The organism is Pandoraea commovens (genome assembly GCF_902459615.1).
In the GTDB taxonomy this organism is placed as follows: domain Bacteria; phylum Pseudomonadota; class Gammaproteobacteria; order Burkholderiales; family Burkholderiaceae; genus Pandoraea; species Pandoraea commovens.
This window is the reverse complement of the sequence record NZ_CABPSA010000006.1, coordinates 173,015-288,357: the sequence shown is the minus strand read 5'-3', so window position 1 is coordinate 288,357 and position 115,343 is coordinate 173,015. Positions and strand designations below refer to the sequence as shown.

Sequence of the window (115,343 nt, the reverse complement as noted above, 5' to 3'; positions counted from 1 at the left end):
GGAACTGCTCTCGGCGGCGGCCGCGGTGCTTGATCTGAAGATCAAGCTTGCCCAGTCGTCGTTCGACGCCCTCATTCCCGGTCTGGGCGCCAACCGCTTCGACGTGCTGCTCTCGCTTGCAGACTTTTCATCGCGCCAGAAAGTCGTGACCTTCGTCGATTACCTCGACATGGGCATGACGGTCGTCGCCATGCCTTCCAAGGCGGTCGCGATCCCGTCGCTCGACGCCCTCTGCGGAATGCAACTCGCTTTGCCGCGCGGCACGGCCTCAATGGAAAAGGCGACCAAGCTGAGCGAGAAATGCCAGAAAGACGGCAAGCGGCCCATTTCGGTGGCGACGTACCCCGACTCGAACATGACGCTGCTCTCGCTATCGACGGGCGCCAGCCAGGTCGCCTGGGTGGATTCGCCGGTCGGCTACTACAACGAAACCAAATTTCCCGCCAAGTACAAGGTCATCCACTACAACGCCGAAGCGCCCTATGGCATCGGCTTCGGTGTCGACGAGAAAGGGCGGCAACTCGCGAGCGTCATGCGGCAGGCCCTGCTCAAGCTTCAGCGCGACGGCACCTATGACGCGCTGATGAAGAAATGGGGACTCGCTACCAAGGACGCCAAACCCGACTTCCCTATCAACGGCGGCATGCGCTGATACTGGGCACAAGGAAGCGCCGGACGGCAAACAACGACGGTCCGGCCACCGGCGTCATGCCTTCGGGAACACCGGCGTAAAGCGGGGGGGGTCCGTCAGCGAACTGACGCAGAAATTACAAAAAAATGACGAAATCGGTGACCTGTGGACAAAGCGAACGCTCAACCCGCCAACCGGCGTGCCGCGCGCTCGCACTCCTCCACCAACCGCGCCATCACGTCTGCCGTTGCGGGCAGATCGCCGATCAGCCCGGCCGACTGACCGAGTTCGACCTTGCCCCACTCAACGTCGCCATCGAGCGCGGCCTGTTTGAGCGAACTGGATTTGAACAGCGTGTCGTAGGCAGCGGCGTCCGGCTCTTCCTTGTCGGCCAGCAAGACGCGCTCGGCGAATTGATTGCGCGTCATGCGAACGGGCAGGCCTCGCACGCCGACGAGCGTCGTGCCGTCGATATCGGTATCGAGCACCGCACGCTTGTAGTTCTCATGCACGCCCGCCTCGCGCGTCGCAAGAAACCGTGTGCCGAGTTGCACGGCATCCGCACCGAGCGCCAGCAACGCCGCCACGCCATAACCATCCGCCACGCCACCGCCAGCCACAATCGGCAGGTCGAATTCGACGACCGCGCGACGTACCGCCACAAGCGTGCTCACACCGTTCACCGGCGGATGCCCGCCCGCCTCGGCACCTACGACGACGAGGGCATCAACGCCCGCATCCGCCGCTTTGCGCGCATGGGGCATGGTCGAGACCACGTGAATCCAGCGAACGCCGCGCGACTGAAAGCGTTCGAGGTGCGCTTTCGGGCCGCCTTGCGAAGCAATCACCACCGGCACACCTTCCTCTTCGATGACGTTGAGAAACTGCTCGGCCTGCGGACGGTACAACGGGATGTTGACGGCGAACGCGCCATCGGTGGCGGCCTTCACTTCGCGCACGGTATCGCGAAAGGCATCGAGATACATCGGACCTGCGGCGATCACGCCAAGCCCGCCCGCATTCGAAACGGCAATCGGCAGCGCCGCGTTGGACGACGCCCAGCTCATCCCGGCCTGGATGATGGGATATTTGATATTCAACAGCCGAGTGAGGCGGGTCTGAAGCATGAAAAGTCCCTCGAAATACCGCGCAGACGCGCATTGACGATGCTCGTCAATCTAAGGGACATATGATGCATTGTCAAACAATTTACCGCGAAACCAGCAACTCGATCAGAGCCCTTCGCCAGCCTCTTCCCGCTCCTGATCCAGCATGATCCTCGCCTGATACGTAAGCTTGTCAAGTATCTTGGGCAGCGCATCGCGCTCTGCGCGCGTGAGCACGGACAACAGACGGTCGTTGAGTTCTTCGGCAACGGGGAACACCTGCTTCACGAGATCGCGGCCGTGGGCCGTGAGCGAGATGACGACACCGCGCGCGTCCGCGCTGTCGGTGCTGCGCTGGAGAATGCCGCGCGCTTCGAGCGCCGTCACCGTGCGGCTCATCAGCCCCCGATCGAACTGCGCCTGCTCCGCGAGCCGATTGAGCGACATGCCGTCGCTGCTGTGCAGCAACGCGATGGAGCGCCATTCGTTGAGCGTCAGACCGAAGTTGCGCTCGTACACGCTGGACGAACCCTTCGTGTAGATGTTCGTCAGTTGACGCAGTTGAAACGACGTGAGCTGCCGCAAGTCGGACGGTGCTGCACTCACCGGTTCGGGCGAGCGCGAGGGGTTGGGCTTGGGCATGTGGCGAATCAGCCGGTAGGCAGGGAAAGGAATGGCGTCATGCTATCGCCTCGCCCGCGCCCGGTCAAACCCGCACCTGCCGTGATTCCACAAGGATTGCGCACCGTCCGAGGCGCGCAATCACGAACGCCCTTACGAACCGGAAACACCCTTGGGCAACAGCCGCGCAGGAATCCCCACGAGCAACAGAATGCTGCCGAACAGCACGAAGCATCCGGCAACCTGCAAGCCGAGCGCGAGGCTGCCTGTGGTCGTCTTCACGTAGCCGATCACACTCGGCCCGACCAGTCCGCCCAACGCACCGATGCTGCTCACCACCGCAATCCCGGCCGCCGCACTGGCGGGCGCGAGATACGTCGACGGAATCGTCCAGAAGACGGACAGGCTCGACAGGTGCCCCGCCGTCGCCACTGCCAGCAGGACCACAGCCAGCTCGACGTTGTGCGACAGATACGGCATCACCATGAGGCTCGCCGCCGCAAACATTAACGGCACCGAGGCATGCCACCGACGCTCGCGCTGACGGTCCGAATGACGGCTCACAATCAGCATCGCCACGATGCCGACAACCGGCGGAATCGCCGATAGCAGACCGACGTGGAACGGGTCTTTCACGCCGGTGGACTGAATCACCAGAGGCGCGAAGAACGCGATGGTGCTCGCCAGCACATAGGCACAAAACGACACCAGCCCCGCCACGTACACGCGCCAGTCGCCCAGCGCCGCCAGCGTGCCGCCGTGACCGTGACCACCTCCGCCAGCATTGCTCGCCTTTTGACGACGCTCCTCATTGAGCACGTGCGTCAGCCGCGCCTTCTCATCGTCGCTCAGCCACTTCGCCTGTTCCGGCCGGTCTTCCAGGGCGAAGAACACCACGATACCGAGCAGAATGGCAGGAATGCCTTCGAGCAGGAACATCCACTGCCAGCCCGCAAGTCCGTGAATCTGATGGAAGCTGCGCATGATCCAGCCCGACGTCGGCGCACCGATCATCGTCGCAATCGGAATCGCGACGAACGACAACGCCGTCACACGCGCACGCCGCTCCGCCGGAAACCAGTAGCTGAGATACAGGATCAGCCCGGGAAAGAAGCCCGCCTCCGCCGCACCGAGCAGCATGCGTGCGACGTAGAACTCCGTGGGTGTGCGAACGAACATCATGGCGCAGGAGACCGCACCCCAGAGCGTCATGATGCGCAACAGCGTCTTGCGCGCCCCCATGCGGGCGAGCATCAGATTGCTCGGCACCTCGAACAGCAGAAAGCCGACGAAGAACAACCCCGCACCGATGCCGTAGACGAGATCGCTGAAATGCAAATCCGCTTTGAACTGAATCTGTGCGATGCCGATGTTCGCCCGGTCGATATAGTTGATGATGTAGCAAACGAACAGCAACGGCAGTGTGCGCCAGGCGATCTTGCGGTAGGTCGATTCCTCGACGACCTGACCGGCCGCGCTTGCGCCGGGCGTGTCTGTCCCGCCGAACGGCTGTGACGCCGTCGTCGTGTGTGAAGTCATGTCTCCTCCAATCTTGATTTTTTGATGAGGTTCGGTTGGGGGCGGACGTCGTGTCCATCGACGCCCGGCCGTCAGGTGTCAGGACAAACCGAACTCCCGAATCGCGTAGTCGCGCAGCTTGTTCTTCTGCACTTTCGAGCTACCCGTCATGCCGATGCCGTCGAACGAATCGACGAATCGCAGGTATCTCGGCACCTTGAAATTCGCGGCACGCGCGCGGCACCAGTCGATCAGCGCTTCGCTCGTGACGTCCGCACCGGGGCGCAGCACCACGAACGCCGCAGGCACTTCGCCCAGACGGGCGTCCGGCACCCCTACGACCTGCGCCAGTTGCACCGCCGGATGCGTGAACAGCGTCTCTTCCACTTCGGCGGGCGCCACGTTCTCGCCACCGACGCGGAACACATCCTTCAGACGGCCAAGCATGCGCATGCGCCCTTCACCGTCGATCACGCCGAGATCGCCCGTGCGCAGCCAGCCGTCGTCGCTGAACGCCTGCGCCGTCTCCTTCGGCTTGTTGTAGTAGCCCTTCATCACGCTCCAGCCGCGCACCTGAATCTCGCCGGGTTCGTCCGCACCGAGCACGTCGCCCGTCTCCGGGGACACCGTGCGGATCTCGATTCCGGGATGCGGGCTCGCCCAGCCGCCCACGCGCAATTCGAGCGGATCGCGCCAGTCGTTGAGCACCACGTTGGGCGAGGCCTCGGATTGCCCATACGCACCGACCATGTAAGGCACGCCCATCACGTCGTGAATCTTCTGCATGATTTCCGGCCCTGCCGCTGCCCAGCCGCCACGCAGGTGAATGCGCTCGCGACGGAATTCGGGGTGGCCCATCATCATCAGGAAAATCGTGTCGTTGCCCGACGTCAGCGTGCAGCGCTCTTCATCGAGGATGGTCAGCACGCGTGCCACATCGAACGACGGCACCGACAGCAGGCACGCCCCCGTCACCAGCGAGACCAGCAGCGACATCGTCGTGCCCGCCACATGGAAGAACGGACGCACGCTGAAGTAGCGATCATCGGCACGCACACCGATGCGCTGCGCAGACGCGGCAGCGTTCATCAGCATGTTGCGATGACGTAGCAGCACGCCCTTCGGGAACGACGTCGTACCGGAGGTGTACTGAATCAGCAGCACGTCGTCGGGCGAGACTGAGGCCGAGCGGCTCGCGACTTCGTCACGCAACGCGGGCGTGTCCGGCAATGCGTCGAAATGCTCGACGCCCTCCGGCAAACCTCGCCCACTGTCGCCCACCATCACGGCGCGACGCAGCAGCGGCAGAAAGTCGCCCGGCAATTGCGCATCGAAGGCAGGCTCTACACTGCGCAGCAACGCCGTGTAATCGATGTTGAGGAACGTGTCGACGTAAAACAGCACGCGCACGTCGCCCTGACACAGACAGTAATTCAACTCATCGGACTTGAATCGGGTATTGACGGGCACGGCGACCGCGCCGATCGATGCCGCCGCGTAGAACAGCACCACCCAATCCACCGAGTTGCCCATCAGAATGCCGACATGCTCGCCGTGCTGAACGCCGAGATGCACCATGCGCGCGGCCGCCTGCGCGACGCGCTCGCTCAACGTGCGATAGTCGATGCGCTCACCCTCGATCACCAGCGCTTCGGCTTCGGGTGTTGCACGCGCACGCGCCGCGAGAACGGCGGGCAGCGTGACCGGCCCTTCGAGCCCGAACTGGCTGGCGTAGCTTTCATGCCCTACGTCATGAACTTCAGGCATGACCGCCTCCTTGCTTCGTGTCCTGGTTTGCCGCATGGTCGACATCGTTGCTCGTACCGCTGCCGAAGCGTGCAATCTTGCTGCCCCAGTCAGGGCTTTGCAGCAACGTGTCGATGGCGAGCATCTCGATGGCGAGCGCACCGGCGGGGTCCGTCTCGACACCACGGTCGATGCAATCCTTGGTGAGACGCATCGCCAGCGGCGACGCGGCGGCAATCGTCTGCGCCATCACGCGCACGGCGTCCAGCGCGCCGTCCGCTGGCACGATGCGCGACACCAGCCCGGCCTCGCGCGCTTCCTGCGCCGACAACGTGCGACCGGTGAAGGCCATGTCCTTGGCGAGACGCTTGCCCACGGCGCGCGGCATGCGCTGCGTGGCGCCGACCGTCCCCCACAGCGCTTCAGGGGTGCGGAACGCGGCGGCATCGGTCGCGACGATGAAGTCGCAGGCCATGGCGATCTCGCCACCCGAGCCGATAGCCGGACCTTCGACGAGCGCGATGCACGGCTTGCCGATCTGCTCGATGGCGTCGTAGGCGGCGAACGCCTTGATGCGACGTGCGCGCACATCGTCAAGACTCATCCCCTGACGCTCCTTCAGATCCGCCCCCGCGCAGAACACCGGTCCGTTAGCGCGAACGATCACGCAGCGCACCGAGTCGTCGTCGCGCAAAGCCTGAACGATGGCGCGCAGTTCGTCGCACATCATGGCGTTCAGCGCGTTGCGCTGCTGCGGCCGGTTCAGCACGACTTCGACGACCGCGTCCTGACGCACGATCTCCAATGTCTCCCAACTTTTCATGCTTGTCTTTCCTAACGTCGAATCGATTTCAGATGGCGCCTTCGCGCCGCAAATCCGCGATTTGCGCCGGGGCATAGCCGAGCGTCGCCAATACCTGATCGGTGTGCTCACCCAGCAACGGCGGACGCCCCACTTCGGGATCGGCAAAGCCGTCGAACTTGAACGGCACCGGCAGCGCGCCGAACTTGCCGATGGACGGATGCTCGAACTCGCTCACCATGCCGCGCGCCAGCACGTGCGGATCGGCCAGCACTTCATCAACATGCTGGATGGGGCCTGCGGGGACACCGGCGGCGTCGCACGCGTCGCACAACTCGCGGCGCGTTCTGCCCGCGATAGCAGCTGTCAGCGCCGCCATCAGACGGTCTCGATGCGCCACGCGGCCTGCATTGGTCGACAGCGTGGCGTCGGCCGCCAGCGCGTCAAGTCCGAGCAACTCGCACAACGGCAACCAGTGCTGATCGCTGCACGTGATGTGGACGTAAGCACCGTCGCTGCACGCGAATGTGGCCGACGGCACGCGCCCCGGATGTTCCGTCCCCAGACGCGGCGGCACTTCACCCAGCGCGAAGTAACGGCCAGCGGCGAGAGTCAGCAGACTGACCTGACCGTCGAGCATCGAGAAATCGACGTGGCAGCCTGCGCCGGTTTGCGTGCGGCCCTGCAACGCACTCAGAATCGCAATCGCAATCCACAAGCCCGACGACAGATCGGCGATCGGCAGCCCCGGCTTGACCGGACCACCGCCGCGCTCGCCCGTCAGACTCATTAGCCCGCCCATCGCCTGAAAGACGGTGTCGTAGCCCTTGCGTTTCGCGTACGGGCCGGTCTGACCGAAACCCGTGCATGAGACGTAGATGAGTTTCGGATTAGCTTCGCGCATCGCTGCCTGATCGAGGCCGTAGCGCTTCAGCGTGCCGACAGGGAAGTTCTCCAGCAGCACGTCGGCACGCGACGCCAGATCGCGAATGATCGCGCGCCCCGCCTCCGTCTTCATGTTTGCCGTCACGGACTGCTTGCTGCGGTTGCAGGCGAAGTAGTAAGCCGACTCGTCACCGACTTTCGGCTCGAACGTGCGTGTTTCGTCTCCGCTGCCCGGCTGCTCGATCTTGATGACCGTCGCGCCCAGTTCCGCAAGGATCATGTCGGCGAACGGGCACGCCAGCACGCGCGCCAGTTCAAGGATCGTCACGCCCGCCAACGGCTTCATCGGTGCGCTCACGACTTCGGGGCGCGCTTGGGGAAGCTGCGCATCATCAGGTTCGTATCGAGCGAGACGTCGAACGCCTGCGTGAGCGGCAGATCCGCCACGCGATGGAACAGCCGCTTGGTCGCCGTCATCGACACCGGATCGTAGTCGGCCAGACGCGCAGCAAGCGCCACAGCGTCGTCGACCAGGGTGCTGTCGGGGCTGACACGATTGGCAAGTCCGAGCGCCAGCGCGCGCGATGCGTCGACGGTATCGCCTGTCGACACCAGCTCGAACGCCGTCTTGCGCCCGACCTGACGCACCAGATTGGCCATCACGATGGCAGCCACGATGCCGTGCTTCAGCTCCGGGTAGCCAAGCTTGAGGCTCTCACCGACGACCAGCAGATCGCAGGCCAGCGCCAGTCCCGCGCCGCCCCCCATCGCATAGCCCTGCGCCGCACCGACGACCGGCGTGCCGATCTCGACGAACGCCCGATGCAGCGACGTGGTGAGGTGCGCACGCTTGAGCGCAGCCTGCGAGGCGTCGGCATCGCTGCCGCCCGCCACGAAGCCACCGAACTCCTTGACGTCGGCCCCGGCGCAGAAGCTCTGTCCTGCACCCGCGAGCACGATGGCGTTCACTTCGGGATCGGCGTCGGCCTCACGCAACGCCGCCAGCAGCGCCTGCGTCAGTTCGTTGTTCAGCGCGTTGCGCTTGTCGGGGCGATTCATCGTAATCACGCGCACAGCGCCGCGATCTTCGATCAACAGGGAGTCGGGATACGTCATGTTGCGGGAGGTTCGAGACATCGGATTCATTAGCCAGAGGTGAAACAAGGTATGGCGGCTAGCCTAATCCACAAAATGTGACGTCGTCAAATAAAATTATCTAACCACGAGGGAGACACGCCAATAAAACTGCAAACATCCAAACGAATTACGGGAAACCCCTTGTGCGGCGATTTAAAAATTATTTGACATTGCATCACATTAAGTGATTTCATGCGCTCCATCCGAACTCACTTCCGGCGCATTGCGCCCGCATGTCATGTCCGATCTGATCCTGTGCGAATGCTTCGCCCGCGACGGCCTGCAGCACGAGACCGCGTTCCTCTCCACTGACACCAAGCGTGACCTGATCGATCAGTTCGCACGCGCCGGTTTTCGTCGCGTGGAAGCCACGTCCTACTCCAACCCGGCCGTGGTGCCTCAGTTCGCCGACGCGAGCGAGTTGCTCACCGTGCTGCCGCGTGTCGATGGCGTTCACTACAAGGCGACGTGCGCAAACACGCGCGCCGTCGAGCGCGCGCTGACCGATCTCGACGCCGGGATCGGCGTCAACGAAATCAGCCTGCTGGTCTCGGCCAGCGATTCGCACTCGGAGCGCAATCTCAAGCAATCACGTGCGGGTCAGTGGCTGCGCGTCGAAGCGATGGCGAAGGCGGCGCAGGGCCGCTTCCGTCTGGTCGGCACGATTTCCGTGGCGTTCGGCTGTCCCTTCGAAGGCGCGATCGATCCGGCCAGCGTCATGGAAGACGTGGCGCGCTTCGCATCGCTCGGCGTGAAATACATCACGCTCGGCGACACGATTGGCGTGGCGACACAAGCATCCACGAAAGCGCTGTTCGCGCAGATGCTGTCGTCGTTCCCCGACGTCCACGCCATCGCGCACTTCCACGACACGCGCGGCACCGGCATCGTCAACTACCTCGCCGCGCTTGACGCGGGCGTGACTCACTTCGACGTCGCGTTCGGCGGCACGGGCGGCCATCCCGCGAAGGTGCAGTACGGCGGCGGCGTGACCGGCAACGTTTGCACGGAGGACTTCGTCAACGTGCTCGAAACGATGGGTGTCGACACCGGCATCGATCTGAGCGCCATGATGGCCGCCTCACACGCCTGTGAGACGGCGCTCGGTCGCCAATTGGCGAGCCGCGTGGCCCGCACCGGTCTCAATCCGATGTTGCGTCCGATGTTGAGCGCCAGTCCGGCGACTACGAAATGAGCCGCGACGCCGCCGACCTCGACCGCGAACTGCGCGTCGAATCGCAGTTCTGTCTCGATAACGGATTCACACTCGTCGACGCCGGCGACGGCACCGCCGTACTCGCCTGCGACGTGCTCGACAGGCATACGAATCGTCACGGCAACGCGCACGGCGGGCTGATTGCGGCGCTGTTGGACACAGCGATGGGCGTGGCCACACGTGCGAGCGGTGCGTTCGACAACCTCGGCACCGCCAGCCTCACGATCAACTACCTGCGCCCCGCACGCGGACGCATCACCGCACACGCACGCGTGCGCCGCAGCGGCCGCACGCTCGCGTTCTGCGAGGCCGAAGTGCTCGACGCAGAAGGCCGCCCGCTCGCCACCGCCAGCGCCGTGTTTGCCGTCGCAACGCGAAATTCCGCGCCACCGGCCTGATCCACCACCGCAACACCACAAAAACCACATCGGAGACACGTTTCATGCCTTTCGCAACACGACGCCGCCTTGGGTACGCCGCGGCCTGCCTGTCCTTTGCCTCGCCGCTGCTACTCGTCCCCGCGAGTGCGCACGCCGAAGTCACCCTCTATGGCCTGATCGACACGGCCATCCGCTACGAGACCAACGCCAACGCGAGCGACGGCAAGCTGTTCAGCGCCTCGCAAGGCTCGTTCACCGGGTCGCGCTGGGGCATCAAGGGCACGGAGAAACTTGGCTCCGATCTGGAGACGTTCTTCGTGCTGGAGAGCGGTTTCAATCTGGACGACGGCACGTCGTTGCAAGGCACGAAGAGCGCGGGCTTCGGGCAGGCGTCGTCCAACGGTGCGGGACGGCTGTTCGGCCGCCAGGCATTCGTCGGCGTGCGCGGAAGCTACGGCGCGCTGTCGGTTGGGCGTCAGTACAGCGTGGGCTATACGGCGATGGGCGCAGCGCAGATCTTCAACAACCCGAACCTCGACACCCTGATCGTCGCGAGCAACTATGTCGGCAGCCGTCTCGACAACACGGTGAAGTACACGCTCGACGCCGGTGGCTTCTCACTGGGCACGGCCTACACCTTCGGCAACGCCGCAAGCGATACGCATGCGAACTCGGGCGTGGGGGTGACGGCCGGTTATGCGGCGGGCGGCGTCAACGGCACGCTGCTGTACCAGCGCCTCACATCGGCGGACGGCACGCAGTCGCGCAACACGTTCGGCTTCTCGACGGGCGCGGCGTTCGGCGCATGGCGGGCGACGGCGGGCTACCTGCACAGCCAACTGACCGAAGTTGAGACGCGCAACAATGTCATGCTGCTCGGCCTGAGCTACAACCCACTGCCAGCGCTGACGCTGGGGGTCGGTGGCTTCGTCGACTGGCAGGCGCAGCCGGGCGGCAAACGTACCGCCGTCTACGGTATGGCCGATTACCAGTTGAGCAAGCGCACGGACGTCTATCTGGAAGTCGATCACAACAACATCAGCGGCAAATACACGCTGATCGCCTCGCAAGGCACCTACGGCAGCAAGGTCGGGGTCTCGCTGGGGCTGCGTCATACCTTCTGACAGGACGACGAACTGTTCCGGCCGGGAACGGGCAAATCTGTATCTGTTATCGCCGTGACGGGGTGACTAGAATCTAGTCACCCCGCCCACCGACGAAGGATTTCCATGCTCCGCATTCTCGGCAGACCCGCTTCCATCAATGTACGTAAGGTGTTGTGGCTCGCACATGAGCTTGGCATTCCCTTCACCAACGAACCGTGGGGCGACGGCGACACCTCGCGCAAGCTCGATAACCCTGCGTTTGCGGCGCTCAATCCGAACCTGATGGTGCCGGTGATCGAAGACGAGGGCTTCGTCCTCTGGGAATCGAACAGCATCCTGCGTTATCTCGCCGCGTCGCGCGAACGCACAGATCTCTATCCCGTCGCACCGCGCGAGCGCGCCCGCGTCGATCAGTGGATCGACTGGCAGTCGTCCGATCTGAATCCGGCGTGGAAGTACTCGTTCCTGTCGCTGATCCGTCGCTCGCCCGGCTACGACGATCCACAAGCGCTCGCTGCCAACTCTGCACGCTGGAACGACTTCATGCGCGTGCTCGACCGTCAGCTGCAAACGACGCAGGCCTTCGTGAGCGGCGATAACTTCACGCTCGCCGACATCCCCGTCGGCCTGTCCGTGCACCGCTGGTTCAGCGTGCCGATCGAGCGTCCGCAGCTGGAGGCCGTGTCGATCTACTATGAAACCCTGTCCGAACGTGAAGGCTTCCGCCTTTATGGACGCAACGGCACACCGTAAGACGTTACGGCGCGCGTTGCTTTCGCTGCGTCGACATTGCGTCAGCGCTGCGCCGGTGTCGCCTCGGCCATCGTCTCGCGCATGACCTCGGCCAGGGCGACGACCCCCGCTTCGATATGCTCCAGCCGGATCGACGAGAACCCGAGCCGGAACATGTTGCGCGGCGGGTTATCCCCCATGAAAAATACATCGCCCGGCTCGATCAGAATGCCGCGCGACTTGGCCCGCGCCGCCAGCAAGTTCGCGTTTAACTGCGGTGGCCCCTGCACCCAACACGACGCACCGCCCTTCACGCGCACGAACGTCGCTTCCGGCATGTGCGTCGAGAGCGCAGCGCTCAGCACTTCGGCACGCTTGGCATAGGTATCGGCCAGACGTCGCAACAGCGCGTCGTGATGGCCAAGTGCCAGGAACATCGAGAACGAACGCTGAATGAACGCCGACGGGTGACGAATCATCAAACGGCGCAACGCACGTAGCTCATTGACCAGCGCCGCCGGTGCGACGATATACCCCAGCCGCAATCCGGGCGCGAACGACTTCGACAGACTGCCGATGTAGATCACCCGGTCGCTGCGGTCCAGACTTTTGAGCGCCGGAATCGGAATGTCCGAATAGCTGTTCTCGCTCTCGTAATCGTCTTCGATCACCACGAAGTCGTCGGCCTCTGCGCGACGCAGCAACGCCTCGCGATGCGCGAGCGGCATCGTCGTGGTCGTAGGACATTGGTGCGACGGCGTCACGTACACGTAATCGCACTGCGACAAGCGCTCGTCCACCGGCAACCCGTGCTCGTCGACCGGCAGTCCAACCAGCTTCGGCGTGCGCATCGCGAAGATGTTTCTGGCATCGGGATAACCGGGGTCCTCGACGCCTACGGTCGTACGCGCGCCCACCAGCAAATCGGCGAGCAGATACAGCGCCTGTTGCGCACCATTGGTGAGCACGATCTGATCGGCATCGGCCCACACGCCGCGACGCGGCAACACGCGCGTGCGAATCTGCTGGATGAGCGTTTCGTCGTCGCGCGCGATCATGTCCGGCGCCCAGTCGCGAATCTCCATGACGGTGAGCGCCTTCTGGCAGCACTCGCGCCAGTCGGCGGTCGGGAACATGGTCGGATCGAACTGCCCGTAAATGAACGGGTACTGGTACTGCTGCCAGTCGATGGGCTTCACGATGTTGCGCTGCGCCGAAGGCCGCACGACGTAACGTCCCTCCCAGTCGGGCGTGGACGGATCCAGCGGGGCGATGGTGCCAGCGGATTCCGTCTGCGCCCGCCCTTCCTGCGCGTGCTTCCCATCACGACCGTCCCGGCCGTCTCGGCCATCGCGTGCGTCCCGCGCACTCGCGGGCTGCGACCCCACGCGCGGCGCGAGGATATCGCCATTGACGAAGTAACCGCGCCGCTCCCGCGCGATCAGATAGCCCTCGTCGACCAGTTGCTGGTAGGCCAGCACCACCGTGTTGCGCGCCACGCCCAGCCCTTCGGCCAGCTCGCGTGACGACGGCACGGCCGCACCGCGCATCAGGCGTTCGTCCAGAATCGCCGACACGAGCATCTGGCGAATCTGGCTCTGCAAACTCATGCCCGCTCGCGCCGACACCAAAAACAACTGGTTCCACATCGCCGCGGAAATCCGGCTCGACATCGCGTCCCCTTTTTGTCTGTCACTTCTAGAACGTCAATTATTACTCATGAGACGGTGACGTTTATTCCGAATTGGGGTTTATCCGCAGACGGGCGAAAGCTGGCGAGATTCGAGCATTCATGCGGCTTGCGGGCCGATTCCCGGGTAACTGGACCAGTTGGCATCATCAAATGCGGCCAACTGGCTCTAACGAACAAAAATGTGCGCGGCAATGATGCAGTCACTTGACGCCGATTTGTCATGCCAGATGCGTCAACCCGAGAGTTCCACCGAAAACCTTTCGAACTGAGGTGAACCATGACTGGACTTCCGAACCGGCTGCGACGGGTGTTCGCAGCGACGGCACTGGCGGCTGCGGCCTTACCCGCAACCCTGATGCTCGGATTGGCGGCGCCCGCAACGGCGCAGGCGCAGGAGAAAGAGGTGACGATCGCGTATCAGCAGATCGTCGATCCGTGGCTGGTCGCCATTTCGAGCGGCGAGTTCGAGAAGGCGACGGGTTACAAGATCCACTGGCGCCAGTTCGAATCGGGTGCCAAGGTGGCCACGGCGCTCGCCTCGGGCGACATCAAGATCGGCGTGCTTGGCTCCAGCCCGATGGCGGCGGCCGTCTCGCAAGGGCTGGACCTGCAACTGTTCTGGATCCTGGACGACATCAACCAGGCCGAAGCGATGGTCGTGCGCAATGCGTCGAACATCAAGACGCCGGCCGACCTCAAGGGCAAGAAGATCGGTGTGCCGTTCGTCTCGACGACGCACTACCACACGATGTTTGCGCTGCAACAATGGGGCATCAAGCCGACCGAGGTGCAGGTGCTGAACATGCAGCCGAACCAGATCGTGGCCGCATGGGAGCGCGGCGACATCGATGCGGCTTACGTGTGGGATCCGGCGCTCGCGCAGATCAAGCAAAGCGGTCATGTGCTGATCACGTCGGGCGAATTGTCGAAGCAGGGCAAGCCGACGTTCGATGGCATCGCCGTCGACCGCAAGTGGGGTGAAGCGAACGCCGATTTCATGGCGAAGTTCGTGAAGGTTATCGCGAGCGCCGATGCGGCCTACCGTCAGAATCAGGCGGCCTGGACGGCGAGCTCACCGCAGGTGAAATCCATCGTCAAGATGATCGGCGGCAAGCCGGAAGATGTGCCCGGCGCATTGTCGCTCTACGCCTATCCGTCGGCCGAACAACAGGCGTCTGCGGAATGGCTGGGGGGCGGCAAGGACAGCCGCGCTGCGAAGGCATTGAAGGACACCGCCGACTTCCTGAAGGGTCAGCAGAAGATCAATGCCGTCAAGGCGGACTACACGCCGTTCGTCACGTCGCGTTATGTCGACGCCGCACTCAAACTGAAGTAAGCCGCACCGGGGCCGACGCGCCGGCCGGTTGTGCGGCGCGCCATCCCCTCCCCAATCGCTGGATCGGCTGGAGAAGGGCTTCATGGAACAACTCATCGTCAACGACGTCAGCGTCGTATATCCCGGCCGGCGTCCCGGCGAGCAGGTACAGGCGCTCGCCCACGTCGATCTGACCATCGCACCCGGCGATTTTGTTGTGGCGCTCGGCGCTTCGGGCTGCGGCAAGACCACGCTGCTCAGTCTGATGGCAGGCTTCATCGCCCCCACCTCCGGTGAATTGTTGCTCGGCGACGCCCCCATCGAAGGCCCCGGCGCCGACCGTGGCGTCGTCTTCCAGAAGCACGCGCTGCTGCCGTGGCTGAGCGTGATGGAAAACACCGAATTCGGTCTGAAGCTGCAAGGCATTCCCAAGACGGAACGACGCGCCCGCGCCGCACGCAACCTCGCGCTCGTCGGCTTGCAGGACTTCCACAATCACATGATCTATCAGCTCTCGGGCGGCATGCAGCAGCGCGTGGGGATTGCACGTGCGCTGACCTGCAATCCGTCGATGCTGCTGATGGACGAACCGATGGCTGCGCTCGATGCGCTCACCCGCGAGACCATTCAGGAACTGTTGCTCGATGTCTGGCGCGAGACGCAGAAGATGATCTTCTTCATCACGCACAGCGTGGAAGAAGCGTTGTTCCTTGCCAGCCGCCTGATCGTAATGTCGCCGCGACCCGGGCGCATCACCCACACCTACGAACTCGACTTCAACAAGCGCTATCTCGAAAACCGCGATGCGCGCGCCATCAAGTCGAGCCCCGATTTCATCGCCATGCGCGAGACGGTGCTCAGCATCATCTACGGTGACGAGCGTGCCGGGCAGACTGCGTCTGCCGGTGCGGTCGCGGCCTGATGTGCCTGATCGAAGCCGGAGACGAGCCATCATGATGACCAAACCCGTCACTACCCCGCAGGCACCGTCCGCCACGAATGGCAGCGGCATGCAGCGTCCGTCCTCTCCTCTGAATACGCCGCGCGCACCGCGCCGTAAAGGGTTCTTCGCCCGAATGTTCGCCCCGCGTCCCGTGAAGGCCGGTGAATCGTTCGGCGCACCCGGTCAGGGGCCGAGCCTGGCGATCAGCGTCGTGACCGTGTTCGTGCTATTGGCGATCTGGGTCGCTATTACATCGTCAGGAATGATCAAGCCGCTGTTCCTGCCGGGACCGCGCGCCATCGTCGAGAAATTCATCCAGGTGTCGACCGAAGGCTTTGCGGGCTCGACGCTGTGGCAACACACGCTCGCCAGTCTGTATCGCGTGTTCGGCGCGTTTGCGCTGGCATGTGTGACGGCGATTCCCGTCGGCATTCTGATGGGCGTCTCGCGCATCGGACGCGGCGTATTCGACCCGCCCATCGAGTTCTATCGTCCGCTGCCGCCGCTGGCCTATCTGCCGCTCGTGATCATCTGGTTCGGCATCGGCGAGTTCTCGAAAGTGTTCCTGATTTACCTGGCTATCTTCGCGCCGCTGGCGATTGCAGCACGGGCGGGCGTTCGTTCCGTCTCGATGGAGCAGATTCACGCGGCGTATTCGATGGGTGCGTCACCGCGCCAGATCGTGATGCACGTGATCGTGAAGTCGGCACTGCCGGAAATCTTCACCGGCATGCGCATCGGTATCGGTGTGGGCTGGACCACGCTGGTGGCCGCCGAAATGGTGGCGGCATCGAGCGGCCTCGGTTTCATGGTGCTCAACGCGGCGGAATTCCTCGCGTCGGACATCGTGATCATGGGGATCATCGTGATCGGCTTCTTCGCCTTCGGGTTCGATCTCATCATGCGCTATCTCGAGCGCGTACTCGTGCCCTGGAAAGGCAAGGTCTGACAAGGCAGAAGCGGTTTTCGTTGGTCATCACAAAAAGACGCAGGGCGGCGCGCCCCCCAGTACCTACCGCGCCGCACCTGACGTCAGACAAGGCATTAAGGAGGTTGTGTGGCAGTTGAGACATTCATCGGCAGTTCCCCCCTCGTTGCAGTCCTCGCAGTGATTCCCCGCTTCGCGCATCCGCTCACAGGAGGTCGTCATGGCCAATCGTGATACCGGAACGCATCTGCAATCGAGCCTCAAACAACGTCACATGAGCATGATCGCGCTGGGCGGCGTGATCGGTGCCGGTCTGTTCGTCGGCAGCGGCGTAGTCGTGCATGCAGCAGGCCCCGCAGCGGTGCTGTCGTTTCTCATCACCGGCGTACTGGTGGTGCTGGTCATGCGCATGCTCGGCGAAATGGCGTGCGCCATGCCTGCGGTCGGTTCGTTCTACGAGTATGCGCGGCTGGCCTGGAACGACAAGCCGGTCGGCGGCGAGCTGGCCGGTTTTCTGACGGGTTGGATGTACTGGTACTTCTGGGTGATCGTGGTGGCCGTCGAGGCCGTGGCCGGTGCGAACCTGATCCAGTTCTGGTTGCCGGACATTCCCGCATGGGCCATCAGCCTCGTGCTGCTAGTAGTGCTCACGCTGACGAATCTGGTGTCGGTCGCGTCATACGGCGAATTCGAATTCTGGTTTGCGTCGATCAAGGTCGCAGCGATTGTGGTGTTCCTGTTCCTCGGTGGACTGTTCGTGTTCGGCATGTGGCCGGGCGCGGTGGCCAGCACTGGACATCTGCTATCGCATGGCGGCTTCATGCCGAACGGCATCGGTCCGGTGATGTCTGGTGCGGTGGCGGCGACAGGGTTCTACTTCGGTGCGGAGATTGTGACGATTGCCGCTGCCGAAGCTGCCGAACCGCAGCAGGCGGTGGCACGTGCAACGAACTCGGTCATCGGCCGCGTGCTGTTCTTCTACATCGGCTCGATTCTGCTGGTCGTGATGCTCGTGCCCTGGAATTCGGCTGGCATGGCAACGCCGTACGTGAGCGCGCTCGAAGCGATGCGCATTCCGGCAGCCGCGCACATCATGAACGCAGTGGTGCTGACGGCAGTGCTGTCGGCGTTGAATTCGGGGCTGTACGCGTCGTCGCGCATGCTCTTTGCGCTGACACGCCGTGGCGATGCGCCTCGCTCGCTTGCGAAGCTGAATTCACGCGGCGTGCCGGTGCGGGCGATTCTCGTAGGCACACTGTTCGGTTATGCCGCCGTGGTGATGTCGTACGTCTCGCCGGATACCGTGTTCGCGTTCCTCGTGAACTCGTACGGCACCGTGGCGATCTTCGTGTACGTGCTCATCGCTTTCTCGCAGTTGAAACTGCGCAAGCGGCTCGAACGCGAAGCACCGGCCCGGCTCAAGATTCGTATGTGGGGATTTCCGTACCTCACCTGGGTCGCGATCATCGGAATGTTGTCCATCGTCGGTGCGATGGCTTTCATTCCCGATCAACGCACCCCGCTGGCGCTGGGTGTCGTGAGTCTGACGGTGCTGCTGGTCGCGTTCACGGTGCGCTCGATCTGGCGCAAGCTGCGCTCCTCGGATCCGGAATTCGATATTTAAATTAAGTTGGATGAGACGACGGGGACAACCCGTCGTCTGCTTTTGGAATGGATTCCTCGGCGTGAAAGGGATCCAGACTTGCGTCAAAACGTTTGACTCGACGCAGCTCTTTCACTCGCCTTCGCCCACAACCAGTCGAACTCGGCGCGTCCGAGCAGACCGTCGTCCCTTCCCGGTGGTCTCGGTTCGCTATTTTCGTTGTGCACGGACGTCGATATCGAAGCGCGAGGTGCCCCGCTCTCTCCAAGTTTCGCAAAGCAAGCGAATGCGTCCTCCCGGCACGCATCGGCGTCACTGTCACTGCGAACTCTCTTCAGATCGAGCGCCTCGCGTCCCAGCTCATCGGCCGCACGGCGATAGGCACTGACGCCGACGTTCGCATTGCCGGTTCGTACATGCAGCGCCCCGAGTTCCATCAGCGCCAATCCGTACGCCCTACGGTCGCCGACAAAATGAAACGCTTCGGCGCAATTTGACAGCATGTCGTGCAGTGAGAAGCCCGTGGCGTCATCAAACTCGGGGACACGACGCCCTAGCGCACGCAACGACGATCCCAACGCCTCGATCACCGTCCCGGGTACGCCAAGCTCCGCGATTCGCCGTTTTCCGATCCACCGATCGATGGCGGCGCTCCACGCCAGACATGCCTCCCGATCCAGCTGCCAAACGTGCTCCTCGCGGAAGCGCTCAGCGAACTGCGCGAGGCCCGACGCGGCCCCTTCCGTCTCAACCGAAAGCAGTTGCTCGATTTCCTCGTGCGTGAGCCGCCCTTGCGTGTTCTCGAAGCACTTGTGCCCAAGCGGAAGGCAAAGGTCCATGTCGAGGAACTTCAAATAGATTTGCCCGCGCTGCCCGATCTCGGCCCTTGTAAGCATCCTTTTACGATCATCGTGCATGAGCAACTTCAGGACATCCACAGCACCGTCTTCCGCGCGGCAGATCGCGTCCTTGTCTTTGCTTTTCAGATAATCTCGCCCCGCTTCCGTCGAGGCGATGTGCCCCAGCGCCACGCTATTCAATATCTCCGACTTTCGACTGACCGACAGCCAACTACAGAGGCGATCTATCACGCCCATGTGCGTGAAGTTCGCGAGAAACTCGTCGAACACGCCGTCCGACACCGGTCCGCCAGCGAGAAATTGACGATTGAATTCGTCCAGCGTCTGCACGCGACGTTCGCTGAGATGAAGATTCGGGTAGTTCAGCACAGGAAACCAGCAGGCATTCGGACAAATGGGGGGCATGACATTTCATCTGACAGAGACGTATCGGTAGCAGTCTGCCCCCTTCTACCGCTCCCTTACTTTCATTTATCGCCACGTTTTCTACCGCCCTCTCCGCCATCTACTTCAGCGATTCGACGGCACTGCTGATTCGGTCCCCACTTTGTCCAGTGCGTGCGCGCCAGATTGCCCTCCACCTGATCTCAACCTCCGCAGATCCGGCAGGCTCGTCATGGATTCGTACGCGCTAATAAGGGTATCGTTGACACCGCCGTGTTCCAGAAGATCCAGTGGCGTTACTTGTCTCGCGGCCCGATTCCGCCAGTGCGTCGCGCTACTCTGATCGCCCGATTCGTCCAATATTTTCGCCAATTCAGCGCCAACGGCACGCGCCTCCGAAGCGTCGCCGATCATCCAGTCGATCAAAAAGAGTCTCTCCCCTGCGTACGCCGTCAACGCATTGTTTCCTGCCGCTTTTGCCGACTCAAATCCAAGTTGCAGAAGTTGACGGAGATACCGCTTCTCGTTTCGCACGGCGCGCTTGCAGAACAGCTCGAGGAACTTGCCGCTGGCTTCCTGATACGCAGTCTTGGCACCTGCCTCGTCCCCCGTCAACGCAAGATGGACGGCAAAATCACGCCACACGAACGCCTCGTTCGCAGACACGTCACCAACGCCGAACGATGCGGCGCTGGAAACCAAAAGAGGCATCCGCTGCGACACCCGATGCCCCCCGTGCAGCGACACCCATCCGCCCAGCGCACGGTAGGCACTTCCGATGTCGTCGATGTCCGTCGACGTCACCTTGAACTCACCGGATAAGACCCCGTCTGTCGCCTGATGTAGCAGTGTCGCCCAGGCGAGTACGACATCCAGCCCGTTGGCGCCCATCTCGCACAGACCGTTTCCACAGACGAAGCGGCTCAACAGCGTTCGGCCCTCGTCATCGTGACGCAGCACCAGTTCGCCCGCCTCGGCAACACTCAGCGCGCCTCTAAGCGTCTCGAAGCAACTCGCGCCCAATGGCATACGGAGTTCGCTACCGGGTAACGCAACCACAATCCGAGCGTCGACACTCAGCACCGCGCTTCTCAGCAGTTCCGCGCGGCGATCGCAGTCAAACTCGCACAACAGCGTCAAAGCGTCGTGATCGACCCTGTCGAGTAGCTGTCGCGCGAGCAAGAACTCGGCACCGCCCCGGGACGCTGCGATATGACACCGGGCAGCCCGGTGCAGCATCTGCGCTTTCTCCGAATCGCCGAGGCAATTGCCGCCCAATATGCCCAAACGCCCTGTGCGCGTGAATCCGCTCAGAAAATCCTCGAATATCCGATCCGCCGGGATTATCGTCACGCCAATCTGCTCATTGAACCGCTTGATGACGTCCAGGCGACGGTCGCTGAGGTGGAGATCAGGGGGTGCGCACAACAATGGATTTGCGCTGGAAGCGGGAGGTACTGGCAGCATGTCGGCCTCGTAGGTTTGACGGAAGGTCGGTCTCGCTTGACCTGCTTCCTGGAACGTCGGCTATCGCGACACTTGCAGCGACTCCGAAGCATCTGAAGACGCCGATGATTCAGCCCCCCGCGACGCGCGGGGCCCTTGCATTGCCTGTTCGCTCCATTGACGGGCTTGCGCGATGTCTCCCATACGACGCTCCGTGTTCGCGACAACGGCGGCGACAGCACGCGCTTCCGATGGCAAATTGCTGCGGATATGACGCTCGTATAACGTCATTCCCGTGCGACTCGTTTGTGCCAAGTTGCCGGATTCTCGGTAGACGTCGAACGCCATTTCAAGACAATCTCTGGCCTTTTCCTCTTGCGTTTGCGTGAGAAACAAATCGGCCGCGAGAGACAGTTTGGCCCCGGCGCGGTTGAGGGCATCGATTCTCATCGACGTTTCGCCTGCCTCATGGTGATGTTTGGCGATGTCCCGCCAGACAAGTCCGCTCGCCTTAGGCTTATTCGCGGCATCGAACAGTTTGGCGCTGATGCGCAAGGCTGAGACCAACGGTATGCCGGCGTGGTTTGCCTGCGTGGCAGCGCCTCGCGCGACGGCCCGATAGGCAAGCGCCAACTCGTGAAGCCTATCTTGGCCGCCCAACGATTCGATTGGCGTTTGACCGCGACAGCGCTCAAGAAAGGAACTCCAGGCACGCAGAACACCCGAGTCGTAATACCCTGCATGCGACCGCTTCTGCTCCCTTGCGAAATTGCCGATCAACGTTCGGTCAGTGTCGTCGCGATTCGACATCAATTGCCTGGACTCAGCTTCCGAGAGCGCGCCATCACCGTCACCGAAGCAGTCGCTCTCCAACGGCATGCGCAGTTCGTAGTCCGGGAAGGTCAGGACGATCAGGTCACGCGCACCCAACCTGGCACCTTTGAGCATCGTCTGTCTGGCGGCAGGTGTCAGCCCGCGCAATAGCTCCCGTGCATCCTGATTCACCTGTCGGAGCATTTCCTTGCCAGCCAGAAAATCGCGCCCGGCGCTCGATGTCGCGACATGACAACGCGCCAGCCTGGATAGGATCTCGGACTTCTTTCCACCACTCGAAAAGCAATCACGGATGATATCGACCGGCCCCATGTGCACGAAGCCGTTCAGGAATGCGAGAAACACCGCGCCCGGCGGGCGCGCACTCTCGGTGATCGCGCTATTGAAACGGCCCAGCACGCCCAATCGTCGGTCACTGAAATGATGGCCGGGAAACGACTGGATCGGCAGATTCGGTCCGTTGGCCAACGAGTTCGGTGGGATTGTCATGGGGTCTCCAGAGACGCGTATTAGATTCAGTCTGCGCGCGCCCTTCCCTACGCACTTTCAAGTATCGCCGTCCTTGCTGTGGGATATCCGACTGCGACCGGTCCGCGGGAGACAACGTCCACCGCGTCAATGGGTGGCTTTTGGCCCTCCAAGGGCGGCACTTGCTTGGCCAGCGCTTTCCATCGATCGGCGACCTCGATGTTTCCCAGCCTACGCTCCGCATCCGCGACAATGGCGGCGACAGCACGCGCTCGTGATTGAAAATTGCAATCGATATGGCAATCAAACAAGGCCTTGCCCGTGCGACTCGTCTCTGCCAAATTGCCGGATTCGCGGTAGGCGTCGAATGCCATTTCAAGAAATTTTCTCGCCTTGTCCGCTTGCTTCAGGAGGGAATAGCCATCAGCGGCGAGAAACAGTTTGGCGCCGGCGGTATTGAGAGCCACGATTTCCTGCGATTTTTCACCTTTCTCGTGGAAGTATTTGGCCACGTCCCGCCAGACAAGCCCGCTCGCCTTTGGGCTAATGGCTTCATCGAAAAATTGAACGCAAAGGCGCAGGATTTCGAGTAGCGGCAGACGCGCATGGTCTTCCTTCGTGGCGGCACCGCGCGCGATCGCCAGATAGGCATACCCAAACGCTTCGAGGATCTCCTTGCTGCCGTGCTGTCCGACTGGCGTTTGACGTCGACAGCAGTTAAGAAGCTCACACCAGGCACGCAGAACATCGGTGTCGTAAGTCTCTACCTGCGCGCTCCTCTGCTCGCTTGCAAATCTGTCGAGCAGCGTTCGGTTGGTAGCATCGCATGTCATGATCAACTTCCACGCCTCGGCTTCCGAAAGCGCGCCATCGCCGCGACGAAAGCATTCTATTTCCAACGGCATGCGCAGTTCGAGATTCGGGAAGGTCATGACAATCAGGTGACGATCGCCCAACTCCGCGCCTTCGAGCATTTGCTCTCTGGCGGCACGTCTAAGCCCGCGCATTAGCGTCCATGAGTCGTCGACCACCTGCGAAAGCAAACCCTGCCCCGCCAGAAAATCTCGGCCTGCGCTCGATGTCGCGATATGACAACGCGCCAGCCGAGACAAAGTCTCAGACTTCCTTCGGTCGTCATCAATGAAGTCACCGAGCAGGTCGATCGGCCCCATGTACGTGAAGAATTCCATGAAATCGAAAAACACGCCTTGCGGGGGACGGCTATTCTCAGCGACCTTGCGATTGAAGTCTCTCAGCACATCTAATCTTCTGTCGCTGAGTGTTTCACGGGGAGTCCACAAGAACGGCAGATTGGGACTGTTGGTCAATGAATTCGGTTGGATGCCCATGGATTCTCAAGTAGCGCGTATTGGATTCATTCTGCGCGCGCTCCTCCCGACTCACTTTCAACTATCGCCGTCCTCGCTGCGGGATCTCCGACGGCTACCGGTTCGACTTTTGGGCCTTCAATTTCGCGAGTCGTCCCATGACTGCCAGAGTTCTTAGGTTCGACTCGATTTCCGAAAGCATTTCCTCGGTCTTTGCCTGTTGATCGGCCCACGCGGCCTCAAATTCAGTCCGACTGATGTGGTCGACAAACTTGGGGAGTGGCACGATTTCATCGACCGCCCGAGATATCCGCGCCTGAGGCCCGCCGCGGAGACCTCGTAATGCGTGTTCCTCCGCGTAAGTCCTCAACGCCATTCCATGGCAGACAACAGCGTCGGCATAATGACCGTCGCTCCAACGTTTAAGCGCATTTCTGGCGAACACGCTTGCCGCTAGCGTGGCCACCCCTACGGCCGCGTCGCGTTCGAATTTGAGAGCACGGGAAGCTGCGAGCTTACATAGGGTTGCGCCACAGGCTCCAAGATCCCCGGCAAGAAAATACGCTTCGGCGCAATGGGTGAGCATCCGAACCATTGGAAACTCCTCCTCGCCCCCCCGTGAGAAAGCACGGTCCGTCAGGTTCCTTAAAGTGAACGCCAGCGCTTCTAGCACCGCCTTCTTCTTACTGAACTCCGCAATCGGTTTGCCATCGATGCATCGATCTATCAGATCACTCCAGAAATGACACGTCTCGGAATCCGGGGTCTGTGCGTCAAGATGAACAAGCTTGGCGGAGAAAATATCCAACAGACAGTGAAGTCGCGCCTCCGGGTCCGTGAGCAGCTTCTGTATCTCATCCGTAGTCAATGCGCCCTCCCCGGTCCCTAGCCAGGCGCGTCCAAGAGGGATGCATAACCCGCCATCCGGGAAGCGAACGACAATCTGCCCGCGATCGCCAATGTATGCGTCGGCAATCATCACCTCCCTAAGCTCTGCGGTCAGCGCGCCAAACAGCGTTGCGGAATCCTGGTCGACGAGATGAAACTGGTTGCGTTTCGCAAGAAAATCGCGGCCCGGGCCAAACGAGGCCACGTGGCAGCGCGCTGCGGCGCGCAAGACACTCTCCTTTTTCTCTTCCGACAGACCGCGAAGCACAGAGCCCAGCAGCTCCGTGGAATCGAAGTTCCGTATGAAGTCCTCGATCACCTGGTCCGCAGGGCGGTTGCCATCGTTGAACCGACAAGTGAAGTCTTTCAGTTGATCGATGGCACTGTCACGGAGACTTTCGTGCGGAGCGGTCGATATCGTGAGGTTATGAAAATGCGTTTCGGAAATATTTGGCATACAGGTCGTCTCGTCGAAGTCTCTGAACCACCAGTCTGCGCCGGAGCACCGAGCGCTCACTTTCAAATTTCACCGCGCTCGCAATCATCAGGTGGAAACCCTATCGGGAAGTCGAGACTTCGACGCGGAAGACCGGGCGACATCGTGGAATTGACGCCCCCTCTTCCTCAGAGTGCCATCCTGAAGCGCCGCTCGATTAGTTCGACGTGCCGGGGCCAGACTGTTAGGCCCCGGATTTCGCGAGTCTTCCTATGATTCCCTGAGCTCTTAGGTTCGACTCAATATTCGAAGGCACTTCCTCGGACTTTGCCCATCGATCTGCCCACGCGACTTCAAAATCAGACTTGCAGATGTGTTCTACAAGTTTGGGGAGTGGAACGATTTCATCGACCACCCCGGATATCGGCGCCGGGGGTCCCCCGCGTAACCCCAGTAACTCAGGCACCCTCTCGTAAGCCCTCAATGCCATTGCACGGCTAGTGCCGGCGGCGGCATGTTGATCGTTTTCCCAACATTTGAGCGCACTTCTGGCGAGCACACTTGCCGCAAGCGCGGTCACCTCGACGGCCGCGTCGCGTTCGAGTTTGCGCGTATGGTAAGCCGCAAGCTTTAAAAGGGCGGTGCCACAGGACTTGTGATCCCCGGCAAGAAAATACGCTTCGGCGCTATTCGTGAGCATTCGAACCATTGGAAATTCCTCGTCGCACCTCCACGCGAAAATGCGGTCCGTCACCGTCATTAAGGTGAACGCCAGCGCTTCTAGCACCACCTTCTCCGCACTGAATTCCGCAATCGGTTTGCGATCGATGCATCGATCTATCAGATCACTCCAGACATGACACGTCTCGGTATCCGGGGTCTGTGCGTCAAAATGCACAAGCTTCGCGGAGACAATTTCCAACAGGCTGTGACCTCGCTCCTCCGGGTCCGAGAGCAGTTTCTGTATCTCATGCGTCGTCAATGCGCCCTCCCCGGTCCCTAACGAGGTGCGTCCGAGAGGAATACGCAACCCCATATTCGGGAAGCGAACGACAATCTGTCCACGATCGTCAGTGTATGCACGAGCAAATATCGCCGCTCTAAACTCTGCAGACAACGCGCCAATCAGCGTTGCGGAATCCTGGTCGAGGAGATGAAGCTGGTTGCGCTTCGCTAGAAATTCGTAGCCCCGATCAAACGAGGCCACGTGGCAGCGCGCTACGGCACGCGAGACTTCGTCCTTTTTTTCCTCGGACAGGCCGCAAATCACAGGGTCCAAGAGTTCCGTGGAATCGAAGTTCCGAACGAAGTCGTCGATCACATCATCCGCAGAACAGTTGCCATCGTTGAACCGCCGATCAAAGTCTTTCAGTTGATCGATGGCATTATCGCGAGGACTTTGGTGTGGAGGGGCCGATACCGTGAGGTTATGTTCAGAAATATTTGGCATACAGGTCGTCTCGTCGAAGTCTCGGACCCACCAGTCTGCGCCGGAGCATCGGGCGCTCACTTCCAGATTTCTCCGCGCTCGCAATCATCGGGGGGGGAAACACTATCGGGAAGTCGAAACCTCGACACCGAAGACGGGGCGACATGCTGGAATTGCCGCCCGCTCTTGCGCAACGTGACACCCTGAGGCGCAGCTCGGTTAGTTCGATGGGCGGGGGCCAGACGGTTGGGCCCTCAATTGCCCCAGCCTTTTCATGATTGCCCGAGTTCTTGCGTCCTCAACTTGCGAACGCATTTCCTCGGTCTTTGCTCGTCGATCTGCCCACGCGGCCTCAAATTCAGTCCGACTGATGTGTTCGACAAGCGTGGGGAGCGGCACGGTTTCATCAACCGCTTCGGATATCGGCGCCGGAGGCACGCTATGGATACCCCGGAACACCCCTTCCTGGGCATAGGCGCTCATTGCCATTCCATAGCTAACGACGGCCTCGGCAAATCGACCGTCTTCCCAACGTTGAAGCGCATTTCTGGCGAGCACGCTTGCCGCAAGCGTGGCCGCGCTTGCGCCAAGCGAGGCCACGCCTACGTCTGCACCGTATTCCAGTTTGTCCATATAAGAAGCCGTGAGCTTGAATAGGGCTGCGCCACAGGCCCCAAGATCACCGGCAAGAAAATACGCTTCGGCGCAATGGGTGAGCAGCCGAACCATTGGAAATTCCTCGTCGCCCCCCCGTGCGTCAACACGGTCCGTCAGCTCCTTTAAAGTGGACGCCAGCGCTTCTAGCACCGCCTTTTCCTCACTGAACTCCGCAATCGGTTTGCCATCGATGCATCGATCTATCAGATCACTCCAGACATGGCACGTCTCCGTATCCGGGGTCTGTGCGTCAAATTGCATAAGCTTCCCGGAGAATAATTCCAAACGGCAGTGAAATCGCTCCCCCGGGTCCGTGAGAAGTTTCTGTATCTCATGCGTCGTCAATGCACCCTCCCCGGTCCCTAGCGAAGAGCGTCCGAGCGGGATACACAACCCGATATCCGGGAAGGGAACGACAATCTGACCACGATCACCAATGTATGCGTCGGCCAACATCGCCGCTCTGAGTTCTGCGGGCAACGCGCCAAACAGCGTTGCCGAATCGTAGTCGACGAGATGAAGCGGGTTGCATTTCGCAAGAAAATCGCGGCCGCGACCAAACGAGGCCACGTGGTAGCGCGCTGCGGCACGCAAGACGTCCTCCTTTTTTTCGTCGGACAGACCGCGAAGCAATGGGCCCAACAGTTCCGTGGAATCGAAGATCCGTATGAAGTCCTTGATCTCCTCGTCCGCAGGACGGATGCCTTCGTCGAGCCCATAAGTGAAGTCTTTCAGTCGAGCGATGGCGCTATCGCGAGGACTTCGGTCCGGAGCGGCCGGCACGGTGAAGTTATGACCAGGCGTTTCGGAAATATTTGGCATACAGGTCGTCTCGTCAGAGTCGGAGAATGATGCTTGCGAATCCGCTTTATTCGCCTTCCGCTGGGATTGATGGACGTGTTGGCGACGGCGGAACGCTCGATTGCATTGGCGGAATACGAGGCTTACGCGCAGCCCACAACTTTTCAAATCCGGATTGAGAGATATTCGGACCGAGCATAAGAGGCGGCGGATATCCTTCCTGCTCAGGAGGTACGGTGGCCCTCGCCCCACCGACGGCGGGCGCCAACGCCCTTACGGTCACATAGGCCGCGTATGCCAATTGTCTGCACTCCTCTGCATCGTCATATCGCCCGACGTTCCATAGGTCGAGTGCAGCACCGGCAAGGACATCTGCCGCAATCTTGTTCGCCGATGCCGCGTTACGAAAATCGCGTCTTCGTTGGTGGCCATGCCCCATTTCGATCAAGCTTTCCGCGCAGGATTTGGGATCGTCGGCATGAAAATACGCTATCGCGCTATTGGTGAGCATGCGTGGTATTGGAAATTCGTGATGAAGCCCGCGCTCCGATACCCGGCTCGCCAGTGCCCTAAGTGCGGAGGCCAACATGCCCAGCACCGTCGGGTCATTGCTGAACTGATTGATCGGCTTGCCGTCGACGCATCGCTGAATCAAGTCGTACCAGACATGGCACGCCTCGTTGTCCGGGTACTCGGCATTGACACGCCCGAGCCCAGCGGAGAATTTCTCCAGTAGCGACTCCAACTGCCCGTCCTGATACATCAGCAGTTGCTTGACCTCGTCCGTCGTCAATGCCCCTGCTCCGGTACCTAACAAGGTGCGTCCGAGCGGAACGCGCAACCCGATGTCCGGGAACGTGAGGACGATCTGCCCGTAATCACCGATGCGTGCGCTGGTGATCATCGCCTCTTTGATCGGTGCGGGAAGCGCACCGATCAGCTCCACAGCATCCTGGTCAACCTGGTCGAGCAGCTTCCGGCGCTCAAGAAAATCGCGGCCTGGCCCGAACGTCGCCACGTGACACCGCGCCGCACGACACAATATTCGCTTCTTCTCTGTGTCGGACAGACAGCTGAGCACCATATCCCGCAGTCCCATGTGCGAAAAGTGGCTCATGAAATCGTCGATGGCACTGTCTGAGGGCACTTGACCGACGTCGAACTTACAGGTGAAGTCCGTCAACCGATCTATTCGGAGTTCGCTGAGACTTTGGTTCGGATAGTTTTGGACCGGAAAGTTTAGGCTGGGGGCGGCAGAGATTTCTCGCATGAACGTCGTCTCACAGGAGGCTTGGAGCCACCAAGTCTGCGCCGGAGCGTCAGACGTTCTCTTTCAGTTTTCGCCGCGCTGGGGGTCATCACATTCCCATCCTCTGCGCGGCGAATCCGTCATGAAGGCGAGTGAGAGCTTGAGCGCTGGTTTACGGTATCGCTATCGGTTTCCGAGCCATTTACCGGTTCGTTCGGGACGGCGTGCACCTGCGCGACGGTCGAGCGGGAAGCGCCGCTGTTCACCGCCGCATTCTCGCGATGAGCCGCCGCCTTCTCATAGGCATCCTGTGCGAGCACCAGGTATTCGTTCCCTTCGGCCGACTTCCCCTGCGCCATCAATTGTTCAGCTATCTGATAGAACCTTCCCCCTGCATGCATATACGCGCTGCTCGCGCGTTGATCTCCGGCTTGCTCGTGGTAGCACGCGATATCGATCCATCCTAATGCGACGTTCATCCCGTCCTGCGCGTGATCGAATGCCTCCAGGCTGTCGACAAGCATCTTGAAAAGCGGAAGGTCGCTGGTGTACGAACATCCGGATATCCGGCTTCCCAACGCTCGCAAGGCCATTCCAAGTGTTCTCAATTCGGCGGGATCTGCGCTGAATTCTCTGATCGGCTTCCCCCCCATACAGCGCTGGATGCAGTCATACCATGCCGCCCAGACGTCAATGTCGGAATACGGCGTATGGGTGTGGCCCATCTCACTGGAAAATCGTTCCAAAAGCGATGGCGTCTGCTCATCGTGACCAAGGAGCAATGCTCTGGCCTCGTCGTACGACAGCGCCCCCGGTTCGTCCCCGAAACACGGACGGCCCAGCGGAAGGTTCAGCGCTAGTTCAGGAAATGACAGGACGATCTGGAAACGAGGGCCAATACACGCGCGCCGCAGCATATGGTCCCGGGCATCGGACTGCAGCGCGCCCAGCAACTCCCGGGAGGCATCGATGGCATGACCCAACATTTGATCTCGCACCAGAAAATCCCGTCCGGCGCCATACGACGACACGTGACATTGCCCGGCCCAGATCAGAATGTCTGCCTTGTCCCCGCAGGTGAAGCAATTTCGTAGGGTATCGATCGGCCCAAGATTCGCGAACCGCGCCAGGAAGCCCCGAAACGCGACGTCATCGGGCGATCCGCCCCCTTCCAGACGGCGGTTGAAGTCGTCGAGCAACGCCATTCGGCGCTCGCTAAGATTGGAATCAGGGTAGCGCTGTACGGGGAAGTTGGCGCCGGTGAGGGGTGCGGTCGAAATCATGACTGTCGGGAAGACTGAGTGGGAGAACAATCAGTCTGCGTCCGAACGCACGATGCCACCTTTCATTTTTCGCCGTAGGGGTGCCATCTGTCTTTCATCACGGATCTGGTGAGCACAGATCCGCAGCACGTCCTTCGACAAGCCCGGCTAGGCAAGACAGGGCGATGATTCTAGACGAGTCGCTTGCAACGCACCTTTGAATTTCGAAATTTCCTCGTCCGACAGCACGCCGATGAAGACCATCGATGACGGCTGCACAGGCAGTTCCGGGCGCGCTCTGAATGTCGCCCGTGAACCCACGACATGCATTTCGCTCATGCCACCGGTCGACGACACGACGAATCCTTTCGCTCGCAACAACTTGCCGCGAAACATCAACAGTGCTGCCCGCAGGCGATTGCGATCCAACGCGCCGTCCGCCTTCCAGACGAAGCTTCGCAGACCACTCGGCAACGCGTGCCCCGATGCGCGCAGCGGCCTCGGGCTCAGCAAACCGGGCAAAACCAGCGCTTCATCGGGAAACAGAATCGCCGGAGGCACCACACCGTTATCCGCCGTCACGACGATCTGCGTCGCCCCGAGTTCGGTCAGCCGTTGCCGCACCACCTGCATCGCGTCAGGCGTGACGAGATCCGTCTTCGTCATGACGAGCGTGCTCGCCGCCATGATCTGCTTACTGGCGATGTCGCCGACGTAGCGGTCGGCGAGTGTTTCCTCGATGCCGCACGCGTCGACTGCGACCACAATGCCGTGCAATCGAAACGCCTTGTCCAGCAACCCCACCTGCGCAATGCGCATGGGATCGGACACCCCGCTCGCTTCGATCACCAGCAGGTCGGGGCGCTGCGCCCGCTCACCGATGGCGATAAGCGTCTCCACGAGGCGCCCGCCGATGGTGCAGCACACGCAACCGTTTTCCAATCCGATGACGTCGTCGCTACGCTCCCGGATAAGCGAGGCATCGACGTTGACCGAGCCGAAGTCATTCACGAGCACCGTCACGCGCAAGCCGTCCGCGTTGCTCAGCAGCGCGTTGACGATTGTCGTCTTTCCAGCACCGAGATAGCCGCCGAGAACGATCATCGGCACCGGTTGCCTTGCGACTTCGGCCTGCTCGCGCGCTTCGGGTGTCTGCACGGTCGTCATCGCGGCGCGCGGAAAATCTCGCCACCCAATACCGTGCCCCACACCGGCATCTGACGCAGTTCGTCTACCGGGACGTCGTAAGGATCGGCGTCGAGCACCGCGAAGTCCGCGTACTTGCCGACTTCGACGCTGCCGATCAGATGATCCATGCCCAGCGAGAACGCCGCGCCCAGCGTGATGGCGCGCAAGGCGTCGTCGACCGGCAAGCGCAACGACTCGCCGAGCACGCGGCCCGACGACGTCTCACGTTTGATGGCGCACCACGCGGTGAACAACGGATTGAGTTGCGTGATCGGCGCGTCGGAGTGCAGTGCAAACGGCAAGCCGATCTGCCGCGCGATCTCTGCCGCATCCATGCGATCGGCGCGATCCGGCCCCATCGTCTGCGTGTAGTGCGCGTCGCCCCAGTAGTAGACGTGATTCGCGAAGAAATTCACGCACATGCCGAGGCGCTGCGCGCGCGTGAGTTGTGCGACGTCGGCCATCTGGCAGTGCTGCAACGTGTGACGATGGTCGGTACGCGGATGCACTTCGAGCAGCTTCTCAATGGCGTCGAGCACGACTTCCGTGGCTTCGTCGCCATTCGTATGAATGTGCATTTGCAGTCCGGCCGCGTGGAACGGCAGGAATGTCTCGACGAGTTGCGACGGTGCGATCAGCCACAGTCCGTTGGGCTTGCCGTTGTGATAGCCCGGCCAGCGCAGACGCGCCGTGAACCCCTGAATCGAGCCGTCGACGATGAACTTTACCGGCCCGTAATGCAGCTTGTCCGTGTTGCCTTCGCGCGCATCGAGTACGCGTTGCGGCCCACCCTCAGGGCAACGTTGCGGTGCGAAAGCGGGCACGATGCGAATCGGATACTTCGCATCGGCCGTCGCCTCATGGAGATTCGCATTGCCGGTCGGCGTCAGATCGTTGACGAGATCGGTCGCCGTGGTCACACCCGCGAGTTGTGCGACCCGGCCGAAATTCCAGATCGCGCGCGGACTCTCGCTCGCGGCAATCGACAGCCCCTCGCCGATGACGCGATACACCGGAAACATCGCCGCGAATTCCCGCAACTCGCCGGTCGGCTCGCCGTCTTCACCGAGGACGATGCCTTCCACGTCCACGTCGCCATCGATGCCCGCGAGCTCGAGCATCGGCGTGTTCACGTTCATCAAATGGACGCTGGCATGCAGGATCGCGATGGGGCGGGTCATCGACACCGCATCGATATCGCGCGCGACCAGCGGCGCGCCTTCGAAGAAAATCGGATCGTAACCCCAGGCGAGCAACGGCTTGTGATCGTCCGTCATGCGTTGCTCAGCGTCGCGCAGACGGGCCAGTACTCCGGACGGCGTCTTCAATCCCTCCCACAGATGACCGTCCGGGCCACGCCGGTCGTAGTAACCGACATAGACGGCGTCCCACATCGCGCCTTCCATCAGGTGGCAGTGCCCCTCGACCAGACCGGGCATCAGCACCTTGTCGCGCAGCGTGTCGATGGGCGCAGCATCCGTCCAGCGGCGCATGTCGTCGGCGTCGCCGACGGCGAGAATCCGGCCGTCGCACACAGCGACGTGGGTGGCCACAGGCTGCGCCGGATTCATCGTCACGATCTTGCGGGCGACATACACGCGAATGTCGTCGCGGCTCGCTGAGGTGTTGCCTCTTTCTGTCATCGTTACTTCTTATAGGGGGAAAGCGTGCCGACACCGGCGTCCATCGAACGTGCGGCGCGTTGGCCGCCGAGGAGCAGGTGTAGCACCGACATCACCACGACGTTGACGACCAGGCAAATCAGCCCGAGGTTGACCCCGCCGAGGTCCGGATTCTTGTAGTAGAGCACGAGCGCGAGACCCTGCCCCGCCAGCACACCGGCGGCGACGGCAGTGGCGCGCACGCGCATGCGGAACACCACAGCGATTACGCCCGGCAGGAACTGTGTCACGCCGTAATACGCCATATTGATGAGCGTGAGCATGAGGTTCGGCGTGAGCAACGTCAGCACAATGGAACCCAGCAGATACAGCACGATCACCACCTTCGAGCTGGCCTTCTGAAGATGCTCCGGCATGCCCGAGAGGATGTTGCGCGTGACGATGGGGCCGAGCGCAAGGCAGATGCCTGCGAGCACGAGCAATCCCGAGAGCGCCGCCCCAGCCGCCACGAGGCCGACGAGCCACGACGGTAGCAATTGCGTCACAGCAGCGAAGAACGCTTCATTGGGCGAGGCAAGCTGGATGTTCTGGCTGATCGCGTAGTACGACGCCAGCACCAGGAACGGATACATCAGCATGTACAGCGGCATGGCGACCTGCGTACGCCGGATCGTGGACGCGCTCTTCGCGGTGAAGAAGTTCTGCACGCCAAAGGGCATCACGTACATGCCGAGCGACTGGAACACGATGGTCGTCATCGCGAAGGTGAGCTGCTGCGTGCTCATCGCGTTGCTCACGTGCTGGCTCGCGGCCTGAAACACGGGTGTAACTCCGGACTCCCACGCCACCGCGACCCCGGTGATCACGATGGCCGCGACCATCAGCACGTCTTTGAGCACCGCGATGTAGGCGGACGCCCGTACCCCGGCAATCGCGATGTAGACGAAGGCGAGCATGGCCGAGAAACTGATGAGCCACAGCGGCTGGAAATTCCATCCCAGTCCCTTGAGCGCCGCCACCAGTCCTGTGAACTGCAACTGTCCCCAAGGCAGCAGGAAGACGATGGCAGTGATCGCGACCACCAGTTCGAGAAAGCGATTCTGGAAGTGGCCCTTGAACAGGTCGGGCAGCGTGATCGCGTTGTAGCGCTTACCGGCGTCCCAGATTTTCGGGCCGAGGAAGTAACCGACGGGATAGGCCAGCAGAATGTAGCCGAGGAACCACACGCCGTAGGTCGGCCCCTTGGCGTAGATGCCGCCGGGAAATCCGACCATCGTCCCGATGCTGTAGATCTCACCGGCGGCGAGGAAGAATACGAGCCACGCGCCGAACTGGCGCGACGCGACGAAGAAGTCGTGCATGCTCTGCGGGCCGCGTCCGCCGCGCGCTCGCAATGCGAGATAGACCGACAACAGAATGAAGCCGGCAAAGATGAGGGTTGCCATCGACGCAATCTCCGGAATTCGGAACGTAAGCGGGATCGGGGTGCCGTGTGTACTGGCTCGCGTGAGCGCAGCACCGCATCAACGCGCGCAGAAGCGCGCCTGAGGTTCAGCGACTAAGGAAGGAATGGCGGATCCGCGCGTCACGCGGGGTCCTCGACGATATGGCGATCGAAAAGCGTCCAGCACAGCCACAGGCAGACGGACGTGAGCACGAACCACAAGAAGATCCAGCCGTAGATAAACGGCACGCCGAGCACATAGCGCTCGACGGAAGCTGCCCAGGGCAGCAGTCCTACAACCCCGAGATACGGCACCCCGAGGCCAATCAACAATCTGAGCATGTCCCATCTCCATTGCGCACGGCACATTGCGATGTGCCGTTACGGTCGCGCGGCGCGGACCTTTTGTCGGATTCAGTATCCCCAGCCAAAAATCGCGCCGTTTAGAGCCACATGCCAGAAAAGTTTGGTGCCAGAGAGGAATGACGAACACCTTCATCCAGCGATAGGCCAGCCCGCATTTTCTGGCGCCACACACTCGAAAAATGTGGAGCCAGTCAGGGACTTCCCTGACGAAGTCCAAGCCGTAGCGGTACGGCGATGCGCTGGCACCATCACAAGTCTCCGGTGGTACTAATCCCACGAAATTGTTCTTGGCAGTATTGGCTCATTCTCTTCAGGAGCCAAACGTGGGTACGATTGAATCCTTCGCGCTGGATCGTCGCTCCGCAGCGCCATACGATCCGCTTTACGATCCGCTAGTTTCGTCCAACCCCGGTCTGGGCATGGACTATGCGCCGACCTATTGGGTGGCCACCGCAGGCGAGCCGCCGGAAGACGACGGACCGCTCGCAGGCGATGCCGATGTCGACGTGGTCATCGTCGGCGCAGGCTTCACCGGCCTGTCCACCGCCCTGTTCCTCGCTCGCGAACACGGCATCCGGGCCACCGTGCTCGAAGCGAACCAGACGTGCTGGGGTTGCACCAGCCGTAACGGCGGTCAGGGACAAAACGCCAGCGGACGTCTCTATCGCTCGCAATGGATCGATCGCTGGGGCAAGGACACCGCGCTGCGCCTGGACGCCGAAATCCGCGAAGGCTTCAACACGTTCAAATCGCTCATCGCCGAAGTGCCCGAGTGCGACCCGCAACCGGGCGGCCATCTCTACATCGCCCACCGCGATCGCAAGATGGACTTCCTGCGCAACGAAGCCCGCGTCATGCGCGATGTCTTCGGCTACGACACACGCATCCTCTCGCGCGACGAAGTCCGCGAACAATACGTCGACGATCAGGAAAACTGCGGCGCACTGCACGAACCCGACGGTATCGGCGTGCACCCGCTCAAACTCGCCTTCGGCTATCTGCGCATGGCGCGTGCGCTCGGCGCGCGCGTGCATCCGTCGACACCGGTACTTGGTGTGGAGACGATCAACGGCGTGCATCACGTGCGCACGCCACGCGGTGTCGTGCGCGCCAAGGCCGTCGCGTTCGCCACCGGCGGCTACACGCGTAACGACGTCACGAAAGCGCTGCGCTCGAAGATCATGCCGATCCTGTCGAACTCGCTCGTCACGCGCGTACTCACTCCGGACGAGATCGCCGCGACGAACTTCCGCACACACGAGGTCATCACCGACACGCGCACGCTGCGCTATTACTACCGCCTGCTGCCCGATAACCGGTTGCAGATCGGCAGCCGCAGCTCGATCACCGGGGCCGATGCGCAGAATCCGAAACATATGGCCGTGCTGGTCGAAGGCCTGCATCGCAAATTCCCCGCGCTCAAGGGTATTCAGATCGACTACTCGTGGTGGGGTTGGGTGGACGTGAGCCACGACATGATGCCGCGCGTCACGCAACCCGATCCGCGTCAGAACCTCTTCTATGCCGTGGGCTATGGCGGCAACGGCGTGTCGTTCTCCGCGCACGCCGGACGCCGCCTCGCCCAACGCATTGCCGGGCAGCGCGACCCGTCGTGGGATCTGCCGATCTACGACTCCGCGCTGCAATACCCGAACGTGTTCGGCACGGTGCAATGGCAAGGCTTCGCGCCATTCCGCCGCATCGGCCAGCGCTTTCTCTATCAGCGATATCACGCGCAGGATGAAGCCCGCTGATCTCGCTTACCTCACGATTTTTGGAATCTGCAATGACGACTCAGAACGACACCGCCGCTATCCAGTTGCTCACCACGTTCAATGACGCCTGGAATCGCCACGACATCGACGCACTCATGGCCTGCATGACCGACACGTGCGTGTTCCATGCCGTCGCGGGCCCCGACATGCTCGGGCGCACTTTCGAAGGGCGTGAAGCCGTGCGCGCCGCGTTCCAGTCCGCGTGGGAAAACTTCCCAGACGCGTCGTGGACGGAGGGCGTGCATTTCGTAGACGGCAATCGCGCCGTATCGGAATCGACATTCCGCGGGACGAAAGCCGATGGCTCGCGCGTCGAAGCGCGCATGGTCGACGTGTTCACCCTGCGCGACGGCAAGATCGAAGTGAAGAACGCGTTCCGCAAGGACCGCCCGGCGTTCTGATCACGCCCTGAGGAATGCCCGGATTGCCCGCCCCGCCTGACGGGGCGTTTTTTTCTGAACGACGGCGACAGGCCATCTTCGTCACGCAACACGCGCTTCATTTGTATTTTTCAATACAAAACGTACCAAATAATAAAAATACCAATTGACGACGGCGGTTTGATCCCCTAGATTTCGAAACAAGCAACTAAATCGGAATTATTTGTTCCGTTTATTTTTCACTGGAGACACCCCATGAACGCCAAAGATCCGGCTACGGCCACCCAGCAACTGACGGCTTCCGATGCCGGTCCGCAAACGATGACGCCCTCGGAAGCGTTCGTCGAAACGATGGTCGCCAACGGCGTGAGCGAGATGTTCGGCATCATGGGTTCGGCCTTCATGGACGCGATGGACATCTTCGCGCCGGCGGGTATCCGTCTGATTCCGGTGGTGCACGAGCAAGGCGCTGGCCACATGGCCGACGGTTACGCTCGCGTGTCGGGCCGTCATGGTGTCGTGATCGGCCAGAACGGCCCCGGCATCAGCAACTGCGTGACGGCCATCGCCGCCGCTTACTGGGCGCACAGCCCGGTCGTGATCGTCACGCCCGAAGCGGGCACGATGGGTATCGGCCTGGGCGGCTTCCAGGAAGCGAAGCAACTGCCGATGTTCCAGGAATTCACGAAGTATCAGGGTCACGTGACGCACCCGGCGCGTATGGCCGAATTCACCGGCCGCTGCTTCGACCGCGCCATGGCCGAAATGGGCCCGACGCAACTCAACATCCCCCGTGACTACTTCTACGGCCAGATCAAGGCCGAGATTCCGCGTCCGCAACGTCTCGATCGCGGCGCAGGCGGCGACGAGCGTCTGAACGAAGCGGCCGAGCTGCTCGCGCAAGCCAAGTTCCCGGTCATCATCTCGGGCGGCGGTGTGGTCATGGCCGACGCCGTCGAAGAGTGCAAGGCACTGGCTGAGCGCCTTGGCGCACCGGTCGTCAACAGCTACCTGCACAACGACTCGTTCCCGGCCAACCATCCGCTGTGGTGCGGCCCGCTCGGCTATCAGGGCTCCAAGGCGGCCATGAAGCTGCTCGCGCAAGCCGACGTCGTCGTCGCGCTCGGCTCGCGCCTCGGACCGTTCGGCACACTGCCGCAGCACGGTCTGGACTACTGGCCGAAGAACGCCAAGATCATTCAGATCGACGCCGACCACAAGATGCTCGGCCTCGTGAAGAAGATCTCGGTCGGTATCTGCGGCGATGCGAAGGCTGCGGCCGTCGCCCTGTCGCAACGTCTGGCCGAGCGCACGCTCGCCTGCGACGCCACGCGTGACGCCCGCGCCGACCAGATCGCCACGGAAAAGGCAGCCTGGGAGAAGGAACTCGACGACTGGACCCACGAGCGTGATCAGTACAGCCTCGACATGATCGAAGAGCAGAAGAACGAAAAGACGTTCAACGGCGGCGAGTATCTGCACCCGCGTCAGGTGCTGCGCGAACTCGAAAAGGCGATGCCGGAAGACGTCATGGTCTCGACCGACATCGGCAACATCAACTCGGTGGCCAACAGCTACCTGCGCTTTAACAAGCCGCGCAGCTTCTTCGCCGCCATGAGCTGGGGCAACTGCGGCTACGCCTTCCCGACGATCATCGGCGCGAAGGTGGCCGCACCGCACCGCCCGGCCGTGTCGTACGCTGGCGACGGCGCGTGGGGCATGAGCCTGATGGAAACGCTCACGTGCGTGCGTCACAACATTCCGGTCACGGCCGTGGTCTTCCACAACCGCCAATGGGGTGCCGAGAAGAAGAACCAGGTCGACTTCTACAACCGCCGCTTCGTCGCCGGTGAACTGGATAGCCCGAGCTTTGCCAACATCGCCCGTGCGATGGGCGCAGAAGGCATCGTGGTCGATCGTCTGGAAGACGTCGGCCCGGCGCTCAAGAAGGCCATCGACATGCAGATGAACCACGGCAAGACGACCATCATCGAAATCATGTGCACGCGCGAACTGGGCGATCCGTTCCGTCGCGACGCGCTCTCGAAGCCGGTGCGCATGCTCGACAAGTACAAGGACTACGTCTGACGCGGTAGCGGTTCTTCGTGTGACAGCGCTCCCGGCTCTGTGGGTGCCGGGGGCGCTTTTTTTTATTTCTTCGACATCATGAAAGCCATCAACCGCATTATCGATACCGCGCGCCGTGCCCCGATGCGCATCGTGCTGTGCGAGGCGGACGACGCGCGCGTGCTCGAAGCCGCCGCGCGCGCCACGCGTGAGGGCATTGCACGCATCGTGCTCGTCGGCGACATCGCCCGGACGCAGCGCGCCGCCAGCGAGGCACGCATCGATCTCGCCGGGATGGAACTGATCGATCCGGCGACGTCAGACATGACCGAGGCCTTCTCGCACATTTGGTACGGCATCCGCTCGAAGAAGGGTATGACGCGCGAGCAGGCGCTTGAGGAAATGCGTACGCCGTTGGGCTTCGCCAACATGATGGTGCGCCTCGGCCACGCCGACGGCTCCGTCGCGGGTGCGGTGAACACCACGGCCGACGTGGTCCGCATGGCGATTCAGATCATCGGCGTGCAGCCGTCGTTCAAACTCGTGTCGAGCTTCTTCCTGATGATGCTCTGCGAGCCGTTCCACACGATGAAGGGCGGGCTGATCTTCTCGGACTGTGCGCTCGTCGTCGATCCCGATGCAGAACAACTGGCGCAAATTGCACTCGCTGCGGCCGATAGCGCCGCGGCGTTGCTCATGGAGCCGCCGCGTGTCGCCATGCTGTCGTTCTCCACCAGCGGCAGCGCCAAGCATGCGGCCGTCGACAAGGTGGTAGAGGCGACACGTCTCGTCAAGGAAGCACGGCCGCAACTGGCCATCGACGGCGACGTCCAGCTCGACGCCGCCATCGTCTCCGAAATCGCCCAGCGCAAAGTCGTGCACTCGCAGATCGAAGGGCACGCCAACACGCTGATTTTCCCAAGTCTGGATGCGGGCAACATCGGCTACAAGCTGGCGGAACGCATCGGCGGTGCCAAGGCCATCGGCCCGCTGTTGCAAGGCTTGAACCGCCCCGCGAACGACTTGTCGCGCGGGTGCAGCGCCGACGATATCTACTACGTGATCGGCGTGACATGCGTGCAAGCGCAAGCCGCGCGGGCCAAGCTGACCGGTGTGTCGCCGCTCGCTATTGGTGCATGAGCGCGTATGAGCGCGTATGAGTGTGTATGAGCGGACATAAGCGGGTATGACCGGGCACGTCATGCTGACCGGGCTGCTGGCCCATCTTCCGTTGATGATGTTGCTGGGCTTCGCCACGTACTTCCAGACCGTGACGGGGTTCGGGCTGGGGATGATCGTACTGGGCGGGGCCAGTGGCTTCGGACTGGCGCCCGTGGCCGACGTCGCCATCCTCGTGAGTCTGGTGACGCTCGTGAACAGCGCGCTCGCATTACCCGGCACGTTGCATCTCGTCGACTGGCGGGCTGTGCGGGCGGCAACGCTCGGCATCATCCCGTCGGTCGTGGTCGGCGTGCTGTTGTTCGATTATCTGAACGGCACGGCCTCCAATGTGCTGCATCTGTTGCTGGGCGCGGTCGTGCTGTATGGCGGCATCGGCTCGGCACTGCGTCCCGCGCCGAAGACCGAGCGCTCCGCAGATACGGGCTTCTTTCTGAGCGGCATCTTCGGCGGTTTGTTAAGCGGGATGTTCGGTATCTCCGGGCCGCCGCTGATTTTCTACTTCTATCGTCAGCCGCTCACACTGGTCCAGATTCGCTGCGCGTTGATTCTGCTCTTCGCTGTGACTGCGACGATCCGCACGACCTATAGCGCCTTCGCAGGGCAGTTACCCGCATCGATGTGGTGGCAAGCGGCGTTCGCGTTTCCCGTCGTCACGTTCGCCACACTGTTCGCACGACGCCATCCCCCGCCGCTGTCAGGCGTCACCACACGCCGTCTCGCATTCATGACGCTGATCCTGCTCGGCGTACATCTGATGGTGAGCGCAGTGATGGAGGTGGTCTGACGGCGGTGCGTCCGGCGTTGAGGGTGCCGCGTCAGTCGCCGGATCGACGTCCACCGCTGCCGATCCAATCGACCAGCTTCGCCAGCATCGTCATGTCGGGCGACGACGTGAGATCGAGCGCAAGCGAATTCCGGTAATACGGGCTGAGATCGAGGCCAACGCCAAGGCCCAACACTTCCACGTCGCCACGCGCCTGCTGCTGCGCCACGACTTCACGCAGGTGATGGTCGAGATAGTGCTCGTCGTTGACCTGATTGGTGGCGGCGTCCATCGGGCTGCCGTCGGAGATCACGATCAGCAGACGTCGATTGACGCTGCGCGAACGCAGACGTTCACAGGCCCACTCGACCGCCTCGCCATCCACGCCCTCGCGGAACAGGTCGGCCTTGTACAGCGACGCGATGTCGGTCCGTGCGCGTCGCCAACTGGTGACAGCATCCTTGAAGATGAGGTGTGAAACCTCGTTGAGACGACCGGGAAAGCGCGGTTTGCCACGCGCGAGCCAGTCGGTGCGGGCGCGTCCGCCATTCCACGCACCGGTGGTAAAGCCCAGAATTTCGTTGGTGACGCCCGCCGCGTCAAGCGCGCGGGAGAGGACGTCCACAATCATCGCGACGGCGTCGACCTGCGCCTTCATCGACCCTGAGCAATCGATGAGAAAACTCACCATCGATTCGGCAATGAGCGTGTGCTTTTCCAGCCGGAACAGACGCCGCTCGGCGGGCGAACTGACGAGTTGCGCAAGCCGTCGTCCGTCGATACGGCCCTGCTCTTCGCCGAACGACCAGCCGTCGCGTTGCGGCACGGCGAGCGCCGCCTTGAGGGCGCGCGCCAGCCTCGGCACATTGATCGCCTGAGCAACGATGCGCTCGTCGAGCCGTTCGCGGAACTCGGTCAGCAACGCGCGGCGCACGAGGGTGCCCGCGTACAGCTCTCGATCGTAGCGATTCGTGAACACGCGATAGCCTTGCTCGGACGCCGCCAGCACACGGCTGTCGCCCGAGTGCGCGAGCGTGATGCCTTCGTCTTCCTGCTCGTCGAAATCGAGAAACAGCGAGAACGCATTGCGCACGCCCTTCTCGTCTTCCTCGTCCTTCGCGTCGTCTTCCTCATGCTCACCGCCCGCCGCACGGATCAGGCCCGCGATGTCAGCGGCCAGTTCCAACGCGTACGCCGCGAACGCCGCCTGGTCGGTGCGCGTTCGACGCATCCCGGCGAGCGCGCCGCCAATGCGTGGCGCGATGGCCATACGCGTGGCTTCTATCAGCCCTTCCGTGTCTTCGATGACCGGATAGCCGGTCAGTCGCGACCAGCTCATCTGTGCCACCGTGTACAGCAACAACCCCACGTGACTGTCCGCGACGCCCGTCGCATGCATTGCGCGCGACCACGCTTCGAAGCGCTCGCGCAGATTGCTGGCCACGCCGGGCATACCGGCGGGAATGAACGTCTCGCAGCGCAGTTGTTCCAGCAGTTCGAAGAGCAGCCGCTCCAACGGCGCATCCGGTTGCAGACGGCGATGCAATGCCGCGTCGCTGTGACGCAGCCGAAGCGCCGCGCCGTCCGCCGCACCGCGCAACGTTGTCAGTGGGTCCGCTGGCGGCGGCAACGTTTGCAGATGCGGCGCATGCAACGGCAACGGTCGCATATTCCGGCACAGGCGCGCCCCGCTGTAGTGCAACGCGGCGTCGCCGGTCAGCGCGCGTACGGTGGCGGCGCACAACGCCTCGCCGCGTGCGGCGCGTCGTGCCGCCTCGCGCTCTGAGATAGTCATGAGGCATCGGCCAGCAGCGAGCGGCCGCCGTCCGTCGACGGCAATTCGCGGCCAAACGCGCGCTGGTAATACTCGGCTACCACGGCGCGCTCCGCTTCGTCGCACTTGTTCAGGAACGTGAGACGGAACGCGAGACCGGCGTCGCGGAAGATGCCCACGTTTTCCGCCCAGTTGATCACGGTGCGTGGCGACATGAGCGTGGACAGATCGCCCGTTGCAAAACCCTTTCGCGTGAGTTCCGCCACGCTGACCATCGATTCGATCAGTGCACGGCCAGCGTCGTTATCCAGTTCCGGCACGCGTGCGAGAACGATGCCTGCTTCGTCTTCACGCGAGAGATAGTTGAGCGTCGCGACCACATTCCAGCGGTCGATCTGCGCGTGATTCAGCACCTGCGTGCCGTGGTAGAGACCGTTGAGATTGCCGAGACCGACGGTGTTGGTCGTCGCGAACATGCGAAAGCCGGGATGCGGATGGATCACACGGTTCTGGTCGAGCAGCGTGAACTTGCCGTCGCGCTCCAGAATGCGCTGAATGACGAACATGACGTCGGGACGTCCCGCGTCGTACTCGTCGAAGATCAGCGCGACGGGGCGTTGCAGCGCCCACGGCACGATGCCTTCCTGAAACTCGGTGATCTGATGGCCATCGCGCACGACGATGGCGTCCTTGCCGACCAGATCGAGGCGGCTGATGTGGCCGTCGAGGTTCACGCGCACGCACGGCCAGTTCAGCCGCGCCGCCACCTGTTCGATGTGCGTGGACTTGCCCGTGCCGTGCATGCCCTGCACCATCACGCGCCGGTTGTTCATGAAGCCCGCCAGAATCGCCAGCGTGACGTCCGGATTGAAGCGGTACGCCGTATCGATCTCGGGCACGTGATCGTCGCGCTCGCTGAACGCCGGTACCTGAAGATCGGTATCGATGCCGAATACGGTGCGGGCATCGACCATGCGATCCGGCTGTTGGGTTGCGATCTCCATCACGACGTCTCCAAAGGGCAAGGCAATACAAAAGCAATACGCCCCATCGAGATGCGGGGCAGTTTCAGCGCATCATAGCGTTAACCATTTTTAGATACAATTCGTTCCGAATAATTAAAACACTGATTGACGGTCCCCCATAGCGTCGACTAGATTCGAATGAACTGAAGCCGAACCTAACCGAACCTTATGTATCTGGACCCCGCCAATGCCGGTCGATAACCTGTTTGGGTACAATACCGCTGATCCATTTTCCGGAACGGCGCATATGAACGATGTAGCGATTGCCCACGACTCCCCGTCAGACAACAAGGCAGACACCCCGACCCTGCGGGCATTCGCACTGCTGGAGTACCTGGTGGCGGCCGATGCGCCCGTCTCGCTTGCCGACATGGCGCACGATATCCAGATGCCCAAGGCGTCGCTGCATCGCATGCTCGGCTCGCTCGAAGCGGGCGGTCTCGTGATTCGCGAACCGGGTCAGAAGAACGCTTATGTGATTGGCCCGCGCCTGGCGCAGCTGAGCCTCGGGGTGATGATGCAAGCGGGCGCGCGCCGTATGCGTCACGCGATTCTCGGCCGTCTCGTGGCCGACCTCGGCGAGACGTGCAACCTCACGATGCTGCATGAGACCGAGGTGCTGTACCTCGACCGCATGGAAGCGCCGTGGCCGCTGCGTCTCGATCTCAAGCCCGGCTCGCACGTGCCCGCGCACAGCAGCGCGAGCGGTAAGCTGCTGCTGGCGATGATGCCCCGCGAGCAACGCGCCGCGCTGCTGCGCGCGATGAAGCTGCAACGCTTCACGCCCAACACGCTCACCGATCCCGAACTGCTGGAAAGCGAACTCGACCGCATTGCGCACAAAGGCATTGCCGTCGATAACGAAGAATTCGTGTTGGGGATCGCCTGCGTGGCCGCGCCCGTCCTCAAGGAAGACGGCGGATGTATCGCCGCCGTGGCCGTGCACGCACCGGTGTCGCGCACGTCGCTGTCCAAGGCGATGGAGTTCGTGCCGCGCCTGCAAGAAGCCGCAAAGGAACTGGCGAAGACGTTCTGACGCGTCAGTTTTCTGTCTTCTCGGTCGCCTGGGCTGCCTTCCCGTCTTCCGCTTCCGCCCGCTTCGCCAACGCCTCTACCTTGCTTGCCCGCTGCCAGTCGAGCAGCGGCGCGAGCGCCGTCGCCGTCTCACGTAGCGTCGGCACCAATCCCATCAGTTGCTCCAGCGTGACGCGCGCTGTCGGGCCATGCACGGCGAGTACCGCGCGCACGTGTCCGTCCTCCGGCGCACGCACGGGCACGCCTACGGCGACCATACCGCGCACGAACTCTTCGTTATCGATGCCGATGCCACGCGCCGCCAGCCGGTCGAGTTCCGCTTCAAGCAAGCTCGCGTCGGTAATCGTGCGCGGCGTCATGCGTTTGAGCGACAGTCGCGAAATCACCGCGCGACGCTCCGCCACCGGCATTTGCGACAGGAACAGTTTGCCGCTCGCTGTGCAATGCAGCGGCACGCGCATGCCGGGATGCATCTGCATGCGCAACGGCTCGTTCGTTTCCACACGTTCGATGTAGAGCACCTCGTCGCCGTCGAGCGCCGTGAGGTTGACGGTTTCGCCGACGCGGTCGACGAGCGCACGCAGCAGCGAGCGCGCCGCGCGCGTGAAGTTGTTGTTCGCCAGCGTGACGAGGGCGAGCCTCGCCGCCCGCGGACCTAGCGACAGCCCGCGCTCCGAGCCGCGCGAATCCGGCACATGCGAGACGTAGCCGCAGACTTCCAGCGCCTCGATAAGGCGCATGAGCGTTGCCTTCGGAATCGACAGGCGCGTGGCGAGCTGCGACAACGTGTAAGGCTGTCCGGCCATGGCGAGCCGTTCGATGACGGCCAGCGCGCGCAGATTTCTCGCTTCGTCGCTTGCGCGCAACTCGGCGTCGTCGAGTGCCCCCAATTCCCGAGCACCCTCGCGCGCCCCTTGCGTTCCGTGCATTCCGCCTCCTGCTTTCATCGCTTCGAATCGTCTTCCGGAGTCTGACGATTCACGCCGTCCGAAATTCGCCACGATCAATAAAAGAAACAAAATATACCAATTATTTGACGTCGATCAGCCTCGGGATTACCCGTGAGGATCGCCTGACGTCATGCAATCGGTGTCCGTCTCATCCGCCGCAGCATGCTCGCCCCGACTCAGTAAAACCCCGCAGATGCGCTGCAACAATCGCCTCGTTCTGAGACGCGAAGCGCGAAATCCGTTTCAGTTTCCGTCTCCCGGCTTTTTTTCGCTTGGCATTCACCCATCGCTCGCCGACATTGGATCGAAACAAACCGAAACGAATCGTTTCATCCCTCCGGGGAAAAACATCGTGAATTGCTTAGCAGGAGACAGGCGGTATGGAACATGAGGTGGACTATCTGATCGTCGGCGCGGGCTCTGCCGGATGCGTGCTCGCCAATCGTCTCAGCGCAGATCCCGCGAACCGGGTGCTGCTGCTCGAAGCCGGCGGCCCCGATAGCAATCCCTGGATTCACGTGCCGGTCGGCTACTTCAAGACCATGCACAACCCGGCGCTGGACTGGTGCTATCGCACCGAAGCCGATGCCAACGTGGCGGATCGTCAGATCGACTGGCCGCGCGGCAAGGTGCTCGGCGGCTCCAGTTCGCTCAACGGCCTGCTGTACGTGCGCGGTCAGCGCGAGGACTACGATCATTGGGCAGACCTCGGCAATCGCGGATGGGGTTACGCGGACGTGCTGCCCTACTTCCGCAAGTCGGAAGATCAGGAACATGGTGCTAACGAGTATCACGGCGTGGGCGGTCCGCTCAAGGTCTCGGACCTGCGACTGCGCCGTCCCATCGCGGAGCATTTCATCGCCGCCGCGAAGGACACCGGCATCCCCTTCAACGAGGACTACAACGGCGCAACGCAGGAAGGCGTCGGCTATTTTCAGCAGACGGCCTTCAAGGGCTTTCGCTGGAGCACGGCGAAGGGCTTTCTCAAGCCGGTACGCGAGCGTCGCAACCTGATCGTGGAGACGCGCGCACAAACCTGCCGCGTGCTGTTCGAAGGCAAACGCGCGGTGGGCGTCGAGTACTTGCAGGACGGCCAGCGCAAGAAGGCGCGCGCCAGAGTGGAAGTGATTCTTGCCGCCGGGGCCATCGGTTCGCCGCAGTTGTTGCAGAACTCAGGCGTGGGGCCGACGACGGTTCTCGCGAAGGCCGGTGTCGCGTTGCGACATGTGTTGCCCGGCGTCGGTCAGAACCTCCAGGATCACCTGCAAGTGCGACTCGTTTTCAAGACCCGCGAGCGCACGCTCAACGACGAGGTGAACAACCCGTTGCGCAAAGCGCTCATCGGCTTGCAATATGCGCTGTTCCGCACCGGTCCGCTCACGCTGGCCGCCAGTCAGGTGACGATCTTCACGCGCTCGCGGCCCGACGTCACGCGCCCCGACATCCAGTTCCACATGCAACCGTTGTCGGCGGACAAGCCCGGACAGGGCGCACATCGCTTCTCCGCCTTTACGTCATCCGTCTGCCAGTTGCGCCCGTTCAGCCGGGGCAGCGTCGAGATCCGTTCCAACGATCCGCTGCAATACCCGGTGATTCACGCGAACTATCTGTCCGACGAGCGCGACCATCGCGTGGTGACCGACGGCATCAAGGTGGCGCGTCGCATCGCGGCCGCCCCGTCGCTCGCGCCGCACATCATCAGCGAATTCATTCCCGGTGCGCAGTACCAGAGTGACGACGAGTTGCTCCAGGCCGCGCGTCAGTTCAGCCAATCGATCTATCACCCGGCGGGCACTTGCAAGATGGGCGACGACAGCATGGCCGTCGTCGACGATCGTCTGCGCGTGCATGGACTCGCGGGGCTTCGCGTCGTGGACGCGTCGATCATGCCCGAGCTGGTGTCGGGCAACACGAATGCACCGACCATCATGATTGCCGAGAAGGCGGCCGACATGATTCTCGAAGACCGGAAGCGCGCGTCGGGCATGCAGGAAGACATCCGCAGTCGCGAGGAGGCATCGGCGGAAGTCGCCCTGGCAGGGTAGTCAGTCGCGTCAGTCATATCAGTCACGTTAGCCCCTAACCAATACAAGATTCGGAGACAACCATGAATGCATCGACCAGGACCGACGCGCGGCAGATGCGCCGTGTCGTCGTCGCCAGCCTCATCGGCGCCACCATCGAGTGGTACGACTTCTTTCTGTACGGTGTCGTCGCAGGCATCGTGTTTAACAAGCTCTATTTCCCCGGCAGCGATCCGCTCATCTCGACGATGCTCGCCTACGGCACGTTCGCGGTGGGCTTCCTGAGCCGTCCGCTCGGCGGCGTGATCTTCGGTCACTTCGGCGACAAGCTCGGACGCAAGAGCATGCTCGTGATGACGCTCACCATCATGGGTATCGCTACCATGCTCATCGGGCTGGTGCCCACGTATGCGCAGATCGGCTTGTGGGCGCCGATTCTGCTGCTGTTGCTGCGGGTGTTGCAAGGCATCGGCCTCGGCGGCGAATGGGGCGGTGCGGTGCTCATGGCGTTCGAATACGCGCCGAAGGAAAAGCGCGGCTATTACGCGAGCATTCCGCAGGTCGGTCTCGCGCTCGGCCTGTGTCTCGCCTCGGGTGTGGTGGCCGTGCTGTCGTACACGCTGACGAACGCGCAGTTCCTCGCGTGGGGCTGGCGCGTAGCGTTCTTCCTGTCGGTCGGGCTCGTCGCCATCGGTATGTACATTCGCCTGAACGTGATGGAAACGCCGGAGTTCGCAAAGATCAAGAAGGCGGGCGCCGAGATCAAGATTCCCATCAAAGAAGTGCTCACGAAGAGCCCCGGCAACGTGCTGGCCGGGATGGGGGCGCGCTTCATCGACGGCGTGTTCTTCAACATCTTCGGCGTGTTCTCGATTGCCTACCTGACGCAAACGCTCAAGCTCTCGCAGACCGAAGCACTGACCGGCGTGATGGCGGCCGCGTTCGTGATGATCTTCACCATTCCGTTTTTCGGCAAGCTCTCCGACCGTATCGGCCGCACGCGTATCTACTTCTGGGGTTCGCTCGCGACCGGCCTGTCGTCGTTCGGCGGGTTCTGGCTGATGAAGGCGAGCGGCGGCAATGTGATGCTCGTGTGGCTGTCCATCGTCATCCCGTTGGGCGTGATCTACGCGTCGGTCTACGGTCCCGAAGCCGCACTCTTCTCCGAACTGTTCGACGCAAAGGTTCGCTATACCGGCATCTCGTTCGTCTATCAGTTCTCGGGCATCTTCGCGAGCGGCCTGAGCCCGATCATCGCCACGTACCTGTTGCAGAAGAATGGCGGCGAGCCGTGGATGATCTGCATCTACGTGTTGGTGGCGGGGCTCATCAGTGCGCTGTCGGCCGCGTGGATCGGCAGTCGCAAGCGTCGCCAGCAAGTGTGGCACGGCGCCGGAGTGACGGAGCACTGATCGTCATCTGACGCACGACGCCGCTTACGAGGAAGCGGCGCCAAAATAAGCCATGAAAAGGCGTGTCCTGCATCGGGACACGCCTTTGCTTTTGCGTCCGACGGTGCGCGCGCCACCGTGATCAGTTCGCCTAAGTGTCTTCATCGTGCGATGATGAACGCTCGTGCAAGCCTTTGCCCCCACTTCTCTGGCCCGCGAGCCCCGCGAAATCGAATGCAACGCGATCCGTCGCTAGATCCTGCCATTGCCGAAGACGAACCCGATCGTCCCGGCCCGCTGTCCGAAGCCTCGCTGCTGGGTACGCCGTCGACGCCGCCCGGCCCTGCCCCGGCGGACGCCGTCCCCCTGCCCATCAGTGTCTATCCCGCGCTCATGGGCATTCTGCTGGGCTACGGCGTGCTGGTCGTGGGCAACGGGCTGTTCGTCACCGCTGTGCCTTTCCATGCGCTGAAGTTCGGCGCGTCGACGTTCACCATCGGGGTGATCCAGTCGTGCTACTACGCGGGCTTCCTGCTCGGTGCGTTCTACAACCGCTCGCTGATCGAGCGCATCGGGCAGCATCGCGCGTTCGTGGCGTTCACCGCGCTGGGCGCCCTCTTCGTGATGGGCTTCGCGGTCTCCGAGTCGATGCTGCTGCTTTGTCTGCTTCGCGTAGGCACTGGCCTTGCGCTGATGGGCATGTACACCACGGTGGAAAGCTGGCTCAACGGGTCGGTGCCGAACACCATGCGAGGGCGCGTGTTCGGCTCGTACCTCACGATCAACTACCTCGCGGTGAGCACCGGACAGTTCCTGCTCAATATCGGTGAGGCGGGCAGCGAGGGGCAGTTGCTGCTCGTCGCCGGATTGTTCGTCGCCGCCATTCTGCCGATCACGCTCATGCAGGGCTGGCCCACGCGCGTGGCCGACGAGCGTCTCGTCAAACAACCGGCGATGAGTCTGTTCGACAGCGTCACGGAAATGGCGCGCGCCACACCGATTGCCATTCCGGGCTGCATTCTCGCCGGGTTCCTGTACAGCGCGTTCTACGCGATGATGCCGGTCTATCTCACCCGAATCGGCTTCTCCATCGGCAGTCTGTCGACGTTGATGGGCGTGGCGCTTTTCGGCGCGCTGCTCATGCAATGGCCGGTGGGACGCTTGTCAGACCGCATGGACCGGCGCACGGTGTCGCGGCGTCTGGCGCTGGCGTCGGTCGTGTTCTGCGCGCCGCTCATCTTCATTCAGGCGCACTGGCTGGTCTTCCTGCTGATGTTCCTGTTCTCGGCCGTGAACTTCACGCAGTACGGGCTGATCGTCTCGCATGTGAACGACCGCACGGAACCGGAGCGGCGTATCGGCGTAAGCGCCACGTTGCTCATCCTCTTTTCCGTCGGCGGCCTGCTCGGGCCGATGATCGCCTCGCTGGCCGTGACGCTGCTCGGCCCGGGCGGCCTGCACGTATTCAACGCGGTCTGTGCGCTGGCCCTTGCCCGCGTGGCCCGGCGAGCGCAGGTGTTGGCCCCCTAGTTCAGCTACGCAGCCCACGGGATGGCGATGCCGCGCATGCGAGTGCCGCCATCCCCGGCATCTATGCCCCACTTTGGGGCGCGGACGGCATTCTCTGGTGCGTCGCGTCACAAGACACACGAAAATCGCCTTGAAAATCGGGGACAATAGCGCGCGCCTTTGAGCACGCTTCTTGCTCTCCTATTCTGTACATATCTCTCGCAAGCCCCGCGCCTGTCACGACCATGACCATCGATCTCGACGCCCCCGGACTCCTGCCGCCACGAATGACGGCGGCCGACGACGGTCGGCGCATCGTCATATACGGCGATTTCACGATCTCCAGCGTCTTCCAGCCGGTGTTCTCGGTCTCGCACCGGCGCGCCATCGGCTATCACGCTTCGCTGCGCGCACACGACGCACAGGGCCGCCATGTGCCGTCGCACGAAGTGTTCACGATGGCCGCGCGTCATGGCGACATGCTGGAGCTGGGCCGACTCGCCGAGTCGCTGCACCTGGGCAACTTCCACGAATTCGACAGCCGCGATGCGTGGCTCTTTCTGAATCTGCACCCTGCGGCGCTGATGGATACGGTCTACGGCGACGCGCTGATTGCCACGCTCAAGGCGACAGGTCTGTCGCCGCAGCGCGTTGTCCTGGAAGTGCCCGAACAGGCGGGCGGCGACACGCCGCGCTTCGGCGCAATCGTCGGCAGCCTGCGCAAGGCGGGTTTTCTGATTGCGCTGGGCGGCTTCGGCGCAAAGCATTCGAACATCGACCGCGTCTGGGATCTGCGTCCGGATATCGTGGTGCTGGATCGCGGCATTCTGGCGCAGGCCGCCGAGCAATCGCACCTCGCGCGCGTGCTGCCGGGTCTCGTGTCGTTGCTGCACGAATCGGGACAGTTGGTGATGATGGGTGGCCTCACGACGGATCGCGAAGCGCTGATCGCACTGGAATGCAATGTCGACTTCGTGCAAGGCCAGTATTTCGCCGCACCGGATTTCGACCCCGTGCTGCCGAAGGTGGCTGCCGAGCGGATGGACGCGCTCTCATCCGCGCTGCGCACCCAGATCGTCGAACGCGAACGGGCGCAGCATGCACGACTGGCGCCATATGTCGCCGGGATCGAATCGGCTGCGGCGCGCATTGCACAGGGACAGGACATTCGTCAGGCAACGCACGACTTGCTCGCCCTGCCCGACGCCGCACGCTGCTTCCTGCTCGACGCGGTCGGCCGCCAGATCGGCGACAACGTGCTGCCGCACAGCCATTCGTCGCAACGCGCCAAACGTTTTCGTCCGCTGCTGCATTCGGAAGGCGCGAACTGGGCGCGGCGTCCGTACTTCATCGAGGCCATGCGTGCACCCGGCGAAGTGCATTTCACGCCGCCCTATCTCTCGATCAACGAAGCGCACTTGTGCGTGACGGCCTCCATCGCGTCGCCCGCGAAGCAGGGGCTTCATGTGCTTTGCGTGGATATCAACTGGTAGGCATCACGCCACGGACTTTGCCTCCGTAGCGCCCCAAAAAACGCCCCCGGCGTCTTACGACGTCCGGGGGCGTTGCATTTCGAGCGATGCGTGTGACTGGCTTCGTCCGACTTAAGCGGCGCGCGGTGCGCGATAGCGCTCAAGCCAATGAGCGTAAGGCGCGGGCAGCACCCACGTCGGACGCTTCTCGTCGAGTTCGCGCGCAGCGAAGTACGGCCAGTGCGGGTTCGCCAGATGGGCGCGGCCCACCATCACGAGATCCAGTTGACCGTCCGCCACGATGCGGTTTGCCACGACCGGATCGTCGATGCCCCAGGCCGATGCCACCGGAAGACCCGCTTCCTTCTTCACACGTTCCGAAATCGGTGCGAGGAACGGCGTGCCCCAGGGAATGTTCGCGTTCGGTGTCGAGAAGCCAACGCTCACGCTCAACAGGTCCAGACCGCCTTCGCGCATCTGACGCGCGAGCGTGATCGATTCCGCCAGCGTTTCTTCGTCGCGGCCATCGTATTCGATGACGCCGAAACGCGCGGTGAGCGGCAGATGTTCCGGCCATACTTCGCGCACGGCAGCCAACGTCTCCAGCAGGAAACGGCTACGGCCAGCGAGATCGCCACCATAGTCGTCTTCGCGATGGTTAGCATGCAGCGAGAAGAAGCTCTGCGCCAGATAACCGTGGGCAAAGTGCAGTTCGAGCCATTCGAAGCCTGCGGCAAGCGCGCGGCGTGCGGCGGCCACAAAGTCGGCCTTCACGCGGGCGATGTCGTCGAGCGTCATGGCCTTAGGCACCTTGCCGAGGTCGCCGCCGAAGGCGACAGCGGACGGCGAGATCGTCGGCCAGCCGCGCGGGTCGTCTTCACCGATATGGTCGTCGCCTTCCCACGGGCGGTTGGCGCTTGCCTTGCGGCCCGCGTGAGCGATCTGGATGCCCGGCACCGCGCCGTGCGACTTGATGGCCGCAGCGATGCGCGCCATGCCAGCCGTCTGTTCGTCGTTCCACAGACCGGTGCATCCCGGCGAAATGCGGCCTTCGGGCGACACGGCGGTCGCTTCGACGATCACCAGACCCGCACCACCGCGCGCCAGGCTGGCGTAGTGGGCGAGGTGCCAGTCGTTGGTCACGCCGTCGACGGCGCTGTACTGGCACATCGGTGGGATCGCGATGCGGTTGCGCAACTTCGCGCTCTTCAGTTCAAACGGGGAAAACAGGGCAGACATGAGGTTTCTCTAATTGGGGGGCAATGTCAGGGCACAGCGGTGCCGACCGGCGGAGCCTGCGGCTCGGGGCGGTCTTCACGGCATCTCGACCGGTTTGGTCGACGCAAGCAATGGTAGCCCCACATCGCTATAATGGAAACTATCTGCAAATTATCGATTCGATAACACTTCATTATGGTCAATCCCCAGTGGCTCAAATCCTTCGCCACGCTCGCCGAGCTGGGTAACTTCACCCGCACAGCCGACCAGCTGGGGCTGACGCAGGCAGCGGTCAGCCAGCACATCAAGCATCTCGAAGAGGAATTCGGCCCGTTGCTCGTGCGCCGCCCGCGTGCCGTGGAACTGACACCCGCCGGTCAGGCGCTGCTCGTCTATTGCGAACAGGTCGAGTGCGCGGGGCGGCATTTGCGCTCAAGCCTGGAAGACGCGAACGAGGAATGCGGCAACATCAACCTCATCACGCCGGGGAGCATCGGGCTGTACCTGTGTCCGATCCTGCTCGACATGCAGCAGGCAAATCCCGCGATGGCCGTGCGTCACCGTTTCGCGCCCGATCGCGAAGTGCTCGAAGGCATTCTTCAGAATCACTTCGAGCTGGGCCTCGTGACGCTGCGCCCAGACGACCCCCGTCTCACGGCGACACCTTTCACGCAGGAACCGCTCGAACTCGTGGTGCCCGCCGGTGAGGACGTGCACAAGTGGGAGGATCTCAAACGCATCGGCTTCATCGATCACCCCGATGGCGAGGCGATGTCGACGCGCTTGCTAAGTCGCCGCTTTCCGGGCAATCCGGGCGTGCAGAGTCTGCCGTGCAAGGGATGTACGAATCAGATCAGCCTGATTCTCGAGTACGTCGCACGTGGGCTGGGGTTCACCGTCATCCCGCAGTACGCGCGGCAGGCGTTCGCTTCACAGGACGCCATTCGTGTCGTGGATTGCGGCCCGCCGGTCGTGGACACGCTTTGGCTGATCCATCGCGCAGAGTGGCCGCTGTCGGCACGCGCGCAGCGGGCGGTCGAGTTGCTGCGCGAGCGCGTCGACGCGCCGCGCCCGCGTGCGTTCGGTGGCGAGAAGGTGTTGCAGCGCGCGAGTGCGTGACGTTATCGCGTGTTATCGCGTGTTATCGCGCCGCCTGCGTGAACTTGTTGAACGACGTATCGAACAGACCCCGCACGTCGAACCCCTTCGTCAGCGTGCCGGTTTTGACGAAGTCGTCGACACTCTTCTGCGCTTCTGCAATGGCGGCGTCCGTCAGCGGTTCATAGCGAATGCGCGACGTGCTGAACCATTGATGCGCCAGCTTCGGATCGACACGCGACTTCGCAGCCCAGACGTCGGCGTAACGCTCGATGTGCTTCGCATCCGCCAGCGACCATTCACGCGCGCGTTGATAGCGCTGCACGAAGTCCCCTAGCAATTCGCGCTTGCTGTCGATCACCTTCTGCGTCGTGGACAGATAGCTCTGCGCCGCGATCAGGCCGCGCGCCGTCACAACGGTGCGCGCGCCCGCCTGACGCAAGCGTGTCACGTACGGCTCCCACGTCGCCGTCGCATCGACCTTGCCCGCCTGTAACGCGGCGGCCGAATCGACCGACGCCAGATACGAATACTTCACCGAATCGAGCGGCAGCCCGGCAGACACCAGCGCCGCCTGCACCAACTGCTGCGACCAGCCGCCACGCGTGATCGCTACCGTCTTACCCTTCAGATCGGCCACCGTCTTGATCTGCGTGTGCGGTCCCGCGAGCAGTACCACGCTGTCCGGACTGTCGCGATAGATGCCGATGACCTTGACCGGTGCACCCTGTGCGGCAAGGAACAGCACCGGGCCGTCGCCCTGTAAGCCGATGTCGAGCGCGCCGGCGTTCACCGCTTCGACGACCGGCGTACCGGCGGGAAATTGCTTCCATGAGACGGTGTAAGGCGCGTCCTGCAAAGCACCCGACGCTTCGAAGAGACTCTGCGCGTTATAGGCCTGATCGCCCACGACGAGCACTGGCTTATCTGCCGCCTTTGCTGCATTGCTCGAGAACGGAAGAATCGCCGCGACGCTCAGCGCCACCGCCGCACCACGACGCAAGCGTGCGCGCCACGTCGGCCAGCGGTCTTGAGCCCGCGCCCGCAGGTCACGCTTCGCCGAGCGCGCCAGCGTGGCACGTACCATCGCGGCACGCGATGGTGTAGAGACATAGAGGCCGAAGGCAATGGCAGACGCCGCGATGAACGCGTCGAGCACGGGACTGACAGGCTGGGCCGTAGGGGCGGCATGGGAGGCAGTGTTCGTCATGGCATGTCGCCGCGCATCGGCGCAGCTTTGAGAGTAAGAGGATGTGCCAGTCTAGGCACGCCCCATCGCATTCCCAACCATCGATTGATGCGATCCATAGCCCGCGCGGTGCGAGTTTGCTTATGGCGGTTTGCTTATCTGATTTCGTTGTTTGTCGTGACGTGCGTCGTGCGCCTATCGTGGTCGTCTACCGAAATCGAACGGGAGCAAGCCCATGACGCAACCTGCCCGCAAACTCCGGCTGGGCGCCTACATGTCGGGTTCCGGCGTGCAAGGCGATAGCTGGCGCCACCCCGACACCGACACGGACGCCTACTCACAATTCGCGCGCTACCGACACTACGCGCAGGAACTGGAACGTGGCCTGTTCGATGCGCTGTTCTTCTTCGACAACCTCTTCGTTTCGACGGACCCGGTTGCGCTCGCCCACAGCCCCGGCGCACCACGCTGGGATCCGGTCGTGCTGCTCGCAGGACTGGCCGGGGCGACGAAGCACATCGGGCTTGTGGCGTCCGTCAGCACCACCTACAGCGAGCCGTACAACGTGGCACGTGCGTTCGCGTCGCTCGACCATCTGTCGGGTGGGCGTGCCGGATGGAATCTCGTAACGTCCACCGGCGGCGGCGAGAACTTCAACCGCGACGATCACGTCGACCATGCCGAGCGCTACGAGCGCGCGAACGAGTTCTTTGAGGTCGTCACCGGCCTCTGGGACAGCCACGCCGACGACGCCTTCCCCCGCAATAAGGCAACTGGCCAGTGGGCCGATCCGTCGCGCATCCGCACGCTCGATCATCGGGGCAAGCACTTCCGCGTACGCGGGCCGCTCAGTGCGCCGCGTCCGGTGCAGGGCTGGCCGGTCATCGCGCAGGCAGGGTCGAGCGAGGCGGGACGTGAGCTGGCCGCACGCGCGGGCGAACTGCTCTACACGGCGGCGCAAGACATCGAGGATGCCCGCGCGTTCTATACGGACGTGAAGACACGTGCGTTGAAGTACGGACGTAAGCCGGAACACATCTTCATCCTGCCGGGCGTCTCGCCTATCGTGGGACGCACACAATCGCAAGCCGAAGACCTCTACGACAGCCTGCTGTCGCATCGCGACCCGGCGGTCGTGCTGGGTGCGCTGACGAACTACGCGAGCCTCGGCATCGATCTCGGCAGCCTGCCGTTCGACGCGAAGGTGCCGCTGCCCGAACACGTGCCGGGGACGAACTCGCACAAGAGCCGTCAGAAACTGCTGGTGGACTGGATAAGACGCGAACAGCCGACCGTGCGCGAGCTATACACACGCTTTACCGGTGGCGGACACCGCGTGCTGGTCGGCACACCGGCATCGATCGCCGACGACTTTCAGCACTGGTTCGAGACGGGGGCGGCCGATGGCTTCAACATCATGTTTCCGAGCGCGCCCGCAGGCATTACGTCGTTCGTCGATCTGGTGGTGCCGGAGTTGCAACGGCGCGGCCTGTTTCGCACGCAGTACGAAGGCCGCACCTTCCGCGAGAATCTCGGCGTACCGGCCGTACCCAACCGGTACTTTGCGCCGCGCGACGTTGCATCGGCGGCGCAGACTGGCTCAGCCGATTCAGCCGATCAACCGGCCGAGACGATTGCCGCAATCGCCTGACCCACTTCGGTCGTGTTCGCGCGCCCGCCCATGTCGCCGGTGCGCGGACCGTCTTTGATGACCTGCGTGATGGCGGCGAGGATCGCGTCGTGGGCGTCACGCGTACGCGCATCGCCCCGACCGATGAAGTCGAGCATCATCGCAGCGGTCCAGATCATGCCGATCGGGTTCGCGATGTTCTTGCCTGCGATATCCGGGGCCGAACCGTGCACCGGCTCGAACAGCGACGGAAACTTGCCTTCGGGGTTCAGGTTGCCGGACGGCGCAATGCCGATGGTTCCGGTGCACGCCGGGCCGAGGTCCGACAGAATGTCGCCGAACAGATTCGAGGCGACGACCACGTCGAAACGATCCGGATTCAGCACGAAGCGCGCGCACAGAATGTCGATGTGCTGCTTGTCCCACGTGATGTCGGGATACTTCGCCGCCGTCTCGGCCGCGCGCTTGTCCCACCACGGCATGGAGATCGAAATGCCGTTGCTCTTCGTTGCGACCGTCACGTGCTTGCGCTCGCGTTGCTGCGCGAGGTCGAACGCAAACTTCAGCACGCGCTCCGTGCCCTGACGCGTGAACACCGACTCCTGCACGACGAACTCACGCTCCGTGCCTTCGAACATCACACCGCCAATCGACGAATATTCACCCTCGGTGTTCTCGCGCACGATCATGAAATCGATGTCGCCCGCCGTGCGATTCGCGAGCGGCGACGGCACACCGTCGAACAGACGCGCCGGGCGCAGATTGATGTACTGATCGAACTCGCGACGGAACTTCAGCAACGATCCCCACAGCGAAATGTGATCGGGCACCGTCTCGGGCCAGCCCACCGCACCGAACAGAATCGCGTCCACGCCGTCGAGCTGCTGCTTCCAGTCGTCCGGCATCATCTGGCCGTGCTGGACGTAGTAGTCACAGCTCGCCCACTCGATGTGCTGATATTCGACGGGAATGCCGAAGCGCTTGCTGGCGGCGTCGAGCACGCGCACGCCTTCGGGCATCACCTCTTTACCGATGCCATCGCCCGGAATCACGGCGATCTTGAACGGACGCTGGGGGCGTTGGGACGTTTCGGTCATGGTCTGTCTCCTGAACGTTTGACGAATGCCGCTAGATTATTCCATTCCAACGCGGATAAAATCCCCCAATCGGTTAATCCACTATCCACGAATCGTGAATAAACCTCTGCCCGTCAATCCCAATCTCGACGATCTGCGCGTGTTCTGTCAGGTCGCGCGCCGCGCCAGCTTCTCGGCAGCCGCCGAGGCGCTGGGCGTCTCGCCCGCCTACGTGAGCAAGCGCGTGGGCATGCTGGAGGCCGATCTCGGCACGCGTCTGCTACACCGCTCGACGCGGCGCGTGGCGATCACCGACGCGGGTGAGCGGGTCTACGCGTGGGCCGAGAAGATTCTCGACGACGTGAGTCATCTGATGGAGGATGTGTCGAGTACGCGTCAGGTGCCACGCGGCACGCTTCGGGTGTCGAGCAGCTTCGGCTTCGGACGGCACGTGGTGGCCCCGGCGATGTCGCGGCTTCGTGCGCTGCATCCGCAACTCAATGTCCGGCTGGACCTGTTCGACCGCATCGTCGACGTTGCGGCGGAAGGTTACGACCTCGACGTACGTATCGGAGACGAGATTGCACCGCATCTGATTGCGCGCAAGCTCGCAGACAACCATCGCGTGTTGTGCGCGTCGGCGGCGTATCTGGAAGCGCACGGCACGCCGCGCCAGCTAAGCGATCTCGCGGGACACGCGTGCATCGTCATCAAGGAACGCGATCACCCGTTCGGCATGTGGCGATTGCAGCAGCGTGGTGAGTCCGTCTCGCTCAAGGTGACGGGGCCGCTCTCGACGAACCACGGCGAAGTCGCAGTGCAGTGGGCGCTCGACGGTCAGGGCATCGTGCTGCGGTCGATGTGGGATGTAGGTGCGCTGATCGCGCGCGGAGAACTGGTGCAGGTACTGCCGGACGTCACGCAACCGGCCAACGTCTGGGCGGTATATCCGTCGCGCGTGGCGTCGTCGGCCAAAGTGCGCGCCTGCGTGGAATTCCTTGCGGGGGAATTCCAAACGCAGGCGTAAGCTGACGTAAGGCTTAGGTTATTGAAGCATTACTGAAGCATTACTGAAGCGTAAACGTCGCTTGCTGGACGTTCTGCGAATCGAGTCCGATCTGCACGTTGAAGTCGCCCGGCTCCGCCACGTATTGCAGCTTCGCGTTGTAGAACTTCAGCAGACTCTCGTCGATGGCGAATTGCACGGTGCGCGACTCACCCGGCTTCAGACTCACCTTCTGAAAGCCCTTCAGTTCCTTGATCGGACGCACGATCGACGCCGCCACGTCCTGCAAATACAACTGCACGACCGTCTCGCCTTCGCGTTTGCCGGTGTTGCGCACCGTCACGCTCGCTTCCACCTTGCCGCCGCTCGTCATCGTCTTCGCCGAGAGCTTGACCTTCGACACGTCGAACGTCGTGTAGCTCAGGCCGTATCCGAACGCATACAGCGGGCCGGAGTCTTCCTCGAAGTATTGCGACGTGTAGTTCGCGGGCTTGCCCGGCGTGAACGGACGGCCGATGCGCAGCTGGTTGTAGTACGTCGGGATCTGACCGATGGAGCGCGGGAAGGAGATCGGCAGCTTGCCCGACGGGTTGTAGTCGCCGAACAGCACGTCGGCAATCGCATGACCGCCTTCGGTGCCCGCGTACCACGTCTCCAGCATCGCGTCGGCATTGGCCTTCGCCCAGTTCAGATCGAGCGGACGGCCGTTCATCAGCACCACGACAAGCGGCTTACCCGTCGCCTTGAGCGCCTGCAACAACGCCAGTTGGCTGCCCGGCAACATGAGGCTCGTGCGGCTCGACGCTTCATGCGACATGCCGCGCGATTCGCCCACGGCCACGATCAGCGTGTCGGCGTTGCGCGCGACCTGCACGGCTTCGTCGATCATCTGCTGCGGCGTGCGCTTGTCCTGCACGACCTCCGGATTGTCCCAGTCGAGGAAGTTCAGGTACTCGACCACGCGCGGATCGTCGGTGATGTTCGCGCCGCGCGCGTAGGTCACCTGCGCCTTGTCGCCGAGCGTGTCGCGCACGCCTTGCAACAGCGAGACGGCCTGCGCCGGTTTGCCCGCCGCCGACCAGCTACCCATCATGTCGAGCTTCGAATCGGCGAGCGGCCCGATCACGGCGACCTTTCCCGCCTTCTTCAGCGGCAGTGCATCGTGCTGGTTTTCGAGCAGGACGATCGACTTACGAGCGATGTCGCGTGCGGCGTCGCGATGCAGACGGTCGTCGGCGTACACATCCTTCGGGTCTTGCGCGGCGTTGCCGATACGACGATACGGATCGGCAAAGAGGCCCATGTCGTACTTCGCGCCGAGCACTTCACGCACAGCATCGTCGATGAAGCGAATCGGCACGTCGCCCGACTTCACGAGATCCGGCAACTGCTTGAGGTATTGCTGATCGGCCATGCTCATGTCGACGCCCGCTTCGATGGCGAGTTTGGCGGCTTCACGACCATCCTTCGCCACGCCGTGACGCATCAGCTCTTCAATCGCGCCGTGATCGCTCACCGTCACACCCTTGAAGCCCCACTCGCCACGCAGCAGGTCGCGCAATAGCCATTTGTTCGACGTTGCGGGTGTGCCATTCACGGAGTTCAGCGCGATCATCACCCCGCCTGCACCGGCATCGATACCGGCACGATACGGCGGCAGATAGTCCTGATACATGCGCATCGGACTCATGTCGACGACGTTGTAATCGCGCCCGCCTTCCACTGCGCCATACAGCGCGAAGTGCTTCACGAACGCCATCAGGCTGTCCGGATTGGCGGGCGAGGTGCCCTGAAAGCCCTGCACGCTGGCGCGCGCGCTCTGCGAGACCAGATAGGGGTCTTCGCCGAAGCCTTCCGAGGTGCGGCCCCAGCGCGGATCGCGCGAGATGTCGACCATCGGCGCAAACGTGGCGTCCAGCCCGTCCGCGCTCGCTTCCTGCGCGGCCACGCGTGCGGCCTGCTTGACCGCCGTCATGTCCCAGCTCGACGCGAGGCCGAGGCTGATCGGGAACACGGTGCGATGGCCGTGCACGATGTCGTAGGCGAAGAAGATCGGAATCTTCAGACGGCTTTGCTTGACGGCAGCATCTTGCAGCGGACGATTCTCGCTGCGCGTGACGGAGTTGAACGTGCCGCCGACACGACCGGCGGCGATTTCCTTGATGAGTTTCGGCTGCGGCATGTCCGCGCCGATGCTGATCAGGCGCAGCTGACCGATCTTCTCTTCGAGCGTCATGCGCGCGATGAGATCGTCGACAAAGCGTTGCTTGGCGGACGCCGAGGGCATGGCGACGGGAACACCGCCGTTGTTCACGTTGTCGGAGGCTTGAGCGGCGCTGGCAAAGGCCGGCGCGACGGCGAAACTGGCGGCAAGGGCCAGTGCGGAGAGCATTCGCATCTGATGGCGATCCAATTGAATGCGACGTGTGGCGCGCGCAGCAGCGTCGTGCACCAGAACGTCTGGGTCGTCGTATCGGCGGGCGTTGCGAGTGCCGCAAAACGTCGAACTCGCAACACGAAGTGCGATACTTTGCCACAATTGGCGTTTTTTGAAAGATTTCTGTGCCTCGATGCGGTATGGCGCCACCCCCGATGTCGGCGCCGAGGCAACCTGCCCCTTCACTTCAGGAGCGACTTTTGGTTTTGTTTTTTCAGATTGCGTCCTGGCGCCGATGCGCATCATGGGTCGCCACGGGTGCCGCCCTGCTGGGTGCCGCGCATGCCAATGCGTTCTCCCTCGATGACGTGACCGCCCGCGCGAAGGCGCTCGCCGACAAGCCCTACACGGCCCCGGCAAGCAACCTCACACCGGCCTTCGCAAAGATGCAGTTCGGCGACTACATCAAGATCCAGCCGCGCCGCGAAGCGTTCGAATGGAACGATCAGCCGACGGCGTTCAAGCTCGGCTTCTATCATCAGGGCATGCAGTTCAGCACGCCGGTGAAGATCAACGAGATCGTCGGCACCGGCGCTAGCGCGAAGATCGACGAGATCAAGTACGACAGCAAGCGCTTCGACTTTGGCGATCTCAAGCTCGACCGCAGCGCCACGCACGACCTGGGCTACGCGGGCTTTCGCGTGCTCTACCCGATCAACGAACCCGGCAAGCTCGACGAAATCATGAGCGTGCTTGGCGCGAGCTATTTCCGCGTGATCGGCAAAGGCCAGATCTACGGTCTGTCCGCGCGCGGTCTTGCCATCGACACCGGACTGCCCATCGCCGAAGAATTCCCGGCGTTTCGCGAGTTCTGGATCGAGCGTCCGAATGCGGGCGACAAGCATCTCGTCTTCTACGCATTGCTCGATTCGAAGCGCGCCACGGGTGCTTATCGCTTCGACCTGACGCCGGGCGAAGACTCGCTGTTGAAGGTGCAGGCACGCGTGTTCATGCGCGATAAGGTGACGAAGCTCGGCGTCGCGCCGCTCACGAGCATGTTCCTGTTCGGACCGAACCAGCAGCGCGATCCGTACAACTTCCGTCCGGCGCTGCACGATTCGAACGGTCTGGCGATTCACGCGGGTAATGGCGAATGGATCTGGCGTCCGCTGAACAATCCGCGCAACGTCGCCATCAGCCAGTTCCAGGTGACCAATCCGCGCGGCTTCGGCCTGCTTCAGCGCGGACGCGATTTCTCGCAATACGAAGACCTGAAGGACCGCTACGATCTGCGCCCGAGTGCGTGGGTCGAGCCGCAGGGCGACTGGGGCAAGGGACATGTCGAACTGGTCGAGCTTCCGTCGCCGGACGAGACCAACGACAACATCGGCGCGTTCTGGACGCCTGATCAACTGCCGCCCAAGGGCACGCCGTTGCAGGCCGACTACAACATCCGCTGGACGATGAACGAGCGCGGCATCGTCGACCGCAATCTGGCATGGGTCAAGCAGACGCTGCGCACCGCAGGCGAGATCACGCAGGCCAATCTGATTCGTCACTTCGACGGCAGCACGGGCCTGATCGTGGACTTCGACGGTGGCCCGCTCGCCACGCTGCCGCCCGGTTCAGTCACATCGCAAATCAGCGTCAGCGATAACGCCACCATCATCGAGCAGACGCTGCAACCGAACCCGGTCACGCACGGCATGCGCCTGAACCTGCGCGTGATGGTCAAGGATCCGGCCAAGGTCGTGGAACTGCGCGCCGCGCTCGTCTCGGGCGGGAAGGCGATCAGCGAGACGTGGAGCTATCAACTCCCGCCTTTCTCCGTCGCTAAGCAATAAGTTGCATTAATGTAGTCCGTGCGGCGGTGTTCTGCCGCCGCACATCTCACCTCTTCCAACACGTCCCTCGCCATAATTAAACAGTCACTTACGAGCGGCGTTTTCTCATGTAAAACCCTAGAAACGTCAAATTCGCCTTGCAGTCGACGTCCGTTTCGCGTTTACTGCATGCACGATATTGCATGAACAGCCACCCATCGCAGGACATAGAGGTGGTCTGCTTCCTTGGTAACGACCTCAGGTCGCGCCGCTGAAGCTCGGCCTCGCTGCCGCGTGCGTCGGTCATAAAGGAATACACAAAGACTCTCCGCGATCCGACGGAGGGCGGATTCGTTTATGGAGACACCCGCATGCGACACATCGACGTACATCATCTGGCCGACGAAGCGCGCTTCAACGGCTATCACGGACGCATCCTGCTCTGGTGCGCGCTCATCATCATCTTCGACGGCTACGACCTCGCGGTCGCGGGCATTGCATTGCCGTCGATCATGAAGGCGATGAACGTCGACGCCACCAGCGCCGGTTTCATGGTCAGCTCGGCCCTGTTCGGCATGATGTTCGGTGCCATCGTGATGGGCATGGTCGCGGACAGCATCGGCCGTCGCAAAGCCATCGCCATCTGCGTCCTGATGTTCTCGCTGTTCACCGCAGCGGCCGGTCTCACGCATGAGCCGATCAGTTTTTCCGTCACCCGCTTTCTGGCAGGCGTCGGCATCGGCGGCGTGATGCCGATTGTCGTGGCGCAGATGACGGAATACTCACCGCGACGTCTGCGCGGTACACTCGTCACGCTCATGTTCTCGGGCTACTCCGTCGGCGGCATGCTCGCAGCACTCCTCGGCAAAGGGCTGATCGAGTCGTACGGCTGGCAGTCCGTGTTTCTCGCGGCCAGTGTTCCGGCGCTGCTCGTGCCGTTCGCGATGAAAGCGCTCCCCGAATCGATGCCGTTCCTCATTCGTAACGGACGTCTCGACACACTCAAGCAAGTCCTCGGCCGCCTCTCGCCGGATTACGTTGCGCAGCCGAGTGACCAGTTCGCACTGCCGGGCACGGACCGCAAGCAAGCCGCGCCGCTCTCGCGTTTGTTCCAGGACGGGCGTGGCTTCAGCACGGTCATGCTGTGGGTCGCGTTCTTCATGTGTCTGTTCATGGTGTACGCGCTCAGCTCGTGGCTTGCGAAGCTCATGGCGAGCGCCGGCTACAGCCTCGGCTCGGCGCTCACCTTCGTGCTCGTTCTGAACTTCGGCGCGATGCTCGGCGCGATCGGCGGCGGCTGGCTGGCCGATCGCTTCAACATCAAATACGTGCTCGTGGGGATGTATGCACTCGCCGCCGTGTCGATCACGTTGCTCGGCGTGAAGGTGCCGACGCCGGTGCTCTTCGTGCTCGTGGGACTGGCCGGTGCGTCGACCATCGGCACGCAGATCGTGACGTACGCCTACGCGGGTCAGTTCTATCCGATGGCAGCACGCAGCACGGGGATCGGCTGGGCTTCCGGCGTGGGACGCAGCGGTGCGATTCTCGCGCCCATCGTGATCGGTGTGCTCGTGAGCATGTCGCTGCCGTTGCAGCAAAACTTTATGGCAATCGCGATTCCCGCCGTCATTGCCGTGATCGCCGTGTTGCTCATCGACCACAAGAAATCGGCGTCGGTGCAGCAGCAGGCAGCGATGCAATCGCAGGGGCATTCGACGGGATTGGCGAACGGCGCGGGAGAACCTGCGTAATCTCGCGCGTCAAGCGTGGTCCGGGTGAATTTTTGCATGCGGGCATGACGGTACGGCGACGTGTCGTCATGCGAAAATGCGCGCCGCAGCGGTCACGGGAACGACTGCGGCTTTCGATGTAGCGGCACGCCGGAGCGGGGCACATTAAAATCAGCCAGGCGCGCACGCGACATACGAAAAAACATTCAACCCGAGCGCCTCAGGCGCCGTTATCCAGATATCCGTCCCAACGGACGATCTGGGGAAGATCAACATGCCGCGTCTCGCTTCGCTGAGTGCTTTCGTGCTGGCCGTTGCCAGTGCCTGCGTCACCCTCTCCGCCGCCGCTGCCACGCCCGACGACGCCCGCGTCGTCCAGCTCTCCACACGGCAGACCGTCGCAACCGACGCCGTGTTCAACGGCCATCCGACAGTCGTCGCTACGCTCGGCGCGGATGCGCTGCGCGATGCCCACGGCAGTTTCGGCGTGAACGTCGCCGCCGGCACGCTCAACGTGCAGTCGAATCAGATCGTGGTGGCGCAAGCGAGCCACGTGTCGATCGACACGACCCAGACGATCCGCAATGCGGCGACGGTGACGGGCGCGACGAACGCATCGCTCGGCGACCGCGCGCTGATGGGTGCCGCAGGCAACATCGGTGTGAACGTGGCGGCGGGTATCGCCAACGCGCAGTCGAACGCGCTGGCGATTCACTGACACCCTACGCCGACGCGTTCGCGTCAGCCTTCTGCCGGGAACTGCTTTTGCAGATTCCCGAGCCAGCGCGCCACGGTGCGAAGCTCGGCTTCGGTGAAATCGTCGTGTAACAGGTCGTTGAGTTCGGCCAGTACGTCGCGCGCACGAGCGATGGCTTTGTGACCGGCGGCCGTGATGCGCAAACGCGTGGCACGGCCATCGTTGGCGTCGGCCCAGCGCGTGAGCAGACCGGCGACGACCATACGGTTCGCCAGCCCCGTCATGGATGACGGGGAAAGTTGCAGCGCCGTACCGACCTCGCCGACGAGCGCGTCCTCGTGATGCAGCAGGTAAAAGAGCACGCCCGCCTGCGCAGCGCTCACACCCGCGTTCTCCGATGAGCGCGCATCTATCCACTGCTGTACGCGACGTTGTCCGACATTGAGCAGGAAGAACAGGCGTCGGTCGGCCGCTTCGGTCGTCGACTTGCTTCGTTTGACAGATTTTTCAGTCGCAGGGGACGCCTGGCGTTTGGGCATGCCGTCTCGTCAGTCTGAGGGATTCGGGATCAAGGGATCGCGGGCGGTCATGCCATCGTCCGTCGACACACCCGCTCCTGTGCGACGCTCCCCGGCATTCACTGCGCCCGTCGACAACAACCAGTCGATGGTTTCCGGCCACGCAAACGCGCCGGAACGCTGGCGGAAGTATCCCATATGCCCGATCGATCCGGTGTCCGAAAGACTTGCCGAAATCTCCCGACGCGTCACGTTCGCGTGACGAAACCGTGATACGAGGATGTCGATGCCCATGGGCGTTGCCCAGAGATCGTCGTCGAAACCGAGCGAGAGGATCGGCGTGCACACGCGAGCGAAACGGGTGTCGGCGTCCAGCGTCGGATCGTCAAAAAAGTAGTTCGGCAGGCGTGTCCAGTCGCTCCATTCGAGCAGAACGTCTTTCGGCAGGTCCTCACCGATGCCGAGGTGGCTGCCCGGCATGTAACCCACCAGACGCGCGAGCGGCGGTGCTAGCCAGTGCATCAGCAGCGTGACGCGTGTGCGTTCGCGACGGTTCGTCACCACGCGCATCGCCCCTGCATGCGATGCCACCTGCACCGCCGCGCGCAGCAGGTTCGAGCTTTCGCACAGTCCGATGGCATGACCGCCAAAACTATGGCCGACGGCATAAAGCGGCAGCGACGGGTAATGGGTGCAAGCCCAACGCGTGACGCCCTCGGCATCCAGATCCGCCCAGTCGCGCATACGCGCCTGAAAACCTCTGAGCGATGACGGACGCGACCCGTCGATGCCCCGGTAGCTGTAGGTGACGGCAATCAAACCGCGCTCGGCAATGTATTTCGCAAACGCGAAGTAAAGCCGCTCCGGCACGGCCGTCGCCGGGTGCACCAGTACAAGGCCCTTCGCAGGCAACTCCTCTGGATACCAGACATGCGCGCCGAGCGGATATCCGTCGACGGCAGGAATCTCAGCAGCAAGTGACGTCACAAAACAACTCCCCGGCACTCGCATTCCCGGGGGGAATGTGCAGCGCCTTTCAGTAACTTAGTTCGAATACACACATAGTTCGCACACGAAGTATATTTTAATTTTTATTTCGCTCACGAAATAAATTAGAAGGAAATGTCCGCGTGACCCGCCATCACGGAATCTGCGCAATAAAAAACGGGAACCGAAGTTCCCGTTTTTCTACCGCGTCGCTCCCGTGGCGCGCTCGTTGCCAAACCTGTCACTGAACGCCCGCCAGACACGCTGGCGACAACGCCGACTTCACGCGTTGCGAGAACGCGGGCCAGCGGCACGCTTTCGCGTCCGGCCCGTCGCTGCAATCGGGCAGCACAAGAGCTACGCGCTTCGCCGGTTCATCCAGCGACAGCGACGTCAGTTCACGCAGTTGCTGCATCGACTGATACACCAGTTCCACGCGAACGAACGGTTCGCCCGCCGGGTTGCGCCACAGTGAGAAGACAAGCGCACCGTCGGGCGGTGTGTTGTCCGGCTGGTCCGGCAATTGCCAGTCGAGCTTCAGCATGCCCGCGAGGTTGGCGAGGTTCGTGTCGTGTCCCGTCAGCACGAAAACACGATTGCCCGTCGGCAGCGCCGGGCCGCGCGCGGCGGGCGTAGGCGTTGCACTCGTCGCTTCGGCACGCGTGAGCGCATCGAGCACTGTCGCGAGCAGTGGTGTGCCGTTCGTCGTGGCGAGATACGGGGTCTTGTTCAGCAGATCGCGCTGCGCGTTATGCGCTTCGAGCAGCAGCGCCCAATCCTTGTCGTCGCGAATGCGTCCCCACGCGACCTGATTGTCGGGCAAGCCCTCGCCCGCTTGCAGCAAGAAAACCTCCGACGCCTTCGCCGCGCTGCCCAGCGCCCCACGCAGCGTCACCCCGCTGCCATCGCCCTCCACACGCAGACGTGTCGGCACCTCCTCCAGCTTGCATCCACCGGGGGCACCGCAGGCAGGACTGTGAGCATAGTCGAGCACCTCGCCCATGCGCGCGAGTGTCGCGCTATAGCGCTTATTGAGACCGGAGACGCCCTCCGGTGCCAGACGCGACTCGATGGCTCCACGCGCCGCCCCCGGATCGAGCGGGCAATCGCCTGCTGCAACCGGTTGGAAGACGGCGTCATACGTCGTGAGATCGGTCTGGTGCGACGTGCGCATGTCGCATCCCGGCGCGATACCCTGCAACAACGCGTTGCCGGATTCGCGCGTGCGCTGATCGATGTCGGCCCATCCGTAGACAGCACCGGGGGACGGGCAGGCGTTCTCCGGCAGTACGCGCCGCGCGCGCAGCCAGTCGCCGTAGTAGCGCCCCATGCGCTCGGACAGCGATCCGCCGCGGGCCGTCAGATAACCGGCGGGCACCGGCCAGCCGGGCCACGCGTCCGGGCTGAGTTTATCCAATGGGGGATGGGCGTGGGTCGGGGATCGCACACCGTGGCGGCTCACGATCACGGTGGAGACGAGGGTCCAGTCGGCGGGCATGCCGTCGATGCGGGCGGCAGACTCGGGCGGCTTTGCAGGGCCCGGCTGCTGCGGGGCCGGTGTCGTGCAGGCGCTCAGTGCGCCCACGACCGTCAGCGCGGCAATGCGTGCCTGCCACCGCGCGCCATTACGCCTGAGCCACCGGCGGACCGGGACACTGTCATTGGAAACGTCGGGGGATCGAACGGGCTCACGGGTCATCACGCGGGTCATGGCAGCAGTCATGGCAACAGGTCGGGGTGACAGGGAAACGAGGGGAACGCGGGTGGCGCCGACGTTCATCTTACCGTGCGTGCGCGTCCCCTCGGCGGCCATCTGCCCGGCGTGGCGGAAATACGTCGCCGTGTGGCGGAGCGACTATGCCGACGCCTCGTCCACGCGCCCCACCGCACCGAATCGCCACGACAACCGATGCGCAGCAGCCCGCAACGCTTGCGAGGGTACGGCGTCTGGCGCGGTTTCGAAACTGCCCGTCGACCCCATCAGCGCAAGTACCAGCGTCACCTCGCCGGTGTGATCGAACACCGGCACCGCAATCGTATCGATGCCGGGCACAGGATTGCTCAGCGCGGTATCGAATTGCTGCTCGCGAATCGCGCTCAGACGCGCGCTGTAGTCGGCAGGCGGCTTCGCCGCACGCCCTTCCGCGCCCAGCCCCGCCATGCGTACCGCCTCTTGCGCGAGGAGTCCGTCGAGCACGGCCTCGGGCAGGAAGGCCGCGAACGTGCGTCCAATGGCCGTGTTCACCAGCGAGAGAACAGTGCCGATGCGCAAGCTCACGTGCTGCGGACGCATCGCCTCTTCCAGACGCACGACCGTCGGCCCCACCGGCCCCAGGACCGCCATCGCGGCCGACAGCCCTGTCGCCTGCGCAAGCGCCAGAATTTCCGGCTCGGCTTCGCCGGTCGGCGACAGCCGCTGCAACGCCATCAGCCCGAGATCCAGACTCAGCGCGCCCGCTTCGAAATTGCCGTTTTCGTCGCGCGAGAGCAGACCCGCCCGCTGTAGGCTGACGAGATGCGGATGCGCCTTCGCGGCCGCCATTCCGGCTTCGCGCGCGAGCGCGTTGAGCGGCAGCGGACGTCCCGCAGCCACCAGTGCCTCGAGCAACACGCCCGTGCTCTCCAGCGCCTGAATGCCGCGTTGCGGCTTGGCGGCACCACTGCCCATCGCTTCCTTTTCCATCTTGGGTTCGCTACGGTTTCGGGGCGCGCTCATGCCGCCACCTCGCCGTCGTTGCCCGACGTCCCGATCTGCGCTGCGATGGCGGCGGCCGTCGCGCGCAACGCGTTCGCAGCGGCACCGTCCCACGCGACGTCGAGCGCCGCCGTCGGACCGATGGCCGTGAGCGCGAGGCGCAAACGCCCGCTCGCGTCGAACACCGGCGCACACAGACTGCTCACCGACGGGCTGGGCGTATTCACGCTGCGCGACATGCCGTGCTCTCGCGTCTCGTCCAGCAAGGTGTCGAAGCGCGCCCGCTCTGCCGCATCGCCCGCCATCTGTTCACGCCATACCGGTGGCCATTGCGTCTGCGGTGTAAAGGCGCAAAACGCGCGGCCTGTCGACGTCGTCGTCAACGACATGACCGAGCCCACGTGCAAATTCACATGCAACGGAAACGCCGCCCGTTCGAAATGCACGACGACTGGCCCTTGCGGCGCGCTGGTGCAAATCGCCACGCAGAAGCCCGTCTCGCGCGCCAGCGCCACCACACGTGGCACGGCGGCGCGGTACGCCGGGTCGTTTTCGAGATGCAGGAGCGCGAGGCGTAGCGTCATCGGTCCCGGCGCGTAATCGCCGGACATGGGATCGCGCTTGAGCAAACCCAGTCGCGTGAGACTTACCAGATACGGATGCGCCTGCGCAGGCGGCAGCCCCGCAAGCGTGGCGATATCGCCGGGGCCCAGCGGGCGGCGTGCCTGCCCTAGCGCTTGAAGCACGCGCGCTGCAACGTCCACGCTTTGCACACCACGCGAAGCGCGGCCGGGCTGGCCTGCGCCTTGCCTGCCGTCAGTCGCGTCGGTCGTGCCGTCCATCGGAATTCGATTCATGCAGTTCTGGGAGCCGCGCTCCCTCGGGAAAATGGCCTAGATTTTAAACGGGTCGGCAGCGAGATTCCCGGACAACCGTCCAATGCCGCAGGGTTAACCCGAGACCCGCCGCGCTGAAAACCCGCTTCGATCACTCATGTCGCAACATTAGCAAATAACAATCAGATTTGTCATTGACAAATAATCCGAGCGTTTCGTAAGATGCCCTCATCCAGCAGCACCATCCCCGCAGACGAGATAAGAGAGAGAGACAAGCATGGCCAAAGCATTCGCCTCGCAAGCCGACCTGGAAGCCAAGAAGGTCACGTTCACCCAACTGTCGGAAAACACCTGGGCCTACACCGCCGAGGGCGACCCGAACTCGGGCGTCATCATCGGCGACGACGGCGTGATGATCGTCGACACGACGGCCACGCCTGCCATGGCGCAGGACCTGATCGCCAAGATCCGCACCATCACCGACAAGCCGATCAAGTACGTCGTGCTCTCGCACTACCACGCGGTGCGCGTGCTCGGTGCGTCGGCCTACTTCGCCGAAGGCGCACAGCAGATCATCGCCAGCCGCGGCACGTACGAGATGATCGTCGAGCGCGGCGAAGCCGACATGAAGTCGGAGATTGAGCGCTTCCCGCGTCTGTTCGCCGGTGTCGAGACGGTGCCCGGCCTCACGTGGCCGACGCTCGTCTTCGAAAAGGAAATGACGTTGTTCCTCGGCAAGCTCGAAGTGAAGATCGCACACCTCGGTTCGGGTCACACGAAGGGCGACACCGTGGTGTGGCTGCCGTCGCAGAAGGTGCTGTTCTCGGGCGACCTCGTCGAGTACGACGCCGCCTGCTACACCGGTGACGCACAACTCGCCGAATGGCCGGCTACGCTCGACGCACTCGCCGCGCTGGGTGCAGAGAAGCTCGTGCCGGGTCGCGGCCCTGCGCTGACCACGCCCGACGAAGTCGCCAAGGGCCTCGCCTACACCAAGGATTTCGTGACGACGCTGTTCGAAGCGGGCAAACAAGCCGTCGAACAGAAGCTGGATCTGAAGGGCGCGATGGCGCTCACGCGTAGCCAGATGGATCCGAAGTTCGGCCACGTCTTCATCTACGAACACTGCCTGCCGTTCGACGTGACGCGCGCCTTCGACGAAGCGTCCGGCATCACGCATCCGCGTATCTGGACGGCGCAGCGCGACAAGGAAATGTGGGCCGCGCTGCAGAACTGAGTTCGCAGCGTTGGTTACGGGCGCAGCCAAGGACGCTGCGTCCGCAATAGATAGCAATCAGCAGTCAAAGCAAAAGTAGAAAAACGTCACCCGTCGGTGCCTGTGCGCCGGTGAGGTGCCGACGATGGAGACTTTGCATGAGCAGCATCGATTACCAGCGCCTGACGTTCGATTACCAAGCGTGCGCCGAGCAAGCCGAGCACGCCACGTCCGTCACGCATCCCGTCATCGTGGTCGGTGCAGGCCCGATCGGTCTGGCCACCGCAATCGACCTCGCGCAGCAGGGCGTGTCCGTGATCGTGCTCGACGACGATTGCACGCTCTCGACCGGCTCGCGCGCCATCTGTTTCGCCAAGCGCACGCTCGATATCTTCGACCGTCTGGGTTGCGGCGAGCGCATGGTGGAAAAAGGCGTGCGCTGGAACGTAGGCCGCGTGTTCCTGCGCGACCAGGAGGTCTACAACTTCGATCTGCTACCCGAAGCGGGTCATCATCGTCCGGCCTTCATCAACCTTCAGCAGTATTACGTCGAAGGCTATCTGTTCGAGCGCGCACGCGAGCTGCCGAACATCGAGATCCGCTGGAAGAACAAGGTCGTCGGTCTCACGCAGCAGGGCACGCCCGGCTCGGCGGATGCGAGCGTCACACTCACGGTCGAGACGCCGGATGGCGAGTATCAGACGACCGCGCGTTACGTCGTTGCAGCCGACGGCTCACGTAGCCCCGTGCGCAAGCTGATCGGCGTCGACAGTCACGGACGCACGTTCAAGGACCGCTTCCTGATTGCCGACGTGAAGATGACGGCGGACTTCCCCGCCGAGCGCTGGTTCTGGTTCGACCCGCCCTTCCATCCGAATCAGTCGGTGTTGCTGCATCGTCAGCCGGACGACGTCTGGCGCATCGATTTCCAATTGGGATGGGACGCCGACCCGGTCGCCGAGAAAGCCCCCGAGCGTGTCATCCCGCGCGTGCAGGCGTTGCTCGGCCCCGATGCGAAGTTCACGCTGGAATGGGTCAGCGTCTATACGTTCTCGTGTCTGCGCATGGACGACTTCCGGCACGGTCACGTGCTGTTCGCGGGCGACTCCGCGCATGGCGTGTCGCCGTTCGGTGCACGCGGGGCCAACAGCGGCGTGCAGGACGCCGAGAACCTCGCGTGGAAGCTCGCGCTGGTGCTGGCCGGTCAGGCACCCGATACGCTGCTCGACACTTACGCTCGCGAGCGTGAGTACGCCGCCGACGAGAACATCCGCAACTCCACCCGCTCCACGGATTTCATTACGCCGAAGAGCCCGGTGTCGCGCGTGTTCCGCGACGCTGTGCTAACGCTCGCCCGCGATCATGCGTTTGCGCGTCAACTGGTCAATAGCGGACGTCTGTCCGTGCCCGCCGTGTTGCACGAGTCGACGCTGAACACCGCGGAGACTGACACGTTCGCCGGCCGCATGATGCCTGGTGCTGCCTGTGTCGATGCACCGCTCGCGCGTCACGGTCAGGAAGGCTGGCTGCTGCCGCGTCTGGGCGGACGCTTCGTCGCGCTCGTGTTCGGTGCGCCGTCGTCGCTCGATGCGGCGTCGCTCGCCTCGCTCGAAGCCTTGTCAGGCGACAGCGTGCCGGTGATACCGGTGTTCGTCACGCCGGATCTCGAAGCCGCATGCGATACCCACGACATGCACAGCGTCTGGCACGACACGCAGGGACTTGCCGCGCAGCGTTACGACGCCGCGCCCGGCACGGTGTATCTGATTCGTCCCGACCAGCACGTGTGTGCGCGCTGGCGTTCGGTCGACGCGACGGCCATCGCTGCCGCACGCGAACGTGCGCTCGGGCGCACCGCACCGGAAGTCGCGCCACTGCAATGCGCAGCATGAGTGCGTGACAGCAATCCGACGACACAAGTAAAGCAGGAAGGAGACACTTCATGGCACTCGACACTCAACCGCGACTCACGCGTCCCGACGACTTCTACGAGGCGCTCATCGACATGCATCGCGATCTCGACGACGCGCAAAGTCAGGCAGCGAACGCGCAATTGATTCTGTTGCTCGCCAATCAGGTTGGCGATCACGACACGCTGCTCTCGGCGATTCGTCTTGCGCGCGCCGGGGTGCTCGGCAACGTAGCGGTGGCATAACACTCGGAGGACCAGGAAGCGAGTGCCGAGTTGAGTCTGGACAAGGCGCTCTTGCAGGATTTCGCCACACGCAAATGGCCTCGCCCGAGCTGGGAAGGCAAACCGTGTGCTACACACCGGTTGCTGGCAGTTCCCAAGCGTCGGGCGTATGGGCCGATCAAGCAAGCGCACAGCACTTACTACTACCGCAGTGCGAAGGATTCCCAGACAGCGTTGCGAGCCGTATGCGCGAGATTACGCATACCTGGGTTCGCTACAACTATCGGCGTCTTCTTTTGGCCAGCGCGTAGCATTGGCTGCGCAATTCGCTGTCACTAATGCTCGAGCAATCACTATCGTCTCCCTGCCTCCCAAAACAGTATGCGCGCTGATCGTTATCCTTGATGAAATAGCAACTGCCTCCCTCCAGCTCCGCACGGCATATCGCGGCCAGGTTGCCGTCACTGATGCTCTCGCACTGACCAAGTCCCTCTCTCGCGTTGCAGTACGCTCGCTGATCGCTATCCTGTATTGCCGAGCAATCACTCTGCGCAAAAGCCAGGCTCGATGCACCGAGCATCAGCATTGCGAGGCAAATATGGCGATTTTTCATAGTCCTCGTCTCCGACTATTTCAAAGCTATATTCCGAAGCGATTACCTCCAGTGGGCCACAACCATGCTGAGTCACGTTACACGGCACATGTCCCACAAGCCCGCGTTCTAGACGTGATCTAACCCGCAGACGAAGGCGCAATGCCGGTTCTGTCGCGGGCACCGGTGATATTTGCCCGCCCACAGACCGCCACAAATTGAGCATATGGTCGTGGCCGTCCGCACCAACGAAGAATCCCAAAAGTCTTTGAATTGAGTGGACCGAATCCTATTCCACAGGAACGTTCCGGAATGCTTGTTTACGGTGTGCTTGTGCTGTGGACAGCGATGTGATTTGCGCTCCCTGCAGAGTCGGGCAGCGCTGAGAGAAATGCGGTCGTCCCACGTCAGTCAAGCGCTTCCGATATCCCCCGATGAAAGCCTCGCGATGCTACGTGGGCGCCCGTTACACCACCACCATCTGCGAAATCTTCTGCGCGGCCTGTTGCAGCGGCGCGAGGAACTTCGCTTCCATCTCGGCGGCCGACGTCCGGTTCGCCTGACCACTGACGTTCATGGCGGCGATCACCTGCCCACCGCGATTGCGGATCGGCGCAGCAATCGAAATTAGTCCCTCTTCCAGTTCCTGATCGACGAGCGCCCAGCCCTTTGCGCGCACGTCGAGAATTCGCGCGCGTAGCGTGTCGATGTCGGTGACGGTGCGTCCGGTGTACTGACGCAGATCGGCGCGGCGAAGGATGGCGTCGAGTTCGTCGTCCGGTAATGCGGAGAGCATCACGCGGCCCATCGACGTGCACCACGCTGGCAGACGGCTGCCGATGGAGAGGTTGATCGACATGACTTTGCGTACAGGCACCCGCAGCACATAGACGATGTCGTCGCCGTCGAGCACCGACGCCGAGCTGCTTTCCTGCACCTCCTGGACCAGCGCCTCCATGAACGGCTCGGCCAGATTCCACAGCGGCATCGACGTCAGATAGGAGAAGCCGAGGTCAAGAATGCGCGGCGTGAGACGAAACAGACGCCCTTCGCTGCGCACGTAACCCAGTGCTTCGAGCGTGAGCAGAATGCGCCGCGCTCCGGCGCGCGTGAGACCGGACGCCTGTGCCACTTCGGAGAGCGTCTGCGCCGGGCGCGCTGCGTTGAACGCCTTGACCACCGCCAGCCCGCGCGCAAACGACTGTACATAGGAGTCACCCGGCTTCTTATCGGTCGCATCGGGGGTGTCGTTCGTCGCTGGGGTCATTGGTCAGTGAAAGTCGGTGAAAGTTGAGCTTTGCGTGAACGGCAAGCGTAATGGATTTGCGCCGCCGGTTCTACCGTGCGCATTCGGCTCGCTCAAGTCTCACTCACGTCCGTCTCTGGGCCTTTTCGCACCGAGCGCATCGCAAAGACTCCGGGCAGCCCCTCGCTTGACGCCCAACGACGGAAGGCTTACGCTGTTCTTATAGCGAATATTTGTTCGCTATAAGAACATTGTGAACCAGACGATGCCGCCGCACAAGACGTCATCGCCCGGAGACAGCCACCGGAAACGCGATTGCAAAGCGTGTTCATCCGGTTGGAATGCGGATTTGCGAATTGACGGAAATGCCCAGGAGGCACGTGTGATCAACAAGATTTACGACTCGCTCGCCAGCGCGGTCGCGGACGTCCACGACGGCGCGACGATCATGATTGGCGGCTTCGGCAACGCCGGGATGCCCTCGGCGCTCATCGACGCCCTGATCGAACAAGGCGCTCGCGACCTGACCATCGTCAACAACAACGCTGGCAACGGCGAAACGGGCCTCGCCGCGCTGCTCAAGGCCGGACGCGTGCGCAAGATCATTTGCTCATTCCCGCGTCAGACCGACTCGCAGGTGTTCGACGGTCTTTACCGCGCTGGCAAGATCGAACTGGAACTGGTGCCGCAAGGCAACCTCGCCGAGCGCATTCGTGCCGCAGGCGCGGGCATCGGCGGATTCTTCACACCGACCGGCTACGGCACGCTGCTCGCCGAAGGTAAGGAGACGCGCGTGATCGACGGCAAGTCGTACGTGCTCGAATCGCCTATCCACGCCGACTTCGCGCTCATCAAGGCGCTCAAGGGCGACCGCTGGGGCAACCTCGTGTATCGCAAGACCGCCCGCAATTTCGGTCCGATCATGGCCACGGCGGCGAAGTGCGCCATCGTTCAGGTGAGCGAAGTCGTCGAACTCGGCGAACTCGATCCGGAAGCCGTGGTGACACCCGGCATCTTCGTGCAGCGTGTGGTCGCCGTGCCGCCCGCCACCGCCTGATCCCCATCTGAACCGGAGCAAGACATGAATCGACTGACCCGCGACCAGATGGCCGCCCGCGTCGCCCAGGATATTCCCGACGGCGCTTATGTGAACCTCGGCATCGGCCTGCCCACGGCAGTAGCGAACCATCTGCCCGCCGAGAAAGAGATCATTCTCCAGAGCGAGAACGGCGTGATCGGCATGGGCCCGGCCCCTGCCAAGGGTGAAGAGGACGAAGACCTCATCAACGCAGGTAAGCAACCCGTCACGCTCAAGCCGGGCGGTGCCTACTTCCACCACGCCGACTCGTTCGCGATGATGCGTGGCGGCCACCTCGACTTCTGCGTGCTGGGCGCGTTCCAGGTCTCGAAGACCGGCGACCTCGCCAACTGGCACACGGGTGCACCCGATGCGATTCCGGCCGTTGGCGGTGCGATGGACCTCGCGAGCGGCGCGAAGCAGGTGTTCGTGATGATGGAACACCAGACCAAGCAGGGCGAGAGCAAGATCGTCGAGCAGTGCACGTATCCGCTCACCGGCGTGGGCTGCGTCACGCGCATCTACACCGACCTCGCGGTCATCGACGTGACGCCCGACGGGCTGCGCGTCGTCGATATGGTCGAAGGCCTCGCGTTCGACGAACTACAACGCCTGACCGGTGTGACGCTGCTGCCGTCACCGGCCGTTGCCTGACACTGCGCAAGACACCTTCGCCGGGACATCCCATGATGTGACCGGCGATTTTTTGACGTAAGCGCGGTCCCCGCCATGACCGGCCAGCCTTCACGTCAGACGTTCCATCCATTCGGTGAGGTAGACAAATGAGTGAAGTCTTCATCTGCGACGCGATTCGCACCCCTATCGGCCGCTACGGCGGCGCACTGTCGTCGGTGCGTGCCGACGATCTCGGCGCAATCCCCCTCAAGGCGCTCATGGCGCGCAACGCGAACGTCGACTGGACGCAAGTCGCCGACGTGATCTACGGCTGCGCCAATCAGGCGGGCGAGGATAACCGCAACGTGGCGCGCATGTCGTCGCTGCTCGCCGGTCTGCCGCAGGACGTGCCGGGTGCGACGATCAACCGTCTGTGCGGCTCGGGCATGGACGCCATCGGCACCGCCGCGCGCGCCATCAAGGCAGGCGAAGCGGGTCTGATGATTGCGGGCGGCGTGGAAAGCATGAGCCGTGCGCCGTTCGTGATGGGCAAGGCAGCCAGTGCGTTTTCGCGTCAGGCGGAGATGTACGACACGACCATCGGCTGGCGTTTCGTCAATCCGCTGATGAAGGCGCAGTACGGGGTGGATTCGATGCCCGAGACGGGCGAGAACGTGGCGACGGATTTCGGCATCAGCCGCGAAGATCAGGATCGCTTTGCGGTGCGCTCGCAGGAGAAGGCGGCGCGCGCTCAGGCAAACGGCACGCTGGCCGAGGAAATCACGCCGGTGTCCATCGCCCAGAAGAAGGGCGAAGCGATCATCGTGGATCGCGACGAACACCCGCGTGCGACGAGCATGGAAGCGCTCGCCAGACTTAAGGGCGTGGTACGCCCTGATGGCACCGTGACCGCCGGTAACGCTTCTGGCGTCAACGACGGCGCCTGCGCTCTGCTGCTGGCAGACGAGGCGAGTGCGGCGCGCTATGGCCTGACGCCGCGTGCCCGTGTGTTGGGCATGGCGACGGCAGGGGTGGCACCGCGCATCATGGGCATCGGTCCGGCTCCCGCAACGCAAAAACTGCTCGCGCGGCTCGGTATGTCGCTCGATCAGTTCGACGTGATCGAACTCAACGAAGCGTTTGCGAGCCAGGGCCTGGCCGTGTTGCGACAACTCGGCGTGGCCGACGACGATCTGCGCGTCAATCCGAACGGTGGCGCCATTGCGTTGGGCCATCCGCTCGGCATGAGCGGCGCACGTCTGGTGACGACGGCGATGTATCAACTGGCGCGTACGGGTGGTCGCTTTGCGCTGTGTACGATGTGCATTGGGGTCGGCCAAGGCATCGCTATCGCCATCGAAGCGGTGTAATACAGCACCACCGCCGATGTTTTCGGGCCGGGAGTGCGTGCGGTCACCGGTAAGTTCCGCCACGCCGCTCCCGATGTCCCGCCCGCACGATCAGTGCGGGACGGGACGCTTCTGCCCAATGTCTCCTTCAGTCCTTCCTGTCGTTCCTTAGCGTTCGCTGCTCAGACAGCCTTCGCCACGTCACGCATGACGGCGTCGAAGAACTTGCCTTGTGCGTCAGCATCGCTGCGTGCGTAGGCACGGTTGATGCCGCTGATGACCGCACGGATCGAGGCCGTCGTCAGATTCGCGTCGATACCCACACCGAACGCGCTACCCACAATCGTTTCGCCCGCCATTTCCGCGATGGCGATGGCACGTGCGTCTGCGCCTTGCGTCAGCGCGCGCTCTTCGTAGTGCTGCACGCGAACCGGCGTGCGCATGGCGTTCATCAACGCGTCGAGCGGACCGTTACCGGCACCCGACACCGTCGTGCGCTGGCCATGCACGTCGATGGTCACGGCGATGTGCTGACGGCCGTCGCGCTCGGAGAGCGTGTGGGCAACATAAGCCACCGGATCCGTCGACGCCACGTATTCCTTCTGGAACAGTTGCCAGATCTGCGAGGCGGTGACTTCCGCGCCCGTCTCGTCGGTGTAGCGCTGTACGGCCGAGCTGAAGTCGACTTGCAGGCGACGCGGCATTTGCACGCCGTACGTCTGCTCCAGCAAGTAAGCGATACCGCCCTTGCCCGACTGGCTGTTCACGCGAATGATCGAGTCGTACGTGCGGCCGAGATCGCTCGGATCGATGGGGAGATACGGTACTTCCCAGACGGCATCGGGCTTCTGCGCGGCGAGGCCCTTCTTGATGGCGTCCTGGTGCGAGCCGGAGAACGCGGTGAACACGAGATCGCCGACATACGGGTGACGCGGGTGCACCGGCAACTGCGTGCATTCTTCCGACGTGCGAGCGATTTCGTTGATGTTCGAGAAGTCGAGGCCCGGATCGACGCCCTGCGTGTACAGATTCAGACCGAGCGTGACGAGATCGACGTTACCCGTACGCTCGCCATTGCCGAAGAGGCAGCCTTCGATGCGATCGGCACCGGCCATCACGGCCAGCTCGGCGGCGGCGACAGCCGTGCCACGGTCGTTGTGCGGGTGAACGGAGAGGATCAGTGAGTCGCGACGCGCGAGGTTGCGGTGCATCCACTCGATTTGGTCGGCGTAGTAGTTCGGCGTGCCGATTTCGACGGTCGCGGGCAAGTTGACGATGCACTTGCGCTCAGGCGTCGGCTGCCATACGTCGAAGACGGCGTCGCAGACTTCCTTGGCGAAATCGAGTTCGGTGCCCGTGAACGTCTCCGGGCTGTATTGCAACGTCCATTGCGTTTCCGGCGCAGCGTCAGCGCAGCGCTTGATCGTCTTGGCGGCGGACACGGCGAGGGCCTTCACACCCGGCTGGTCGAGATTGAAGACGATGCGGCGGAATTCGGGGGCCGTGGCGTTGTAGAGGTGAACGATGGCGCGCGGTGCGCCCTTGAGCGAGGCGAAGGTGCGTTCGATGAGGTCGTCGCGGGCTTGCGTGAGCACTTCGATGGTGACGTCGTCGGGAATGTGACCGCCTTCGATCAGCTCGCGCACGAAGTTGAAATCGGTGTCGGAGGCCGACGGGAACGCCACTTCGATTTCCTTGAAGCCAATGGCGACGAGCGTCTTGAACATGCGCATCTTGCGCTGGGCGTCCATCGGCTCGAAGAGCGCCTGATTACCGTCGCGCAGGTCGGTGCTCATCCAGATCGGGGCACGCGTGATAGTGCGGCTCGGCCACTGTCGGTCGGGGATGTTGACGGGGGCAAAAGGACGGTACTTCGTAGCGGGGTTCTTCAACATGGCGGGTCTCGATTGTCAGCAAAAGTGTCAACCGGACGACGCACAGACGCAGATAAGCTACGACCTCCGGTTGGATGAACCGGGGCTCAGGTCGGCGTAACTGGGGAAAATCAGCGGTGCTTCAGTGAGGAATTCAGACGATGCACGCGCGCAGCAACGGACCAAGCCCGGTGGAGCGGGCTAGTAGTCGTAGCGAGAGGGAGAATTGCGCGGTGATCATGTGACACATGAAATCACAGATTTTCGGACGCTGTCAACCATGATGTGTCGCCTCGCGAGTTTCCCACGATGCGCGACGAGCAGCGTCGCCCCCTCAAAGCGGCACGGCCGACGTGCATTTGATCTCGTCGAGACAGACGCTCGACTTCACCGCGCTCACGCCGGGAATGCGCATCAGCGTATCGAGCAGAAACTCGGATAGCGCTTTCAGATCGCGCGCCACGACCTTGAGCACGTAGTCGATGTCGCCCGTCACGGAAAAGCATTCCTGAATCTGCGCGAGTTCCGCGACCAGTCCCTTGAAATTCGACAGGTCGCGGATATGGCCGCGCTCCATCGTCACATGGACGAACGCGACCACGCTGAAGCCGAGCCGTTGCGCGTCGAGCCGCGTGTCGTAGCCCTTGATCACGCCCATTTCTTCGAGACGGCGGTGACGCCGCAGCGTTTGCGCGGGCGAAAGCTTGATCGCTTCGGCCAGTTCGAGATTCGAAATGCGCCCGTGGCTCTGCAATATCCCCAACAAACGTACGTCAATCCGATCGATCTCAATGTCATGCATTTTTATTTCCAATAACAGACAATTTTGGAAATATTAGTGCATAACCTAGGGTTTCCCTAGCGCATTTACGAAATCCTATTTTGTGCCGACGCACTTACACTGCCCCTCATGAAATGACGCAAATGTGCGCGAAACACTTGCGACAGCAAGGATTTCGACGAACGGAACGAGCCGATTGCGATAACCCGACCCACTGGTCGATAAAGCACAATTTTGTTGCACGATCCGAAGTCGTCTGCATTTACCGGGACGTAACCTCCGGCCGGTGCACGCGTCCAATGAATTTGTCATCCCTACAAATCACTTCACCAAGCCGAGACGATCATGGCCGACCTGTTTGAAAATCCGATGCAATTGATGGGCTTCGAATTCGTGGAATTCGCTTCGCCTACGCCGAACGTCCTCGAACCCATTTTCGAACAGATGGGCTTCACGCTCGTGGCGCGTCACCGCTCGAAAGACGTGGTGCTGTACCGTCAGGGCGAGGTCAACTTCATCGTGAACCGCGAGCCGAACAGCGAAGCGGCCTACTTCGCCGCCGAACACGGCCCGAGCGCCTGCGGCATGGCCTTCCGTGTGAAGGACTCGCACAAGGCCTACGCCCGCGCGCTGGAACTCGGCGCACAGCCGGTCGAGATCGAAACCGGTCCGATGGAACTGCGTCTGCCGGCGATCAAGGGCATTGGCGGCGCGCCGCTCTATCTGATCGACCGCTTCGAAGAGGGCAAGTCGATCTATGACATCGACTTCGAGTACATCGAAGGCGTCGACCGTCACCCGGTCGGTCACGGCCTGCGCCTGATCGATCACCTGACGCACAACGTCTATCGTGGCCGCATGGCTTACTGGGCCAACTTCTACGAGAAGCTGTTCAACTTCCGCGAGATTCGCTACTTCGACATTTCGGGCGAATACACCGGCCTCACCTCGAAGGCGATGACCGCCCCGGATGGTAAAATCCGCATTCCCCTGAACGAGGAATCGGCCAAGGGCAGCGGCCAGATCGAAGAATTCCTGATGGCCTTCAACGGTGAAGGCATTCAGCACATCGCCTTCCTCACCGACAACCTGCTTCAGGTCATCGACAACCTGCAAATGGCGGGCGTCGACCTCATGACCGCGCCGAACGACTTCTACTACGATGCGCTCGAGACCCGTCTGCCGGGTCACGGTCAGCCGGTGGGCGAACTGAAGGCGCGCGGCATTCTGCTCGACGGTACGACCGAGAACGGCAAGCCGCGTCTGCTGTTGCAGATCTTCTCGAAGACGCTGCTCGGCCCGGTGTTCTTCGAGTTCATCCAGCGCGAAGGCGACGACGGCTTCGGTGAAGGCAACTTCAAGGCGCTGTTCGAATCGCTCGAGCGCGACCAGATCGAGCGCGGCACGCTCAAGGTCTGAGTTCCGGGGAGACATGATCGTCCGCTCGCACGGACGATCCCAAAGGACACGGTGACGGCGCCATAAGCGCCGCGCCGTGGCGGCTCAACGCTTCCGGTTCGTGCTCACCGCATGAAAACAGAGAAGCGCGTCGCGTGAATACGAAGGTAGGGTAAGGAACAGACATGTCCGCCAACGCAGCAAAAGATGGCTCGCTCCACCGCGGCCTGAAGAATCGTCACATCCAATTGATCGCGCTCGGTGGCGCGATCGGCACCGGCCTCTTTCTCGGCATCGCCCAAACCATCAAAACCGCTGGACCCTCAGTCTTGCTGGGCTACGCCATTGCGGGCGTCGTCGCGTTTTTCATCATGCGCCAGCTCGGTGAAATGGTCGTGGACGAACCCGTCGCCGGGTCGTTCAGCTACTTCGCCAACAAGTATTGCGGTCAATTCGCGGGCTTCGTCTCCGGCTGGAATTACTGGGTGCTTTACGTCCTCGTCTCGATGGCCGAACTCTCCGCCGTCGGGATCTACGTTCAGTACTGGTGGCCGGGCATTCCCACGTGGGTCTCGGCACTCGTTTGCTTCGGTGTCATCAACGCCATCAACCTCTCCAGCGTGAAGTCGTATGGCGAGATGGAGTTCTGGTTCTCTATCGTCAAAGTCGCCGCCATCGTCGGCATGATCGGCTTCGGCGGTTATCTGCTCGTCTCCGGCAACGCAGGCCCGCAAGCGAGCGTGGCCAACCTGTGGCAGCACGGTGGCTTCTTCCCGAACGGGGTGTCCGGCCTCGTCATGGCGATGGCGGTCATCATGTTCTCGTTCGGCGGGCTTGAGCTGGTCGGCATTACGGCGGCGGAAGCGGACGACCCGTCGCGCAGCATTCCGCGCGCGACCAATCAGGTCATCTACCGCATTCTGATTTTCTACGTCGGCGCACTCGGCGTGCTGCTCTCGCTGTATCCGTGGGAAAAGGTCGTGTCCGGCGGCAGCCCGTTCGTGCTGATCTTCCATGAGCTGAACAGCAACTTCGTCGCGCACGTGCTCAACGCCGTGGTGCTGACTGCCGCGCTGTCCGTCTACAACAGCTGCGTGTATTGCAACAGCCGCATGCTGTACGGTCTGGCCGGTCAGGGCAACGCGCCGCGCGCGCTGCTCAAGGTCAACTCGCGTGGCATTCCGCTGGCCGCCCTCGGCGTCTCGGCAGCCGCGACGGCCGTGTGTGTGGTGATCAACTACTTCATGCCGGGCAAGGCGTTCGAACTGCTGATGGGTCTGGTCGTGTCGGCCCTGATCATCAACTGGGCGATGATCAGCGTGATCCACCTGGCCTTCCGTCGTGCCAAGGCACGCGCAGGCGAGACGACGTTCTTCAAGAGCCTCGGCTACCCGCTCACGAACTACCTGTGTCTGGCGTTCCTCGCGGGCATTCTGGTCGTGATGTATCTGATTCCGGATCTGCGCATCTCCGTGTATCTGATCCCGGTGTGGCTGGTCGTGCTGGCCATCGGCTACCGTCTGCGTCAGAAAAACGTGGCCGCGCCGGTGCCGGTGAGCGCAACGCGTTAAATAAGTCAACGCCGCACGCCGGGCTTTCGACGCCCGGCGTACACCCGGCAGTGCCGCACTAGCGGTATCATCGAGCGTTACCCCGTCGTTATCCCATCGCTATTCCAGGAACTGCCATGTTCGAACACATCGATGCCTATCCCGGTGACCCGATCCTCTCGCTCAACGAGAATTTCGCTAAAGATCCGCGTACCAACAAGGTCAACCTGAGCATCGGCATCTATTACGACGACGCTGGCCGTCTGCCGGTGATGAACGCGGTTCGTCAGGCCGAAGCCCTGCTGCTGGCCGAAGTCGGTCCGAAGCCGTATCTGCCGATGGCTGGCTTTGCCAACTACCGCGACGCCGTGCAAGGTCTCGTGTTCGGCGAAGACTCGCCCGCGCGCAAGAACGGCAGCATCGCTACCGTGCAGACGCTCGGCGGCTCGGGTGCCCTGAAGGTCGGCGCAGATTTCATCAAGCGTTACTTCCCCGGCTCGCAGGTGTGGGTAAGCGATCCGACGTGGGATAACCATCGCTTCATCTTCGAGCGCGCCGGTTTCACCGTGAATACGTATCCGTATTACGACGAAGCCACTGGCGGCCTGCAATTCGAAGCGATGGTCGACGCCATCGACAAGTTGCCTGCACGAAGCGTCGTGCTGCTGCACGCTTGCTGCCATAACCCGACCGGCGTCGATTTGAACGATGCGCAATGGGTGCAACTGATCGAAGTGCTCAAGAAGCGCGAACTGCTGCCCTTCGTCGACATGGCGTATCAGGGTTTCGGCTCGGGCATCGAAGCCGACGCGTTCGTGATTCGCGAACTGGCGCGTCAGGGCCTGCCCGCATTCGTCGCCAACTCGTTCTCGAAGAACTTCTCGCTGTACGGCGAGCGTTGCGGCGGCCTGTCGGTCATCTGCGAATCGTCGGAAGCCGCCGATCGCGTGCTGGGTCAGTTGACGAGCGCCGTGCGCTCGAACTACAGCAACCCGCCCACGCACGGCGCGAAGATCGTCGCCAAGGTGCTGAGCACGCCGGAACTGCGCAAGTCGTGGGAAGAAGAACTCGCGGCCATGTGCCAGCGCATTACGCGCATGCGCGGCGCGATTCACGACGGTCTGCGTGGCCATGTGCCGGACACCATGCTCTCGCGTTATCTGGAGCAGCGCGGCATGTTCACGTACACGGGTCTGACGGCCGCACAGGTCGATGTGCTGCGTGAAGCCCACGGCGTCTATCTGATCCGCTCGGGCCGCATGTGCGTGGCCGGACTGAACGAGAGCAACGTCGCCGTAGTGGCCGACAGCATCGCCAAGGTGCTGAACGGCTGAGTTTGCGCTCGCTGAGATAACTCGCTGAGATAAGAAAGGGACGGCAATTGCCGTCCCTTTTTCATTGGCGCGACGAAAGTGTTACGACGCCTGCTTCAGGAATTCCAGAAGATCGGCGTTCACCTTGTCTGCCTCGACGGTACACATGCCATGCGCGCCGCCCGGGTAAATCTTCAGCGTCGCGTTCTTGACGATCTGCGCGGTGAGCTTGCCCGAATCGTCGATCGGCACGATCTGGTCGTCGTCGCCATGCAGCACGAGCGTCGGCACGTCGATCTTTTTGAGGTCTTCGGTGTAATCCACCTCCGAGAATTCCTTCACGCACAGGTACTGGCCGAGGTGCGAACCCCACATGCCCTGCGCCCAGAAGGCGTCGATCACGCCCTGCGACTTCTTGGCGTTCGGACGGTTATAGCCGTAGAACGGCACCGCCAGATCCTGATAGAACTGCGAACGATTCGCTGCGACATTCGCGCGAATATCGTCGAACACACCGATGGGCAGACCACCCGGGTTCTTGTCCGACTTGAGCATGACGGGCGGCACGGCACCGATGAGCACGGCCTGCGCCGCGCGCTTCGTGCCGTGACGGCCCAGATAATGCGCGACTTCGCCACCGCCGGTCGAGTGGCCGACGAACGTAGCGTTGTTCAGATCGAGATGCTCGACGAGGGCGGCGAGGTCGTCGGCGTAGGTGTCCATATCGTTACCGGTGCCCGGCTGGTCCGAGCGGCCGTGACCACGACGGTCGTGCGCGATCACGCGATAGCCGTGCTGCACCAGAAACAGCATTTGTGCGTCCCAGGCATCGGCGCTCAGCGGCCAGCCGTGGGAGAACACGACCGGGCGGCCCGTGCCCCAGTCCTTATAAAAAATCGAAGTGCCATCCTTCGTCTTGAACGTGCTCATGGTGTCGTCCTTAGGTGAGGAAAGTTCGTGCACCAACAATAGGGCCGGTGCGATCGAAGGCTTTTAATTTAAGGCGTCGATGAGCCGCGTTACAAGGTGAGATTTTTTGATGCGCGCGTGAGTGACATTCACTGAACCTATCTCATGGCTGTCATGAAGGTCGGACCCTTATGGTTCGGCACAACTGCGGTGCATGCACAAACGACATCGGTGCACGCGCCAGCGCGTCCGAGCGCTTAGCGTTATATTGGGCGTCCCGCGGCGCTGTTGGCCGCTCATCCCCAATGCGTCGATCCCCATGTCCGATCAATCCGCCGAGTTGTCCCAGTTCCCGATCACGCGCAAGTGGCCTGCCGCGCACCCGGAACGTCTGCAACTGTATTCGCTGCCCACGCCCAACGGGGTGAAGGTGTCGATCATGCTCGAAGAAATCGGGCTGCCGTACGAAGTGCATCTGGTGAATTTCCAGACCAACGATCAGCTCACGCCGGAATTCCTCTCGCTCAACCCGAACAACAAGATTCCCGCGATCCTCGATCCGAACGGTCCCGGCGGCAAGCCGCTGCCGCTGTTCGAGTCGGGCGCGATCCTCTGGTACCTCGCCGAGAAGACCGGCAAGCTGCTGCCCGTCGATCCGGCTGCGCGTTACGAGACGCTGCAATGGGTGATGTTCCAGATGGGCGGCGTCGGTCCGATGTTCGGCCAGTTGGGCTTCTTCAACAAGTTTGCAGGCAAGGACTACGAGGACAAGCGTCCGCGCGACCGTTACGTCGCCGAATCGAAGCGCCTGCTCGCGGTGCTCGATGCACGTCTGGCCGACCACCAGTGGCTGATGGGCGACGAATACACCATCGCCGATATCGCCACGTTCCCGTGGGTTCGCAACCTCGTCGGCTTCTACGAGGCGGGCGATCTCGTTGGCTTCGATCAGTTCAAGAACGTGCAGCGCGCACTGGGTGCATTTGTGGCGCGTCCGGCAGTGATTCGCGGGCTGGAGATTCCGAAACGCCCTGCCTGAGCGTGATGTGACGTACATTTCGCGACGTCAAAAAAAAAGACCGGTGCATCGTGAAGACGCACCGGTTTGAGATCGCGATGTTGCACGAGGAGGTACTACCCCGCCGGACGCCGTACCGACGACCCGGCGGGTACAGCCAGGAACTGCAAGAGAACTACCGGAACAACGTTACTTCGGTGAATCAGCAAGACTGATGCGCACGCATGAAGAGCATCAGGCCGACTTCTTGAAGCGAGCGGCTTCTTCCGAACCGCCCGTGGCATTGCCTGCGCTGTACGAGTGCGCGCCCACACCGGCGAGCTTGCCGTTCTGCACGATCAGGTACTCGTTGCGGATCGGACGGTTCTCGAAGTAGCACTCCAGAATTTCACGCGTACCGGCGGCGTAACGCGTCTGCGCCGACAGGCTCGTGCCCGAGATGTGTGGGGTCATGCCGTGGTGCGGCATGCTGCGCCACGGGTGATCGGCCGGTGCCGGTTGCGGGAACCAGACATCGCCACCGTAGCCCGCGAGCTGGCCACTTTCGAGCGCCGCCGCAACGGCGTCACGGTCGCACAGCTTGCCGCGCGCCGTGTTGATCAGGTAGGCGCCGCGCTTGAAGTGCTTCAGGCTGTCGGCGTTGATCATGTGCTCCGTTTCCGGGTGCAGCGGGCAGTTCAGCGTCACCACGTCGCACACCTTGGCGAGGCTCTCCAGGCTCGTGTGGTGCGTGAGGTTGAGTTCCTTCTCGACCGATTCCGGCAGACGGTGACGATCGAGGTAGTGCAGATGCGTGCCGAACGGCTTCATCAGACGCAGCACGCGCAGGCCGATGCGCCCCGCCGCCACCGTACCCACATGCATGCCTTCCAGATCGTACGAACGCTCGACGCAGTCGGCGATGTTCCAGCCGCCCTTGAGCACCCATTGATACGACGGCAGGTAGTTACGCACCAATGCCAGCGTCGTCATCATCACGTGTTCCGCCACGCTGTTGCTGTTGCAGTACGTCACTTCCGCGACGGTGATGCCGTGTTCCATGGCGGCTTGCAGATCGGTGTGATCCGAGCCGATGCCAGCGGTCACGATCATCTTCAGCTTCTTCGCACGCTTGATGCGCTCGGCCGTCATGTACGCGGGCCAGAACGGTTGCGAAATCACGATTTCGGCGTCGGCCAGTTCGCGGTCGAGCACGCTGTTGTCGCCGTCTTTGCTCGACGTCACGACGAGTTCGTGGCCGTTCGATTCGAGGTACTTGCGCAGGCCCAGTTCGCCAGACACGCTACCGAGCAATGCGCCCGGCTGGAAGTCGATGGCGCGCGGCGTAGGCAGCGTCTGGCCATCGGGGTAGCACTCGATCTTCGGCAGATCGTCGCGGGCGTAGGTCTTCGGGTAGCCGGTAACGGGGTCGTCGTACAGTACACAAACAATCTTGGCCATGGTGTCTCACTCCTGAATGGTTATCTGCAAGATGTCTGCTTGGCGACGCTGACGTCGTTAGCGTCGCTGCATTGAGGCCAATGATCGGTGTATGCGTTTCGTCTGGAAAATCGTTCCGGTCGATCGGTTGATCGGCGAGACCTATCAAAGCGATGTGGATGACGCGCGATGGCGTCAGACGTCACCAGTTGGTGCACGTGCCGAAAGGTGCCAGCACGCCGAGCTGAAGCGCACCTCGCCCTGCGCGACGAATGGCGCATAGGCGTCGACGATGGCATCGACGATGTGCTCCCGCTTTGCCGGATCGAGACCGGCGAGCGCTAGTCCCACCGGCCCGAGACGCGACGCGTAATCGCGCAAGTCGGCCTGCGCGAACGTGCAGTCGAAGTGCACGGGCTCAAGATGGACCTCCTCCCACCCGGCCGAAGACAGAATGGACGCGACGCGCTCGGGATCCGCGAAGCCGAACTGCCCCGGCGCGCCCGGCTGTCGGGGCGGCAAACCAGAAAGCAATGGCGCGGCGACGCGCTCGGCCACCGTCATGAACGGATTCTCCGACGGCCCTCGCCACACGAGTGTGTGGAGTGCCGCGCCCGGGCGCGCCGACGCGCGTAGATTCGCGAAAGCGGCTATGGGGTCGTCGAAGAACATGACGCCAAGTCGCGAGACGATGAGATCGAAGTGCGCTTGCGGAAATTGATGCGTCTGCACGTCGGCGCAAAGAAACTCCACCGGTGCACGCGCATGTGCCGCGCGTGTGCGCGCCGTCTCGATCATCGGCGCGGAGATGTCGGCTCCCGTAAGTTGCCAGGAATGACCCAACGCGGTAGACAACGCGAGCGTAGCGCCGCCGGTGCCGCATCCGACATCGAGCAAGCGCCCCGACGGCGTGTGCCGCGCAACGTCGCGCGCGCGGTCGATAAGAAACCTCGCGAGCGGCACGAACATCTGGTCGAGCGCGGCACGGTTGTCCACCCATGCACTGCCCGAACGCCCGTTCCATAGTTCGGACTGGTCGTGGTTGGCGTTTTCGGTCATTGGCATCCCTCATGTCGATACGATGGAGGCGCATGCCAATGTGGACGTCGGTCGATCCCCACGATGTCCCGAACGTCACCCGGCATGGCGCATGTCATGCAGTGTGGCAATTCAAGTCGACTTTAGGTCAAGAGATTTTTGCCGGGTCACGTGCCAAAGCGCTGGCGACGGCTCAGGCGGTGGCGTTGAATGCGTCGTGGTAAGCGACCGTACCCGTCGGCATCGGGCCGTCGAAATGCGTCATCTGGAAATACTCGGCGGGCACGTCCGGCAAACGCAACGAAGGGTCTGCGCGAAAACCGAACCGTCCGTAATAGGACGGCTCACCCAGCACGACACAGCCAGCCGCGTCGAGTCGACGAAGCGCGTCGAGCGCCGCGCGCATGAGCTGGCTACCGACGCCCTCGCCCTGACGATCGGGGGCGACCGAAATCGGTCCGAGGCCGTACCACCCTCGCGCACCATCGCTGATCGTGACCGGAGAGATCGCCACGTGCCCCACGATGACACCACAATCTTCTGCCACGAGCGATACGCTCAGTTGTCCGGCGCGACGCAATGCAGCGACGATGAACTGCTCCGTATGCGCGGTGTGCGGTGCGTCTTGAAAGGCGGCGACGGTCAGCGCCTGGATGGCGTCGACGTCAGCAGCGACTTCGCTTCGGATCTGTAGGTTCATGGCGGCATTGTATGCCGCACGGACGGGGGTGCGATGCGCCGATGCGGGCAGTGCGGACAATGCTATGCAGGCAGCAAAGCATCCAGCCGGGTTTGCAGATCCACCGAACGGAAGGCGGCGATGGCGGCGTCCAGCAACGGGGGACGGGGCAGCCGCTCGCGCAGAATGAGACCGATCTCGCGATGCAGCGCCGGTTGCAGCGGCACGGCGTGCAACTCGTCGCGCATCTCCGCCAGACACAGCACGCTGTGCGGCACGATGCTGAACAGGCCCGCGCAGCGCACGTGCGCATACAGCGCCATCAGCGAATCCGTCTCCACACGCGGCGACGCCGACGTGCCCGCGCGCGCCAGCGCTGCATCGATCCCCTGACGACACTGCATGTTGCCAGTGAGCAGACACAGCGGCAGCTTCGCCGCTTCGTGCCACGACAGTGACGTGCTGCCCGAGAGCGCCGACTCGTCGCGCGCGATCAGCACGTAGCGCTCGCGGAACAGGGAGATGGTTTCGAATTCGCGCAGACGCGGATCGTCGAGATAACTCAGGCCGACGTCCAGATCGAGTTCGGAGAGTTGGCGCAACGCTTGCGTCGCAGAGAGCGTATAGACCTCATGGCGCATGCCAGGAAACTCGCGCAGGCACGCGTCGGTGAGCAGGGGGACGAGCGGCAACGCGGTGGGGATTGCGCCGATGCGCAGGCATCCGGTGACCTCGCGGCGGCTCGCACTCGCCTCCTGACGCAAACCTTCGCAGTCGGCCAGCACCTGACGTGCCCACGCCAGCACACGCTCGCCCTCCGGCGTGAAGCCTTCGAAACGACGTCCGCGTCTCACGATCGGCAGGCCGAACTCTTCCTCGATGCTTCGGATCGCGCCGGAGAGCGTCGGTTGCGATACGTTGCATAGCTCCGCTGCACGACGAAAGTGCTGCGCCTGCGACAGCGCCACGAGATAGCTTAGTTGCCGGATGAACATGGCTTGCGTCCCCTCCTCTTGTCATCGGCCCCAAAGTGACGCCGACGCTACGGGCGACACTTGCCGCCACCGCTATATTGTTATGAATATAGCGCAAGCAATGACGGTCCAGTCATGAGAAAGTCGCATAACTGTTATGGAAAATCCGCTCGGGGGGCAGCGGTTACTGTGCGGAGGCCGGGCTTTGCGGTGCGGGTGACGGGGACAGCATGATTCCACCGGGCGACGTTGACGGTGCGGACGGCACCGACGGCGTGACTGGTGTCGATGCTCCAGCCGACCCCGTCCCGGACGAACCGCCCGGACCGTTCCACTCGCCGGGCACGCCCGGGATGGTCGTGCCTTGTGACGCACTCGCGGGCTGTGTGGCGGGTTGCGTGTACTGCGGCTGAGCGAGCACAGCGGATGCGACCGGCACCGGCAACGGGCCGCTGTCGCTGGCGGCGTCCGGCGTCGAGACCGACGGTGCGGGAGCCGGTGCAGGCGACGACGGTGCCTGTCGCTTCACCGGCGCTTTAGGCTTGGGCTCCGGCTTCTTGGCGAAGAGGCCCGTCACCCAGTCGGAGGCGTGTGCCCACCAGTCGCTGTACCAGTGGCGATTGTCAGGCGCTTCGAACTTCGCGCTGCCGTCGATGACCTTCGCGCGCAACGCACGCGAGAAGACATCCCCGACAATCGGCAACGCACTGTGTGCGCCCTGCCCCCAGTAATCGCTGCGCAACGTGATGCGGCTGTCGTTGAAGCCGACCCATGCGCCCGCGACCAGTTGCGGCTGCATCAGAATGAACCAGCCGTCGGCGTTGTCCTGCGTGGTACCGGTCTTGCCCGCGACGTCGGCCCGAATGCCGAAGCGCGTGCGAATCGCGTTGCCGGTGCCGCGATTGATGACACCGCGCATGGTGTCGAGCAGCGTGTAATCGTCGTTCTCCGAGAGTGCACGTTCGGGCCGCGCGGGCGAGAACGTCGCCAACACTTCGCCTTCGCTGTTCGTGATCTCCGTGACCATCGTCGGCTCGCGATACTCGCCGCCGTCCGCGATCGTGCCATAGGCCGCCACCATCTCCTTGAGCGAGACGGGGCTCGTGCCCAGCGCCAGCGAGGGCACCGGATCGAGCTTGCTCTCGCGTACGCCCATCGCGCGAGCGAGGCCGACCACGCGCGACGGTCCGACATCCTGCATCAACTGCGCCGTGACGGTATTGCGCGATTGCGCCAGCGCGTCGGCGAGCTTCATCGGCTTGTTGGTCGGCGTGGTGTCGTCGCTGGGTCGCCAGATTTCGCCGCCTGCAAGCGGAATCTCCACCACCTGATCGACGATGGTTTCGTCCGGCTTGCGTCCCTTGACGAAGGCCGCGCCATACACAAACGGTTTGAACGTCGAGCCCGGCTGTCGACGCGCTTGCTGCACGTGATCGAACGGGTCGGTCGTAAAGTCACGGCTGCCGACCCACGCGCGAATTTCGCCAGTACGCGGATCGATGGCGAGGAAACCGGCTTGCACGCGCGTCTTCGTCGTGCGCAGGTTCTGCATGAACGTCTTGTCGGCGAACAGACGCTTCATCGCCGCTTCGGGCGCTTCGCCCCCGGCCACGGCATTGCGGTATTCCGCCGTCTCGCGCACGAACGACTGGACCAGCGCCGTACTGTCGCGCCAACCGCCGCGTGCCGACCAGTTCGCGTCGGCAATGCCTTGCAATTGATTCGCCTGACGCGTGAGCGCCTGCGTCGCCATCGACTGCAAGCGTGCGTCGATGGTGGTGTGCACCACCAAACCGTCGGAGTAAATGTTGTAGTCGTTGCGATCCGCCCAGCCGATCAGCCACTTGCGCAATTGCTGTGCGAAGTGCGGCGCAGGCCCCGGCTCTTCCGTCTGACGTTCGAAGTCGACGCGCAACGGCCGCTTTTGCAGCGCCGCGAGCTTCGACGCATCGAGATCGCCGAACTTCACCATCTGCGCGAGCACCGTGTTACGGCGTTGCAGTGCGCGCTCGGGATTGATCACCGGGTTGTAATAGCTGTTGCCCTTGAGCATGCCGACGAGCGTGGCGGCTTCGACGACGTCCAACTGATCGGCAGACTTGTCGAAATAGGTGCGCGCGGCCATTTCGATGCCGTATGCGTTGTACAGGAAGGGCACCGTGTTCAGGTACGTCTCGAGAATCTCGGGCTTCGTGTACAGCGCTTCGATCTTCAGCGCGGTGATCGCTTCCTTGAGTTTGCGAGTGAGCGTCGGGGCGCGGCCGATGTCGTCGGGGTACAGATTGCGGGCGAGCTGCTGCGTGATCGTCGAGCCGCCCTGACGGTCACCGGAGAACGTGCGCAGCGCCGCCCCCGCCGTACGCTTCAGATCGATGCCGTGGTGCTCATAAAAACGATGGTCCTCCGTCGACACCAGCGCCTTGACGACGTTGGGCGAGATATCTTTCAGCGCCACCCACTCGCGATTCGACGGCCGGAACTCGGCCAGCAACTTCCCGTCGACGGACAGGACCTGCGCAGGCTGGTCGACCTTTGCACGACGGATATCACGAATACTCGGCGTGAACGGAATCAGGATCAGCGTATAGGCGACCAGCAGACAAGGCAGCGCCGCCACGACGATCAGCACACCGCGACGCGTGGGATGGCGCAGGTGATGCCAGGCGCGCGCCGCATACGGGGACAGCGGTTGCAAAAGGCGAAGACCCCGCCGACCTGCTTGGGCGACGGCGTGCAGCAGCGAAGAAAACAGCGACGAAATCGGGCGCTTCACGATGGGGGAATGCGTGGCAAAGTCCGCATCCTACCAAAACCGGGGCGCGCGACAGTTTGTCGCATGACGCGGTCGCGCTGTCTCCCGCTTGACGCGCATCAAGTTCCGCAGCGCATCGTGCTTCTACCATCGGTCGTGCTCACACACGACTTTGGACAACATCATGAAGCACTCCCTCGGCGCCACGGCTCTCGCCGCCGCACTGGCTACCGGTGCCGCCCTCTTCAGCGCATCCGCATTTGCACAAAGCACGGCACCGGCCACCGACAACGCCGCCACCACGAAGACCTTCGGTTTCATCAAGGACAGTTCGCAGGGCATCTATGCTGGCGACATCCTCGCGCGCGTGCGCGCTATCGGCATCCTGCCGGATTCGCATGCGAGCGGCAGCGTCCTGCCGACGCTCGGCGTCACCGTCAACAACGCGATCGTGCCGGAACTCGATTTCACGTACATGATTCTCGACAACGTCGGCGTCGAACTCATTCTCGGCATGTCGCGCCATCAGCTCACGTCGAACCTCGGGCATCTCGGCGGCGTGAATGTGTTGCCGCCGACACTCCTGCTGCAATACCACTTCAATCACGCGGGGAAGGTGCGCCCCTATGTTGGCGCGGGCATCAACTACACGCGCTTCTGGAACAGCAACCTGAATGCGGGCGGCACGCCCATCTCGATCAAGAACCACAGTGTCGGACCGGCGCTGCAAGCCGGTGTGGACATCCAGATGACGAAAAACCTCTTCTTCAACATCGACATCAAGAAGATCTGGATGAAGACCGATACGTCGCTCGCGGGCACCGACCTCGGCACGTTGCACATCGACCCGCTGATTGTCGGCGTCGGCGTTGGCATGAAGTTCTGATGTCCAGTGTGGGGCGCCACGTGCCGGGGGGCCGTGGCGCTCCTTTTTTTGGTTCCATCGGACGATGCGACAAATTGTCGCGTCGTCCCTACATGCGAACGCAAAGCATTTACGCCCCTCGGCAAGACCCCCTACAATGCCTCCTTCCCGAGAGCCGCCTGATCCGCGTCTTTGCCTTCACGGCGACCCGCGCGGTTAGCTGATTACGTGATGACCTTATGACGTAATCGGGGGACGCTCTCGCGGGCTGATCCGTCAGACCGCCCGGCGATTCCCGTGTTTTTCGCCCGTCCGCTTGATCCGACTTAATCCGTCTAATCCGTCCAATCCGGCCCAGCATGCGCAAGCTTCGTCAGCATCGCGTCGCAATCGGGATCGCCCTGCTGGCGATCCTGCTGGCTGCGCTCATGCCCGCGATTGCGCAATGGCGCGCCGCGATGCAGACGGATCCGTTCGCGGTCTACTGCACGGTGCAAGGCACGCAAGCCTCACTGAGCACGAACACCACGCCGCGCGTCGACGCCCAACGCGAGCCTGCCCATGACGGCCACAGCGGCCATGACGACGCGCAGGCACCACCCGCCCCGGCTCACACCCAGCCCACGGGTCTGCACAGCGAACACGGCAACGCCGGTCACTCGCTCGACTCCGCAGATCACTGGGAGAAGTGCGGATATTGCGCCTTGTGGACGCATCAGCCGCTCGTCACCACCGCTTTCCATCTCCCCCCGCCTGCCGCGCCGACTGGTATCGTCGCCTCCCCCCGGGCTCCGGTGCCGCATTTCCCGCGCGCCCGTTTCTCCGACGCCTTAGCGCGCGCGCCACCGTCCCTCACCGTCTGATCCTCCCGACTTCCGGCCATTGCCTTTCAATGCCGGTGGCTCATGTCGAACCCGTTTTGCTCTGCCTGCCTCTCGGCTTGCCCTGACGTTCGCGCTCGTCTCGCGAACGCGTGGCTCGCCGTGCGCGCCTGGCCGACTACGGACATTTGACACTCACGATCATCAGGCGGCCGTCATTCGGTCGCGAGAGAGACATTCATGTCACGTTTCATGACGCAGAAGCCGTTGCAAGCGGCCATCGCGCTCGCCTTCGCCTCGCTGGGCAGCGCAGCACACGCACTCACCTCGAACCCCGCAGCATCGATGGCCTCGGCAGGCGCCGCTGCGGTGAATCCTGTGGCTCCCGCGGCCCCAGTAGTCCTTGCCGCCGCAGACACGTCCCCGGTCACCACGACGACAGCACCAACCGCTACGTTGCCCGTCACCAACGTGACCGCCCCGGCGGAGTCGCTTACGTCCCCCAGCGTGGAGGAGCAGAAGGCCAATCTTTTCCAGACCGCAGGCTCCGTCGGCTTCGTCGACGCCGACAGCTACCAGAACACCTACGCGTTCAACCTGCGCGACGTACTCAAAGACAGTCCCGGCGTCTATGTCCAGAACCGTTACGGGCAGGAGCTACGCGTGTCGATTCGCGGCTCCGGCATCGCTCGCGGCTATCACGTACGCGGCCTCGAAATCCTGCAGGACGGGATTCCCACCAACTCGGCCGACGGCAGCGGCGACTACTATCAGATCGACCCGATGGGCCTGCGCTCCACCGAGGTCTACAAGGGTGGCAACGGCCTCACCTACGGTTCGACCACATTGGGCGGTGCGCTGAACTTCGTCACGCCCACGGCCTACACGGCAGAGGCCCCGAACCAGTTCCGGCTCGAAGGCGGCAGCTTCGGCACCATTCGCGCTAGCGGACAGATGTCGCGCATCTTCGGGCCGCTCGACGCGCTCGCGACCGTGACGCTCAACCGGTCCGATGGCTATCGCGATCACGCGAAGGGCAACTACGCCCAGATCAACGCGAACATCGGCTACAAATTCTCGCCGCGCGTGGAAACGCGTTTCTTCTTCGGCGCTTACATCGTCGACCAGAAGCTGCCGGGCACGTTGTCGCTGTTCGACGCGCTGAACAATCCCACCAAGGCGGCGGCTTCCGCAGTCTCCGGCGATCAGGCACGCAACACCCGCACCGAACGCCTGGGCAACCTGACCACGATTCGCTTCGACGTCGGCCAGCTCGATATCGCGTCGTGGGTCATTCACAAGAGCCTGTATCACCCGATCTTCCAGGTCATCGATCAGGATGGCTGGACCTACGGCATAGCGCCCCGCTACACGGCGAACCTGACGCTCGCGGGCATGCGTAACGACCTGATCGTGGGCGCGCGCTTCTTCGGTGGCAATACGAAGGCCGATCAATACGTCAATGTGAATGGCAATCGCGGCGCGCAAACGCTCGACTCCCGTCAGAGCGCTTACAACTACGAGGCGTATTTCGAGAACCGTCTGTTCTTCCTGCCGACGCTCGGCCTCATGGTCGGTGCCAAGGCGTACCGTGACGTTCGCCAGTACATCGATTACGGCGGTGTGCCGGGCGACGTCAACTATCGCTCCACTAGCGCCGCCTACTCTGGCGTGAATCCCAAGATCGGACTGCTCTGGGAGCCGCGCAAGGACGTTCAGGCGTTTATCGACATCACGCGCAGCGCAGACGTGCCCGACTTTACCGATCTGTCGCAGACGTTCGGGGCGACGTCGCGATTCGTGCCGCTGGCGTCGCAACATGCCTGGACGATCGAAGTCGGCACACGCGGCAAGCTTGATCGCGTGGCGTGGGACGTTACCGCCTACCGTTCGATGGTGCGCGACCAACTGCTCCAGTACACGACGTCTCCCGACGTTCCGGCGTCGACCTTCAATGCGAACAAGACTGTGCTTCAGGGTCTCGAAGTCGGCGCGTCCGTCGACCTGTTCAAGAACGTGGCGGCCACCGGCGACCGCGTGACATTGACGCAGATCTGGAACTACAGCGACTTCCGCTTCCGAGACGATCCGCAATACGGCAACAACCGCATCGCTGGCGTGCCGACCAATGTGCTGCGTACAACGCTTGGCTATGCGCTGTCGGATCGGTTCCAGATCGCGGCGTCCCTCGACTGGGTGCCCACTGGCGCGTGGGTCGACTACGCCAACACGATGCGCGTGCCCAGCTACACACTGATCGGCTTGCAGGCGTCGTATCTGATCCAGCGAGGCGTGACGTTCTATGTCGACGCGCGCAATCTGACCGACAAGCGTTATGTGTCGGATTTCAGCACCGTCACCGACGCCCGCACGGCCAACACCGCCGTGTTCTACCCGGGCGACGGCCGCAGCGTGTTTGCGGGTGTTCGCTTCGCGTTCTGATCACGCCTGATCGAACCAAACGCGCGCTCGGAGAATCTTCGGGCGCGCGATCCTATCGCGTCGCACTCACACGCTCGGGCGGACCCTCACAGCATGCGACGCAGCGTGTCGTCACGACGGAAATAGTGATGCCACAACGCCGCCAGCGCATGCAAACCGATCACCCAGTAGAACGCGCTTCCCAGCGTTTCGTGAATATCCTTGATGGAGTGGAGCATCTCGTCGTCTTTGCCGATGAACTGCGGCAGCGCGATATCCAGCCCCGGAATTGTTAGCACGTGCCCACCTGCGTTGAGCGTCAGATAGCCTAGCACCGGCTGCGCGAAGATGAACAGATACAGCAACAGATGCACGAGTGACGACCCCATGCGTACCAGCCACCCCTGACCGGGCAGCGGTCCCGGCGATCTCTTGATCAGACGCCAGAGCAAACGCGGCACGGCGACGACCAGCACAGCGATTCCGGCCCACTCGTGAATCGTCATGCTCAGCGCTCGCGGTGCACTGCCTTTCGGCAGATATCCCTTCGTGATCACGGCGGCATACGCAATCACGATCAGCAGCGCCACCAGCCAGTGAAAAAAGATCGCAGGGGGTGCGTAGCGCTGAACGGGAGAAAGCGGTGAGCCGAGTGAGTGGAACTTGATCGCTTTGGCCATCTCGGGGGGACTCCTCTGCTGTTTTAGGCGAGCCCCCATTATCGCGCCCGTCTCGCTGCGCGAACAGGCTGCAAATCGTCACATTTTGTTACGCAAAAATTCTCCTCGACATTCGGATTCCTCCTTCCCATCGATTCGCCAACTCTGCCGACAATACCTCCTCGGCACACAGACTCGCTGCGGTGCCACATCGATGAACCTCCTTGGCCGACGCACGCCCGGTCGGCCTTTAAAGCCCCGTTCGCGGGGCTTTCTTTTTCTCTCCCTTCGTCTCTTCGCCTACTTCGTTGCGCAAGGCCCGACACACATCGCAGGAGCCATCACCGAGCCGTCTCGCTGCGGAGCAACATTCGCAATGTGCATCGGTGAGATCAGCCTATCGCGACACAGCCATGAAAGGTTTGTGAACTATCCGAGAGAATGGGTGCACGAATGCAGAAGCGGCAATGTCTGTACCGTGTCTAGGACGAATCCGATCCAAAAGATAGGACGGCACCTTGAAGTGTTGCGTGAAGCCCTCACAGCACTGGTCACGGCTCGACTTGCAGGCAGATAATGTTCATCAAAATCCAGGAGGACAGATCATGCGAAACATCACTTTCCCCCAAGGCGACACCGTGCCCGTGCTTGGGCAGGGCACATGGATGATGGGTGAGAAGCCCGAGCGCCGTCGCGACGAGATTGCCGCGTTGCGTCTGGGCGTCTCGCTTGGCATGACACTGGTCGATACCGCCGAGATGTATGGCGAAGGCGCGACGGAAAGCCTCGTGGGCGAAGCGCTCGACGGCTTGCGCGACGAGGTCTTTCTCGTAAGCAAGGTGTATCCGCATAACGCCTCGCAACGTGGCGTAGTCGCGGCGTGCGAGCGAAGCCTCAAGCGTCTGCGCACCGACCGCATCGACCTCTACCTCTTGCATTGGCGTGGCGATGTTCCGCTCGAAGACACGATTGCCGGCTTCGAAGCGCTGATCGACGCGGGGAAGATCCGCCAATGGGGCGTGAGCAATTTCGATGCGGACGACATGGATGAATTGTTCGACGCACCGGGCGGCACCGCGTGCGCGACGGATCAGGTGCTGTTCAATCTTTCGCGACGCGGCCCCGAGTACGATCTGATGCCCTGGCTTGCGACGAATCGATTGCCGATGATGGCCTACTCGCCCATCGAACAAGGGCGCTTGCCGACGAATGGCGTCCTTAGCGAGATTGCACGCAAGCGTCACGTCGAGCCGCTACAGATTGCATTGGCCTGGGTATTGAGCCGTCCCGGCGTCATTGCCATCCCGAAGGCCGGGTCCGAGGCCCACGTGCGTGCGAACCGTGCCGCGCACGACATCACGCTGAGCGACGAAGAACTGGATTTGCTCGATCACCACTTCGAAGCGCCGTCGCGCAAACGTCCGCTGGAAATGATCTGATGCCGGATCTGAGCCTGGACCGAGGAATGGAAGGGAATTTTGAGGGCCATCGGTCTCGCAGGCCCGACGCAGTACACTAGGCGTTTTCGAATTTTCGCAGGACGGCTTCATGAGCGATTCACGTCCCGTCGTCGTTATCGGGGGCGGTTTGGTCGGCGTATGTACTGCCGCTTATCTTCAGCGCGCAGGGCATGCCGTGACTCTCGTCGACCGGCAGTCGGCGCGTCAGGCAGCCTCGCTGGGCAACGCCGGTTGTATCAACGGTTCGTCGGTCGTCCCCATCGCCATGCCGGGCGTGCTCTGGCAAGTGCCGGGATGGCTGATGCAACCGGATGGCCCGCTGGTGCTTCGCTGGGGCTATCTGCCTCGCATGGTGCCGTGGTTGATGCGCTTTATCGCAGCGAGTCAGCCCGCACGGGTGGCACAACAGGCACGCGCGTTGCGCGCCCTGCTCGGCCCGGCACTCGACGCGTATCAACCCCTGCTTGACGATGCCAACGCGAACGACCTCGTGACCCGTCGTGGGTATCTGATTGCCTACTCCAGTCAGGACGGCATGGCAGGCGATGAAGGCGGCATGGCCTTGCGGCGTGACAACGGCGTACAGATCGACACGCTGGACGCCGGCGCGCTTCACGAGTTCGAACCCACGTTGTCGAACGATTTCATCGGCGCGCGTTATATCAGCGAGACGGGACACACGTCGGACCCGGCCGCGTTGCTTGCGCGTCTGACCGCTCAGGTCGTGGCGCGAGGCGGACGCCTCGTCGATGCCGCTGCGACAGCCATCGAGACCAACGGCGGGCAGGCCGTGGCGGTGCATACGGACAAGGGGCGCGAAGCCGCAAGCGCCGTTGTCGTCGCGGCCGGTGCGTGGTCGGCGCCCTTCGTGCAGCAGTTGGGCGACAGCATCGTCTTCGACACCGAGCGCGGCTATCACGTGGAGATTCCGACACCGCACGAGATGCCGTCGCGCCCCGTGATGTGGGCGGAGGGGAAGTTGTTTGCGACACCGATGAACGGCCGCCTTCGCGGCGCGGGCACGGTCGAGCTGGCAGGGCTGCAAGCGCCGCCGAACTGGCGGCGTGCCGATCTGCTGCTGGGCCAGCTTCACAAGATGTTCCCCGGCGCGGTGCAGGGCGTGAAGTCGACGCAATCGGTCGATGGCGCGCGCTGGCAGGGCTTTCGCCCGAGTACACCGGATTCGCTGCCGGTGCTGGGGGCTGCGTCGAAAGTGCCGAATGCCTTTTACGCCTTCGGGCACGGCCACGTGGGCCTCACAGCGGCAGCCTCCACCGGGCGCACGATCGCCGGGCTGGTGAGCGGCGAGCGGCCGTCCATCGACCTCTCACCGTTCTCCATAGGGCGATTCCGCTAACGCATGCGTCGCACCCGTCTCATCCGGCGCCGTCTGCGGCACGGCCTGTGCGCTGGATGAGCGCTCAGCCCTTGCAGACGGATGCGACGATGTCGCACGAACGCAGGCGAAGCGCCGGGTCGTAGATGTCGGTCACGAGCATCAGTTCGTCGGCTTGCGTGCGTTCGACGAGATCGGACAAGCCGGATTGGATGCGCTCCGGCCCGCCGACGACGGCCACGCCGAGGAACGCTTCCACCGAGTGCTGCTCCGCCGGATCCCAGCGCTCGTCCATATCGTGCACCGGCGGCTGCAACTTCAGGCTCTGCCCGCGCATCAGCGCCAGGATCTTTTGCTGCGATGACGTCGCGAGGAACTTCGCCTCTTCGTCCGTCGGCGCCGCGACGACCGGTGCGCCGACCATCACGTACGGCTTATCGAGCACCGCCGACGGGCGGAACATCTCGCGATAAATACGAATCGCATCGAACAGGAAACGTGGCGCGAAGTGCGATGCGAAGGCGTACGGCAGCCCCAGATGGGCCGCGAGCTGCGCCGAGTACAGCGACGACCCCAGCAGCCACACAGGAATGTCGCTGCCCGCGCCCGGCGTGGCGACCAGCCGTTGCCCCGGTTGCGCCGGTGCGAGCAACGCGCGCAACTCGGCCACTTGTTCCGGGAAGTCGTCGCCATTGCCGAGACGGTCGCGTCGCAGTGCGCGCATCGTCGCCTGATCGGCACCCGGCGCACGTCCGAGACCCAGGTCGATGCGTCCCGGGTACAGCGCGGCGAGCGTGCCGAAGTTCTCGGCGACGACCAGCGGCGGGTGATTCGGCAGCATCACGCCACCGGAACCGACGCGAATGCGCGACGTCTTGTCGGCAATGTGCCCGATCAGCAACGCGGTTGCGGAACTGGCGATGCCATCCATGTTGTGATGTTCCGCAAGCCAGAAACGCGTAAAGCCCAGACGCTCGACATGCTGGGCCAGTTCCGTGGACTGCTTCAGGGCTTCAGCCACCGTGCCGCCAGCGCGCACCGGCACCAGATCCAGCATCGAGAGGGCTGTTTTCGACAAACTGCTCATGGGGTTCTCCGTTAGCTTGCGCGCGCCGCACCCCGTTTGGTCGATGCCAGATCGTGTTCGATCGACGCACTCCAGGTGACGCGCACTATCGTGCCAAAGTATAGTGACGAAGGGTCAAAACCCCCAGTAGGCACCTTTTAGTTGAATAGTCACCATTTAGTTACCATGAGCAAACCCGAACCCTTCGTCTTCGAGGAAACCTGCGTGCCGCGTCGCGTGCTGGAGCTCTTCAGCGTGAAGTGGACGAGCATGGTGCTCTACGCGTTGCAGTGCGGCACGACACGCACAGGCGAACTCCAGCGCCGTCTGCCGGGCATTTCGAAGAAGATGCTCACGCAAACGCTGCGCGAACTGGAGCGCGACGGCCTGATCCACCGCGAGGTATATCCCGTCGTGCCGCCCAAGGTCGAATACTCTCTGACGCCGCTCGGCGAGCTTTTCATCGAGCCGATCGAGATGCTGTACCGCTGGGGCAACCAGCACGCTGACGTGCTCGCGCAGCTGAGTCTGCGTCGCGGCAAACCATCGCAGGAGCTGGCCGACGGGGGCACCGATGGCGAGGTTGCCCATTTCACGGTTATCTGAGACAGTGGTTATGTTGCAGCGCAAACTGCGTACCTGCTGCAACCGTACTCTCGTAACGACCCCCGCGGCTGACGCCCACCGGCGCGACGCCGCATCGCCGAGGGATCATGCCACGCTCCAAATCCACCTCGCGGGTGCAGCCGCCGCTCCCCGCCTCCGCTACGCCCGCCGCACGAACCGGGCGGACCGCTAGCGCCACACGCGCATCGTCCGGCGCACGCGCCACCGCTCGCGGCGCACTCCCCGTCGATCTCGCCCTACAGGGCGGCGGCGCACACGGCGCATTCACCTGGGGCGTGCTGGACCGGCTGCTCGAAGCCATTTCTCACGACACCGACAACGCCCCCTTCCGCATCGAGGGCATTTCGGGCACATCGGCTGGCGCGATGAATGCCGCAGTGCTTGCGACCGGTTATGCCCGCGGCGGCCCCGATGCGGCACGCGGTGCGCTGGAACAGTTCTGGCGGGATGTCGCGCATGCGGGACGCTTCAGTCCGCTGCGCCGCACACCGCTCGACATCGTGCTCGGACGCTGGTCGCTCGATAACTCGCCGTTCTTCATGTTCTTCGATCTCGCCGCCCGCGTCGTGTCTCCCTACGACCTCGCGCCGCTCGAATTCAACCCGTTGCGCCGCCTGCTGGCCGATCACATCGACTTCGACGGCATATCAAAAGGCGCCGACGCCAACCCGATCCAGCTCTTCATCACAGCGACCAACGTGCATACGGGGAGAGGTCGCGTCTTCCGCAACGCCGAGATCACCCCGGACGCCCTGCTCGCCTCAGCCTGCCTGCCCATGTTGTATCGCGCCGTCGAGATCGATGGTGAGCCCTACTGGGACGGCGGTTACGCGGGCAATCCGTCGATCACGCCGCTAGTGCGCGAGACCGTGTCGTGCGACACCATCCTTGTGCAGGTCAATCCGGTCGAGCGCAACGAGGTCCCGCGTTCGGCGCGCGAGATTCTGAACCGCGTCAACGAAGTCTCGTTCAACGCCACGCTGCTCAAAGAGTTGCGCATGATCGCGGTGCTGCGTCAGGTGGTGGATGCCGGGAGCGACGAAGGTAAACGCTGGGCGCAAATGCGCATGCACCGGATCGCGAGCGACATGATGACGACGCTCGGCTATTCGTCGAAGCTCTCAGCGGAATGGGACTTCCTCGTGATGTTGCGCGACGAGGGCCGTCGCTGCGCCGATGTCTTCCTGCACGAACACGGCGCCGATCTGGGCAAACGCTCCTCGCTCGATCTCGATCCGCTGCAGGAGACCCTCTGAATGGAGTTCGCTGGCATTCTTATCGGCCTGGCGCTGCTCGTCTGGCTGGCCTATCGTGGCTGGAGCGTGCTGCTGCTCGCCCCGGCCGCCGCCATGCTGGCCGCTGCGCTCTCAGGCGAACCCGTCCTCGCACACTGGACGCAGACGTTCATGCAGAACGCCGCGCGCTTCATCGCGCAGTTCTTCCCGCTGTTCCTGCTCGGCGCCTTGTTCGGCAAGTTGATGGAGGACAGCGGGGCCGTGCGCGCCATCGCCGCGTTTCTCACGGACAAGCTGGGTTCGCGTCGCGCGATGTTTGCGGTGGTGCTCGGCGGCGCGCTCGTCACGTACGGTGGCGTGAGTCTCTTCGTGGCGTTCTTCGTCCTTGCACCGATGGCACACGCGCTGTTCCGTGAAGCCAACATTCCCGTGCGACTGATGCCCGCTGCGATTGCCTTGGGGACGTCCACCTTCACGATGTCGGCAATGCCCGGCACGCCTGCCATCCAGAACGCCATACCGATGCCCTTCTTCGGCACCACGCCCTTTGCTGCACCGGGGCTGGGGTTGATGGCCTCGGCCATCATGCTCGGCGTAGGCCTCTGGTGGTTGTCGTGGCGCGAGGGACAGGCGCGTCGTGCGGGGCACGGTTATGCGGAAAACGAAGTGTGGGACAAGAAGGCGGACCCGACGGTCGTGCGTGAGCGCGCCAGCGTGGCGCGCGAATTCGACCCGGCGGAGATCGAAGCCGGGCATCGCAACGACGCGCTGCCGGGCATCCTGACGGCTGCCTTGCCGCTGCTCGTTGTGATCGGCGGCAACTTCGTGATGAACGTGATCGTCTTCCCGCGCCTGAACGCGAGCTTTCTCGCGGAGCCGAGATGGGGCGGCATCACGCTGCAAAGCGTAGCGGGCGTATGGGGCGTGTGCGTCGCACTCGCGAGCGCGATCCTCGTGCTCGTGATCCTGCAATGGCGACGCCTGCCCGCGCTGCGCAAGACGATGGACGCCGGTGCAAACGCGTCCGTCCTGCCGATCATGTGTACGGCGAGTCTGGTCGGCTATGGCGGCGTGATTGCCGCGCTGCCCGGCTTCGAGCTGGTACGCGACTGGGTGCTGTCCATTGACGGCGGTCCGCTCGTGTCGCTGGCGCTCTCCGCCAACCTGCTCGCGGCCATCACCGGCTCCGCCTCAGGCGGTCTCACGATTGCCCTCGACGCGCTCGGTCCTGCCTACGTCAGCCTCGCAGCGCAGCACGGCATCGATCCCGCGCTGATGCACCGTGTGGCCGTGATGGCGTCCGGCACGCTCGACAGCCTGCCGCACAACGGCGCGGTCGTCACGTTGCTGGCGGTGTGCGGCAGCACACACCGTGACAGCTACTTCGACATCGTCATGACAAGTATCGTGAGTGCGCTGATCGCACTCGTCGCGGTCATCGTCGTCGGCTCGCTCGTCGGGACGTTCTGAACGTTCCGATGCCAACGAAAAAGGGCCGAGGTCATCCTCGGCCCTTTCGGAATTGCTCAGCGACTCACGTCCGTCTTAGCGATCCAGCAAACGTCCCAGACGCATCATCGTGACATTCACCCCGAGGTGACGCATCGACGGCTGCACGATCACGCAGTTGTCATACGGCGTGACGATCACTTCGTCGCCATCGCGGGCGATTTCGGTGCCTGCCTTTTCGATCACTTCCAGTCCCGTGAACGGCTGCGAGAAGCGGAAGTCCATCGAGCGCGCCACGACCGGCTGCGTGATTTCCACAAACTTCTGACGTGCAGGGGTTTGCGTGAGGAACGGGGCGACGTCGGCCTCAGCCACAACACCCGCGTGCAACAGGAAGCGGGCTGCGCTGTCGAGCGCCACATCGCGCGCGCTCTTGGCGAAGTGTTGTCCCGTCTCGATGAGCAAGGCATTCTTCGGGCTGGCGGGATCGCCAAAGCCACCGTAGTCGCGCATGCGCGTGCCATTGGCGTGGCCCTTGTCGATGATGACGTGCTCAGGCGTGCCGAGTTCGGCCGCCAGCGCAATCGCCTTTTCCAGCGGACCCGTCATCATCAGCGGCGCCGACGCTTCGTGCATCGAGTGGATGTCGAGCAGCAGATCCACCGTATCGATGAACGGACGCATCGCACGGGCGCGCGTCAGTTCACGGCTCTGACGTTCGCCGTCAAGTGTCGACGCCGTCCACACACGGTTCATGTCTTCATCGAGAAAGCGCGTGGCGTCTGCATTCTCTGCGCTGAACTGTTCGTACGCACCGATGTTGCCGAAGCCCAACGACAGACGGCCGGACGACGGACGCAGACCCGATGCGAGCAGCGCGTCGACGGCGATGGCGCCGCTCACTTCGTTGCCGTGCGTGAGCGCGAGAATCATCACGTGCTTGCCGGGCTTGCCGCTATCGAACGTGTGCAGATAGTCGATGCCGGTGTTGCCTTCGCGCCAGCGGGCGATATCGGGGAACGAGACTTCGATGGGGTACGCCGGCAGGGCGGCGCGAATCGCTTCGAGCGTGGTCATGGGTAAAGCTCCGCAAGGGATGCCGCAAAAAAAGAGACGACGTCGCCTAGGGGATTGGCGGACGTCGTCGTTGCGGCTCAAATCAGTACATCGAATATCGGGACGACGTAATCGAACCTTAGGCCTTGGTCGCACGCGGCGAGGCGTGCGACTGGCTCGTCAGCCCGGCGATCTTGCCGGCACGCACACGGCGCGCCAACGCCGTCACAGCCGTCACGCTGAGCACTGCCGTTGCCATCACGTAGAAGCTCGGTGCGAGCTTGTTCTGCGTGGCGTCGATCAGCCAGGTCACGATCAGCGGGGCGAAGCCGCCGAACAGCGTGACCGAGAAGTTGTACGACAGCGCAAGACCGGTGCCACGAGTGCTCGTCGGGAAGATGTCCGCCAGCAGGGCGGGCAGCGGGGCGAGACTCACGGCGATCAGCAGACCGACCAGTGCCTGCACGAGCAGCAGCGTCTGGAACGTCGGATAACGGTTAAGCAGCACGAACAGCGGGTAGGTCGTCACGCCCACGGCGATCAGCGCGTAGAGCATTACGCGAATGCGGCCGAAGCGGTCCGAGAGATGGCCGACGACAGGCGCGGCGATCATGAGCATCACGCCGGTCACGACCGCACCGATGAACGACGATGTCGCCGGAATGTGCAGTTGCTTGACGGCATACGTCGGCATGTACAGCTTGTGGACGTAATTGAACGCCGTGGCCGCAGCCACAACGCCCGCGCCGAGCAGCATGTTGGCGCGATCACGCCCGAAGACTTCGCGCAGTGGCGACTTCTCGCGTTGCTTCTCGCCGAGCTTCTTGAAGTCGGCGGTTTCATCGATATTGCGACGAATGTACAGACCGACCGGACCGATGAGCAGACCGACGGCGAAGGCGATACGCCAGCCCCATGCGCTCAGTTGATCGGCCGTCAGCAGCAGGCTCAGCAGTGCGGAAACACCGGCGGCGAGCACCGTTGCGAGACCTTGCGTGGACATCTGCCAACTGGCGAAGAAGCCGCGACGCTTGGCGTCGGCATGCTCGACCATGAAGGCCGTGGCAGCGCCGAATTCACCGCCCGTCGAGAAACCTTGCAGCATGCGGGCGACGATGATCATGAGCGGCGAGAAAATGCCGATCTGCGCATACGTCGGTGCGAACGCGATCATCGCGGTGCCGACCATCATGAGGCCGATGGACACCGTGAGCGACGCCTTGCGACCGGCGCGGTCGGCGTAGCTGCCGAGGATGATCGAGCCTAGTGGGCGCGTGACGAACGAAATACCGAACGTGCCCACGGAGAGCAGCAGCGAGGTCGTTGCGTCGTGAGCGGGGAAAAACAACTGGCCGATCACGATGGCGAAGTAGCCATAGATCAGCAGATCGTAGAACTCTAGTGCGTTGCCGATACTCGCCGCGCAGATCTCGCGCCACGGGTTGTGGGGTTTGGTGTTGCCGGTCATTCCTGCTCCTCGGGATCGCTGGCGTTGGAAGTCGATGTTTGGACGCCCCGCAAACGCCCGTTGCATAGCATGCAACAAGGGCGAGCCGGGGCCATCTGCCAGTCTCAGGAAGCGGAGTGTAGGTGGCGGAAAATGCAACTCCGTGCCGATTCGGCACGTAAAGGTGCTGATTGAGGGCGAGGTCCACCGGTAGAATTGGCGCACCTTCCCCTCCTCGCACCGCTGGATCCCCCGATGGCCCTGACTGCACCGACTTCATCCATGCTGGCGCGCCGCGCCATCGCCGCCGCCCTGTTCTGCCTGCCGCTACTCGCCCATGCCGACTGCAAGGATCGTCTGAACGACTGGGCGAAGACGCTGCAACCGGGGCGCGCCGTCGATGCCGACTTCGCGACCTGCAAGGTCTGGCCAGCGAATCCGGCGCAGACTCTCGCCGTCCTGCCGATGGCGCAGCCAGGCGGCACCGACGACGACAAGGTCTATGACGTGGAAGTCGTCGTCGCCGACAGCCAGAGCGGCAAGATCGTGGCGCACCGCTTCGAGAAGGCTGCGATTACGTCGGACGCCATCATGCTGCGCGGCATTGCCCTCGACACCGCGCCGTGGCGTCTGACGCCGCAGACGGTGGCGTTCGGTGTGCGTTTGAGCTTCGAAGGGTCGTCGCGCGTGAATCCTTTCTCGCAGACGTCGCTCAGCCTTTACGTCATCGATGGCACGACGCTGCGCAAGGTCGTGGATAACCTCGCCACGCAAAAGAGCGGCGGCGAATGGGACGGCAACTGTGCAGGCAGCTTCGACGACACATCGCGTGCAGTGTCCGTCGGCCCCGTTGGCAAAAACGGCTACGCGAAACTCGTCGTGAGCGAGAAGACCACCACCACGACCAATAAGCCGACGCGCAACGATTGCGCCAGCAAGGAGCGCACTGCCAAGGGCGCAAACGTCACGCTCGAATACGATGGGTCGCGTTACGTCGTACCGAAGGCGCTTAGCGGCGCGTGAGGTACGCCATCGGCATGATTGCCGATATTCTCGAACCGTCACCTTTCACGTTTCCTTTCCTCTTCCGAGCCCACCATGACGCCTGACCGTACTTTGCTCGAAGCGTTTGCACCGACTGGCGTGCTGCGTGCCTGCATCAATCTCGGCAACCCGATTCTTGCGGGCGTCGATGCACGATCCCAGCCCGTCGGCATCTCAGTCGATCTCGCGGGCGCGCTGGCGAAGCGGCTCGGTGTCGAACTGGAACTGGTGGTGGTCGACGCCGCAGGCAAATCCGTGGAGACGGTCACGAACGAGCAGGCCGACGTGGGCTTCTTCGCCATCGATCCGCGCCGCGCGGCGACGATTGGCTTCACGTCGCCGTATGTCCTCATCGAAGGCTATTACCTCGTGCGCGATGCCTCGCCCGTCAAAACCAATGCGGACGTCGATCGTGCGGGCACCCGTGTGGTCGTCGGTCAGGGTAGCGCCTACGATCTGTTCCTGACACGCGAACTCAAGCACGCCGAAATCGTGCGTGCGCCGACGTCGCCGACGGTGATCAAGACGTTCATCGAGACCGGCTGTGAAGTGGCCGCTGGCGTCAAACAGCAGTTGGAACAGGACGTGGCGAACCTCACCGGCTATCGCTTGCTGGACGAACGTTTCATGGTCATTCGTCAGGCGATGGGCGCGCCGATCACGCGCGGCGAAGGCGCGTTGGTTTACCTCAAGACGTTCGTCGAAGACATGAAGCGCGAAGGCTTCGTGGCCGACGCCATGAAGCGACACGGCATCACAGGCGTGAGCGTCGCACCGGCGGAGTGACCAACAGGTTTCCACCTGACGTCGGGTGCATACGCACCACCGGGGTCTGTCGCTAGGCGCTTGCGCTCCCGACGTATTTCCCCGGTGTGACACCGAACACCGAGCGAAACATCGCGATGAAGTTGCTGGGGCTCGCGTAACCCAGCGCATCGGCAATCGCCGACACCGACTCGCCGTCCGACAACATCTCGACGGCACGCATGAGCCTCGCCTGCTGACGCCACTCCGACAACGTCATGCCGACCGACGCCGCGAACAGGCGTCGTGCAGTGCGCGTCGACAGTCCGGCCATCGACGACAGCGTCTCCAGCGAATACTCGCGGCCAGGCTCGCTGAGCACCAGTGCCGTCATCTTCAGCAACCGCTTGTCGCTGGGCATCGGCAGATGCAACGGCTCATGCCGTGCCGCGCGAACCTCGTCGATCAGCACCGCCATGACGTGCTCCTCCTCCGGCGAAGTCACAACGTCCTTACGCCATCCGGCCACGCGATGAATCAACGCTTCGAATAGCCGCCCGACCGAGAGTACCTGCGGACGGTCGGGCAAGGTCTGGCAATACGTGGGGGCAAGCAGAATGTTCGCGCCGGTCTTCACCCCCTTCAACTCACCCCAGTGCATCAGATCTGGCGGAATCCACACGGCGCGCTGCGGCGGCAACAGCCACGCGCCGAAGTCGGTGCGGATATGAAAATGCCCCGCGCCGATATAGATCAGTTGCCCCTGCGCGTGCCGATGCCATCGATTCAGGCGGCGAACGCTCTCCGGACTTGTGCCGTCAACGCCGAAACCTGCCAGTGTTTCGTGTTCGCGAACGACTTTCCTGAGGCTGCGTGGCATGAGAGGGGAATCCAAAGTTGGCCGATTTTCAGCATATTTTGACCTTATGCGGATAACGGAGCAATCGCGGCCGCCGATAGAGTGCGTCGTGAACGCTATGTCGGCGTCGTACTCAGGAGGAAGAAATGTCGCAGAAACCTGTCATTGTGATCGCCGGGGCCGGACCGGCCGGACTTGTCGCCGCCAATATGCTGTCTCGCGATGGCTTCGACGTGACCGTCTTCGAGACCGACGCGAGCGCCACGTCGCGCGATCAGGGCGGCATGCTCGACCTCCATGTGCCTGACGGTCAGCTTGCGCTGAAGAAAGCCGGTCTGTTCGACGCCTACATGGCGATTGCCCGTCACGACGATCAGGAACTGCGCGACATCGACTGGGCGACGGGCGAAACGCTACTCGAAGACATTCCCGCCCCCGGCACCGGCGACAGTCCCGAGATCGATCGTCTCGTGTTGCGTGAGCTTCTGCTCGAACCGTTGCCCGCTGGCACCGTGATCTGGGGAGCGCGCGTCGTTGGCGTCGGCAAGACCTCGGGCGGCCGCCGCGTCGTCCATCTGCAAGACGGACACACCCACGAATGCGATCTCGTCATCGGCGCCGACGGTGCCGGGTCTGCTATCAGAGCCGCGCTCACCGACATTCGTCCGGTGTACACAGGGGTGACGTTCGTCGAACTCTGGTTTTCCGATGTAGAGCGTCAGCACCCCGCCGTCGCGGCGCTGGTCGGACACGGAACACTCATGTCCGTGGGCAACGGCTCCGGGTCAGGCACCGCGCTCTTTGCACAACGCAATGGCAACGACGTCATACGGTCCTATGCGGCGTTCAGAACGCATGCCGACGATACGGACCGGCCGGAGAAAACGCTCGCTGGCATCACCCAGCAGGATTTGCTCGCACGCTTTCCCGGCTGGTCGCCCCGCCTGTTGTCATTGATCGAGGATGCCGAACGCATCGCCGCGATACGCCCCATCGTCGGCCTGCCGCCGGGCGCACGATGGCCTGCGACGCCGGGGCTCACGCTCGTCGGCGACGCCGCACACGTGATGCCGCCGATGGGCGTCGGCGTCAATCTCGCCATGCTGGACGCCGCGGAACTTGCCGAGACCATCGCAGGCGCATCCGACTGGCAGGCCGCCGTGCATGCGCAGGAAGCCGCCATGCTCGACCGGTCCGGCCCCATCGGTGAACAATGCGCGAGCGCTTTCGCTGAGTGGTTCGGTCACAGCGAGCGTCACGCGCTCCCGTCCGTTCACCCCCACGTGACTCACGAGCAACGTCGTTAGGCGCAGCGCGCCGTTGGCGTCAGCCCTTCCGCCTCAAACGCCCGCTGCACAGCAGGACGCGCCAGCACACGGCGATACCAACGCTGCAAATGGGTCAGGTCGTCAAAGTGGATATTCGCCTTATAGACGGACTGAAGCCACGACGCCTGCCCCCATTGCGTGAGCGTGAGCAGGTAAGCATCGGCAACGGTGAAGTTGTCGCCCATCAGATACTCCCGTTCCGCCAGTTGCTCGTCGATCCATTTGAAGCGGGCTTCCAGCTTCGGCTTGGCCGACTCGGTGCCGTACTTCCCCGCAAGCACCGCGTAGAGCAGCGGAATGAACCCCTTGTGGATTTCCGTGCTGAGGAAGTTCAGCCATTCCTGAAGACGGTAGCGATCGAACGATCCGTTCGCGGGCGCCAGCGCCAGCTCAGGCTTGCGGTCCGCCAGGTACTGCACGATCGCCGGACCTTCGCGAAGCCGTGTGCCGTCCGCCAATTCCAGCAGCGGGACATAGCCGAAGGGACTGAGCGCATAGAAGTCCCGGCCGTCTTCTGTCGTATGCGTTTTGTAATCGACCTTCACCAGCGAAAAATCCGCCCCCAGTTCGTTGAGCACGATATGAGGCGCCAGCGAGCAAGCGCCCGGCACGTAATAAAGCTTCATGAGAATTCCCGAAATAGTGGTTCGGGGCTCATTCTAGGCAACTGGTATAAAAAATAAAGAAGGCACTAAAATGTCATATAAGTACAAAAAATATACTGACCTTTAAAAATGTGAGTGCCCGATGAAAGAGAATCTGTCCGGCTGTTCGGTGGAAGAATCGATGCGTGTTCTCGGCGGGAGATGGCGACTGCTCCTCGTGTCGTATCTGCTCGACGGCCCCAAACGGTTCAACGATCTGCGACGCGATGTCCCCGGCATTTCGCAACGCATGCTCACGCTCGACCTTCGTGCGCTGGAGGATGCCGGACTGATCACACGCACCGTGTATCCGACCTCCCCCGTCAAAGTCGAATACGCGCTGTCAGCGGACGGCGAGCGGTTGCGTCCCGTGGTCGACGTGATGAAGGAATTCGGGCTTTGGCTGAAGGCGCGCGACGAGAAGGTTTGATACTGCAAAGTGTCGGGATATACCCGGAGCCATTCCGGAGACGAATGCATCAGGGTCTTGTCCGGCGGGCCTGAGCCCCTGCGTTAGCCGCAATGCAGCATGAACCGGGTGCAAATTGGGGTAGCGCGATGCAAATGACTGACTACACTTCCTAAGTGCATACGGCACGCTGAGAAACCGCTCAAGACGGTTCGTAATACAAAGTTTGCGAAGTAAAGAAGCACGCCGTACGAAGGCAAAAATGGGGCCAGTGAACTAGCGTTTCCATTCCTTCACGGGAGGCATGTCCATGACGTGCCTGAATAAATGGATGATCGGCACTTGTCTTGCCATGCTCAGCGGCGTGGCGATGTCGCAAGGTGTCGGCACGGGTTCATCCGAACAGATGATGATGGCCAACCTCGGTCCATCACCACTACCCGTACGTGTCCCGCCTCCGCCTGCCCCTATCTCCGTCGCAGTGGTTCCGGCCGTCCCCGTCACGCTTTACCCATTCGGTCGAGAGAGTCCCGAGACGCCCGAGCGTGTCGACCGAATGACGCAGGCAGACGCCAACGCATTTCTCTACACACGGATCGAAGCGATCAATAGCGCTGCGCCATTCGCCGTACACGGAACCGCCAACTGGATCGAAACACCTGCTGCTGCCGATACGGCCGACGCCGC

General features: G+C 62.7%; 96 protein-coding genes (2 of these 96 running past the window's edge). 48 read left to right on the top strand and 48 right to left on the bottom strand.

From position 1 onward, the window contains the following. Positions 1 to 652, top strand: partial view of an ABC transporter substrate-binding protein gene (locus tag PCO31010_RS18390; protein WP_150665517.1) — the 3' portion only. It extends 233 nt beyond the left edge of the window; 652 of the gene's 885 nt are visible here — the last part of the coding sequence; its start codon lies off the left edge, out of view; the stop codon is at positions 650 to 652. Between the two features lie 161 nt (positions 653 to 813). Here PCO31010_RS18390 and PCO31010_RS18385 read toward each other — a convergent pair whose 3' ends face one another. The 7 genes from PCO31010_RS18385 to PCO31010_RS18355 form a co-directional block, all read right to left on the bottom strand. Further along, on the bottom strand, positions 814 to 1,758 hold the full coding sequence (locus tag PCO31010_RS18385) for an NAD(P)H-dependent flavin oxidoreductase (protein ID WP_150665516.1): 945 nt from the start codon (positions 1,756 to 1,758) through the stop codon (positions 814 to 816). A 105-nt stretch (positions 1,759 to 1,863) separates the two neighbouring features. Next, entirely contained in the window at positions 1,864 to 2,379 is a 516-nt protein-coding gene (locus PCO31010_RS18380) for a MarR family winged helix-turn-helix transcriptional regulator (protein WP_052252507.1), read from the bottom strand. A 132-nt stretch (positions 2,380 to 2,511) separates the two neighbouring features. Continuing rightward, positions 2,512 to 3,897, bottom strand: coding sequence for an MFS transporter (locus tag PCO31010_RS18375; protein ID WP_150665515.1), 1,386 nt, complete (start codon positions 3,895 to 3,897; stop codon positions 2,512 to 2,514). A gap of 78 nt (positions 3,898 to 3,975) precedes the next feature. Then, complete coding sequence (locus tag PCO31010_RS18370; RefSeq protein WP_150665514.1) at positions 3,976 to 5,643, bottom strand: AMP-binding protein; 1,668 nt, start codon at positions 5,641 to 5,643, stop codon at positions 3,976 to 3,978. Beyond that, entirely contained in the window at positions 5,636 to 6,445 is an 810-nt protein-coding gene (locus tag PCO31010_RS18365; protein WP_150665513.1) for an enoyl-CoA hydratase/isomerase family protein, read from the bottom strand. Before PCO31010_RS18365 ends, PCO31010_RS18370 begins: the two co-directional genes overlap by 8 nt. Positions 6,446 to 6,473: 28 nt before the next feature. Further along, positions 6,474 to 7,667, bottom strand: a complete 1,194-nt coding sequence (locus PCO31010_RS18360; RefSeq protein ID WP_246184669.1) for a CaiB/BaiF CoA transferase family protein — start codon at positions 7,665 to 7,667, stop codon at positions 6,474 to 6,476. After that, positions 7,664 to 8,446 carry an enoyl-CoA hydratase/isomerase family protein gene (locus tag PCO31010_RS18355; RefSeq protein WP_246184668.1) on the bottom strand — a complete coding sequence of 261 codons (783 nt, stop codon included), beginning with the start codon at positions 8,444 to 8,446 and terminating at the stop codon, positions 7,664 to 7,666. The genes PCO31010_RS18360 and PCO31010_RS18355 overlap by 4 nt, the downstream gene beginning before the upstream one ends. Before the next feature lie 238 nt (positions 8,447 to 8,684). On the opposite strand from PCO31010_RS18355, the gene PCO31010_RS18350 reads away from it, so the two are divergent. The 4 genes from PCO31010_RS18350 to PCO31010_RS18335 all read left to right on the top strand — a co-directional run bounded on the left by PCO31010_RS18350 (position 8,685) and on the right by PCO31010_RS18335 (position 11,901). Then, positions 8,685 to 9,641, top strand: coding sequence for a hydroxymethylglutaryl-CoA lyase (locus PCO31010_RS18350; protein ID WP_150665512.1), 957 nt, complete (start codon positions 8,685 to 8,687; stop codon positions 9,639 to 9,641). Then, on the top strand, positions 9,638 to 10,060 hold the full coding sequence (locus PCO31010_RS18345; RefSeq protein ID WP_150665511.1) for a PaaI family thioesterase: 423 nt from the start codon (positions 9,638 to 9,640) through the stop codon (positions 10,058 to 10,060). The genes PCO31010_RS18350 and PCO31010_RS18345 overlap by 4 nt, the downstream gene beginning before the upstream one ends. A 44-nt stretch (positions 10,061 to 10,104) precedes the next feature. Continuing rightward, the gene (locus tag PCO31010_RS18340) at positions 10,105 to 11,166 is read left to right on the top strand and encodes a porin (protein WP_150665510.1); all 1,062 of its coding nucleotides are present in this window, start codon (positions 10,105 to 10,107) and stop codon (positions 11,164 to 11,166) included. Between the two features lie 105 nt (positions 11,167 to 11,271). Beyond that, complete coding sequence (locus PCO31010_RS18335; RefSeq protein ID WP_150665509.1) at positions 11,272 to 11,901, top strand: glutathione S-transferase family protein; 630 nt, start codon at positions 11,272 to 11,274, stop codon at positions 11,899 to 11,901. 41 nt (positions 11,902 to 11,942) lie between these two features. Here PCO31010_RS18335 and pdxR read toward each other — a convergent pair whose 3' ends face one another. Next, complete coding sequence (gene pdxR / locus PCO31010_RS18330; RefSeq protein WP_150665508.1) at positions 11,943 to 13,553, bottom strand: MocR-like pyridoxine biosynthesis transcription factor PdxR; 1,611 nt, start codon at positions 13,551 to 13,553, stop codon at positions 11,943 to 11,945. A 375-nt stretch (positions 13,554 to 13,928) separates the two neighbouring features. Here pdxR and tauA point away from each other — a divergent pair, with 375 nt between their 5' ends. From tauA to PCO31010_RS18310, 4 genes are all read left to right on the top strand, one after another. After that, the gene (tauA, locus tag PCO31010_RS18325; protein WP_373275391.1) at positions 13,929 to 14,909 is read left to right on the top strand and encodes a taurine ABC transporter substrate-binding protein; all 981 of its coding nucleotides are present in this window, start codon (positions 13,929 to 13,931) and stop codon (positions 14,907 to 14,909) included. Between the two features lie 82 nt (positions 14,910 to 14,991). Then, positions 14,992 to 15,810 carry a taurine ABC transporter ATP-binding protein gene (locus tag PCO31010_RS18320; RefSeq protein ID WP_150665506.1) on the top strand — a complete coding sequence of 273 codons (819 nt, stop codon included), beginning with the start codon at positions 14,992 to 14,994 and terminating at the stop codon, positions 15,808 to 15,810. A gap of 154 nt (positions 15,811 to 15,964) precedes the next feature. After that, entirely contained in the window at positions 15,965 to 16,780 is an 816-nt protein-coding gene (locus PCO31010_RS18315) for an ABC transporter permease subunit (protein WP_150665603.1), read from the top strand. A 199-nt stretch (positions 16,781 to 16,979) separates the two neighbouring features. Continuing rightward, on the top strand, positions 16,980 to 18,383 hold the full coding sequence (locus PCO31010_RS18310) for an amino acid permease (RefSeq protein ID WP_150665505.1): 1,404 nt from the start codon (positions 16,980 to 16,982) through the stop codon (positions 18,381 to 18,383). An 83-nt stretch (positions 18,384 to 18,466) separates the two neighbouring features. Here PCO31010_RS18310 and PCO31010_RS18305 read toward each other — a convergent pair whose 3' ends face one another. The 13 genes from PCO31010_RS18305 to PCO31010_RS18245 all read right to left on the bottom strand — a co-directional run bounded on the left by PCO31010_RS18305 (position 18,467) and on the right by PCO31010_RS18245 (position 35,000). Further along, entirely contained in the window at positions 18,467 to 19,552 is a 1,086-nt protein-coding gene (locus tag PCO31010_RS18305) for a hypothetical protein (RefSeq protein WP_150665504.1), read from the bottom strand. Positions 19,553 to 19,732: 180 nt separating this feature from the next. Next, the gene (locus PCO31010_RS18300; RefSeq protein WP_150665503.1) at positions 19,733 to 21,073 is read right to left on the bottom strand and encodes a hypothetical protein; all 1,341 of its coding nucleotides are present in this window, start codon (positions 21,071 to 21,073) and stop codon (positions 19,733 to 19,735) included. 60 nt (positions 21,074 to 21,133) lie between these two features. After that, positions 21,134 to 22,354, bottom strand: coding sequence for a hypothetical protein (locus tag PCO31010_RS18295; RefSeq protein WP_150665502.1), 1,221 nt, complete (start codon positions 22,352 to 22,354; stop codon positions 21,134 to 21,136). 68 nt (positions 22,355 to 22,422) lie between these two features. Next, positions 22,423 to 23,703, bottom strand: coding sequence for a hypothetical protein (locus PCO31010_RS18290; protein ID WP_150665501.1), 1,281 nt, complete (start codon positions 23,701 to 23,703; stop codon positions 22,423 to 22,425). A 94-nt stretch (positions 23,704 to 23,797) separates the two neighbouring features. Next, entirely contained in the window at positions 23,798 to 25,027 is a 1,230-nt protein-coding gene (locus PCO31010_RS18285; protein ID WP_150665500.1) for a hypothetical protein, read from the bottom strand. Between the two features lie 223 nt (positions 25,028 to 25,250). Continuing rightward, entirely contained in the window at positions 25,251 to 26,456 is a 1,206-nt protein-coding gene (locus PCO31010_RS18280; RefSeq protein ID WP_150665499.1) for a hypothetical protein, read from the bottom strand. A gap of 198 nt (positions 26,457 to 26,654) precedes the next feature. Then, complete coding sequence (locus tag PCO31010_RS18275) at positions 26,655 to 27,914, bottom strand: hypothetical protein (RefSeq protein WP_150665498.1); 1,260 nt, start codon at positions 27,912 to 27,914, stop codon at positions 26,655 to 26,657. A gap of 46 nt (positions 27,915 to 27,960) precedes the next feature. Further along, positions 27,961 to 29,163 carry a hypothetical protein gene (locus PCO31010_RS18270; protein ID WP_150665497.1) on the bottom strand — a complete coding sequence of 401 codons (1,203 nt, stop codon included), beginning with the start codon at positions 29,161 to 29,163 and terminating at the stop codon, positions 27,961 to 27,963. A gap of 119 nt (positions 29,164 to 29,282) precedes the next feature. Then, positions 29,283 to 30,425: a hypothetical protein gene (locus PCO31010_RS18265; RefSeq protein WP_150665496.1), complete on the bottom strand. Its 1,143-nt coding sequence runs from the start codon at positions 30,423 to 30,425 to the stop codon at positions 29,283 to 29,285. Between the two features lie 147 nt (positions 30,426 to 30,572). Continuing rightward, on the bottom strand, positions 30,573 to 31,571 hold the full coding sequence (locus PCO31010_RS18260) for a CobW family GTP-binding protein (RefSeq protein ID WP_246184667.1): 999 nt from the start codon (positions 31,569 to 31,571) through the stop codon (positions 30,573 to 30,575). Continuing rightward, positions 31,568 to 33,235, bottom strand: a complete 1,668-nt coding sequence (locus tag PCO31010_RS18255; RefSeq protein ID WP_150665495.1) for an amidohydrolase — start codon at positions 33,233 to 33,235, stop codon at positions 31,568 to 31,570. Before PCO31010_RS18255 ends, PCO31010_RS18260 begins: the two co-directional genes overlap by 4 nt. Positions 33,236 to 33,237: 2 nt before the next feature. Then, complete coding sequence (locus tag PCO31010_RS18250; protein ID WP_150665494.1) at positions 33,238 to 34,659, bottom strand: sodium:solute symporter family protein; 1,422 nt, start codon at positions 34,657 to 34,659, stop codon at positions 33,238 to 33,240. 140 nt (positions 34,660 to 34,799) lie between these two features. After that, a complete protein-coding gene (locus tag PCO31010_RS18245; RefSeq protein WP_150661262.1) occupies positions 34,800 to 35,000 on the bottom strand; it encodes a DUF3311 domain-containing protein in 201 nt (66 codons plus the stop codon). 347 nt (positions 35,001 to 35,347) lie between these two features. Between PCO31010_RS18245 and PCO31010_RS18240 the strand changes: the two genes are divergently transcribed. The 5 genes from PCO31010_RS18240 to PCO31010_RS18220 all read left to right on the top strand — a co-directional run bounded on the left by PCO31010_RS18240 (position 35,348) and on the right by PCO31010_RS18220 (position 41,212). Continuing rightward, a complete protein-coding gene (locus PCO31010_RS18240; RefSeq protein ID WP_174984912.1) occupies positions 35,348 to 36,778 on the top strand; it encodes an NAD(P)/FAD-dependent oxidoreductase in 1,431 nt (476 codons plus the stop codon). A gap of 32 nt (positions 36,779 to 36,810) precedes the next feature. Then, complete coding sequence (locus tag PCO31010_RS18235) at positions 36,811 to 37,200, top strand: nuclear transport factor 2 family protein (protein ID WP_150665493.1); 390 nt, start codon at positions 36,811 to 36,813, stop codon at positions 37,198 to 37,200. Between the two features lie 234 nt (positions 37,201 to 37,434). Continuing rightward, entirely contained in the window at positions 37,435 to 39,267 is a 1,833-nt protein-coding gene (gene xsc, locus PCO31010_RS18230) for a sulfoacetaldehyde acetyltransferase (RefSeq protein WP_174984909.1), read from the top strand. Positions 39,268 to 39,345: 78 nt separating this feature from the next. Then, positions 39,346 to 40,386 carry a phosphate acetyltransferase gene (gene pta, locus PCO31010_RS18225; RefSeq protein WP_150665492.1) on the top strand — a complete coding sequence of 347 codons (1,041 nt, stop codon included), beginning with the start codon at positions 39,346 to 39,348 and terminating at the stop codon, positions 40,384 to 40,386. A 46-nt stretch (positions 40,387 to 40,432) separates the two neighbouring features. Continuing rightward, entirely contained in the window at positions 40,433 to 41,212 is a 780-nt protein-coding gene (locus PCO31010_RS18220; protein WP_246184666.1) for a sulfite exporter TauE/SafE family protein, read from the top strand. A gap of 31 nt (positions 41,213 to 41,243) precedes the next feature. Here the strand turns inward: PCO31010_RS18220 and PCO31010_RS18215 are convergent, their stop codons facing one another. After that, on the bottom strand, positions 41,244 to 42,986 hold the full coding sequence (locus PCO31010_RS18215) for a cobaltochelatase CobT-related protein (RefSeq protein WP_150665491.1): 1,743 nt from the start codon (positions 42,984 to 42,986) through the stop codon (positions 41,244 to 41,246). Further along, positions 42,983 to 43,969 (bottom strand): AAA family ATPase, encoded by a 987-nt coding sequence (locus PCO31010_RS18210; protein WP_150665490.1) that lies wholly within the window; start codon positions 43,967 to 43,969, stop codon positions 42,983 to 42,985. Before PCO31010_RS18210 ends, PCO31010_RS18215 begins: the two co-directional genes overlap by 4 nt. A gap of 268 nt (positions 43,970 to 44,237) precedes the next feature. Here PCO31010_RS18210 and PCO31010_RS18205 point away from each other — a divergent pair, with 268 nt between their 5' ends. Continuing rightward, positions 44,238 to 45,026 carry an IclR family transcriptional regulator gene (locus PCO31010_RS18205; RefSeq protein WP_052253183.1) on the top strand — a complete coding sequence of 263 codons (789 nt, stop codon included), beginning with the start codon at positions 44,238 to 44,240 and terminating at the stop codon, positions 45,024 to 45,026. Positions 45,027 to 45,030: 4 nt separating this feature from the next. Here PCO31010_RS18205 and PCO31010_RS18200 read toward each other — a convergent pair whose 3' ends face one another. Continuing rightward, a complete protein-coding gene (locus tag PCO31010_RS18200; protein ID WP_150665489.1) occupies positions 45,031 to 45,954 on the bottom strand; it encodes an IclR family transcriptional regulator in 924 nt (307 codons plus the stop codon). A gap of 401 nt (positions 45,955 to 46,355) precedes the next feature. Here PCO31010_RS18200 and PCO31010_RS18195 point away from each other — a divergent pair, with 401 nt between their 5' ends. The 4 genes from PCO31010_RS18195 (at position 46,356) to PCO31010_RS18180 (ending at position 52,392) form a co-directional block, all read left to right on the top strand. Next, entirely contained in the window at positions 46,356 to 48,020 is a 1,665-nt protein-coding gene (locus PCO31010_RS18195; protein WP_150665488.1) for a GMC family oxidoreductase, read from the top strand. A 62-nt stretch (positions 48,021 to 48,082) separates the two neighbouring features. Further along, complete coding sequence (locus PCO31010_RS18190) at positions 48,083 to 49,411, top strand: MFS transporter (protein WP_150665487.1); 1,329 nt, start codon at positions 48,083 to 48,085, stop codon at positions 49,409 to 49,411. Positions 49,412 to 49,624: 213 nt separating this feature from the next. Next, complete coding sequence (locus PCO31010_RS18185) at positions 49,625 to 50,920, top strand: MFS transporter (RefSeq protein ID WP_174984906.1); 1,296 nt, start codon at positions 49,625 to 49,627, stop codon at positions 50,918 to 50,920. A gap of 224 nt (positions 50,921 to 51,144) precedes the next feature. Further along, on the top strand, positions 51,145 to 52,392 hold the full coding sequence (locus tag PCO31010_RS18180; protein ID WP_150665485.1) for an EAL domain-containing protein: 1,248 nt from the start codon (positions 51,145 to 51,147) through the stop codon (positions 52,390 to 52,392). Between the two features lie 111 nt (positions 52,393 to 52,503). On the opposite strand, the gene PCO31010_RS18175 is transcribed toward PCO31010_RS18180, so the two are convergent. Further along, positions 52,504 to 53,610, bottom strand: coding sequence for an NADH:flavin oxidoreductase/NADH oxidase (locus PCO31010_RS18175; protein ID WP_150665484.1), 1,107 nt, complete (start codon positions 53,608 to 53,610; stop codon positions 52,504 to 52,506). Positions 53,611 to 53,784: 174 nt separating this feature from the next. Here PCO31010_RS18175 and PCO31010_RS18170 point away from each other — a divergent pair, with 174 nt between their 5' ends. Next, entirely contained in the window at positions 53,785 to 54,708 is a 924-nt protein-coding gene (locus PCO31010_RS18170; RefSeq protein ID WP_046290809.1) for a LysR family transcriptional regulator, read from the top strand. Between the two features lie 22 nt (positions 54,709 to 54,730). On the opposite strand, the gene PCO31010_RS18165 is transcribed toward PCO31010_RS18170, so the two are convergent. Further along, positions 54,731 to 55,897, bottom strand: coding sequence for an ABC transporter substrate-binding protein (locus PCO31010_RS18165; protein WP_150665483.1), 1,167 nt, complete (start codon positions 55,895 to 55,897; stop codon positions 54,731 to 54,733). 214 nt (positions 55,898 to 56,111) lie between these two features. Between PCO31010_RS18165 and PCO31010_RS18160 the strand changes: the two genes are divergently transcribed. Further along, entirely contained in the window at positions 56,112 to 57,527 is a 1,416-nt protein-coding gene (locus PCO31010_RS18160) for an LLM class flavin-dependent oxidoreductase (RefSeq protein ID WP_150665482.1), read from the top strand. Here the strand turns inward: PCO31010_RS18160 and PCO31010_RS18155 are convergent. Continuing rightward, on the bottom strand, positions 57,494 to 58,603 hold the full coding sequence (locus PCO31010_RS18155) for a tartrate dehydrogenase (protein WP_150665481.1): 1,110 nt from the start codon (positions 58,601 to 58,603) through the stop codon (positions 57,494 to 57,496). The genes PCO31010_RS18160 and PCO31010_RS18155 overlap by 34 nt on opposite strands. Before the next feature lie 106 nt (positions 58,604 to 58,709). Here PCO31010_RS18155 and PCO31010_RS18150 point away from each other — a divergent pair, with 106 nt between their 5' ends. Continuing rightward, complete coding sequence (locus PCO31010_RS18150; protein ID WP_150665598.1) at positions 58,710 to 59,609, top strand: LysR family transcriptional regulator; 900 nt, start codon at positions 58,710 to 58,712, stop codon at positions 59,607 to 59,609. A gap of 40 nt (positions 59,610 to 59,649) precedes the next feature. Here PCO31010_RS18150 and bglX read toward each other — a convergent pair whose 3' ends face one another. After that, entirely contained in the window at positions 59,650 to 61,980 is a 2,331-nt protein-coding gene (gene bglX, locus PCO31010_RS18145; protein ID WP_150665597.1) for a beta-glucosidase BglX, read from the bottom strand. A 251-nt stretch (positions 61,981 to 62,231) separates the two neighbouring features. On the opposite strand from bglX, the gene PCO31010_RS18140 reads away from it, so the two are divergent. The 3 genes from PCO31010_RS18140 (at position 62,232) to PCO31010_RS18130 (ending at position 66,236) form a co-directional block, all read left to right on the top strand. Next, on the top strand, positions 62,232 to 63,809 hold the full coding sequence (locus tag PCO31010_RS18140) for a glucan biosynthesis protein G (RefSeq protein ID WP_246184677.1): 1,578 nt from the start codon (positions 62,232 to 62,234) through the stop codon (positions 63,807 to 63,809). 350 nt (positions 63,810 to 64,159) lie between these two features. Then, entirely contained in the window at positions 64,160 to 65,539 is a 1,380-nt protein-coding gene (locus tag PCO31010_RS18135; protein ID WP_150665480.1) for an MFS transporter, read from the top strand. 253 nt (positions 65,540 to 65,792) lie between these two features. Further along, on the top strand, positions 65,793 to 66,236 hold the full coding sequence (locus PCO31010_RS18130) for a hypothetical protein (protein WP_150665479.1): 444 nt from the start codon (positions 65,793 to 65,795) through the stop codon (positions 66,234 to 66,236). A gap of 23 nt (positions 66,237 to 66,259) precedes the next feature. Here PCO31010_RS18130 and PCO31010_RS18125 read toward each other — a convergent pair whose 3' ends face one another. The 5 genes from PCO31010_RS18125 to PCO31010_RS18105 form a co-directional block, all read right to left on the bottom strand. Further along, a complete protein-coding gene (locus PCO31010_RS18125) occupies positions 66,260 to 66,754 on the bottom strand; it encodes a MarR family winged helix-turn-helix transcriptional regulator (RefSeq protein ID WP_150665478.1) in 495 nt (164 codons plus the stop codon). Between the two features lie 9 nt (positions 66,755 to 66,763). Beyond that, on the bottom strand, positions 66,764 to 67,720 hold the full coding sequence (locus PCO31010_RS18120) for an alpha/beta hydrolase family protein (protein WP_174984904.1): 957 nt from the start codon (positions 67,718 to 67,720) through the stop codon (positions 66,764 to 66,766). Between the two features lie 241 nt (positions 67,721 to 67,961). After that, the gene (locus PCO31010_RS18115) at positions 67,962 to 69,443 is read right to left on the bottom strand and encodes a histidine-type phosphatase (protein WP_150665477.1); all 1,482 of its coding nucleotides are present in this window, start codon (positions 69,441 to 69,443) and stop codon (positions 67,962 to 67,964) included. A gap of 132 nt (positions 69,444 to 69,575) precedes the next feature. Further along, the gene (locus PCO31010_RS18110; RefSeq protein WP_150665594.1) at positions 69,576 to 70,403 is read right to left on the bottom strand and encodes an IclR family transcriptional regulator; all 828 of its coding nucleotides are present in this window, start codon (positions 70,401 to 70,403) and stop codon (positions 69,576 to 69,578) included. A 29-nt stretch (positions 70,404 to 70,432) separates the two neighbouring features. Continuing rightward, positions 70,433 to 71,272, bottom strand: a complete 840-nt coding sequence (locus tag PCO31010_RS18105; protein WP_246184665.1) for an IclR family transcriptional regulator — start codon at positions 71,270 to 71,272, stop codon at positions 70,433 to 70,435. A gap of 256 nt (positions 71,273 to 71,528) precedes the next feature. On the opposite strand from PCO31010_RS18105, the gene PCO31010_RS18100 reads away from it, so the two are divergent. The 3 genes from PCO31010_RS18100 (at position 71,529) to PCO31010_RS18090 (ending at position 74,622) form a co-directional block, all read left to right on the top strand. Then, positions 71,529 to 72,488, top strand: coding sequence for an MBL fold metallo-hydrolase (locus tag PCO31010_RS18100; protein WP_046290800.1), 960 nt, complete (start codon positions 71,529 to 71,531; stop codon positions 72,486 to 72,488). Positions 72,489 to 72,625: 137 nt separating this feature from the next. After that, entirely contained in the window at positions 72,626 to 74,359 is a 1,734-nt protein-coding gene (locus PCO31010_RS18095) for an FAD-dependent oxidoreductase (RefSeq protein ID WP_150665476.1), read from the top strand. A 50-nt stretch (positions 74,360 to 74,409) separates the two neighbouring features. Further along, positions 74,410 to 74,622 (top strand): DUF2783 domain-containing protein, encoded by a 213-nt coding sequence (locus tag PCO31010_RS18090; protein ID WP_150665475.1) that lies wholly within the window; start codon positions 74,410 to 74,412, stop codon positions 74,620 to 74,622. 1,037 nt (positions 74,623 to 75,659) lie between these two features. Here PCO31010_RS18090 and PCO31010_RS18085 read toward each other — a convergent pair. Then, positions 75,660 to 76,460: an IclR family transcriptional regulator gene (locus tag PCO31010_RS18085; protein WP_150665474.1), complete on the bottom strand. Its 801-nt coding sequence runs from the start codon at positions 76,458 to 76,460 to the stop codon at positions 75,660 to 75,662. Positions 76,461 to 76,821: 361 nt separating this feature from the next. On the opposite strand from PCO31010_RS18085, the gene PCO31010_RS18080 reads away from it, so the two are divergent. The 3 genes from PCO31010_RS18080 to pcaF all read left to right on the top strand — a co-directional run bounded on the left by PCO31010_RS18080 (position 76,822) and on the right by pcaF (position 79,502). Next, a complete protein-coding gene (locus tag PCO31010_RS18080; RefSeq protein WP_150665473.1) occupies positions 76,822 to 77,496 on the top strand; it encodes a 3-oxoacid CoA-transferase subunit A in 675 nt (224 codons plus the stop codon). Positions 77,497 to 77,520: 24 nt separating this feature from the next. Next, the gene (locus PCO31010_RS18075) at positions 77,521 to 78,171 is read left to right on the top strand and encodes a 3-oxoacid CoA-transferase subunit B (protein ID WP_150665472.1); all 651 of its coding nucleotides are present in this window, start codon (positions 77,521 to 77,523) and stop codon (positions 78,169 to 78,171) included. A 128-nt stretch (positions 78,172 to 78,299) separates the two neighbouring features. Further along, a complete protein-coding gene (gene pcaF, locus PCO31010_RS18070) occupies positions 78,300 to 79,502 on the top strand; it encodes a 3-oxoadipyl-CoA thiolase (RefSeq protein ID WP_150665471.1) in 1,203 nt (400 codons plus the stop codon). 161 nt (positions 79,503 to 79,663) lie between these two features. Here pcaF and leuA read toward each other — a convergent pair whose 3' ends face one another. Both leuA and PCO31010_RS18060 read right to left on the bottom strand, forming a co-directional pair. Then, positions 79,664 to 81,376 (bottom strand): 2-isopropylmalate synthase, encoded by a 1,713-nt coding sequence (gene leuA / locus PCO31010_RS18065; protein WP_150665470.1) that lies wholly within the window; start codon positions 81,374 to 81,376, stop codon positions 79,664 to 79,666. A gap of 313 nt (positions 81,377 to 81,689) precedes the next feature. Then, complete coding sequence (locus PCO31010_RS18060) at positions 81,690 to 82,157, bottom strand: Lrp/AsnC family transcriptional regulator (RefSeq protein ID WP_039395891.1); 468 nt, start codon at positions 82,155 to 82,157, stop codon at positions 81,690 to 81,692. Positions 82,158 to 82,481: 324 nt separating this feature from the next. On the opposite strand from PCO31010_RS18060, the gene hppD reads away from it, so the two are divergent. From hppD to PCO31010_RS18045, 3 genes are all read left to right on the top strand, one after another. After that, positions 82,482 to 83,555: a 4-hydroxyphenylpyruvate dioxygenase gene (gene hppD, locus PCO31010_RS18055; protein WP_039395888.1), complete on the top strand. Its 1,074-nt coding sequence runs from the start codon at positions 82,482 to 82,484 to the stop codon at positions 83,553 to 83,555. Positions 83,556 to 83,719: 164 nt separating this feature from the next. Next, complete coding sequence (locus tag PCO31010_RS18050; RefSeq protein WP_150665469.1) at positions 83,720 to 85,105, top strand: amino acid permease; 1,386 nt, start codon at positions 83,720 to 83,722, stop codon at positions 85,103 to 85,105. 116 nt (positions 85,106 to 85,221) lie between these two features. After that, positions 85,222 to 86,418, top strand: a complete 1,197-nt coding sequence (locus PCO31010_RS18045) for an amino acid aminotransferase (protein ID WP_150665468.1) — start codon at positions 85,222 to 85,224, stop codon at positions 86,416 to 86,418. Positions 86,419 to 86,499: 81 nt separating this feature from the next. On the opposite strand, the gene PCO31010_RS18040 is transcribed toward PCO31010_RS18045, so the two are convergent. Further along, positions 86,500 to 87,327 carry an alpha/beta fold hydrolase gene (locus PCO31010_RS18040; protein ID WP_150665467.1) on the bottom strand — a complete coding sequence of 276 codons (828 nt, stop codon included), beginning with the start codon at positions 87,325 to 87,327 and terminating at the stop codon, positions 86,500 to 86,502. 298 nt (positions 87,328 to 87,625) lie between these two features. Between PCO31010_RS18040 and PCO31010_RS18035 the strand changes: the two genes are divergently transcribed. Further along, positions 87,626 to 88,345 (top strand): glutathione S-transferase N-terminal domain-containing protein, encoded by a 720-nt coding sequence (locus PCO31010_RS18035; RefSeq protein WP_150665466.1) that lies wholly within the window; start codon positions 87,626 to 87,628, stop codon positions 88,343 to 88,345. A 213-nt stretch (positions 88,346 to 88,558) separates the two neighbouring features. Here the strand turns inward: PCO31010_RS18035 and PCO31010_RS18030 are convergent, their stop codons facing one another. From PCO31010_RS18030 to PCO31010_RS18010, 5 genes are all read right to left on the bottom strand, one after another. Then, complete coding sequence (locus tag PCO31010_RS18030) at positions 88,559 to 89,764, bottom strand: NAD-dependent formate dehydrogenase (protein ID WP_150665465.1); 1,206 nt, start codon at positions 89,762 to 89,764, stop codon at positions 88,559 to 88,561. A gap of 174 nt (positions 89,765 to 89,938) precedes the next feature. Then, entirely contained in the window at positions 89,939 to 90,808 is an 870-nt protein-coding gene (locus tag PCO31010_RS18025) for a class I SAM-dependent methyltransferase (RefSeq protein WP_150665464.1), read from the bottom strand. 166 nt (positions 90,809 to 90,974) lie between these two features. Then, positions 90,975 to 91,481: a GNAT family N-acetyltransferase gene (locus PCO31010_RS18020; protein ID WP_150665463.1), complete on the bottom strand. Its 507-nt coding sequence runs from the start codon at positions 91,479 to 91,481 to the stop codon at positions 90,975 to 90,977. 62 nt (positions 91,482 to 91,543) lie between these two features. Next, on the bottom strand, positions 91,544 to 92,455 hold the full coding sequence (locus PCO31010_RS18015; RefSeq protein ID WP_150575531.1) for a LysR family transcriptional regulator: 912 nt from the start codon (positions 92,453 to 92,455) through the stop codon (positions 91,544 to 91,546). 163 nt (positions 92,456 to 92,618) lie between these two features. After that, positions 92,619 to 95,129, bottom strand: coding sequence for a penicillin-binding protein 1A (locus PCO31010_RS18010; protein ID WP_246184664.1), 2,511 nt, complete (start codon positions 95,127 to 95,129; stop codon positions 92,619 to 92,621). A 241-nt stretch (positions 95,130 to 95,370) separates the two neighbouring features. Between PCO31010_RS18010 and PCO31010_RS18005 the strand changes: the two genes are divergently transcribed. From PCO31010_RS18005 to PCO31010_RS17995, 3 genes are all read left to right on the top strand, one after another. Continuing rightward, complete coding sequence (locus PCO31010_RS18005) at positions 95,371 to 96,072, top strand: OmpW/AlkL family protein (protein ID WP_150661239.1); 702 nt, start codon at positions 95,371 to 95,373, stop codon at positions 96,070 to 96,072. Positions 96,073 to 96,410: 338 nt separating this feature from the next. Continuing rightward, positions 96,411 to 96,914, top strand: coding sequence for a DUF2946 family protein (locus tag PCO31010_RS18000; RefSeq protein ID WP_150665462.1), 504 nt, complete (start codon positions 96,411 to 96,413; stop codon positions 96,912 to 96,914). 303 nt (positions 96,915 to 97,217) lie between these two features. Then, positions 97,218 to 99,314 (top strand): TonB-dependent receptor family protein, encoded by a 2,097-nt coding sequence (locus PCO31010_RS17995; protein WP_150665592.1) that lies wholly within the window; start codon positions 97,218 to 97,220, stop codon positions 99,312 to 99,314. An 86-nt stretch (positions 99,315 to 99,400) separates the two neighbouring features. Here the strand turns inward: PCO31010_RS17995 and PCO31010_RS17990 are convergent, their stop codons facing one another. Then, positions 99,401 to 99,973 (bottom strand): cytochrome b, encoded by a 573-nt coding sequence (locus tag PCO31010_RS17990; RefSeq protein ID WP_150665461.1) that lies wholly within the window; start codon positions 99,971 to 99,973, stop codon positions 99,401 to 99,403. 584 nt (positions 99,974 to 100,557) lie between these two features. Between PCO31010_RS17990 and PCO31010_RS17985 the strand changes: the two genes are divergently transcribed. Together PCO31010_RS17985 and PCO31010_RS17980 are read left to right on the top strand one after the other, a co-directional pair. Further along, positions 100,558 to 101,391 carry an aldo/keto reductase gene (locus tag PCO31010_RS17985; RefSeq protein ID WP_150665460.1) on the top strand — a complete coding sequence of 278 codons (834 nt, stop codon included), beginning with the start codon at positions 100,558 to 100,560 and terminating at the stop codon, positions 101,389 to 101,391. 109 nt (positions 101,392 to 101,500) lie between these two features. After that, on the top strand, positions 101,501 to 102,769 hold the full coding sequence (locus PCO31010_RS17980; RefSeq protein ID WP_150665459.1) for an NAD(P)/FAD-dependent oxidoreductase: 1,269 nt from the start codon (positions 101,501 to 101,503) through the stop codon (positions 102,767 to 102,769). A gap of 64 nt (positions 102,770 to 102,833) precedes the next feature. Here PCO31010_RS17980 and PCO31010_RS17975 read toward each other — a convergent pair whose 3' ends face one another. Then, positions 102,834 to 103,835 (bottom strand): LLM class flavin-dependent oxidoreductase, encoded by a 1,002-nt coding sequence (locus PCO31010_RS17975; RefSeq protein ID WP_150665458.1) that lies wholly within the window; start codon positions 103,833 to 103,835, stop codon positions 102,834 to 102,836. A 165-nt stretch (positions 103,836 to 104,000) separates the two neighbouring features. On the opposite strand from PCO31010_RS17975, the gene PCO31010_RS17970 reads away from it, so the two are divergent. The 3 genes from PCO31010_RS17970 (at position 104,001) to PCO31010_RS17960 (ending at position 107,146) form a co-directional block, all read left to right on the top strand. Continuing rightward, on the top strand, positions 104,001 to 104,420 hold the full coding sequence (locus PCO31010_RS17970; protein ID WP_150665457.1) for a winged helix-turn-helix transcriptional regulator: 420 nt from the start codon (positions 104,001 to 104,003) through the stop codon (positions 104,418 to 104,420). 107 nt (positions 104,421 to 104,527) lie between these two features. Further along, positions 104,528 to 105,697: a patatin-like phospholipase family protein gene (locus PCO31010_RS17965; RefSeq protein ID WP_150665456.1), complete on the top strand. Its 1,170-nt coding sequence runs from the start codon at positions 104,528 to 104,530 to the stop codon at positions 105,695 to 105,697. Further along, the gene (locus PCO31010_RS17960; protein WP_150665455.1) at positions 105,698 to 107,146 is read left to right on the top strand and encodes a GntP family permease; all 1,449 of its coding nucleotides are present in this window, start codon (positions 105,698 to 105,700) and stop codon (positions 107,144 to 107,146) included. It begins immediately after the preceding gene. A 75-nt stretch (positions 107,147 to 107,221) separates the two neighbouring features. Here the strand turns inward: PCO31010_RS17960 and PCO31010_RS17955 are convergent, their stop codons facing one another. Together PCO31010_RS17955 and PCO31010_RS17950 are read right to left on the bottom strand one after the other, a co-directional pair. Then, positions 107,222 to 108,202 (bottom strand): M14 family metallopeptidase, encoded by a 981-nt coding sequence (locus PCO31010_RS17955; protein WP_150575523.1) that lies wholly within the window; start codon positions 108,200 to 108,202, stop codon positions 107,222 to 107,224. Positions 108,203 to 108,320: 118 nt separating this feature from the next. Then, positions 108,321 to 109,649 carry an MFS transporter gene (locus tag PCO31010_RS17950; RefSeq protein WP_150665454.1) on the bottom strand — a complete coding sequence of 443 codons (1,329 nt, stop codon included), beginning with the start codon at positions 109,647 to 109,649 and terminating at the stop codon, positions 108,321 to 108,323. A 234-nt stretch (positions 109,650 to 109,883) separates the two neighbouring features. On the opposite strand from PCO31010_RS17950, the gene PCO31010_RS17945 reads away from it, so the two are divergent. Both PCO31010_RS17945 and PCO31010_RS17940 read left to right on the top strand, forming a co-directional pair. Next, on the top strand, positions 109,884 to 110,651 hold the full coding sequence (locus tag PCO31010_RS17945; protein ID WP_150665453.1) for a PA3715 family protein: 768 nt from the start codon (positions 109,884 to 109,886) through the stop codon (positions 110,649 to 110,651). A gap of 75 nt (positions 110,652 to 110,726) precedes the next feature. Beyond that, entirely contained in the window at positions 110,727 to 111,458 is a 732-nt protein-coding gene (locus PCO31010_RS17940; protein ID WP_150665452.1) for an ABC transporter substrate-binding protein, read from the top strand. 52 nt (positions 111,459 to 111,510) lie between these two features. On the opposite strand, the gene PCO31010_RS17935 is transcribed toward PCO31010_RS17940, so the two are convergent. Continuing rightward, a complete protein-coding gene (locus tag PCO31010_RS17935) occupies positions 111,511 to 112,296 on the bottom strand; it encodes a helix-turn-helix domain-containing protein (protein ID WP_150665451.1) in 786 nt (261 codons plus the stop codon). A gap of 125 nt (positions 112,297 to 112,421) precedes the next feature. On the opposite strand from PCO31010_RS17935, the gene PCO31010_RS17930 reads away from it, so the two are divergent. Further along, positions 112,422 to 113,582, top strand: a complete 1,161-nt coding sequence (locus tag PCO31010_RS17930) for an FAD-dependent oxidoreductase (protein ID WP_150665450.1) — start codon at positions 112,422 to 112,424, stop codon at positions 113,580 to 113,582. Here PCO31010_RS17930 and gstA read toward each other — a convergent pair. Then, complete coding sequence (gene gstA, locus PCO31010_RS17925; protein WP_150665449.1) at positions 113,579 to 114,229, bottom strand: glutathione transferase GstA; 651 nt, start codon at positions 114,227 to 114,229, stop codon at positions 113,579 to 113,581. The genes PCO31010_RS17930 and gstA overlap by 4 nt on opposite strands. 121 nt (positions 114,230 to 114,350) lie before the next feature. On the opposite strand from gstA, the gene PCO31010_RS17920 reads away from it, so the two are divergent. Together PCO31010_RS17920 and PCO31010_RS17915 are read left to right on the top strand one after the other, a co-directional pair. Beyond that, entirely contained in the window at positions 114,351 to 114,677 is a 327-nt protein-coding gene (locus tag PCO31010_RS17920) for a winged helix-turn-helix transcriptional regulator (protein ID WP_150665448.1), read from the top strand. A 289-nt stretch (positions 114,678 to 114,966) separates the two neighbouring features. After that, positions 114,967 to 115,343 carry the 5' portion of a hypothetical protein gene (locus PCO31010_RS17915; protein WP_150665447.1) on the top strand. It continues 214 nt past the right edge of the window, so the window shows 377 of its 591 coding nt (coding positions 1-377); the start codon lies at positions 114,967 to 114,969; its stop codon lies off the right edge, out of view.

What these genes read in the sequence shown, in the direction of transcription:
- PCO31010_RS18085 (WP_150665474.1), bottom strand. Translation starts at nt 76,460, where the DNA reads ATGACCCCAGCGACGAACGACACCCCCGATGCGACCGATAAGAAGCCG.
- PCO31010_RS18335 (WP_150665509.1), top strand. Translation starts at nt 11,272, where the DNA reads ATGCTCCGCATTCTCGGCAGACCCGCTTCCATCAATGTACGTAAGGTG.
- PCO31010_RS18345 (WP_150665511.1), top strand. Translation starts at nt 9,638, where the DNA reads ATGAGCCGCGACGCCGCCGACCTCGACCGCGAACTGCGCGTCGAATCG.
- PCO31010_RS18205 (WP_052253183.1), top strand. Translation starts at nt 44,238, where the DNA reads ATGAACGATGTAGCGATTGCCCACGACTCCCCGTCAGACAACAAGGCA.
- PCO31010_RS18175 (WP_150665484.1), bottom strand. Translation starts at nt 53,610, where the DNA reads ATGTCTGCCCTGTTTTCCCCGTTTGAACTGAAGAGCGCGAAGTTGCGC.
- PCO31010_RS18045 (WP_150665468.1), top strand. Translation starts at nt 85,222, where the DNA reads ATGTTCGAACACATCGATGCCTATCCCGGTGACCCGATCCTCTCGCTC.
- PCO31010_RS17920 (WP_150665448.1), top strand. Translation starts at nt 114,351, where the DNA reads ATGAAAGAGAATCTGTCCGGCTGTTCGGTGGAAGAATCGATGCGTGTT.
- pta (WP_150665492.1), top strand. Translation starts at nt 39,346, where the DNA reads ATGAAAGCCATCAACCGCATTATCGATACCGCGCGCCGTGCCCCGATG.
- PCO31010_RS17985 (WP_150665460.1), top strand. Translation starts at nt 100,558, where the DNA reads ATGCGAAACATCACTTTCCCCCAAGGCGACACCGTGCCCGTGCTTGGG.
- PCO31010_RS18165 (WP_150665483.1), bottom strand. Translation starts at nt 55,897, where the DNA reads ATGACGAACACTGCCTCCCATGCCGCCCCTACGGCCCAGCCTGTCAGT.
- PCO31010_RS18220 (WP_246184666.1), top strand. Translation starts at nt 40,433, where the DNA reads ATGACCGGGCACGTCATGCTGACCGGGCTGCTGGCCCATCTTCCGTTG.
- leuA (WP_150665470.1), bottom strand. Translation starts at nt 81,376, where the DNA reads ATGTTGAAGAACCCCGCTACGAAGTACCGTCCTTTTGCCCCCGTCAAC.
- PCO31010_RS18320 (WP_150665506.1), top strand. Translation starts at nt 14,992, where the DNA reads ATGGAACAACTCATCGTCAACGACGTCAGCGTCGTATATCCCGGCCGG.
- pcaF (WP_150665471.1), top strand. Translation starts at nt 78,300, where the DNA reads ATGAGTGAAGTCTTCATCTGCGACGCGATTCGCACCCCTATCGGCCGC.
- PCO31010_RS18380 (WP_052252507.1), bottom strand. Translation starts at nt 2,379, where the DNA reads ATGCCCAAGCCCAACCCCTCGCGCTCGCCCGAACCGGTGAGTGCAGCA.
- PCO31010_RS18280 (WP_150665499.1), bottom strand. Translation starts at nt 26,456, where the DNA reads ATGCCAAATATTTCTGAACATAACCTCACGGTATCGGCCCCTCCACAC.
- PCO31010_RS18035 (WP_150665466.1), top strand. Translation starts at nt 87,626, where the DNA reads ATGTCCGATCAATCCGCCGAGTTGTCCCAGTTCCCGATCACGCGCAAG.
- gstA (WP_150665449.1), bottom strand. Translation starts at nt 114,229, where the DNA reads ATGAAGCTTTATTACGTGCCGGGCGCTTGCTCGCTGGCGCCTCATATC.
- PCO31010_RS18350 (WP_150665512.1), top strand. Translation starts at nt 8,685, where the DNA reads ATGTCCGATCTGATCCTGTGCGAATGCTTCGCCCGCGACGGCCTGCAG.
- PCO31010_RS18355 (WP_246184668.1), bottom strand. Translation starts at nt 8,446, where the DNA reads ATGTCTCGAACCTCCCGCAACATGACGTATCCCGACTCCCTGTTGATC.
- PCO31010_RS18290 (WP_150665501.1), bottom strand. Translation starts at nt 23,703, where the DNA reads ATGGGCATCCAACCGAATTCATTGACCAACAGTCCCAATCTGCCGTTC.
- PCO31010_RS18075 (WP_150665472.1), top strand. Translation starts at nt 77,521, where the DNA reads ATGAATCGACTGACCCGCGACCAGATGGCCGCCCGCGTCGCCCAGGAT.
- PCO31010_RS17995 (WP_150665592.1), top strand. Translation starts at nt 97,218, where the DNA reads ATGGCCTCGGCAGGCGCCGCTGCGGTGAATCCTGTGGCTCCCGCGGCC.
- PCO31010_RS18180 (WP_150665485.1), top strand. Translation starts at nt 51,145, where the DNA reads ATGACCATCGATCTCGACGCCCCCGGACTCCTGCCGCCACGAATGACG.
- PCO31010_RS18100 (WP_046290800.1), top strand. Translation starts at nt 71,529, where the DNA reads ATGGCCAAAGCATTCGCCTCGCAAGCCGACCTGGAAGCCAAGAAGGTC.
- PCO31010_RS18385 (WP_150665516.1), bottom strand. Translation starts at nt 1,758, where the DNA reads ATGCTTCAGACCCGCCTCACTCGGCTGTTGAATATCAAATATCCCATC.
- xsc (WP_174984909.1), top strand. Translation starts at nt 37,435, where the DNA reads ATGAACGCCAAAGATCCGGCTACGGCCACCCAGCAACTGACGGCTTCC.
- PCO31010_RS17955 (WP_150575523.1), bottom strand. Translation starts at nt 108,202, where the DNA reads ATGACCACGCTCGAAGCGATTCGCGCCGCCCTGCCGGCGTACCCCATC.
- PCO31010_RS17950 (WP_150665454.1), bottom strand. Translation starts at nt 109,649, where the DNA reads ATGACCGGCAACACCAAACCCCACAACCCGTGGCGCGAGATCTGCGCG.
- PCO31010_RS18310 (WP_150665505.1), top strand. Translation starts at nt 16,980, where the DNA reads ATGGCCAATCGTGATACCGGAACGCATCTGCAATCGAGCCTCAAACAA.
- PCO31010_RS17935 (WP_150665451.1), bottom strand. Translation starts at nt 112,296, where the DNA reads ATGCCACGCAGCCTCAGGAAAGTCGTTCGCGAACACGAAACACTGGCA.
- PCO31010_RS18235 (WP_150665493.1), top strand. Translation starts at nt 36,811, where the DNA reads ATGACGACTCAGAACGACACCGCCGCTATCCAGTTGCTCACCACGTTC.
- PCO31010_RS17960 (WP_150665455.1), top strand. Translation starts at nt 105,698, where the DNA reads ATGGAGTTCGCTGGCATTCTTATCGGCCTGGCGCTGCTCGTCTGGCTG.
- PCO31010_RS18105 (WP_246184665.1), bottom strand. Translation starts at nt 71,272, where the DNA reads ATGAATCGAATTCCGATGGACGGCACGACCGACGCGACTGACGGCAGG.
- PCO31010_RS18135 (WP_150665480.1), top strand. Translation starts at nt 64,160, where the DNA reads ATGCGACACATCGACGTACATCATCTGGCCGACGAAGCGCGCTTCAAC.
- PCO31010_RS18200 (WP_150665489.1), bottom strand. Translation starts at nt 45,954, where the DNA reads ATGCACGGAACGCAAGGGGCGCGCGAGGGTGCTCGGGAATTGGGGGCA.
- PCO31010_RS18245 (WP_150661262.1), bottom strand. Translation starts at nt 35,000, where the DNA reads ATGCTCAGATTGTTGATTGGCCTCGGGGTGCCGTATCTCGGGGTTGTA.
- PCO31010_RS18110 (WP_150665594.1), bottom strand. Translation starts at nt 70,403, where the DNA reads ATGGAAAAGGAAGCGATGGGCAGTGGTGCCGCCAAGCCGCAACGCGGC.
- PCO31010_RS18095 (WP_150665476.1), top strand. Translation starts at nt 72,626, where the DNA reads ATGAGCAGCATCGATTACCAGCGCCTGACGTTCGATTACCAAGCGTGC.
- PCO31010_RS18255 (WP_150665495.1), bottom strand. Translation starts at nt 33,235, where the DNA reads ATGACAGAAAGAGGCAACACCTCAGCGAGCCGCGACGACATTCGCGTG.
- PCO31010_RS18030 (WP_150665465.1), bottom strand. Translation starts at nt 89,764, where the DNA reads ATGGCCAAGATTGTTTGTGTACTGTACGACGACCCCGTTACCGGCTAC.
- PCO31010_RS18020 (WP_150665463.1), bottom strand. Translation starts at nt 91,481, where the DNA reads ATGAACCTACAGATCCGAAGCGAAGTCGCTGCTGACGTCGACGCCATC.
- PCO31010_RS18115 (WP_150665477.1), bottom strand. Translation starts at nt 69,443, where the DNA reads ATGACTGCTGCCATGACCCGCGTGATGACCCGTGAGCCCGTTCGATCC.
- PCO31010_RS18270 (WP_150665497.1), bottom strand. Translation starts at nt 29,163, where the DNA reads ATGCGAGAAATCTCTGCCGCCCCCAGCCTAAACTTTCCGGTCCAAAAC.
- PCO31010_RS18160 (WP_150665482.1), top strand. Translation starts at nt 56,112, where the DNA reads ATGACGCAACCTGCCCGCAAACTCCGGCTGGGCGCCTACATGTCGGGT.
- PCO31010_RS18125 (WP_150665478.1), bottom strand. Translation starts at nt 66,754, where the DNA reads ATGCCCAAACGCCAGGCGTCCCCTGCGACTGAAAAATCTGTCAAACGA.
- PCO31010_RS18250 (WP_150665494.1), bottom strand. Translation starts at nt 34,659, where the DNA reads ATGGCAACCCTCATCTTTGCCGGCTTCATTCTGTTGTCGGTCTATCTC.
- PCO31010_RS18315 (WP_150665603.1), top strand. Translation starts at nt 15,965, where the DNA reads ATGTTCGCCCCGCGTCCCGTGAAGGCCGGTGAATCGTTCGGCGCACCC.
- PCO31010_RS18375 (WP_150665515.1), bottom strand. Translation starts at nt 3,897, where the DNA reads ATGACTTCACACACGACGACGGCGTCACAGCCGTTCGGCGGGACAGAC.
- PCO31010_RS18170 (WP_046290809.1), top strand. Translation starts at nt 53,785, where the DNA reads ATGGTCAATCCCCAGTGGCTCAAATCCTTCGCCACGCTCGCCGAGCTG.
- PCO31010_RS18060 (WP_039395891.1), bottom strand. Translation starts at nt 82,157, where the DNA reads ATGCATGACATTGAGATCGATCGGATTGACGTACGTTTGTTGGGGATA.
- PCO31010_RS18365 (WP_150665513.1), bottom strand. Translation starts at nt 6,445, where the DNA reads ATGAAAAGTTGGGAGACATTGGAGATCGTGCGTCAGGACGCGGTCGTC.
- PCO31010_RS17990 (WP_150665461.1), bottom strand. Translation starts at nt 99,973, where the DNA reads ATGGCCAAAGCGATCAAGTTCCACTCACTCGGCTCACCGCTTTCTCCC.
- PCO31010_RS18155 (WP_150665481.1), bottom strand. Translation starts at nt 58,603, where the DNA reads ATGACCGAAACGTCCCAACGCCCCCAGCGTCCGTTCAAGATCGCCGTG.
- PCO31010_RS17945 (WP_150665453.1), top strand. Translation starts at nt 109,884, where the DNA reads ATGGCCCTGACTGCACCGACTTCATCCATGCTGGCGCGCCGCGCCATC.
- hppD (WP_039395888.1), top strand. Translation starts at nt 82,482, where the DNA reads ATGGCCGACCTGTTTGAAAATCCGATGCAATTGATGGGCTTCGAATTC.
- PCO31010_RS17980 (WP_150665459.1), top strand. Translation starts at nt 101,501, where the DNA reads ATGAGCGATTCACGTCCCGTCGTCGTTATCGGGGGCGGTTTGGTCGGC.
- PCO31010_RS18090 (WP_150665475.1), top strand. Translation starts at nt 74,410, where the DNA reads ATGGCACTCGACACTCAACCGCGACTCACGCGTCCCGACGACTTCTAC.
- PCO31010_RS18285 (WP_150665500.1), bottom strand. Translation starts at nt 25,027, where the DNA reads ATGCCAAATATTTCCGAAACGCATTTTCATAACCTCACGATATCGACC.
- PCO31010_RS18000 (WP_150665462.1), top strand. Translation starts at nt 96,411, where the DNA reads ATGCGCAAGCTTCGTCAGCATCGCGTCGCAATCGGGATCGCCCTGCTG.
- PCO31010_RS18260 (WP_246184667.1), bottom strand. Translation starts at nt 31,571, where the DNA reads ATGACGACCGTGCAGACACCCGAAGCGCGCGAGCAGGCCGAAGTCGCA.
- PCO31010_RS17965 (WP_150665456.1), top strand. Translation starts at nt 104,528, where the DNA reads ATGCCACGCTCCAAATCCACCTCGCGGGTGCAGCCGCCGCTCCCCGCC.
- PCO31010_RS18005 (WP_150661239.1), top strand. Translation starts at nt 95,371, where the DNA reads ATGAAGCACTCCCTCGGCGCCACGGCTCTCGCCGCCGCACTGGCTACC.
- PCO31010_RS17970 (WP_150665457.1), top strand. Translation starts at nt 104,001, where the DNA reads ATGAGCAAACCCGAACCCTTCGTCTTCGAGGAAACCTGCGTGCCGCGT.
- PCO31010_RS18340 (WP_150665510.1), top strand. Translation starts at nt 10,105, where the DNA reads ATGCCTTTCGCAACACGACGCCGCCTTGGGTACGCCGCGGCCTGCCTG.
- pdxR (WP_150665508.1), bottom strand. Translation starts at nt 13,553, where the DNA reads ATGTCGAGCCGGATTTCCGCGGCGATGTGGAACCAGTTGTTTTTGGTG.
- bglX (WP_150665597.1), bottom strand. Translation starts at nt 61,980, where the DNA reads ATGCTCTCCGCACTGGCCCTTGCCGCCAGTTTCGCCGTCGCGCCGGCC.
- tauA (WP_373275391.1), top strand. Translation starts at nt 13,929, where the DNA reads ATGCTCGGATTGGCGGCGCCCGCAACGGCGCAGGCGCAGGAGAAAGAG.
- PCO31010_RS17930 (WP_150665450.1), top strand. Translation starts at nt 112,422, where the DNA reads ATGTCGCAGAAACCTGTCATTGTGATCGCCGGGGCCGGACCGGCCGGA.
- PCO31010_RS18195 (WP_150665488.1), top strand. Translation starts at nt 46,356, where the DNA reads ATGGAACATGAGGTGGACTATCTGATCGTCGGCGCGGGCTCTGCCGGA.
- PCO31010_RS18040 (WP_150665467.1), bottom strand. Translation starts at nt 87,327, where the DNA reads ATGAGCACGTTCAAGACGAAGGATGGCACTTCGATTTTTTATAAGGAC.
- PCO31010_RS17940 (WP_150665452.1), top strand. Translation starts at nt 110,727, where the DNA reads ATGACGCCTGACCGTACTTTGCTCGAAGCGTTTGCACCGACTGGCGTG.
- PCO31010_RS18185 (WP_174984906.1), top strand. Translation starts at nt 49,625, where the DNA reads ATGCAACGCGATCCGTCGCTAGATCCTGCCATTGCCGAAGACGAACCC.
- PCO31010_RS18130 (WP_150665479.1), top strand. Translation starts at nt 65,793, where the DNA reads ATGCCGCGTCTCGCTTCGCTGAGTGCTTTCGTGCTGGCCGTTGCCAGT.
- PCO31010_RS18210 (WP_150665490.1), bottom strand. Translation starts at nt 43,969, where the DNA reads ATGGAGATCGCAACCCAACAGCCGGATCGCATGGTCGATGCCCGCACC.
- PCO31010_RS17975 (WP_150665458.1), bottom strand. Translation starts at nt 103,835, where the DNA reads ATGAGCAGTTTGTCGAAAACAGCCCTCTCGATGCTGGATCTGGTGCCG.
- PCO31010_RS18190 (WP_150665487.1), top strand. Translation starts at nt 48,083, where the DNA reads ATGAATGCATCGACCAGGACCGACGCGCGGCAGATGCGCCGTGTCGTC.
- PCO31010_RS18265 (WP_150665496.1), bottom strand. Translation starts at nt 30,425, where the DNA reads ATGATTTCGACCGCACCCCTCACCGGCGCCAACTTCCCCGTACAGCGC.
- PCO31010_RS18015 (WP_150575531.1), bottom strand. Translation starts at nt 92,455, where the DNA reads ATGTTCATCCGGCAACTAAGCTATCTCGTGGCGCTGTCGCAGGCGCAG.
- PCO31010_RS18215 (WP_150665491.1), bottom strand. Translation starts at nt 42,986, where the DNA reads ATGACTATCTCAGAGCGCGAGGCGGCACGACGCGCCGCACGCGGCGAG.
- PCO31010_RS18025 (WP_150665464.1), bottom strand. Translation starts at nt 90,808, where the DNA reads ATGCCAATGACCGAAAACGCCAACCACGACCAGTCCGAACTATGGAAC.
- PCO31010_RS18300 (WP_150665503.1), bottom strand. Translation starts at nt 21,073, where the DNA reads ATGCTGCCAGTACCTCCCGCTTCCAGCGCAAATCCATTGTTGTGCGCA.
- PCO31010_RS18370 (WP_150665514.1), bottom strand. Translation starts at nt 5,643, where the DNA reads ATGCCTGAAGTTCATGACGTAGGGCATGAAAGCTACGCCAGCCAGTTC.
- PCO31010_RS18050 (WP_150665469.1), top strand. Translation starts at nt 83,720, where the DNA reads ATGTCCGCCAACGCAGCAAAAGATGGCTCGCTCCACCGCGGCCTGAAG.
- PCO31010_RS18275 (WP_150665498.1), bottom strand. Translation starts at nt 27,914, where the DNA reads ATGCCAAATATTTCCGAAACGCCTGGTCATAACTTCACCGTGCCGGCC.